The sequence below is a fragment of the Peribacillus cavernae genome (assembly GCF_003989135.1).
Lineage (GTDB): Bacteria > Bacillota > Bacilli > Bacillales > DSM-1321 > Peribacillus > Peribacillus cavernae.
Map to the genome: position 1 here is coordinate 1 of NZ_RYZZ01000006.1, position 115,343 is coordinate 115,343.

Sequence of the window (115,343 nt, forward strand, 5' to 3'; positions counted from 1 at the left end):
TCACGGTGAATTGGCATGTATAGTAAATGTCCACAGGGGCTGTCACCGTATTTGAAGGCCGTCCCGGGCGTCGCTTTACTTTTTCCATCCGCTTCACTTCACCGGTGAGTCGATGGTATTTGAGTCGGGTAGCCACATGTTGTTCCAATTGGGCGGCGGCGTCTTCGTGGCAATGGTACTCGATCCCACTCCAAGTTTTGATGGATTTTTCGATCTTCGATCCTTCGTTGGACATGTCACGATTTATTTTCTTCTGCTTCCGCTGATCCAAGGCGGATGAGTGCACCACGGCGAACCGATAGGTTCGATCATACAATTCAGTGTCCATTCCTTGAATTCGGTAGATGGCCGAATTCTTCTTGTCAGAGAGCGTACCAACTTGAGCCCAGTCGGCTTCGTTTTCAAAGGCCGTCTCTTTTAATTTTTTGCATAAGCCGAAGTTTTCCGGGAAACGGCTAATGAACGGGCGATCGCCGAAGATTTTTAGATTTTCTTCCGTAACCATGGCGGAGTCTGTGATGGTGATCTTAGATCGAAGCGTTTCTGACGGAAGGAGATCTTTCATCTGAAGGGCCATGTCTCCATTCCACTTTTTATCCGATGTGTTTCCATCCATGACATCGGCGAAGATCGGGAGGCCCTGAACGCTGCCCAAGCCAAACATCAGCTGTTTTAAATCCGGTCGGCGCTCCTTACTGTGTCCGAAGGTAATCCGGAGAGAGTCCTCTTCAGAATCTGCTGTCTCATAGGCTCCCTGGAGGGAGAGACTCGTTGTATCAAAATGGGCTTGGTCAAGGAGAATCCCTTCCTTCTCCAGAGCTTCAAAGGCAATGCCGTGATAAATGCCTGGAAGATCACTCTTGGCGAGCTTTTCCAAAGCCCGCCCCAAGCGGTCATCGTTAAAGTCATCGGCTTGCCAAGACTTGTCAAATAGATTGGAAATGTCCACACTTTTATAAAAATCATTGACACGATAAAGGGGTTCCCGCTTTACCAACAGGTTAATGACAAATGCTTTAATGGCTTCACCGGGGGACATTTCAGCCCGGTTTGGATCCCAGGAAACACGGTCGTTGATATGCTTCACCACATTCAGTTCATCGCAAAAATGAGCAATGACGGAGGGAGAACGGGCATAGATTATTTGAGCTTCTTCAATTGTAATGCAGATCACCTCATTTAGGAAGTTATTCTAAATGATTCGATCCTCGGTTTCTTTAATCCTTTTTTGTGACAATCAATATCAATTTTCGTCAATTTATGACATGCGGAAGATGGGTTAATATGTATTCCATTCTTATATTATCATTCTCTTTATACTGTCTCCCGCCTAGTTAGGTGGGGATTTTTATTTTCAAAAAAGTAATTGACAGATAATTTTGAATCGTGTTACACTTTTACCAATCCGGTACAATGTACCGAAAATTATATTGAGGGTGATTTAGAAAACAATAAAAACATGTTTGAAATGCTTTTATCTATCTTTTAGAGTATCTTCAAAGCTGGTTTTTATGAGAATAGGGTGATTATACACCCTAAGAATGTAGCCGCTTACCATTGTGAATTATCTGTTGGAGCATTCCAAAATAAGAAAGGTGTTGTGATTAGTTTGCGATATGTTGTACTTCTTAATAAGACTTCAAAAGAAACACCGGAAGATATCACTGTAGCTCATGGTCATTACTTGAAAGATATGCATGAGGGTAAAAAAGTTGTCTACTCTGGACCTTTGGAAAAGATCGGTGGAATGGTTGTATATGATGCCAATTCAAAGGAAGAAGCCAGAAAATTAGTAGAGTTGGATCCATTCGTTTCTGGCAATTATCGAGAGTACGAGATTTATGAGTGGAAGCAAACAATAGGATTGTAAAAAATCCTGAATAGTCGTGTTCATTTGATGAATGTACAGAGGCAATATGTAAGAGCTTAGAGTCACATTACCCGGCTTAGTTATATAAGAACTACAAATCAATTCATTATTATCTGAATCTAAGGAAAGAGGGGAGACCTTATGGAATACGTAACCGAGTATTACACGGTAAAGGATACAAAAATTAGATTGTTAAAAGGGGGAAGCGGAGCACCATTGTTATTTCTGCATGGTGCCAATGGAGCCGGTGATTGGCTGCCAATATTGAAAACATTGTCGCAGGATTATACTGTTTATTACCCTGATCACCCAGGGTACGGCGAAAGTGATACACACCCGAAAATTGACAGCGTTCAGGATTTGGCATTCTTCTACCTTGATGTAATGGATCACCTGGACATAGATAAAGCAGTTGTGATGGGATCGTCTTTGGGTGGTTGGCTGGCCGTGGAAATGGCCCTTATCGCCCCAGAGAAAATTGATAAGCTGATTTTAATTGACGCTGCTGGTATCCGTATTGAAAATGTCAAAATACCAGATATTTTTGTAATGAGCCCACAACAGGTGTATAACATTCTCTTCCATTCTGAGGAAGCAAAAAATGATTATGCCTCAAAGAATATAAATAGCCCAGACCTCGAGAATATTGTACTTCGTAACCGTATCGCTACATCTCATCTAGCATGGAATCCGTACTTTCATAATCCCAAAATCCTTGACAGAATTCATCGCCTAAAGATGCCCATTCTCGTCGTTTGGGGCGCAGAAGATAAATTCTTCCCGGTAGCATACGGGGAAAGATATCATGAACTAATTTCACATTCCGCATTACAAATTATAAAGGATGCTGGACATTTTCCACACATTGAACAGCCGGAGCAATTTTGGAATTCGATAAAATATTTCTTAGCTGAGGAGGAAGCTGCACATGAAGTTTTATAGTTTTCATTTAATGCCATGGCCGTATTTAGAGGAAAATTTCAGGGATAATAATGATTCTGCCTGGGTAACCCTCTCTAATTCTAATTATGATCCTAAAAGAGGTGCCCAGTTGTACAAACGATATATTGATGAGTTAGCATATGCTGATCAGCTTGGATTTGACGGTGTCTGTGTGAACGAGCACCATCAAAATGCGTATGGAAACATGCCTTCTCCTAATATCATCGCTACCATGCTGGTAGAGAAGGTAAAAGGAAAAATTGCTGTCGTGGGCAATGCCATTCCACTCCGCGAAGACCCTGTCCGAATTGCAGAAGAGATTGCAATGCTGGATTTGCTTTCCGGTGGCCGGATTATTTCTGGATTTGTCCGTGGACTTGGAGCGGAGTATCATTCTTTCTCGAAAAATCCAACAGAATCCCGGGAGCGCTTTCATGAGGCACATAAGTTAATCATTGATGCTTGGACTAAACAGGGACCATTTGAGCATTACGGAAAGTATTACAAATTCAGATATGTGAATCCATGGCCAATCCCGATACAAAAGCCTCATCCTCCAGTATGGATCCCTTCCCAGGGCAGCAGTGAGACAGTAGCGTGGACTGCCGAGAAAAAATATACCTATGTGCAAACGTATAGCTCTATTGATACGATTCGTAGAGTGTTTAAGCAATTTAAAGAAGAAGCAAACAAGTGCGGCTATGAGGCATCACCAGAGCAAATGGGCTGGGCATTGCCAGTATACGTAGCGGATACTGATAAAAAAGCTATGAAAGAAGCAGAGCACGGAATCGATTATTTGTTCAACCAAGCCTTCAAAATGCCGCATGAGATTTTCTTTCCGGCGGGCTATTTAACATTGAATTCAATTAAAAATGTATTGAAAGCTAAGAAAGGGATTGGAACTACGAAGTTGGCGTTTGAATATTTGGTGGATAAAGAGTACGTATTGGTAGGGTCTCCTGAAACAGTACGTCAGAAATTAGCTAAATATCAAGAAGAATTTGGGTTTGGCAATTTGCTACCAATGATGCAATTTGGAACACTTTCACACGAGAAGACTATGGAAAATATTAAACTATTTGCTGAAAAGGTAATTCCATCCTTAAAACCGTTAGGAGAACAAGCGGTTATAGCTAATTAAAATGAGAGGTGTAATGATCTTGCAAAGTAAATACGTAATGGTTGGGAATATACGTACTCATTATTTAGAGGCTGGCAGCGGTGAACCGCTAGTTCTTTTGCATAGTGGTGAATATGGGGGAAGTGCGCAAAATAGCTGGGAAAATAATATTGAAGAATTAAGTAAACACTTTCATGTCTATGCCCTGGATATGATTGGGTATGGCTACACTGATAAATTATTTAGCTTTGATGATGCACATGCCCTTCGATTGAATCATATCAGAGATTTTCTAAACGTGATGTGCATCGAAGAAGCATCTTTCATTGGAAATTCATTGGGTGGCGGAATGATATTATCAGTTGCAGCACAGGAGCAGCCAATCTGGCCGATTAAGAAGATCATTACCATAAGCGGGGGCGGTCCAAACAACCCCGCTGGTCATGATATTTTAAACAATTACGATTGTACGAAAGAGTACATGCAGAAAATATTAGATATTCTCTTTTACGATGAAAAATGGAAGAGTGGAGAATATTTAGACCAACGCTACGAATCTAGTATTATTCCAGGCGCTTGGGAGACAGCCAGTGCTGCACGTCTAAAATCGCCTGTGGGGCAGGAGAAGGAACGAGTACTGCCTAATTATGGAAACGTAGAGGTACCTGTACTCATTTGCGCTGGGGACTACGATACCTTGAAATTCCCAGATTATGCCGAAAAGCTAAATAGCAGTTTGTCGAACTCTAATGTCAAAATGTTTGAGAAATGCAGCCACAGTGCACATATTGAGTATGCAGAGCAATTTAATGAGCTAGCATTAGAATTCTTATTAAAGTAGTGAGGTGTCTTACATGGGATATGTAGATTCAAATGGCATAAAAGTGCACTATAATGTAAAAGGCACCGGCGAACCTATCGTTTTTCTCCATAGTTTAGGAGCTAAAAGTGAATTGTGGGACCAGCAGGTCGAGTATTTTCAGGATAATTATAAAGTAATAACTATTGATGCAAGAGGGCACGGAAAAACGGATAGTTGCATTCCATTTAAAGTGGAGGATTGTGCATACGATGTCAAAGCCATTTTGGATTACCTGGATATAGACAAAGCGCATATCGTAGGTATTTCCATGGGCGGACACATGGCACTTGAATTATATCAAATGGTCCCGGAGCGTATTAAAAGTATAACGTTGAGCAATACGTTTGCGAAAATCCCAGATCATATCCGAGAAGAAAAAATGAATGCCCGGCTGAAATTGTTGGAACAGGACAATTTTGTTCAAGAATGGGCACGAATTTCAGTTCACGAGGGTGCTGATTATCAACTAATAGATCACACAATTGGCTTATATGGATGTTCAAAGGAAGATTACAAGAGTGCCTGGATTGAAATCAACCATGTTGATTTTTCCGACATGTTAAATACGGTTGATTTGCCAGTTTTAGTCATGACGGGTGATAAAGATTATATAGCTCCAGTTAAATTAGCCCAATTTTTGCAAGAAAATATCAAGAAATCTAGACTTGATTTGATAAGTAATGCCGGGCATCTAGCGAATTTATCCAATCCAAAGGAATTCAATGAGAAAGTAGCTTCTTTTCTTGCAGAAGTAAATCTATCTTTGCAGACATGAGGCGATAAAAAATGGAGTATGAAGAGCGAATTATGGTTTATGGTGGAAATTTAATCATATAAAGGAAGTAATCCCCTGTTAACGTCAAGGTTGTTGATGGGCAGGATTTCTTCCCGCTTAAAAAAATAAATGTAAACGATCCTTCATTAGTTCCATCAAATTATGATAAGGCGGACGGAACACCGTTAACTCTATTTCAGTGTCAAGACGGAACACGGCTGGACCTTTCTAAGAGATCAAAAGAATAGATGTCATTCTGGCACCGCTCAACTGATTTTGATGAATTAATATTCTGCTATAAAGGTTCTATTATTTGGGAAATAGAACTAGGCGAAATGTTTGTGATTCCCCGCGGTATCGCTCATCGTTCGAAACCAGGAAACGATTCAGATGAGAATATTATACTTGAAATAAAATTGTTATCCAGAGTAAGCCCAGTACCCATAGCGAAATAAAAGGATTCATACAATGAATATGATAGATACAATGATCAAAAATATAGATTTGCTCATTACAGTTGAATTCTAACAGAAGAATCATTGCAGATACAGCGATTGCTCAGGCGGAAAGATTGAAGACCTGAATGGTTCCTTTGGAGTCCGAGTTAGATCCTGGCTATCCTTCCGAGGAGTAAATAATTGTACTGACCAGCTAATTGTCCGGCTAAAGGACATAGCAGATGAAAATAGAGTAGGGATACAAGCTCATGCGTGCTTTGCTAAAGAAACACTGGAGGCATCATTGGGCAAGCATGGCATTCCTGAAATTGAACGTTTGCACCGATTAGGTGTATTGGACCAAAATCTACTGCTGATCCATTTGGGCTGGGTCATGCCCCTTGAACTGCAATGAGTCTAAGAATATGACGTGAAAGTAGTTTGCGCTCCAAGCTCAAGCCTTCATAATGACTACGGAAATATCGTACAGGGCAAAATCCCAGAAATGCTGGAAATGGGTGTAGCTGTTGGATTAGGTTCTAATCATACATCCTCCGGTATTATCGATATTGTGCTGGAAATGTTCCTGGCCAGTAAGGTATATAAAGAAGTAAGAACAAATGCATCTGTCATACCACCAGAAAGATCAATTGAAATAGCAACCATTAACGGGTGCACGCTGTGCGCTATGGGATGACCAGATTGGTAGCATTGAAGTGGGTAAAGAGGCCGACATTACGATGTTTAACACCAATAGCCCAGAATGGCAGCCCCTATATAATCCTGTCTATAATCTGGTCTACAGTGCTACTGGGAGCAGTGTGGATACAATTATGGTGGGAGGAAAGCTATTACTTCAAAACGGCGAGCATCTCACAATAGATATGGAGCGGCTATATAGCAAGATTAAAAAACTGAACCCAATTATATTAGAAAAAACAAACCTGCATGAAAAAATTAAGTCAAAGTTGACTATTATCTAACATAAAAGGAGGGGAAAACATTGGTTAAAGTTTTGGGTATTTCGGGAAGCTTAACACCGCGTTCGAAAACGATCATTATTGTTGAAGAAGTGTTAAAACGGGCAACAATGCAAGATCCTAGCATCCAAGCAGAAATGCTTGATTTGCGCGAGTATGACATGCAGTTTTGTAATGGGAGAAAGGCTGTAGATTATAATGAGGATACTCAAAAGATCATCCAAAAGGTTTTAGAGGCCGATTGTTTCGTAATTGGAACACCTGTTTATCAGGGGTCGCTAAGCGGTGCTTTAAAAAATCTGATCGATCTTGTTCCGCTTGAAGCCTTCCGAAAAAAGGTTGTAGGGTTAATAGCGACTGGAGGAACGTATCAACATTTTCTTGTGATAGAAAATCAGTTAAAGCCGATTTTTGGATATTTTCGATCCTATGTTGCCCCAAGTTATGTTTATTCCCATGATAGTCATTTCAATTCCAGTAAGGAAATTATCGATGTATCTGTACAACAGCGGATAGATGATTTAGGAAAAGAAGTAGTCGAAATGCACACAAGGTTCAACAACGGGCATAGAGCACAAATAAGTCAAGGTTAAATCCAATTTAATACTGGACAGAGGAACTTGTAAAACCCGTATTTCAAAACCTGAGCAAAGGGGGACAGACAATGAGAGAAATTGAAATAACAATTTGTGAATTGGATGGCTCAAATACAAAGGAAAATGTGCAAATCCAAAACGTATTAGTGGTTAGCTATGGGGGAAGGAATCCCGAAAAGATAAAGGAACACATTAATGATCTAGAGCTGACTGGGGTGGCCCCTCCACCTTACGATCCCAGCTATTTATCCGCAGAAACTTGATGGATTGACTATAGAATCAAATATCATGGTAGAAAGAAATCAAACATCAGGAGAAGTAGAATATGTCCTTTTTCATAAAGGAACAGAGTGGCTGGTTACAACAGGAAGCAACCATACGGACCGTGAATTAGAAACAAAGGATGTTCAAAAATCAAAAGAAGTATGCCCTAAACCTTATAGCAGTTCATTTTGGAGAATGAAGGATATTGAAAGCCATTGGGAAAGGATTATTTTACGATCATGGGTTACCGACGATAAGGATACCAGACTTTATCGAGAGCACGATCTAACTGCATTGCTGCCTGTAAATACTATGCTGGAAAAGCTCTCACAATTAGGCTATGACGAACTATCGAATACTATTATTTTCTCAGGTACTGTTCCTACTTTAGAAGGATTTGTATACGGATAACGATTTAAGTTTGAGATTGCTGATCCGGTCTTAAACAGATCCATCATTGGAAAGTATCACACCCATGTTACCGAGCAGGCAATAAGCACTGGAAAGAAATAATACCAATCGAGAAGGGGTTGAATGATATGAGACCAGATTTAGTTTTAAGCGGTGTAATCCCGGCTAATTTGCTGCCTTTCGATGAAAATTTAAACATCGATGAAGTCAATTATCGCAGGCACATTCGATCTATTATAGATACGGATGGAGTTACAGGCTTAACGACAAATGGCCATGCAGCCGAAGTGGCTACCCTGACACTGGAGGAACAGCAAAAGAGCCTTAGTATTACAGTTGACGAGGTGGCAGGAAAAGTCCCGGTTGTATGTGGGATCTATCAGGATGGAACAGAAAAAGCAATGAAAATTGCAAAAATGGCTGAAAGGGAAGGCGCAGATTGCCTTTTACTATTCCCTTCCAATGTCTTTAACAACGGATTTCGGCTCCGCCCAGAAATGGCTTACAAGCACTATGCTTCTATTGCAAGTGCAACAAATCTTCCAATAATTATTTTCGTTTATCCGGAAGCTTCAGGATTACAAATCAAAACCGACAACCTCGTCAAAATTTGTAATGATATCGACAATGTGATAGCTATAAAGGAATGGTCAAATGATATTGTCACCTATGAACGGAATTTCCGTGAATTAAGTAAATTGGATAAAAAAATCTCCGTGTTGACGAGTTTTAGTAAATCCCTTCTGGCCTCGCTTTGCGTTGGTGCGGATGGAATATTATCGGGACATGGCAGTTTAATTGCCGATCTGCAAGTGGCGCTTTTTGAAGCTGTGAAGCGTGGAGATTTATCTGAGGCGCGCCGAATATCGGATAGAATATATCCATTGGTAGACGTATTTTATGGTGAACCATTTCTTGATGGGCATAATCGGATGAAAGCTGCCAATGCAATGCTGGGCCGAATAAGTGAAGCTTACGTGCGGCCCCCGCTTCAAGCGATCCAACAGGCGGAGCAGGAAGAGATTAGACGAGTTATTACAGAAGCTGGACTGCCAGCGAAAACGAATTTAAGAGCATAATAGGAGGAGAACAATGGGTAAAGATCAATTTGAAGCTGGATTAGAAGTCAGGCGAGACGTTTTAGGTGCAGATTATGTTAATAAGTCAATCGAGAATGCAGATGATTTCACCCGGGATCTACAACAGTTAGTAACAGAATATTGTTGGGGAGAAATCTGGACAAGAGAAGGAATTTCCAGGAAAACAAGGAGTATAATTAATTTAGCAATGCTTTCAGCGTTGAACAGGCCGCACGAATTAAAGCTCCATGTACGGGGAGCACTGAGGAACGGGGTAACCAAGGACGAAATCAAGGAAATTTTATTACAGTCTGCGATCTACTGCGGAGTACCTGCAGCTATTGATGGTTTTCGAGTCGCTCAAGAGATTATTAACATTGAAAATGAATGAAACTTGAAAAATAAAAAATGATATCTACGAAATCAACGGCGTATTCCATACTTATCTAGTACTGGCTAAGCCGTTTTTTATTGTCCGAATCATTAACATTGCTTTAATTTAATTTTCACTTGTCAAGATATTTTAATAAATTTATTGATTGTATTTTGTGGAATTTTTGTAAAATCAAAGTCTGTATAGATATAAAAAAACCCCTTATAATTAGGTTTGGTAGTCCTGTCCAAATCCCTAATTACAAGGAGTTATGCATGGACAAGGATAACACAAATTCCACAATAAATGAACTACTAAAAGTAATAGATGAACAGACTTTTACCAAATTAGTCAATGTTATCGATCTTGATAAATACGTAAAAAAGGTAACAGCCTACAAATTTTTTCAGCTTCTAATCATAGCTCAAATGAATGAGTTGGACAGCTTGACCCATTTGTCGAAGTTCACAAAAGACAAGGAAGATTTACATATCCATATTGGATTGGATGGTATTAGCACATCACAACTTTCCAGAAAGCAAAGTACCTGGTCTCCTAGATTATTTGAGAAAATCTTTCATCACCTTGTGTTGGAGATTCAATCTCAAATGAAACAAGCACCAATTGTTCGTGATATCAGGCGCCTTCACGTAATCGATTCGTCCACGATGAGTATGAGCATTACTCAGTATCCGTGGGCCACTTTCCGTAAGACCAAGGCTGGCGTTCGCCTTCACCTTCGTGTGGTCGTTACGAAAGACCTGACCGTACCGGATAAAGCCGTTCTGTTATCGGCTACACATGCCGATCGCACACAAATGAACGAATTGATCGAAATTGATCCCGATGCCCTTTATCTCTTTGATCGAGGCTATGTGGATTATAAGCAATTTGATCAATTTCGCCGTGAAGGTCTTCGTTTCATCACACGCCTAAAGAAAAATGCTGAAATCGAGGTGTTGGCTGAACAAACGCCAGATCCTGACAATCTCATCTATCAAGATGCCGAAGTTTTCCTTGGGAAGACTCAAACGGGAACGAAGATGGAATACTCTCTTCAGTTGATTAAAACGAAAGACAGTGAAGGAAATCTCGTTATCATTGTCACGAGTTGTTTTGATCTGACTGCTAAAGAGATCGCAGATCTCTATCGTTACCGTTGGAAGATTGAGACTTTCTTTAAATGGATGAAACAACACTTGAAGATTACATCTTTTTACGGAAAAAGCGAAAATGCCGTTTACAATCAAATCTGGATTGCGATGATCACGTATTGTTTAGAAGTGTTGCTTCAGCTGAAAGTCGGCTACACCGGAACCTTGTTAGAACTTAAAAGAACACTGGAAATCCAACTGTTTAAGGGGTTGGATGCCTTTATTCGCACTCTCTTCAGGAAACCAACGCGCTCCTCCAAAGGGCGAAAAAAAACGCGCTGGGAAGAAGAGTTTCGAGTCATTGAGCGCCAGTTTGACGAAGGTGAGGTGAGTCATCTGAATGATGTAAGCTACGATCCAATGTTTTAAAGGGCACCAACATATTTCCAAATTGTGGATAAGGACTACCTCTTATATCCTTATCCTTCTTTTTAAATTTTGAGCGAAAGAAATAAAACTGAATATTCAAACAATATGGGGATTCCCAAACAATGCCAATTTGACATGATGCAAAAATATTTATGCAATGCTAATGTGTCCGAATATAATAATAGGGAATGTGAGGCCAGGATTAAACATGTTTGAAAGGCAAGATGGAACAGGAGATAACGCCAATGAAAAAAAATAATAATATCCTTATTGTTATAGGTATTATACTCATTGCGGCAAATATGCGTCCGGCGATCACTTCAGTCGGTCCTTTGATTGGAGATATCCGTTCTGATATGAGCTTGACGAACGGGCTGGCTGGTTTAATAACGACTCTTCCACTTATCGCATTTGCAATTTCTTCTCCGATCATACCAAAATTAAGTCGCCAATTTGGAAATGAAATCATACTTTTTCTGGGTTTAACAACATTGGTATTCGGAATTCTAATACGCTCTGCGTCCTGGGTAGTGACATTATTTATGGGTACGTTCGTTATTGGTATAGCCATTGCCATTTTCAACGTACTCTTACCAGGATTGATAAAAAATAAATTCCCTCACAAAGTAGGACTATTAACCGGTGTGTATTCTACGATTATGGTGCTTAGTGCTGCAGTATCATCGGGTCTCATTTCACCGCTAAACCAACAGTTTAGTATCGGTTGGCGGGGTATATTGGCTTGCCAGGCTATTATGGCTGCTCTTGCTGCCCTATTATGGCTGCCTCAATTACGTGGTTTTATAAAACCAAGTCACTCTGCTGGCACCACACCGCAATTAGGAGGACTGCTCCTTTCCCCGCTTGCGTGGCAAGTTACCTTTTTTATGGGGCTTCAGTCATTTATATTTTTTGTATTGGTAGCATGGCTTCCAGAGATTCTGATTGACAGAGGATACAGCGTTTCTTCGGCAGGCTGGCTGCTTTCATTTATGCAATTTTCAGGACTGCCGGCCACCTTTCTTGTACCTATTTTTTCTGATATGTTAAAAAATCAGAAGGTAATTGTCGTTGTTATCGTTCTGCTTGATATTATTGGGTTAGTTGGATTACTTAGCGGTTCAACAAAGTTCATTGTTCTCTGGATTATATTCATAGGATTAAGTCAGGGAGCCAGTATCAGTTTGGCACTCGCGTTTCTCGGTTTACGGGCAAGGAATGCGCAGCAAGCAGCAGAGCTATCAGGTATGTCTCAATCTTTTGGTTATATTCTTGGTGCTCTCGGTCCGGTCTCCTTTGGGTACATTTACGATATCACCCAGGCGTGGACCATCCCGTTGTTATTGCTAATAGCAGTTTGTGTATGCTTGCTGGTTGCAGGACTTGGTGCCGGACGCGCTATGTATGTTACTTTGGAATCTGAAGGATAATATTAAGTAAAAACGCAATATATTAATTTGCACTTTTATCCGTTAAATCTAATGGCTATGGTAAATTTAGAAAGTTTTTTAAAAACAAAACTTAAACGACCACCTGCTATAGCAGGTGGTCGTTTAAGGCGATCCCATAGTTCATTTTGTCCAACTAAAATAAGCGCCATGGGGCTTTGTTCATGTATTTTAAATTTTAATAAAAAGCGAACTTCCTCCAACATCTCTCGATCCAGCAAATGGGCCTCATCGACAACGACGATGGGCTGGATACGATGAATTCCCCGCATTAGCTCGATCTCCCGATGAAGCTATCTTTTGGCATTGTCCCAATAAAACTTGGATTCGCATCCCAGTTGTTCCAGGACCCCTTTATAAAAGTTACGGGGCGTCTGCTTGGAATCCGATACGTATAGGATTGAAAATTTGGTTGAATTCAATCCTTCCGTGAACCGGCGAATCGCCGTGGTTTTTCCTATCCCGCGTGAATCACCGCAAAGAGCTGCCGTTCTGCCGCATATTCCAACCTGCCCAACGTCTTTTCCAGCATAACAGAGTGATACAGATCATCCGTCGGGATATCGCGGGAAAAGGGAGAATGGCTTAGTCCAAAGAATGCCTCAAACATGGACGTTCTCTTCCTTCCGAACCATTCGGTAGGAAACCGCCGGAGCCTGTACCTGCTTTCATTCTTCGTGCTTCCGTTCAGCTCCGCGAAGCAAGCGGGAGGAATCTGCCGTTTCAGGCAGTAAATGATCGGGCAGTGCCGGACGTTTGCCTGCACGCTCCCCAATGAACATTTCACGGGCTTTCCAAGATGGATGCCCTTCGAATTCGATGGTCACTTCGGTGATACCGGCAGGGTCGTAAATGACTTGAATTTTCCGGCCAATGAAGGAGAGGCCCACCTCATATTTCTTGCCCATAAAGCTGATACATCCGGACTTATCCACTTTCCGTTCTTCATAGTCAAGGAAGGCATTGGCCAGAACCTCCTGATCCACGAAGCGGAGCGCTTTTGAGACGCTCCGGAACGCTGTCTCCTGGCTGGTCGCCTCCAATGCGGAGTGGGCTTATTTTGATGGCATTCACTGAGCCATACCTGAAACCATGTGTTGAGCTGATCCAATGTTTTCGGTATCTCCAGTTCTGCCTCATTAAGAAACCCCTGGATGACCCCATTAAAACGCTCTACCTTGTCCTTATTATGAAAAGCTTTGTCCAATGGGGATTATTTGACGCTTACGTTTCAAGCAAATTGGTAGACAGGAGGTTTTTAAGAATATGCAAAGGTAGTCAAACCGTGTTAGATCTGCCGAACTAATAATGCACCTGGAAAATATTTTCTAGAATGTAAAAATCCTTCAAAGGGTGGATTTGTTCTATCAAATACCCTGCTTATCCAGGAGAACATTACTAGAATCATCTTATATCTAGTAGAAAACAGCAATTCCTTTTTCCTAGAAATGTTAACTTTATTACAAAAATGTAAATACATAAGGCTAAAATACTATTCAGAATTTTTTGAAAATATATTATTTCTTCTCTATAATAAGAATGAAGAAGCAGAGGAGGCATTCTATGAAAAATAGTATTCGGAAAGGTTCTATTCCACTTTTATTGACAGCCAGTTTTTTGTTAGCACCAGTTGCAAGTGCCGATACGCCGTATTATGGCAAGACTTACAGCCAACCTGAGCAAGTACAACACCTATTTCCAGATGTTAAGGTGACGGATGGAACTCCAGCTTTTACAAAAGGGGAAGAGGCTTTTACCAGCCAGGAAGAAATGCTTGCTTACATACAGGAGCTAGAAGGAAAAAGTCCATATGTATCTGTTAAAAACATTGGCGAATCACAAGCCGGCCGGGAAATTCCAGCTTTGTATTTTACAAAAGATAAAGCAATTAAACCAAGCTTCATGTCTCGTAAACCAACTGTTTGGATTCAGAGTCAAATCCATGGAAATGAGCCTGCCAGCGGGGAGTCGATTCTTGCAATAGCTAATCGTCTGACTGGAGAATTGGGAGAAGAGGTATTGGACCAAATTAACGTCATTGTCGTTCCTCGTGTGAATCCAGATGGATCCTATAACTTTAAACGTCAGCTTGCGAATGGACTTGATGGGAATCGAGACCATGTTAAATTAGAATCTCCAGAGGTTCAAGCGATCCACAAGGAATTCAACCGCTATTCACCAGAGGTTGTGATTGATGCCCACGAATATACACCATACAGTAGTTCCTTCAATCAATTTGGTGAAAAGGGCTTGCTGAAATATCATGACATCCTTCTTTTATCTGGCAGAAACTTAAACATTCCTGAAAGAATTCGAACCATGTCGGATAAGCTCTATGTTGATCCTACGTTAAACAAATTAGAAGAGAACGGGTTCTCAGGCGATCGCTATTATACAACGGGTGTGACAAAAGGGGAGATTGACATTTACGAAGGGGGTCCAGAAGCACGAATTGGCCGAAATGCATTTGGATTACAAACCGCCTTTTCTTTCCTGGTTGAAAGCCGCGGAATTTCCATTGGCAGAGAAAATTTCAGCAGACGTGTTGCAGCCCAAATTGCGACGCACGAACATATTTTGAGACAAACAGCAGAGAATGCCAGAGAAGTGAAAACAACTGTTGCTATCGAACGGGCCAAGCTTATAAAGAAAGGGCTTCTTTCAAATGACCATGATCCAATCATTGTTAACAGTGAAACAACAGAACTTGACAACGAAACGCTTGAAATGGTGGATATCGCCACAGGAACTGTAAAGGATATTCCAGTCAACTATTTTAGTGCAACCGAATCAAAACCAACATTGACAAGGGAAAGGCCCACTGCATATATCGTCAAACCTGAATATGGGGAAGTGGCAGCGAAGCTTGAGAATCAAGGCTTAAAAGGGTATCAACTCCCAAAAGATATGGAGCTTCCAGTCGAAGCCTACCATGTGAAGGGCAAAGAAAATTCAGAGGAGTATGAAGGAAAGCAACTGGTTGAAGTGCAAACAGAGTTAGTCAAAAAACATCTGGTTTTCCCGAAAGGAACGTATATCTTCTCATCTGGACAACCGCAAAATAACCTATTGTCCTTGTCTCTAGAACCTGAATCCATTGACAGCTATGTGACATTTGGGTATGTCCCATCAGAGGTTGGAAAGGAATTACCGGTATACCGTTACATGTTTGATCAAAAGAAATTAAAATAAGCGTTAGAGTAGGACAGACTGTTTATTAGGCAGTCTGTCTTTAATTTTCAGAATTATTGTTGTACTTTTCTGTGAATTGTGATAGGTTTGGTTTTATGAAGAATAAACTTCAAAAAATGTTTTAAAAAAGCATAAACTTCATTTTATAAAGGTGAAATCTATGAGTCTAACAGAGACAATTCAAACAGAATATAATCAGCTTTCAAAGGCCCAACAGAAAGTCGCTAACTATTTGTTAAAAAACCCCAGGGATTTTGCTGTTAAATCGGCAACTGAGATAGGAATACAAACCGGAGTAAGTGAAACAACGGTGATTCGATTTTGTTATTCAATCAAATTATCAGGCTTTTCGGCACTTCAAAAAATGGTCCGCGAGCAGCTTCTTTCAAAGAGTAGCAGTCTCGGACAGTTTTTTTCTAGTAAGCTGGAGTTAGCGGAACAGCCCCATTTTTTCGCAAAAGCAATGGAACAGGATCGCCTGCACATCCAGGAAACGATTCAAAACATACGGGAGCAAGATTTTGATCAGGCTGTCGACCAACTTATCCAAACAGATAAAGTTTATATTTCAGGAATGAGGACTTCTTTTTCGGCTGCAAGCTGGTTAACTTTTACCCTTGGCCTGGCCAGGGGAAACGTCCAACTACTTCGTCCCGAAACCGATGATTATATACTTACGATAAGTGAAATGAATCACAATTCAACTTTTATCGCGATTTCCTTTCACCGTTACTTAAAAGAAACGATTAAGGTTGCCCAGTTGGCTAAGGAACAAGGAGCTTTTGTGATTGGTATTACAGATTCACCTGTTGCTCCGATTCGAGATTATGCAGATGTTCTCATTTCGATTCATTCACCTGAAAAGTCGACGATAGATGCTACACCAGCCCTGTTTTCCTTTTTAAATGCTGTTGTCGCTGGTGTCTCAGTCAAGGACAAGGACCGATTTCAAAAACGCAAGGATCAATACGAAAAATTAAATGGGGATTACTTTTTTGTCCAAAATGGAGGAAAGAGAGAATGAAAGAATATATCCAACAGCTTAAACCGACGCTTGATACCGTTTTCGAATATCTACACAAGCACCCCGAAATTAGTTGGAATGAATACAAAACAACGGAATATATTGCGCACTTTTTACAGGAACGCGGGTTCATCATCCAAACCTTTGATGACTGTCCCGGACTCATTGTCGAGACAGGAACTGGCGATGCGTGTGTGGCTTTACGAACCGATATGGATGCTCTTTGGCAGGAAGTAGACGGTCAATTTCAAGCTGTCCATTCTTGCGGCCATGATGCCCATATGACCATGCTTCTTGGAACTATGCTCCTTCTGCAAAAAATGAACCTGCCATCTAAAGGGAAGCTGAAATTCATTTTTCAACCTGCCGAGGAAAAGGGGGCCGGTGCGTTAAAAATGATCGAAAAACACGTGCTTGATGGGGTCGACTTTTTGTACGGTGTCCATCTTAGGCCGATTCAAGAATTAAACGACGGCGAGGCAGTTCCCGCTATTTACCACGGAGCAGCGAAGTTTATGGGCGGGGAAATTATTGGTGAGGATGCACATGGGGCCCGTCCCCACCTTGGGCAAAATGCAATTGAAATTGGAGCGTCGCTTGTCCATGAAATAAAGAACATTCATTTAAATCCAATGGTTCCTCATACGGCGAAACTGACAAGATTCCAAGCCGGCAGTGAATCAGGGAACATCATCCCTGGAAAAGCATCGTTTAGTATCGATTTACGAGCGCAGACCAACGAAGTAATGAGCGAGCTAACTGAAAAAATTGAAGCAATAACAGAGTACTTGGCGAAACTCAACGGTGTTACGATTACACTGGAGACAAAAGCAGATATAGCCGCGGCCAAGATAGATCCAGAAGCCCAGCGTTTTATGGAACAGGCGATTATCGAGACGTTGGGTGAAAAAAAGCTGCAGAATCCAATCATTACTTCAGGCGGAGAGGATTTCCACTTTTATACGCTGAAAAATCCGCATGTTAAAGCTACCATGCTTGGACTTGGCTGTGACTTACAGCCTGGACTTCACCACCCCAATATGAGTTTTAACCGCGAAGCCTTATACCCTGGAATTGAAATTCTTGCCCGAACGGTGTTGAACACATTAACGAAATATGAAAAGGGGAAGGGATCATGAGTGCCGCGATTGAAATCCGCACCTTAACAGATGTAACGGATCTGATGCTGGTTCAACTGCTTGAAAAAAAGATATGGAATATGGATCCGCTTCCGCTTCATCAAACGATTACCGCTTCCCAAAATGGCGGACTTTTGTTAGGTGCTTTTTTAAAGGATGGGATGGTCGGATTCAGCTACAGTTTTGCCGGCTTTGCGAAAGGGCAAAGCTATCTTTGCTCCCACATGCTTGGCATCGATCCAAATCATCAAGAAAAAGGGATTGGAGCCATCTTGAAACAGGAGCAAAAAAAGATCGCGAAGGAAATCGGCTATGACTTAATCACATGGACATATGATCCGCTTGAAAGCCGGAATGCCTACTTGAATGTATCCAAATTACAGGCCATCTGCTCTGCTTATCTGGAAAATTGCTATGGGGACATGGAGGACAGTTTGAACCACGGACTTCCTTCTGATCGTTTGAAAGTGGAATGGTGGATTAATAGCCCTCATGTTTTGGAGCCGCTAACGATTCAGGCTGATCAAGCTCTATCCATTTTTCAATCGGAAACAACAGAGGAAGGGCTGCCGGAATTGATTCACATCGAGGACAGCCTCCGGAACATTACGGGCAGTGATGTTCCGATACTTGTGCCAATCCCTGCCAATTTTCAGGACATCAAAAGAAAAAATCCCAGTCTTGCCATCGATTGGCGTTTTCGTACGCGATATATCTTCGAAAGCTTATTTGCGCAAGGATATGCGATTGTCTCCTTGCTCAAACGAAAAGAGGGAACTGTCCACGATTATCTATTCGTTAAAAAACACGTGCTCAATCTAAATCAAGTAAAAAGGCGGTAACAAAAATGAAAGTTAGCGAAGTCACTTTGCGCCACGTAAAAATGAAAATGAAATTTCCGTTTACGACAAGCTTCGGAACATTTCAAGATAAAGAGTTCCTCTTGCTTGAAGCCAGGGATGAAATCGGGATGAGCGGCTGGGGGGAATCCGTCGCATTCCATTCCCCCTGGTACAATGAGGAAACATTGAAAACGAACTGGCATCTGCTAGAAGACTTTATCATCCCCAGTGTACTGAAGAAAGATATAGAACACCCCGATGAAGTGTCTGATCTTCTTTCCTTCATTCGTAAAAACAATATGGCAAAGGCCACGATCGAAGGGGCTGTGTGGGACTTATTTGCCAGACGAAAAGAAATCCCCCTCGCAAAAGCGCTCGGCGGGGAAAAGAAAGCAATTGAAGTCGGCATAAGCATCGGTATCCAGAAAACGGTTGACGACCTCCTGCAATTAATTCAAAGCTTCGTTGATGAAGGCTATAAAAGAATGAAAGTGAAAATTAAACCGGGCTGGGATGTAGAGGTTTTGAGTGAAATACGAAAACATTTTCCAAGTGTTCCACTTATGGCTGACGCAAATTCAGCCTACAGGTTAGAGGATATTGATGTATTAAAAGCGCTGGATGAATTTGATTTAATGATGATTGAACAGCCGTTAGCTTCAGATGACATCATCGACCATGCCCGGCTGCAAAAGGAGATTGCAACCCCGATTTGTCTTGATGAGAGTATCCATTCCGCTGAGGATGCCCGGAAAGCGATTGAACTTGGAAGCTGCAAAATTATCAATATCAAAATCGGACGTGTCGGAGGATTAACAGAGGCTAAACGGATCCACGATCTATGCCAGAAACATAATGTTCCGGTCTGGTGTGGCGGCATGCTCGAAGCAGGGATTGGCAGGGCCCATAATATTGCGTTAACGACGCTTGCGAATTTTGTCATGCCTGGTGATACGGCGGGCTCTTCCCGTTATTGGGACCGGGATATCATTGAACCAGAGGTGGTTGTCAAGAATGGAATGATCACCGTCCCCGATAGTCCTGGCATCGGCTATCAACCGGATCTTGAAGCGATTAAGCAATTCACGGTTTTTGAAAAGTGTTATTCATAAAACACTAATGTTACCGTTTTACCTAACGTTGTTCCGATGCTTGAAAACATAAGCAAAACATTAGGTGTAAACGGCAATTTAGCCTCTGTTCGGTATGTAAATATTCCTGTGTTGGAAGTTCAGGATAAAGAAAGGTTAAAAAGTGAATTGTACGAAGAAATGGTAAAAGAAAAAATCGCTTCATAAATTCTCGGAATATTGGAGGTTTTTAAGAAATGAGAAAGTTAGGAAAACAGGAAATTGAAGATATAGCGGTCGGAGCTGCCTTACTCGGTACTGGTGGAGGTGGCGATCCTTACATTGGAAAACTAATGGCATTGCAGGCCATTGAAGAGCATGGGGAAATCACCTTGTTGAACGCCGATGAAGTGCCTGATGATGCCCTGGTTGTACCGTCTGCGATGATGGGAGCTCCAACGGTTATGCTTGAAAAAGCTCCGAGCGGTGAAGAAGCAATAAATGCCTTTAAAAACCTTGAATCCTATTTAGGAAAAGAAATCTTCGCAACGATGCCGATAGAAGCAGGCGGATTAAATTCGATGCTGCCCCTTGCGCTTGCGGCAACGCTTGGATTGCCGGTAGTCGATGCGGACGGAATGGGAAGAGGTGTCTGAAACAAAATCAGCTACAACCGAAGATGTGGCAACAGGAATTTATACGGCCATGAAGAAAATCATTGATGACGCGAATGTTCCCAGGGAGCAAATCAAGTATGCGATGCTTGGAACAACCCATTGTACCAATGCAATCGTTGAAAGAAGAGGATTGAATAAAATTGCCGCTATCCGGATTGGCGCCCCTGCCACACTAGCGGTCAAGCCTCTGATCGGCTTACCTGAGGACCTTCGCGAAGCACTCGGAAAATATGTCTATCTCATCCGTGGCGGACATGAATTCGATGGCCGGGAAATCGTTACTTTAGACGAAGAACATTTGTATCAAATTGCTGAAGAAATCAAAGGGAAAGTGGATTCCATCGCCATTACTTCTGTCTTTTCACCTGTTTCGCAAAAACATGAACAAAGAGCAAGCGAGATTTTAGGGGAAGTGCTCGGAGACGATATTTCCGTTTCCTTATCATCCGAAATTGGTTCAGTAGGATTACTGGAAAGGGAAAATGCGACGATCCTTAATGCCGCCGTTGTAAACGTCGCGAAAACGGCAGCGGACGGATTTATTAACGCATTAAAAAATGAAGGTATTGAGGCTAAAGTCTTTTTTGGACAAAACGATGGCACATTGATGTCTGTAGACTATGCTGTGAAATACCCGATTTTTACGATTGCTTGCGGTCCGACGAATTCCTTGCGGGGAGCATCCTATTTGAGTGATTTCTCTGATGCGATTGTCGTGGATGTTGGAGGGACAACATCGGATGTTGGTGTATTGGTTCAATCGTTCCCGAGGGAATCCTCCCTGGCAGTAGAGATTGGCGGAGCCCGAACAAACTTCCGCATGCCTGATCTTATTTCCATTGGGCTTGGCGGAGGAACAATCATCCGGATCCAAGACAATGGCGAGTTCACGGTAGGACCAGATAGTGTCGGGTACCGCCTCCCGGAAAAAAGCTTGATTTTTGGAGGAGATACCTTAACTACAACTGATGTTGCCGTGGCGCTTGGAAAAGTAAATCTAGGTGATCCTTCAAAAGTTGCTCATCTGGATATGGATTTATTAAATAGAGTTTATCTTAGAATCTTAGAAATGGTAGAAGAAGCGATTAATAAAATGAAAACAAGCGCAGCTCCGGTACCAGTGATACTCGTTGGCGGAGGCAGTATTTTACTCCCGGAAGAATTAAAAGGAGCATCAGAGGTCCTGCGGCCGCATCATTCAGGGGTAGCAAATGCGATAGGAGCGGCTATCGCCCAGGTTAGCGGACAAATTGAAAAGGTATTTGCTTTAGCAGAGATAGGAAGAGAAAAAGCGTTAGAACTGGCGAAAGAAAAAGCGATGTCGGAAGCGATCAATGCCGGTGCTGATCCTGAGAGCCTTGTGATTGTAGACGTGGAGGATGTTCCGCTTGCTTACATGCCTGGCAACGCCACCCGTATTCGTGTGAAAGCAGCTGGTGATTTAGCGCAAGTTGAAATGAACGAACCAGTGTAACAATCTATGGGACAGGTAGATCCACATACTATATAAGTTGAGATTAAGAATTGCATCTAACACAAATCGGTCAATACTTGGAATTAAAAGAGACGACAAAACGATAAAGAGAGACGACAAAACTAGAAAAATAGACGCGAAAACGATAAAAGTGACGCCAAAACAAACATATCGATCATATCGTTGAATTAACAGGTATTGATCATGTTGGAATTGGTCTAGATTTATGCGAAGAACTTTTTAAATATGTCTCTCCGGATGTTTTAGCCAGTATGCCGCGAAAACCTTTTGATGTAATAAAAGGCCATCAAAACCTGCCCAAATTGATCGAAGGCTTGATGAATAGAGGTTACAAAGATCTAGATATCGAAAAAATACTGGGGACAAATTTTTTAAGAATTTTTAAATGAACGACTGTTGGCTGCAATCAATTGAAACTTTGCAGCCTTATTTCTAGATCCTGAACCATGATGAAGAAATTATATATTCTGCTTGTTTTCAGTGTATGTTAGGTTGTTTTTATCATTTAGCCAAGAAGACCTCCTCCTCTAAGCGTAGTGAAGGTGGGGGATGAATCGGCTTCTTTTTGTTAGCTCAGGGTAACTCTTTAAAGAACACTTGTTTGTATAATAAAATAAATATAAGGTAGCATGTTGTTCTGGAGGGTGTGAGAAAAAGATGAAAAAGGCGTTTTTTTCGAATCTGCTATATAAAACAAATCAACTCATACAAACAGTGGTTTCAGCCAGAAAATTTGTATAACCAGGCCAAACGTTTCGCCTTTCAAAGTTTGGTTCGAGAAAAGCGTAGGAATCGAAAACATATGAGAAAAGCCTCCATCTTGTCCTCAAACAAAAGCTCAGAATGAATGATTATTACGCTAACATAATGGACTAAAGGAAGTTAATTTGCATTATAGTGCCTGTCATCCAAAAACATTTCAATTAAATGCCTGGCACCTTTTGAAATGTAACGTTCTTTTAACCAAATCAGGGATGATTCTGATTGGATGGAGGAATCCTCAAGTTCGACGATCGATATAGTATCCAGATGGTGCAGTAATATCGTTGATTTTGGCACAATGGTTACTCCGATTCCTGAGGCGACAAGAGTTAACAGAATCGAAGCATCCGGACATTCGCATATAACTTTCGGATTAAAACCATGCCTTTTGCATTCATTGACAATTAATTCAAATTGGCCAATGCCATTGACTCTATGAAGTAATAATAGAGGAACATCCGTAAGCTCTTTCATTTTAATAGAGGTTGGGAGACCGCTTTCTGTTCCCCACGCCCTTGGATATAAAGCGACATATGGTTCAATAGGAAGGCGGATTTCTGAAAAACCCTCCATCTCTAAAGGGAAACGTACGATCCCAATTTCCGTTTCCCTGTTCTTGACTAGTTGGCTTACACGATATGTATCCCCGGACCTTAGCTGAAAGGTCACATGAGGATATATCTTACGAAATTCAAGCAGCTTCTGAGGTAAATAAGAAAAGCATGTCTGGACTGTTCCAATTGAAACTGTTCCACTAATTCCTTCTCCACTTTCCTTTACCTCCACAATCGTCTCAGAAACTTGGTTAAGCAAAGAAATAGCCCTTTTATATAAGATCTTCCCCTGGACAGTTAATTCCATCCGTTTCCCTGTTCTTTCAAATAGGATAACTCCAAGTTCTTCCTCAAGCTGTTTTAACTGCTGGCTAAGCGGGGGCTGTGCCATTAGAAGTTTTTTGGCAGCGCGTGTTATTTGGCCTTCCTCCACAATGGTACAGAAATAATGCAGTTGTTTAATATCCATACATTCCTCCATCTCCTCGGGAGCATATTTTTTTCGTATAGAAAACCAACATTATTAATATTTTTCATATACCATATCACATGTTAATTTATAAATGAAAGGGCTTTCAGAATTTTTTAAATTTTAAAACTTCACCTACTTAGAAGAAGGAGTGGAATGCATTTGAGTAAATATGCTGATGTAAAAAAGAGATTAAGGGGTTCAATTGCCCCAATTGTCACGCCATTTAATGAGGATGGCTCAGTGGATTTCGAAACGCTTGCATCGCTTATTCACTGGCATATAGAAAGTGGAAGCCATGCAATTTCGGTAACAGGTACAACAGGTGAACCTAGCTCTTTAACGGCAGAAGAAAGAGTAAAGGTCATGGAAGCGGCTGCGAAGGCAGTTAACGGCCGGGTTCCATATGTTCCTGGCACGGGGTCGACAAACCACGAAGAAACCCTATATTTAACCAAAAAAGCAGAGGAAATTGGGGCAGATGCAGCATTGGTCATCGTTCCTTACTACAATAAACCGTCCCAGCATGCCTTATATAAACATTTTAAAAAAGTGGCGGAATCGGTTTCCATTCCAATTATTATTTACAATATTCCAGGTCGTACCGCGACAAACTTACATGTGGATACGCTTGCCAGGTTAAATAATGATTGTCCGAATATTATCGGTGTAAAAGAATCCAATAAAGATTTTGAACATGTAAACCGGGTATTGCTGAAATGCGGAAGGGACTTTTTGCTATACTCAGGAATTGAATTGCTTTGCTTCCCGATGCTTGCAATCGGCGGTGCGGGACATATCAGTGCAACAGCAAATATAGTGCCGAAACAGGTAGCGGAAATTTATGATGCATGGAATGAAGGAGACGTAAAGCGGGCCCAGGATCTGCATTTTGAGTTAATGGAATTAAATGATGTCTTGTTTAAAGATACAAACCCTGCCCCGTTAAAAGCAGCCTTAGGTATGATGGGGAAAATCAAGCCAGTATTGCGCTTGCCAATGGACCTTCCAACACAGGAACTGCAAAATGAAATTCGGGAAGTACTTAAAAAATATGTAGAACTAGAAGACATTATTTCGGCAAATTGATGTCGAATTCTACGAAATTTCTCGGGTAAAAGGAGTGAAAAGCTTTGATGAGTGAAGTTACACAAAAAAATAAGCAGACAGATCATATAAGAGTCGAAGATATTAAGCTTTACGTCAATGGGGAGTTTGTAAACGCAGAATCGGGTGCTGTATTTGAAAATATTAATCCATTTACAAATACCCCCATCAATAACATAGCAGAAGGCAGGCAGGAGGATATCAAAAAGGCAGTCGCTGCAGCAAAATCTGCGTTTCATGGCAGCTGGGGAAATATGAAACTATCTGAAAGAATGACCTATATTAATCGAATCGCTGACGTAATCGATGAAGAAATTGCTGAAATTGCTGTTTTAGAAGCTTTAGATACCGGCCTGCCGATTAGCCAAACCAAAAATATGGTAGCACGGGCAGCCGAAAACTTTCGCTTTTATGCAAAAATGGTTGAGTCAACGCTTCATGGAGAGGCGTACCAGGTGGACCAGGAATTTATCAACTACACGGTATATAAACCATTAGGAGTAGTAGGATTAATCACTCCGTGGAATGCTCCATTTATGTTGGAAACCTGGAAGGTCGCACCTGCTTTGGCAACTGGCAATACGGTTGTATTAAAGCCTGCAGAATTATCGCCATTGACAGCGAATAAATTGGCAGAAGTGATCGATAAGGCAGGAATCCCGAAAGGAGTTTTTAATGTAGTTCATGGATTTGGTGAAACAGCTGGTGCTGCTTTAGTGGCACATCCCGATGTTGAAGCCATTTCGTTTACCGGTGAAACGGTGACCGGGTCCACGATAATTAAAAACTCTGCCGATTCCTTAAAGAAAACTTCCATGGAACTCGGGGGGAAATCACCGCTCATTGTGTTCGAGGATGCAGATATTGAAAGAGCTATTGATGCAACAGTATGGGGAATTTTTTCATTCAATGGAGAACGATGTACAGCAAACTCCCGATTATTTCTCCATAAGAACATTAAGGACGAATTTGTTGAACAATTAAAGGAACGGGTATCAAATATTAAAATAGGCGACCCAATGGATCCTTCTACACAGCTTGGCCCTTTGATTGAGAAAAACCATTATCAAAAAGTATCCGAGTATATCGCACTTGCCGCTAAAGAAGGCTGCCAGGTAGTTCAAGGAGTCGTTCCTGAAGAAGTAAAAGCAGGCAATTTTGTCCCGCCAACACTTTTATTGAATGCAACAAATGATATGAAGGTCTGCCAGGATGAGATTTTTGGGCCAGTAATGGCAGTGATTGAGTTTGAAACAGAAGAAGAAGTAATTGCTGCGGCAAACGCAGTAGAATATGGTTTGGCTGGTTATGTATGGACGAACGATATTAAGCGGGGGCATCGGGTTGCACAGGCGGTTGATGCTGGAATGCTTTGGCTAAATTCACACAATGTCCGGGATCTCCGGATACCATTTGGCGGGACAAAAGCAAGCGGAATTGGAAGAGAAGGCGGGCATTACGCAATGTTTGAGTTTTATACAGAGCCAAAGGTCATCCATGTAGCGATTGGCGATCATCATATTCCCCAATTCGGGAAGAAAAAATAAAACCAGAAGTAGCGAGGGGATCTCATATGCCTGCAAAAACAGGTAAAGAATATATTAATAGATTGAAGAAGGCTAATAACAATATTTATATTCACGGTGAAAGAGTAAAAGATGTAACGGAACATCCCGGATTAAATGGGGCAGTTCAATCTATGGCCCACCTTTATGATATCCAGTTTGAAAAGCCGGAAAAAATGCTTTATACATCGCCGACTACCGGGAACAAGGTCGGAATGACTTTCATCCAGCCAAGAACCATTGGTGACCTTATTGCCAGACGTGAAGCGATCCAGGAATGGGCTCTAATTTCTGGAGGGATGATGGGACGTTCACCGGATTATCTGAATGCCGAAGTTATGGCGATGGGCATGGCTAATGACTTATTCGCCGAGGCAGATCAACGATTCGCGGAAAATGCCAGGAATTATTATGAGTGTGCCAGAGAAAACGATATCAGCTTAACCCATACACTCATTCACCCGCAGGTAAACCGGGCAAAAGCCCAGCACGATCAGAAAGATGCGAATGTTGCTTTGCATCTGGTTGAAAAAAACAATGAAGGGATTATCGTCGATGGAATTCGCTTGTTAGCTACACAAGGTGGAATTACAGATGAAATTCTTGTTTTCCCGTCTACTGTCAATAGGGCCGGGGCAGAAGACGATCCGTATGCTTTAGCATTTGCGATTCCGAATAATACACCCGGGCTCAAATTCATCAGCCGGGAATCATTTGATTATGGAAGGAATTCCTGGGATCACCCTTTATCCTCCAGGTTTGAAGAAGGGGATGCAATTGTTTCGTTTGAAAACGTATTCGTTCCGTGGGATCGCGTTTTTGTTTGTGGAAATTCATCGATCTGCAACCGGGCATTCCGTGAGACCAATGCCGTTGTCCATATGTCGCATCAGGTTGTTGCCAAGAACATCATAAAAACAGAATTTTTACTCGGTGTGGCACTTTCCTTAATGGATGCAATTGGCATTGACCAATTCCAGCATGTGAAGGACAAAGGAACAGAAATCATGTTAACACTGGAAGCAATGAAATCTCATTTATATCGTGCAGAATATAATGCGAAGCTTGATAAATGGGGAACAATGACGCCAGATTACGATGCATTGGATGCCGCACGCAACTGGTATCCTAGAATATATCCGCGTCTAGTCGAAATTCTGCGGGTTCTTGGTGCATCGGGTTTAATGGGAATTCCAACTCAAGCGGATTTTGAAAACAAAGAAATCGGCGAATTGATCCACCGTGGTTTACAAAGTAAAAATTTGGAGGGATACGAGCGTGTCCAGTTATTCCGTTTAGCATGGGATATGACAATGAGCGCTTTTGGCAGCAGGCAAATGCACTACGAGTATTATTTCTTTGGAGATCCGGTCAGAATGGGCATGACTTATTTTGATAATTATCCGAAGGACGAATTAAAAGAAAGAATTAGCAGCTTCCTTAGTAATGTAGGCGCCAACAAAAATGCGGATATCACGAACACATAATATACGAGGAGGAAAGGTCATGGATTTCAATATTATTCGTGCCGCCCGGGCGATTCTCAATGTAACTGATCTTGAAAAGTCTCGTGATTTTTATATAAACGGGCTAGGCTTTATCGAGACAGAATCAGATGGTTCACAAATATTTTTACGTGGACTTGAGGAACATTGCCACCATAGTTTGGTACTGAAAAAAGCCGATGCGCCCAGTGTTGAAGTAATGAGCTACAAGGTCTTTTCGGAAGCGGATCTTGATGCTTTAGCGGTCTTTTTCAGCGGAAGGGGATATCAAACAAAATGGGTCGAAGAAGGAAAACAACATGCAATAGGCCGTGCTTTAAGGGTGCAGGATGTATCAGGATTACCACTGGAGTTCTTTGCTAAGATGGACGCAGTCGAGAGAATGCTTCAACGGTACGACTTATATAAAGGTGCCAAAGTCCAGCGGATTGACCATTTCAATAACACGGTACCTGATGTAGAAAAAGCTTATAACTTCTATATTAATGAAATGGGGTTTGCCTGTTCGGAGTACACTGCATCTGAAGATGATAAAATTTGGGCTGCCTGGCTCCACCGGAAACCAAGTGTACACGATGTTGCATTCATGAACGGAAAGGGCCCGAGGCTGCATCATATCGGCTTCTGGCTAAGCGATCCGATGAGTATTATTCAAGGGTGCGATGTTCTTGCCTCGATTGGTTACTCCGGAAATATTGAACGCGGACCTGCACGCCATGGCTTATCAAATGCGTTTTTCCTTTATTTAAGAGATCCGGATGGACATCGGATTGAGCTTTATAATGGAGACTATTTGACCAGTGATCCTGATTTTAAACCGGTACGATGGGAAATTAACGATAAAAGACGCCAAACCTTCTGGGGAGCTGAAGCACCGGATAGCTGGTTCAATGAGGCATCAACCGTGTTAGACATCCATACTGGAGCACAAATCAATACAACAGATCCAAAATTAAAGCAGCATAAACCAATTTTTATCACTTAGTTTTGCTTGGAAAAGAGAAATTCCGGTTACTCTTTCAACTCTAAATCTTCATGTCCATTGGGAAGTATCAAAGATCCCAGGTTGTCAGGTCAAATCAAATCTACATAAATGAATAGACAACATGTAGCTATTAAAAAAATAAGGGGTGTAAAAATGAAAAAGTTGTGGCTGCTAATATTCCTATTGATAAGTATGCTATTAATTTCTGCTTGTAATTCCGATTCAAAATCTGCATCCGGCAGCAATGAATCGGACTCCGACACTATTAAAATTGCAGGAATCTTTTCTTCTTCAGGGGGAGCCGCACCGCTCGGCGAACCAGGGCTGGAAACACTGAAGATGATAGTCAAAAAGCAAAATGAAGAAGGTGGAATTAACGGCAAGAAAATAGAACTGGTTACTTATGACGATAAATCTGATCAAAATGAAGCTGTATTGGCGATGAAAAAGGCGATAACGCAGGATAAGGCTGTTGCCATAATTGGCGGGACAATAAGTGGCAATGCATTAGCCATGCTTCCTTTGTCGGAGCAGAACAAAGTTCCGTTCATTTCTACAGCATCCAGTCGGCAAATACACCAAAAAGAGGACGGTACAGCACGGGAATGGGTGTTTAAAATGCCGCAAGATGATAGTCACGCAGTTGAGAAGCTCTTACAATATCTGAAAGAGAAAGGTCATAGTAAAGTAGCCTGGTTAAATGTTGCCAATTCATTCGGGACCGGAGCACATGCAGAATTCAAAAAATCGGCTCGAAAGTACGGAATTGAAGCAGTGATTGAGGATGAGTTCGAGGCAACAGTTAAGGATGCCAAGCCGGTATTGACACGTGTCAAGAAAGCGAAGCCACAAGCTCTGATCGTTTGGGGAACCGTTCAGGAAACCTCAGTTGTCATTAAGAATATAAGGGAATTGGCAATTGATTTGCCGGTTTTAGGAAGCCATGGGATAGGATCCCAACAGATATTCAATTTAGCCGGAGATTCTGCAAATGGAGTCATTTTCCCGGGAGGAAGGCTTATTGTCGCAGATCAATTAAGTGATACAGATCCACAAAAAGAAATTCTCCTAAACTATAAGGAAGAGTACGAAAAAGAATTTAAAAAACCTGTCAGCTTGTTTGGTGCACATCCTTGGGATGGATTTTACATTCTTGTTAAAGCGCTTGAAGAAAAGGGTACGGATCGAGCAGCAATCAGGGACTATCTAGAAAATAATACTAGTGAATTCGTCGGATTGGCTGGAGTGTTTAGCTTAAGTCCAAAAAACCATAACGGATTGACGCCAGACAGCCTGGTCATGATAAAAATCGAAAATGGGAAATGGGTATTGGAGGAATAAGGTAAATATACTCAAAGCATTCTGACAGATATAAACTTATTTATTAAGTGAAAAAGTTGGAGGGATACAATGGAAGTCCATAGCCAGGTCATACAGTTGTTATTTTCCGGTTTAACGATTGGTTCCATTTATGCTTTGATTGCAATTGGGTTTGTGATCATCTATAACGTAACAGGCGTTCTTAACCTGGCACAGGGTGAATTCGCAATGTTCGGAGCTTTGATCAGTATCTCATTAATTAATGCGGGGCTGCCTCTTTGGGCAGCTGTTATCTTCAGTATGTTGATTGTTTCAGTTATCGGAGCATTGTTTGAAAGAACGGCTATCCACCCGGCACGAAAATCATCCGTGCCGACCCTGATTATTATCACAATTGGCTGTTCGATTGCATTTCGGGGGATTGCAATATTAATATGGGGAACTCAGCCTCAGTCATTGCAACCATTTACCGATAATACACCTATAAAATTTCTGAATGCTGTGCTCTTGCCACAAAGTATTTGGTCCATAGGTATTGCGATCCTTATTTTATTCGCGATGATCTATTTCTTTAATAAAACATTTGTCGGAAAAGCATTGACTGCTTGTGTCGTAAATCCATTTGCGGCAAGACTGATGGGAATCAATCCAGAAAAAATGTCGCTTTTGGCTATTTCAGCAAGTGCCGGTCTTGGTGCACTTGCAGGAATCGTAACGTCCCCGATTTCGGGTGCTTCCTATGATATGGGAATGATGCTGGGCTTAAAAGCCTTTGTTGCAGCAGTTGTCGGCGGGTTAACAAATGCCCCGGCCGCCATTGCAGGTGCCTTTGTGATCGGAATTCTGGAATCATTTACTGAGGGATTATGGTCGTCAGGAGCAAAAGATGTTGTCAGTTTTTCAATGCTATTGCTCATTCTATTTATTAAGCCAGAAGGTTTGTTTGCGAAAGCCTCAGGAAAACGGGTGTAAGGGGGAATCTTCTATGGAAAAAAAAGACCTTAAAAAGATTTATCATAACAGCCCGGCCGGCCCCATCATTTTTACCGTTCTATTATTTTTGATGCCTGTTTTCATTTCCTCAAACTACATTTTTACCATTTTTATCATGATCGGTTTTTACGCACTGGTTTGTAATGGAATGACGATGCTGACTGGATTTGCAGGTCAAATATCGCTGGGTCAGGCAACTTTTTACGGGATTGGTGCCTATTCCTCAGCAATAGTAACGGGTACTTACGGGCTTTCTCCATGGATCGGGATGATTGCAGGCATGATCCTGGGAGCATTGATTGCCTTGATCGTAGGTATTCCAACATTTAGACTAAAAGGCCATTACTTGGCTTTAGCGACATTGGGATTTGGTATTATCGTATATACATCGTTCAAAGAAATGAAAGATTTAACGGGTGGCTCGAATGGATTTTTCGGAATTCCCACGATCAATCTGTTTGGTTTTGAATTTAACAATGATCTTCGTTATTTTTACCTAGTTTGGGTGTTTGTCATGATCGGGCTTATTTTTTCCCGTAATATTATCCATTCACGAATTGGGCGGGCATTGCGCTCCATTGAGGGAAGTGAAGTTGCCTCTGATGCTGTTGGGGTGAACATCATGAATTATAAGCTTCAGGCATTCATGTTAAGTGCGATGTTTGCTTCTTTGTCAGGATCACTTCTGGCGCATTACGTTACCTTTATAAATCCGGAATTGTTTGGTGCAATGACATCGATTTATTTTCTGCTAATGGTGATCATTGGCGGTTCAAGCAGCATCTGGGGGTCTATTGTCGGCGCTGCCACGTACGTATTATTGGGTGAAATACTGAAACAACTAGTTCCAATGTTCTTGCCAAGTGCGGGTGGAGAATTTGAAATTATGTTCTTTGGCATATTATTAGTGGTCACTCTTATTTATATGCCTAACGGCTTATACCCGCAGTTTGAAAAACTATTTTCTAAGTTTAAAAAGAAAAAAGAAAAGGTTCAACCCCCGTTACAGGTCGGTGGAGATCGTGTTGCTTCCGGAGGTGAAAACCAATGACAAGAGAAAATGTCATTTTAAAAGTGGACAATTTAACGAAACAATTTGGAGGGGTAATAGCGGTAAACGAGGTGTCCTTTGATGTAAAAAAGGGCGAAATATTTGCCGTTATCGGGCCAAATGGTGCCGGGAAAACGACTCTGTTTAATATGATAACCGGGGTTTTGCCGAGTACATCAGGCCAGGTAGTTTTTGAGAATCATAAATTAACAGGTAAAAAACCATATCAAATTGCAAAGATAGGCGTAACCAGGACGTTCCAAAACTTAGAAGTATTCAGCAATATGACTGTGATTGAAAATGTTATGACAGGTGCGCATTTGACGATGAAAACAAATCTATTCACGGCAGGGTTACGTCTCCCAATGGTTGTAAAGGAAGAACGTAAAACGATGGAAAAGGCAATGGAATGTTTAGAACGTGTCGGAATTGCACACCTGGCCTATAAAATGTCGCCCACTTTGCCATATGGGAGCCAAAGACTGTTGGAAATAGCACGTGCAGCTGCGTCCAATCCCAAATTAATCTTACTCGATGAACCAATGGCTGGTTTAAATTCCGAAGAGTCAAGGCAGCTCATTGAAGTCATCTTGAAAATGAGGGAAGACGGCCTGACATTTGTTTTTGTGGAACATGATATGGAAACAGTCATGTCTATGTCTGACAGAATTGTTGTCATGGACAATGGAGTGAAAATTGGTGAAGGGACACCGGAGGAAGTCTATCAAAACCCCAAGATTGTAGCAGCTTACTTAGGTGATGAAGAGGAGGATACAGTATATGCTTAAGGTTAACAATCTCCATACTTATCACGGTTTCCTGCATGTATTGAAGGGAATTGATCTCGAAGTATTGGAAGGGGAACTTGTGGCAATCGTAGGCTCAAATGGCTCCGGGAAAAGTACGTTGCTTGGAACCCTTGCAGGTGTTTATCTGCCAAAGGAAGGCTCCATTATTTATAAGGATGAAGAGATTACAAATGACGGGGTTCAAATGATTGTCCCAAAAGGAATTTGTTTAGTGCCGGAACGCCGCCAGATATTTTCTTCGATAACAGTAAAAGATAATTTGTTATTAGGTGCTTACCATAGGTATCAAAAGGATAAAAAAACCATTAACAAGGATTATGAAGATGTGGTTGAGATGTTCCCACGCTTGAAGCAAATGTTAGATCGTCCCGGTGGACTGCTTTCAGGCGGAGAACAACAAATGCTCGCGATTGGCCGGGGGCTTATGGCAAAACCAAAGGTTCTGATGCTGGATGAGCCGTCGTTGGGATTGGCCCCATTAATCGTGAAAGACATTATGATGATCCTAAGAAAACTATGTGATGAGATGGGGACAACGATCATTCTTGTAGAACAAAATTTAAAAGCAGCTTTAAAAGTAGCTGATCGGGGCTGTGTACTTGCACATGGAAAAATTGTAGTTTCCGGAACTTCACAGGAGTTATTACATAATCCAAAAGTCCAGGAAGCGTATTTTGGGAAGTCAAGCAAAAAAACGGAAGTCCCCTTTAACACTGGAAAAAAGGAAGTAAGAGGAAAAAAATTAATTTGATTAAAAACTAAAATTTTTTGCCAATTGACATCGCTTACAAAAATAATGGAGAAATTAAGGTTGTGTATTATTCCAAGGGGGCTGTGTAATGGCGATCATCCAAAAAAGAATTGGCTCTGACATATCGATAGAGCAATTAACTATTAACCCGTATCCATTTCTTAAAAAAATGCGTAATGAGGATCCTGTTTGTTGGGTTGAATCCGTTAACAGATGGTTCATTACCCGGTATGATGACGTTGTTTATGTCGATACACACCCGGAGATCTATACTGCCCATGAATCAAGATCCCTTCAAACAAAAGTAATGGGTGTAACAATGCTTAGACAGGATGGTGCTGCACATGCAAGGCTGCGCAAAGCATGTGAAGAACCATTGAAACCAAAAGTAGTAAGGCAACGATGGGCTAACATGTTGAATAAGACGGCAAATGAATTTATTGATAGATTCATTGATCGCGGAAAAGTCGAGCTTGTTAGTGAATTTGCTGAACCATTTGCGGCCAGGACCTTAAAAATGGTTTTGGGATTGCAGAACGCAACAGAGGAAGAAATGCAAAGATGGACAAGGGATTTGATTGACGGTTGTGCCAATTATGGGAATGACCCTGAGGTATGGGCAAGGGCATGTCGTTCAGGACTCGAAGTGGATGAGGCGGTAGATAGGGCCATAAAACGTGTACAGAAAGAGGAAGATGGGTCGGTCATATCTAGCATGGTACACACGGTGGTAGAAAACGGAAAAATGAACGTTGACGAATTAAGGGCTAATGTAAAGCTTATCATCGGCGGAGGCCTAAATGAACCCCGGGATGGGATCACCTTAACTGTATGGGATTTATTAACTCATCCTGACCAGATGAATCAAGTGAAAAGTGATCCCACTTTGTTTCCGGCTGCAGTTGAAGAGTCACTCAGAAAAGTTGCTCCTTTATCAATGTATCCCCGGGAAGTGGCGGTTGATACGGAGTTAAGAGGCAAGAAATTAAAGAGAGGAGATAAAATAGCTGTACTCGTTTCTTCAGCGAATCGGGATGAAAATCAATGGGAAAATCCCAACGTCTATAATATTCATCGTAAAAAGCTAAAGAGCCATCTCGCTTTTGGAACAGGACATCATTATTGTCTGGGAGCCTGGCTCGCTCGTTACCAGCTTGGAATGACGGCCTTGCCAATATTATTCGAAAGGATACCCAATCTTCGTTTAAATTTAGACCATCCTCCGCAAATGAAGGGTTGGGTGTTTAGAGGGCCATTGCACCTGCATTTAGAGTGGGATAAATGAGGTCGATAGGGGTGGTTAACGATGAGTGAACTTATTAAAGTGGGGAGAATATCAGATTTAACAGAAACCGATATTACAACGTTTTCTGCAACGAATGGAGAAATAGCCATTACCAAAATTGGTGAGAAAATATTTGCTGTTGAAAATATGTGCAGCCATGCACGATGTAAATTGTCGGAGGGCTTAATTGAAGATAAAACGATTGCTTGTCCTTGTCATGGAGCTTCTTTTGATCTCCATACAGGAGAGCCGTTGAATCCGCCAGCAAAAAAACCGATTAAATGTTTTGAAGTGAAGGTTGAAGGGGAGGATCTGTATATTAAACTGTAAAAGCAGTTATAAAAAATTATATAATCTGTAAGAGTTGAAAAATCAATTGGAATTGTGGATGAATGAGTAAATAAGAACAGGTCAACAAACAAAAAGGAAGAGATTAAACTTTCTCTTCCTTTTTTGCCGTTCTTTGATAGGCTGGATTAAACTATTTAAATCGCTTATGAATATTATTATGCTTATAGGTTCCGGCTTCACTAAATTCAATAAGTTCCATTGATAAGGCCAGGTAGCGTTTTTCAAAAAGCTCGGAAAAATGCTGTTTGATAACTTCAAATAAAGCATCACATGTTTCGCGCTTATCTGCTTCAGAACGGCCTGCTCCAATTTTCACTGTAGTATGCACGAAAGCATCGTCTTCTGTACCATCAGCTACACAATAATCCTTCAGTTCAATGGCTCTGGTCCTTATTCCTCCTATCGGGAAAAGATTGGGTCTTTCCATAAATACTTGATTGATCGATCGTAAAAGTTCGGGAATGTTTGCTTCATCTATTAAATTATCCGTATATTCAATCGTAATATGGGGCATCCTGCACCTCCGACTTCATGATCTTTGGAACACTTCATCGCCAACAATTGTATTTAAGAGACTGCCAATTCCTTCTATTTCAGTTATTATTTCATCACCCGCTTTTACGTCAGAAAGTCCCTTAGGTGTACCGGTTAAAATAATGTCATCTTGATTTAAAGTCATAAATTCACTTAAATATTCTATTAAAAATGGAATATCAAAAATCATGTCCCGGGTCGACCCTTCCTGGGTGAGGGTTCCATTTACATAAGTACGGAGAGTTAAATTCATAGGATCCGCAATATCTGATTGATCAACAATCCAGGGACCTATCGGAGTACATGTATCACGGTTTTTTACCCGTAAATTAGGTCGGTAATAGTTTTCTAAATAATCCCGAATCGCATAGTCATTAGCAACGGTATACCCGGCGACATATTTGTAGGCGTCCTCTCGTTTCACATTTCTTGCTGTTTTCCCAATAACCACCCCCAATTCGCATTCATAATGCATATAAGTGGCATCAGCCGGGCGACGTGTATCGGCTCGGTGTCCGATAAATGTATTCGGGCCTTTTAAAAAAACCAGAGGCTCAGCGGGTGCTTTAAATTCAAGCTCACTTGCATGGTCAGCATAGTTTAAACCTAAAGCAAAAACAGTCCGAGGCTCAACTGGAGGCAACCATATGACATCTTCTTCCTGAACTTCTCTGTTGTCATTCAGTTGAATTGATCCATTTACCCATACTGCGTTATGAATGGCTCCTGCATAACTAACTCTCGCATGCTTCATCCTGAAAAACCTCCTGAATAAACATCATTCTCTGGCAAAATAGTATTCTCTAAAAACCCAACTCCATCAATTTCAATCCTTACATGATCACCATTCCCGACTACAGGAGAGGCTTCTGGAACACCGACTAACAGCACATCGCCTGGAAAAAGTGTCATAAACTCCGAAACATCACGTATCAGCTCTTCAACCGGACGGATCAGGTTACTGGTATTGTTCTCTTGTACCAATTTCCCGTTGATAAAAACTCGAATCGTTAAATCGTTAGGGTTTTTCACATCATCTTTTTCAATAATCCATGGCCCAACAGGACAGAAGCCGTCTCTGGATCGATGCTTAACAACGGGACGAAAAACGCTTTTATGGGGAACGCTTACATCATTGACAACTGTATAGCCGGCTATATAGTGAATTGCTTCATCTATACTTACTTTTGTAGCGGTCTTGCCAATGACGATACCAAGTGCGGCTCCCATTTCTAATTTTTCAATAGCAGCAGGAAGGGGTATCGCACTTCCATGTCCAATAATAGTATTCACTGGCTTTATATAAAGAATCGGAGCAACAGGAGGTTGATTATAGGGAGGTTCATTCACTAGATCTCCCAAAGCTTCAAGAGCACCTTTGTAGTTTAGCAATACTCCGTATATAGTGCCTGATACAGGTGGGTCGCATCTCAGATGCTGGAGTTGTATCTTGGTGTCATGGATATTTACAATTGAATCCTGCAAGTCGACAGAAGTTTCTTCTATTTGATGTCTGCCTTGCAACCTTATTTTTGCCTTGAACACATTCATCACCCCCAAAAAATGGTACTTTCTATTATATATGGTATCATATCTGTTTAAGGTAACGTTCATTTTTTAATCTAACATATTAGGATATAATAAATTCAACGACTCTGAAACATATCCTTCTTTTAGTTGCCCCAACTTGATAATAGTTCATCATCTGGCTCCTCCAATTCAATTTTCTTTCAGACTTCCGATCTCCTTATTTATATTGAACAATATGCCGAATAATTGGAAAAACACCGCAAAAATAGCGGTGTTTTTTGATATTGATAAATAAACAAGCAAATGTGAACAGTCTTCTAGTTAAGTTTTTCTTCTTGACGAATTCTTCCCCACACATAATGCATATGTTTATTAAATGCCTCAATACATTTTTCAACATCACGTTCCCACAGGGCATCTAAAATCGGCTTATGGAGTTTGGCGATTTCATCCAGGTTTTCAAAATAGATTTGGCTTGTTACATACCAGATTCGATTGGAGACGGAACTCAAATCCATCCAGACCTGATACATAAACTCATGATCTGCCAGTTTGTAAATATATGAATGGAAAGCATTATCCAGTTCCCTGACTTCATCAAGGTCATTATTTTTCCCTGCCGCGAGCATTTTTTCATATAAGCGACTAAGTTCTTTTAAGTCTTCCTCTTTTAAGTTTTCTATCGCCCTTGTGATTGCTAAAGGCTCCACTACTTCGCGGAAACTATAAATTTCTTCGATGTTTTTTTTAGAGAAATTGGAGACAAACGAACCTTTATGACGATGGTGAATGACAAATCCTTCTTTTCGAAGCCGGGAAAGGGCTTCGCGCACCGGAGCCTGGCTGACATTATAGGTTTTTGCGACCTCCAGCTCCAGGAGTCGATCTCCTGGCTTTAATTCGCCTTTTATAATCGAGTCCTTTAACAGGTCAGATATCTGGTCAGATAAAGAATAATTTTTAATTGTTTCTCCCATAGGAAAAGCACCTCAACTTTTTTATCGATAATCGTTTATAATGAGTGTAGCCGAAAAAAAGAAAAATATCAATTTATTCCAAATGTGGACTTGCAAATCAAACTATATAAGTTGAGATAAAGAATTACAATTTAACACTAAGTCGGTCAATCACTATCCCCTGAATCTTGCTGATTTCGCGGATAAATACTGTTTCTCTTTTAAACAAAAAGTAGGTCGTGTATATTTTGCCTGTTTCATTGCCGTTTCTACTTGTGAAGGATTTCTTCCTGCTTATTCATGGGTTCATCCTCTTATTTGGGTTTTGATGGATAAATACACTAAATGGAGGAATAGGAACCTTTAAATTCAACTTATATAGAGTAACAGATGACAAAAATTAAAAGTGACGACAAAACTTTAATCGAAATAGGAACTGATTATTTCAAAAATAAAGAATCCGGCTAAGAAGGAAAGACAAAGGTATTTAATCTTAAAATTATTTTGACAATTACAGCAAAAGTTGTTATCTTTTAAATAGATTATCGATAATATTTTATATATACCTTGAAGGAGGCGGTTTAAACAGAAGTTTTGAATAAGGCCGATATTGATGAAGTGAATTGAGATTGGGTACTGATTACGAACTTAGGGATGATTCCGATATTTCTGCTGATCTCCTTGTAAACTTGTTCAAGTGGATGAATATCATAGTCAATTTTAAGAGCACTTTTGAAAGCGATTACTTTTCGGGCACTTGGCATGTTTCGGGTTGAAAGTGGGAAAGACACTGTTTTCTTAAAGATAATTAAATCACATTGATCAGGAGGGTTACTTATGAACTTACTAAAAGATTCGTTTGAATTTGGTCTACATACACAGATACATTTTGGCGTTGGACGCCTGCAAGAATTACCAAGTATTCTTAAAAAATATAACTATAAAAATATCCTTATTTGCACAGATAAAGGGATCGCAAACTCAGGTGCGCTTGACCACATCGAAACCATTCTTAAGAACGGGGATATTAAATACGAAGTTTTCACTGAGGTTGAACCCGATCCGACAATCAGGGTAGTTAAAAAAGTCGAACAGTTATTCAAAGAAAAAAACTGTGATGCCATCATTGGCTTAGGCGGTGGAAGCTCTATTGATACAGCGAAAGGCGTTTCCATAGCAGTTGCAAATCCAGGGGATTTAAACCAATTTGAAGGGAAAAATCAAATTCCAAACCGCGGACCTGATGTAATCGCCATCCCAACTACGGCGGGTACAGGATCTGAAGTTACCCATGCTGCGGTATTGAAGGATGAGGAAAGAAAATACAAAATGGGGATTCTTAGTGAGCATTTACATCCAAAAGCGGCAATTTTGGATCCCGCATTGCTGACAACATTGCCAAGGGGGCTCGCAGCGATTACGGGAATGGATGCGTTAAGCCATGCGATTGAATCTTATACTTCTAATCAAGCACAGCCCATTACAGAGGCGTTGGGTTTACATGCCATCGAGTTGATTGGTAAATGGTTAAGACCATTTGTTGCAGATCGTACCAATTTAGAGGCTGCTTCTAACATGATGCTGGCCAGTACGATTGCCGGGACGGCGTTTATTTGGGGAAGGGTTGCCGCCGTTCACGCTTTATCGCATCCACTAGGCGGACGATACAAAATTGCTCACGGACAAGCTAATTCCATGCTGCTTCCTGTTGTTATGGAATATAATTTGAGCTCTAATTTTCAGAAGTTCAAAAATATCGCCGCATTGCTTGGAGAGAGAGTGGAAGATTTGAGCCTAAGAAGTGCTGCGGAAAAATCGGTTGACGCTGTAAAAGAGTTGGTTACAGACTTAGGAATTCCAAAGACTTTGAAGGATATCAACATTGAACTGTCGCTTGAGGAGATCCAAGTCGTCGCCCAGGAAGCATTTGATAGCGGGATTGCAAATGCAAATCCGAAAAATTGTACCGTCCAGGATCTAGTTTCAATGATTAACACTATTAAATAAGGGGAGTGTCAATATGGTAGCTATTAAGAATTCTCCAATTACAGTCAATAACTACATCGCAGGAAAATGGGTTCCAGCTTCAAATAATGAAACGTACACAAGAGAAAATCCAGCAAATACGGAGGAAATCGTTTCAATCTCTCCAAAGTCAACTGAAGAAGATGCAAATAAGGCCGTTGAAGCAGCTCATGAAGCATTCCAAACCTGGTCGAAAATCTCTCCGATTAATCGGGGGAAATATCTGTACCGCTTTGCTGAGCTTTTAGAATCAGAGAAAAATGAGGTTGCCGAGTTGTTAACAAAAGAACAAGGCAAGCCTCTCAGTGAATCTTTAGGCGAAGTAAATAAAACAATCAGCGAGGTACGTTTTACAGCCGGGGAAGCATCAAGGTTATCCGGAGACACCTTGCCAAGTGAACGTGAGAATGTAAGCATTCGTACAGTTAGAGTTCCCAAAGGTGTAATCGCTGCGATTTCACCATGGAATTTCCCATTGGTCACCCCTTTAAGAAAAATTGCCCCTGCATTGGTTTCCGGAAATACGGTTGTCTTTAAGCCAGCCAGCATAACAGTGGCAATGGGAGCTAAAATTGTCGAGTTGTTTGAAAAAGCCGGTCTGCCAGAGGGTGTATTAAATCTAATAATCGGTTCTGGAAGAAGTGTAGGAAATCAAATAGTCAATCATCCTAAGGTGCAAGGAATTACATTCACAGGTTCAACAGGGGTAGGGTCGAACATCTATGAACAAGCTTCCAAACGGTTGATTCAAGTGCAGCTTGAAATGGGCGGAAAAAACGCCGCAATTATCTACGACTGCCCCGATATTAAAAATGCTATCGATCAAATCGTACCGGCTGCATTTGCGGCTACTGGCCAAAGATGTACATCGATTAGCCGAATCATTGTGAATGAGAATGATATAGACCAAGTCGTAGCTGCTCTAAAACAAAAAACGGATGCTTATGTGATTGGTGATGGGTTAGATAAACAAACTACATTAGGACCATTGGTGTCTCAGGAACAATTAGAAACGACACAAAAGTATGTCCAGATTGGCCTGGAAGAAGGCGCAACACTGGTAACAGGCGGGAAAGCCTCCGCACAAGAAAAACAAGGTTATTTCCATGAACCTACTATTTTTACTGACGTTAAACCTGATGCGAGGATAGCTAAAGAAGAAATTTTTGGCCCTGTGCTAGTCGTTTTGACAGCAAGCAGCTTTAACGAAGCACTTGACATATGCAATGACACCGAGTACGGGCTTGCAGCATCTTGTTTTACTCAAAATAAGTCCTACCAGGATTTATTTGTAAGTCAAGTCCAGGCGGGGATGCTTCACGTAAACAATGGAACTGTCAGTGAATCGCATGCGCCATTTGGTGGGTTAAAACATTCAGCAATCGGTCCTTATTCCATAGGCAGTACCGCGAAGGATTTCTTTACAGATTTAAAAGTCGTTTATGATGCGAATTAACTAGAAAAGCGGAAGCGCCTTAAGTATTCAAAGTACAAAAAAGAATACTTATTTACAAATTAAAGAAATTGCCTAATGAACAGTAGCAAGCGATTATCCTCCTAATTTAGTGAAATATCCATTTCACTAATCAAGATTCCGGGTCATGTCATTGAATTGTTGACCGGGAGGGCTTCCGGCTATGTTCTATCTCTTATTTCAACAGAGAGAGGAACACCGCCGGAATTGCCAATCGTAACGAAAAAGGTACTACATTATCAAAAAAACTTTCGTCAGTCGAAGGCCGCAGAGATCAATTGCTCTAAACTTTCATCCTTTAATAGAGTTAACTTTCGAGTCTTTTTCACAGTGAGGGGTTGAAAAAATGTCAAATCAACGTGCGGATGTAGAATCTGAATTATCAAAAAGTAATCGTTTACAGTTGCCTGGAAATTTAAATAAACCGACAAACGTGCGCTGGCAAATATTTATTGCCTTACTAGGTCTTACAACGATCAATTATATCGATCGAGCTGTTTTATCTGTAGCAATGCCAGCAATACAAGAGGACTTGTCTTTGGATCCTGCAATTGTGGGTCTGTTATTAAGTTCCTTCTTCTGGGGATATGCGCTTATGCAAATCCCGATTGGATGGATTGCCGATCGGTATCGGCCGGATAAGTTAATTGTAGGTTCAGCATTTGCTTGGGGAATCGCGCAAACATTAACCGGGTTTGTCAGCACCAGTAAAATGCTTGTTTTATTACGTGTCATCCTTGGAATTGCAGAATCACCTATTTTTCCCAGTGGGGCAAAATTACAATCTGTCTGGTTGACTTCTAAAGAAAGAGGGCGTGGTGCCACCTTGCTTGACAGCGGTGCATCATTGGGAACGGCCCTTGGTGGACCTGTGACAGTCGCTTTTATGGCATGGCTGGGAGGATGGCGTGGCGCCTTGATTGGAGTCGGCATACTGACAATTGTCATTGCCTTTATAAGCTGGAGGGTGATAAAGGGCACTCCGGAAACCAATCCCAGGGTGAATGAAGCAGAGCGTGAATATCTTAGAAAAGCTCATTTAGAAGAATACAAGAACGATTCAAATCAAAAAGACGCCAAGGCTGCCAGAATGAAACATTACTTGAAAAGCCGTAATTTTTGGGCCATGTGTATCGGCTTTTATTCTTTAAATACCATTTTTTTCGGCCTCATGACATGGGGTCCCAATTATCTTGCCAAAACCCAAAATTTAGATATTACAACGGTGGGTGGGGCCATTTTGCTTATTTTTGGTACAGGTGTTATAGGTGAATTAACCGGAGGATGGATTGCAGATACCTGGAGAAAAAAAGGCGGCAAGTTTAATACAGTTATGCACACACTTCTTGTTGCTTCTGGACTAATAAGTGCAGCTTGCATTCTTCTGTTAACCTTATCCACTTCACCAGCGATGGCGGTCACACTGCTTTGTATCGCATTGTTTTTCCTGCGCTGGGCTGGTTTGTATTGGAGTATCCCCGCTGCCATTTCCCAGCGTGACCATATTGGAACGGTGGGAGGAAGTATGAATTTTGCAGGCAATATGGCAGGTGTGATCACTCCAATCGTTATTGGTTTTATTGTATCGTCTACAGGCTCCTATTTTTTGGGATTGCTTCTTTTTAGCGTGTTTGGTCTAGTTCTTGCCGGAGCATCATTGCTTATCGATTTTACAAAAAAGATAGAGGCAGTGTAGTTGAAAACTATGCGTACACTCCCAATTTTCCTGTTTGATTGAAACGAAGGGTAGAGGCTGCTTGACTGCTCATGATCGCTGCATTTTGCTAAGTAGTGAACAAAATCTTGGCCGGTATAATCGAATTTTTGCCGGATTAAGAAAAGAACAGTCAAGGGCCTTTTTCCTGGGAAGTTTTAGAAATTATCCATCCCATTGAAATTGTATAAATTATTTACAAAGGGATTGCAGTAAGCCGGTAGGATGTGCTTTAGATAGGTTAAAGAAATGTAAATAGAAGTTTTCAAAAAATAAATAAATAAATGTGTTGAAATATTCAAATATTCAATCTACTATATTCTATATAATCGATAATACATTTTTAATAAGACCATTTGAAAACGTTTTCACTTGTCGGTCTCATATTTCGTAATCATTTGCAATAAATCACGAAGGTTCAGAGGAGGGATTATATATGAAGAAAACAGGTAAAAGGTTAGGCGAATTGTTAAACATATTAAATGTTTCCATGCTTGCATTGATGGCTATTCTTGTTTTTGGAAATGTCGTTTTACGTTATGCCTTTAACTCGGGAATCATGTGGTCGGAAGAAATGTCACGCTTTCTATTTATATGGCTTTGTTTCTCAGGAGCGATCGGGGCACTAAAAGATAACGAACATCTTGGTGTTGATGCATTGATCAAAAAATTATCATTGGGTAAGAAACGGCTTCTTTATACTTTGAGCAATGTAATTATGCTTTATATTCTATGGTTAGTGTTTGATGGCAGCTGGAAGGTTGCCATAGCGAATCTTCATATACCATCTCCAGTCACAGGAATGCCCATGTTTTATATTTACATCACGGGGGTCATTGTGAGCGCATTAATGGCCTGTATTATTATTAGAAATCTTTATAAAGCCTGGTTTGTGCGTGATTCAATTGAAGACTTAATAAAAACCGTCGAATCAGAAGAAGAAATCCTGTTTACTGAAGAAGCCAAAACTGCTCAAGGTGGTGGAAGGTAATGACATTAACTGTATTTTTGGGCTCATTGCTTGCCGCTATGGCCATAGGGATGCCAATCGCGTTTGCACTCCTGGCAAGCGGTGTCGCACTTATGTTATACCAGGGCATTTTTGACAGTCAAATCATTGCCCAAAATTTTATTAATGGAGCCGATAACTTCCCGCTTATGGCGATCCCGTTCTTCATTCTTGCAGGAGAATTAATGAGTATTGGGGGGATATCGAAACGAATCATTGGCTTTGCATTAGCACTTGTCGGACATATTCGCGGCGGATTAGGTTATGTGGCCATTCTGGGGGCGATTTTATTTGCAGGCCTTTCCGGTTCGGCTGTTGCAGATACGGCAGCACTAGGAGCGATCTTGATTCCAATGATGGTGCAAGCAGGTTATGACCGGAATCGCTCAACCGGGTTGATAGCGGCAGGAGGAATCATTGCACCAATCATTCCCCCAAGCATCCCGATGATTATTTTTGGAGTGACAAGCGGCGTATCGATTACAAAGTTATTTATGGCAGGTATTGTTCCGGGCCTTCTCATTGGCTTAGGTTTAGCAATTGTTTGGTGGATCGTTTCCCGGAAAGAAAATATTGAAGTGCTGCCGCGTAAATCATTTAAGGAGATACTGCAAGCGACGAAACAAGCGTTTTGGGGCTTAATGCTGCCGCTAATCATTATTGTTGGGCTGCGCGGAGGAATATTTACGCCAACGGAAGCTGGTGTAGTCGCTGCTTTCTATGCACTATTTGTCGGAGTGGTCATCTACCGGGAAATTAATCTAAAGGAATTATATAAGGCATTTAATACCTCAGCCAAAATGACAAGTGTCGTCATGTTTCTTGTTGCTGCGGCAATGGTATCAGCCTGGTTAATCACGGTTGCGAATATCCCGGGTGAAATCACTCAAATGCTCACGCCATTCATGGATAATCCATTGCTCTTGTTAATTGCGATTAACGTAATAATTTTATTGGTTGGTACAGCCATGGATTTAACCCCAACGATACTCATTTTGACACCCGTTTTAATGCCAGTTGTGGAGATGGCGGGTATTGATCCCGTTTACTTCGGCGTACTCTTTGTCCTTAACAACTGTATTGGTTTATTAACACCGCCAGTGGGTGTTGTTCTGAACGTTGCTTGCGGGGTCGGCAAAATCGGGATGGAAGACATCATGAAAGGGATTTGGCCATTTTTATTAGTCGAAATACTCGTTTTAGTCTTGCTGATCTTGTTCCCTTCCATCGTCACCGTGCCGCTTGAATTTTTAACAGATTAGGAAATTATTCTACATCAGATAGTGAATGCTGTTTGTAAGATATCGATAATCTATAAATTTTCTCGATAGGGAGGTGAGGTATTTCACATTTGAGTTCTTGCAAGTGCTGTGAATGAAGATATAAGGGGGAAATTGAAGTGAAAAAGATTCTGTTAACATTGTTAGTAAGTATTGTACTTATCGGTGTAACAGCATGTTCCGGCAGCAAAAATACTGCAGCTCCGTCAGACTCGAAAGCTACAGCCTCCAGTGGAGATAGTAAGGGAGCAAAAGTTATTAAATTGGGTTCAGTAAATAATGACAAACACACTCTTCATGATGGCTATGAAAAATTTAAAGAAATCGTTGAAAAAGAAACAGATGGAAAGGTAAAGGTAGAGATCTATGCGAATGGTTTGCTTGGAAATGACAGGACCATGATCGAGGGACTGGAATTAGGAACGATTGAAGCCGTAGGCGTTTCTACTTCCATGTTAGCGAATTGGGCCCCGTCCATGCTGGCATACGATCTGCCATTCTCCATTTCAAGCGAAGAAGTCGCAGACAAAATTTTAGATGGACCGTATGGGCAAAAGTCGGCAGAGCAACTGGAGAAAGAAGGTATTCTGCTTCTTGGCTATATGGAAAACGGTTTTAGGCATCTTACCAATAGTAAACGCGAAATCGAAAGTCTCGATGATTTGAAGGGACTTAAAATCAGAACGATGCAGACACCGCTAATTCTGGAAACCTGGAAAGAACTTGGAACAAATCCAACCCCTATGGCTTATACTGAACTTTTTACAGCGATGGAACAAAAAGTGATTGATGGTCAGGAAAACCCCTATGGAAATATGGCTTTGGATAAATTCTATGAAGTGCAGAAGTATCTTACTAAGACAAACCATTCATACAATCCAATGGGATTGGTCGTTTCGAAAAAATTCTATGACAAGTTGAGCAAGGATGAACAATCCATTCTGAAGGAAGCTGGTTTAGAAGCATCAGCCTATCAAAGAAAACTCAATCGAGAAAAAAGCGAAGAGTACTTAAAAATCCTTGAAGATAATGGAATGGTCGCTACAGATTTGTCTGAAAAAGAACGTAAAAAGTTTGAAGACAAAGTCCAAAATGTCTATAAGGGTTTCTCCGATGAGATCGGCCAGGAATATCTCGATCAATATTTGGCTGAATTAAAGAAATATGAAAAATAAGAATTGAACAGCACATACCTGGATCAGAAGAGTAGTCCCTTAGTTTACTAGGGGCTACTTTTCTGAAAAAATAGTAATCAGGATTAGCTGTAGTTTGAGAGCAAAGTGAACAAAGCACTAGATGAAAAAAATATCTGGAGACTTTTTGACAATTCAGACTACCGGTGATATGATTTATTATATTATCGATAATCTATAACACTTATTTTTGCAAAACAACACAAACTATTGCAACCACAGAAAATGGAAGGGGAATGGATATGGTAATCACGGAGAGTCAACAAAACTGGAGAGACCTTGCACGGGATTTTGCTAAACGTAAATTGGAACCGGCTACAGAATGGTTAGAAGGCGAGCAGTTTTGGGATAACGCCACAAAGTTAGCAGATCATGGGTTTCTAGGTTTAACTCTTCCAGAAGAATATGGCGGAATGAATTTAAACTTATTTGACGCATTGCTTATCATAGAAGAACTATGCCGTGTATGCCCAACAAGCGGCCGTCATGCTTACCATGCCAGCATGGGTATTGCTTCGTTTATCAATCATTTAGGTAACGAGGAACAGAAAAAACGCTACTTGCCTTTAGTGACATCAGGCAAACTCTTTGTTTCCCTCGGAATGAGTGAGCCGGAAGCCGGCAGCGCAGCAACCGATATTACAACAACAGCAGTTGAAGATGGAAAGCATTATCGCTTAAACGGTTCGAAGGTGTTTATCAGTGACGCCCATCTTGCTGATTTATTTGTAGTTTACGCACGATTTGGCAACACAGGCCGTACCTCAGATATTGGGGCTATCCTTGTAGAAAGAGGAACTCCAGGATTTACAATAGGTCCAAATGAGGAAAATATGAGCGGAGAAATACAATGTGCTCTATATTTCGAAGATGCGATGGTACCGAAAGAAAATGTGCTTGTAACTGAGAACGCTTTCAAGAAGCTAATGGGTGTATACAACGGGGTACGTTTAGGATTCTTATCTCAAACCCTCGGAATTACACAGGCTGCTTTTGACCGTACGATTGAACACGTAAACCAACGCAAACAATTTGGTAAGGAAATTGCCGAGTTCCAGGGAGTGCAATGGATGGTTTCAGATATGTATGTCCAGCTTGAAACAGCCCGTACGATTCTTTACCGCGCAGGTGAAGCGGCATCTGATAATAAACCAGATAAAAACGCAGTTAGCGTGGCAAAAATTTTCGTAGCTGAGGCCGCTCAAAAAATCACCGATACTTGCATTCAACTCCATGGCGGCTATGGTTTCTCTAAACAATACCCGCTTGAATGGTATTATCGCTGTGTGCGCGCTGCCTCTATTGCGGGCGGAACTTTACAAGTTCACAAGAACATGCTTGCTTCCAGTGTACTGGACAGGAAAATTAGTCAACGTAAATAATAGCTTCATTTAAACTGCAAGGTTATTAATTAGAAAAATAAGGAGGTAATTGGATGGGAACAGCAGCTCATATCCAAAAAAGCAACTCCAAAATCATTTCAGCTGAAGAAGCAGTGAAGAATATCCCTAATGATGCCACCATAACGATTGGTGGCCTCATCTCGATTCTTTGTCCGGAAAAAGTCATGGCGGCGCTAGAAGAGCGCTTCTTATCGACAGCGGAACCTAGAAATCTATCGATCATCACACCGGTCCGGGTAGGATGGGATCCAAAGAAAAGTACCGGGCTTGAACATGTGGCCCACAAAGGGATGCTGAAGCGGCTAGTAAGCGGCAGCTTTAACGTGAAGGAAAGCCCCAAGTTGACAGACATGATTCGTAACAATGAAATAGAAGCGTACAATTTTTCGATGGGCACGATCTTCCAGTTGATTCGATCTATTGCTGGAGGACATCCTGGTCTTCTGACAAAAGCTGGTTTACATACTTATGTCGATCCTCGATATGACGGGGGACGATTAAATGAATATACAGAAGCGGAACTAGTTCGCTTGCTGGAAATCGATGGGGATGAACATTTATTCTATCCTTCTTTTCCGATCAACGTTGCCATCATTAGAGGCACTACCGCCGATGAGAAAGGAAACATTACACTCGAAGAGGAACCAGCGACGCTAAGCGGGCTTGAAATGGCGATGGCTGCAAAGGCCAGTGGAGGGTATGTGATTGCTCAAGTTAAGCGGGTTACTGAAAATCATACGCTTCATCCCCGTTCCGTGGAAATTCCCGGGATTTTAGTAGACGCCGTGGTGATTGATGAGGAACAGAAGCAAAGTTTGTTGCCTGAGTATGATCCAAGCTGGACAGGAGAAATCAGACAACCGATGTCTCAGCTCAGAAAAAACCTGCCACTTGATGCTAAAAAAGTAATTTTGCGTAGAGCGTTAAAAGAAATTACTCCGGGTTCGATTGTTAATCTTGGCGTGGGAATTCCGGTAGAACTGCCACAGCTAACTATGGAAGAAAACTTTTTTAATGAAATCACATTTTCACTAGAACATGGTGCCATCGGTGGTGTTCCAATGGGAGTGGAAGTGTTTGGCGCTCATATCAATCCAGAGGCTTTTGTTACTTCCCCGCAAATTTTCGACTTCTATCAAGCAGGAGGGTTATCTTCATCCTTACTGGGATTTGCCCAGATTGATGGAAGCGGTAATGTGAACGTAAGTAAATTTAATGGTGTGTACCGAGGCTCCGGTGGTTTTATTGATATCACTCATAAGACCTCAAAAATTTTATTCTGCGGCACGTTAACCAGCGGCGGTTTAAAGGTATCCGTTGAAGATGGAAAAATAAACATCGCCAATGAAGGACGATTCAAGAAATTTATCAAGGCTGTTGAACATATGACCTTCAATGCAGGCCAAGCTTTGAAAAAGGGGCAAGAAGTGCTTTATATTACGGAACGCTGTGTATTCCGTTTAGAAACGGGTGGCCTGGTTCTAATCGAGTATGCACCGGGGATTGATGTGGAAAAAGACATCCTTGCTAATGTCGATTGCGAAGTGACGATTTCTCCGGACGTAAAGCAAATGGAGCGAGAACTTTTTATCGAATCTAAAAATGACATTCTATTGGAAAGGGTGTGAAACTAACATGAAAGTGGATCGCATCATAGAAACGGATGTACTGGTTGTTGGCGGCGGCGGCGCGGCAGCAAGGGCTGCACTTTCCGCCGCAGAGGCCGGGGCAAATGTCCGAGTCGCAATTAAATCAAAGTGGCTTGGAGGCGGTTCAACGGCGACAGCATTTTCGGAGTTATTAGCGATTGCGGCAGCGATTGGCCATGCCGATGAACGGGATCAACCCGAAATTCATTACGAGGATACGTTAGATGCCGGCAGAGGTTTTATTGACCCGGAGCTAGTTTGGACGCTTGCCTCTGAAGTCCCGGATCGAATTCAGGACCTAATGGATATCGGGCTAAACTTTGATAAACAAGAAAATGGAAAGTTAGTACAAGGGATGAGCGATTTCGCTACCTATCCACGAACATGCCGGGTAAATGGTGTCACCGCCCGCCATATTTTAGTGGCCCTGTCCAAACAGATCAAGAAACATAATGTCCCAATTGATGAACATATGATGGTGTTTAAATTAGTCACAGACCAGAATCAAAACATTTCAGGGGCGTTGGCAATCCATCGAGAAACAAAAGAACTGGTCCTTTACAAAACACCGTCTGTTATTCTGGCATGCGGCGGTGCCCATCATATTTACAAATACGCGGTAGGAACTCCGGATATGACCGGCAATGGCTACGCAATGGCCTATGAACTCGGTATCCCGCTTATTAATATGGAGTTTATCCAAATCGGGCCGGGAGCAATCAATCCATCGATTACGTTGTTGTCAGGTCCCGTGTGGAAAACCAAGCCGATATTGAAAAACGATAAAGGCGAAAATATCCTTGAAAAGTATGTGCCTCCACATATTCCAATTGATGATGTTTACAAGAAAAAAGTATTTCCATTTACAATTTCAACGGCAGCCTATTATTTTGATACTTCGATTCAGAAAGAGCTTGAGTTAAACCCCACTCCGAATGGGGGAGTGTGGTGTACGATGCCTCCTGGTTCGGAAGACATCGTTCAGCAAAAAATGCCTAAAACGGGCGGGGTCCTGAAGTCGAAAGGAATCAATATTTTTGAAGATCAGTTTGAAGTGGCCCTTGTCGCCCAGTGTATGAATGGCGGCGCTTTGATCGAAAGCCCGGACGGCACCACAAAAATTTCCGGATTGTTTATCGCCGGAGAAACTGCTGGAGGCGTACGCGGCCCTGACCGTCCTGGAGGAAATTCACTGGCTGAGGGACAAGTGTTCGGGCACCGTACTGGACAAGCAGCTGCAGCACATGCTGAAAAAGCAATGATTAATGGAAGTGCTGAAAAAGAATCACTTGGTGCATTGGTTCATCTAAGCGACTTGATCGCCAATAGTTACGGAGATAAAGACCTTGTTCAAGCGATCAACACCCTCAAAGAAGTCATGTATAAAAATTGTTTAGTGATCCGTAATGAACAGCGACTGAACACAGCGCTAACTCATATTGATGAACTAGAACGTTCAATGGATGCCGGAGAATTTATAATCGATAAAGAAAATCTCTTTACTGCGATTGATCTCAAGCATATGCTTATCACTTCCCGGGCGATTGTCATCGCTGCAAAAACACGTACAGAAAGCCGAAGCTGCCATTTTCGGGAGGATTATCCTGAAAAGGACGATTCCAATTGGATTAAAAGTATCTACGTCACTCAAGAAAATGGAGAAATGCAGGTGGGTACACGACATTGGCCAAACAACCGGAGCAGTGAAAGAAGTGAAATAAAACGATGACTCTTGACGTCTCGATACATGACGGTATAGCACACGTCCTTTTCAATAATTTTCCTTTAAACCTGCTATCTAATCATGTAAAATATGGGATAAAGGAAGCTTTTCAATCTCTTTCAGCCGACAAAAACGTAAGAGTAATCTTGTTCGAAACAGCAGGGGAACATTTCTGCTGTGGTGCCGACTTGAAGGAATTTCAAGATAGAATCAATAACGATCGGGTAAGAGAAGCATGGATCGAGGGACATGAAATGCTTCAGGCAATTATCGATGCTCCTCAGCCAACCATTGTTTGTGTAAGAGGTAATGCCCTTGGGGGTGGTGCTGAATTAGCAAGTGCTTTTGATGTCAGGCTCTTTGCCGAGGATGCCAGCTTTGGTTATCCCGAAGTTTCCCGGGCTGTTTTTCCCGGTAACGGCGGATTCGAACGATTCTTGCAGCTGTCCGGGGAAGCAAACGCTGCCTATCTCTTTTTAACAGGGGCTAAATTGACAGCGGAAGAGGCCTTGAGGATCGGAATCGCAAATAAAGTCGTAGAAAAAGACGAACTAGCATCTGAAGGGAAGAGAATCGCCGAATTAATAGCTTCCTATTCTAACGTAACGATTCGAACCATTAAACAAGCGATCATCGACTGTCGCGGTAGCGAACCTTTTTTTCGCAAAGGTATGAATGCCTTTGCAGCTCTTCACAATACGGAAGATATCTCTGAGTCGCTTGATGCTTTCTTTAAAAAAAGAAAACCGGTTTATCAGCATAAATAAAAAAACTTTGAAAACATTCAGATTCCAATAGAGAAGGGATGTTGAAACATGGACTTTGGTTTTAGAATATTTCCAGTTGAAAAACGCGTTGATAAAAGAATTGTTGAGCAGTTTCGAAATGTTGTCACTCCGCATATCAGTGATAATATGAGCCGTTTGCAGGGGGCAAGCTGTGAATTAAGGCCGTATCACAAAGAAGGAAAACTATCGGGGACGGCAATAACGGTGAAAACAAGGCCGGGTGATAACTTAATGGTTCATAAGGCCATCGATATGGCCCAGCCCGGTGAAGTGATTGTCGTTGATGCTGGCGGAGATACAACAAACGCAATCGTTGGCGAAATTATGCAGCGAATCGCGAAAAAAAATGGAATTGCCGGTTTTATCATTAATGGGGCGATTCGTGACACACTGGCATTCAAAAATGACACATTCCCGATTTATGCAAAAGGCGTAACCCATCGTGGTCCTTACAAAGATGGCCCGGGTGAAATTAATGTTCCGATCTCCCTTAACGGTATGATCATTAACCCAGGCGATCTGATCGTGGGCGATGAAGATGGCCTCGTGGTGATCCCAGTGGAGGATGCCGAAGAAATCCTCGCCAAGGTACAAAAACAGGCTCAAAAAGAGGAAGAAATCTTTCAATCCATCGAAGCGGGGACTGTAGACAGAAGCTGGGTTGATCTCACGTTACAAGAAAAAGGCTGCAAAGGCCTTGATACCTCAACATTTATCAGCAGCGAGGGCAGTCAATGAAACCCAAAGTGTATATTACAAGGAAACTTCCCGAGCCAATTATAAACAAAATAAGCAATGCCTTCGAAGTTCGGATGTGGGGGGAAGAAGACACCCCAGTCCCGTATCATATTTTAGAAGAGGAAATGGAAGATATAGATGGTTTACTATGCTTGTTAACGGAAAATGTAGACGAACCGTTAATAAAGAAAGCAAAAAACCTTAAGATTATTGCAAATATGGCGGTAGGCTATAACAATATTGATGTAAACAGTGCGACAAATCAAGGGATCATGGTCACGAATACCCCGGGTGTCTTAACAGAGACGACCGCTGATTTAACCTTTGCCCTGCTAATGGCAACCGCACGCCGCCTAGTAGAAGCATCTGCTGATTTACGAAATGGCGATTGGAATACATGGTCTCCGATGCAGCTAACCGGTCAGGATATCTACGGTTCTACTTTAGGAATCATTGGCCTGGGTAGGATCGGAGAGGCCCTGGTAAAAAGAGCAAAAGGCTTTGATATGGATGTCCTTTACTATAATAGAAGCAAGAAAGTCGAACAAGAGAATGGGTTGGGAATAACCTATACTTCACTTGAAAACCTGCTCCAAGTGTCCGATTATGTATGTGTCATGGTTCCTTACACAGCGGAAACGGAAAATTTAATTGACTCTGAGCAACTTGCCTTGATGAAAAAGAATGCGATCCTGATTAATACAGCCAGGGGCGGCATCGTAAACGAAACAGCTTTATATAACGCCTTGAAAAACAGGGAAATTTGGGGAGCCGGCTTAGACGTTTTTGAAACCGAACCTGTATCTTTGGACCATCCTTTGTTAACATTGCCGAATGTCGTTGCCCTGCCGCATATAGGCAGCGCCAGCATTGCGACAAGAATGAAAATGGCTGACCTTGCAGTAAGCAACTTAACGGCTGGTTTACAGAATGAGAAACCAAAAAATCTTGTAAATGATGTAAGCTTCCTGGACTAAGTGAAGTTTGGTCTTATCGTTTTAAAAAATGGGAAGCAGCCAATCATGTTCAGACACCCTGTCAGAACATGATTGGCTTTTTTATATATTGGAGTGGTGCTGCTTGGTTATCTTTTGTTTAATATGAATGAACAAAAATAGAAAAGGGATATAAAAATATACAAAACAGAAACCAATCTTTGAGTATAAATCATTTACTTGTTCTATCTGTCTATCGTCCTCTAATATATTAGCTAAAAAAAAGAATAAAAGCAGGAATATGAACAAGATGGTACGTTGTTTGATATTTACCATTTTCTTAACACCACGGCAGGCTGCCCATAGTTTTATGCTGATATTGGGCAATACCAACAGAAACCAAAAAGAAACCACAACATATTCGAATCTTTCTACTATGGGAATTTCCGCAATGTTCAATACAGTTAATGACGGCCATATGGTATGTTTGAGATGCGCTTCACTAAAGTAAAGAAATGTGATGATTGTGACAAAAAGATATAGCAAGATCGTAAACAGAAGTCCAAAATGTGCCCATTTTTGTGATCTTTCTGGATTCTTTATGAATGGGTAGAACATGAATAAGGTCTCAAAGCCAAGAAACTGGAACAACATCGATTTAGATGATCCTACTATTTCCTTAAATGAATGATTAAACAGAGGCAATAAATGATTTACATGTGCAAACTCTAAAGAAAAGAAACTAAGGGGAAACAGAATCATAAAAGGGATGACTGTTCCCCAGAAACATATCCCGGTAATGACACGAAACCCACCTGAAACAATGTAATAAATCAGAACCAGGAAAATGAAGCTTATTTGCCATTCTTCATTAAGGGAAACATCCAAACTTGAACAACCTCAATATAAACACGGAAAACAATCAATGCCAATACAAAAAAGTAGGTGATGATAAAAACATTTAATAACCCGCCAATCCATTTCCCAAAGCAAAATTGGTGGATATAAATCACATCATTATTAGCTATTTTATGTATACGGTACATCATCCAAAGTAAAATATGAATGCTTAAACCGGTTAAGATGACGGAAATCCACGCATCGTAACCGGCGTCCTCGATAATATCTCTCTGAAAACTCATAATCCCAATCCCAATAATATTAGAGTAGATCAAAAAGAAAACTAAATAAGGAGATACTAAAAATCGTTCGTTGATTAAAGTTTTCACTTAGCTCCTCCTCGTAAAAATGAAATCCTTATTCTTCCACACCCGTTTGGATAATTGTAACCTTGGTGTTTACTGTGGTTTTTAGATGAGGATACATATCCTGAAAACGTCCATAGTCCCAGCTTCTTGATTTGGCCCTAACTTTATCTCCAAGCCCAAGTGGATCTAAGTTGTACTCTTGAAACAAGGAAATTAACTGTTGGACCTCTTTATTAAAATGTTCATCCAGTATCTTCTCCGTTTTTTCGATGTCTTTATTCTTGGTATAATTAAGCCCGGGCAGGCCCTTTTTAAGCTGTGCTTTCATTGTTAAATCGATGGATATATGCGGAATCCGATCTTTTTGATTAATCGTGTACTTAGCTTTTGAGTCCAAACTTTTCAATGAAATAAACCCTTCCTTTTCATTTCCCTTGATTTTGGTTTCATAACGTCCATTTTGGGTTCCATCCATTAACATTTTACAAAGAAAGGACTGTGTCATATTAATGTGATTGACGTACTTACCTTTATTAAATAGTGCTAATCCATCAATTTTGACTGTATTCCCCTCTATGGTGAAGTAAGGTAAAAATGGATCCATGCCTTCACTGTAGAAATTTGTCAGAAATACATGCAGATTCATTTTTGGTAAACTTCCATACTGTATATTTTGATCAATTTTATAGTTTATATGGTATGGAACCTTTTCTTTTACAATTGATCGTATTATGCCTTCCGCGGTATCCTCAGAAATGCCTAGTTGCATACGACTCCCCACTTTCGGATCCCGGCTAAGAAAATGGATAACCGGATCAATTCCTTGTTCCGCAAAATCCTTGCCAAACAATACCGTACGTAATTGTCCTACATCGATCGGATACGTTGATTTTGTATTCAATCTTGGAACGATATTTTCAAAGGAAGCAGCTTCTGTGTCCAGGACATGAAGATCTGTTTTTCCTTGTTCTTCGTATGTAGGAAAGATAACAGTTCCTTTCACTTTGTCTTCATGCTTATCGTAACCAAGGACTTGAATAATTTGAACCTGATCAATGATCCTTTGATTGGCACACCCGGCTAGGATGACAATAATACTAATCGTAAAGAGAAAACATCGTTTCATACTTCACCTCATATACTCTTTTCTCGCTTGATAAGAAAGTATGGCTTTTTCAAACAAGTATTGGTGTCTAGTGCAAGCAGCCTAGCCAGTTTTCATCCCTGAATTGACTACTTTGAATATCTTGCGGAAAACATGACCTGGATCTTTAGGTGATGTTTTCCGTAGCTCGAGGTCATAAGTCAATCACAGCAAGAAGGAAAGAACGCCTTCTGCGCTCGCCTTATGCTTGTCGGACTTGCACAGGATGTGCTGACGTCGACGTTCGCCACAGGACGTGGCGGATTTTAGTCGACGTTCGTTTTTACAAGGCGCTTTCACTTTTCTATTCATCAAAATCATTTTTCTTTTTTTTCTCGGTATATGGATGATATCTCCAAAGTGATTTCGTACGTAAATAGCTTGGCCTTTTTGAAGTTACACTATAGGATGCACGTATAAAGCTATCCGCAAAATCCTTATGTCTGAATGGATATAAGGGAACTGTATAGGGACTGCCTAATGATTCCAATCGTGTAAGATGAACAAGTATAAAACTGATTCCTAAAACGATACCCAGCCCGCCCCATAAAGCCGCAAATACAATTAAGGGAAACCGTAAAAAACGGATGGTGTTCGACATTTTATAAATAGGTGTAGTAAAGGAAGCCAAGGCTGATAAGGCTACGATGATAAGTAACACATTGCTTGTAAGAGCTGCTTCAACGGAGGCCTGGCCGATGACGATACCGCCCACTATTCCCAGTGTTTGTCCAATCTTGGTAGGTAATCGTGCTCCAGCTTCCCGTAAAAGTTCAATCGTAAATTCCAAAAAAAGGACTTCCAATACCGGCGGAAAAGGTACGTTATGACGTGAAAAGCTAAGGGTACTGAGTAAAATTCTTGGAATCATCTCATAATGATACGTTAAAATGGCTATATAGATAGAACTTGCAAAAGTTGAGAAAAGAACACTAAAGATGCGTATTAAACGAAAAAAAGAGGCAACAAGCCAAGGTAAATAGTAATCTTCAGGCGATACAAAAAAGTCAAGCAACGTGGAAGGGCCTGTGATCGCATAAGATGAACCATGACAAAACACAGCTACTTGTCCGTTAATCAGAGCAAATGCCGCCCTGTCAATGCGTTCCGTTGATAAAAGCAGAGGAAACGGTGTTAAAGAATTATCCTCTATTATTTGATGAAGCTGAGAGGAATCAAAAACGACATCAAAATCAATATCTTGTAAACGCTGGGTCACCGTTTGAACATATTGTTCATTTGTCACCCCATCAATATAAGCGATGACGACTTTGGTATGTGAGAAAGACCCTATGTGAAGATCTTTAAAAATTAAATCAGGTGTATTTATGTTCTGCCTTAATAAATTAATATTGGTTACTATGTTTTCAACAAACCCAATTCTTGGCCCGATAACACTGTACTCATTTTCAACGTTATTTTGATCGCGCATTCCTGCATTTAGATCAGCTAAATTGATTAAGGCACACTTATGATCATTTTCTCTCATTTGCAGAATAGCATACCCTTTAAGTAATTTAGATTGGATCACTTCGATGTTATCTGTAATCACAATATCTTCAATTGGAATGATTTTCTTTACATCATCGATATTCTTTAGACTATCAAAAGATGGTTCCCTGAAGACACATAAAACTTTCTGTTCCAGTTTAAGATGAACAACGAGTGTACTGTAGTAAGAAAGGATTAAATATCCTGCTTCATTTGTAAGCGGCAACTGTTGGAAATCATGAGATTTCTTAGCTTTCGCAAATAATTGGTCAATCCCTTTGTTTATACCTTCAGAATTCACAGCTTGTTCTTTATTTTTTTTCTCTAAGCCCTTTTTTTTGAATAACACGAACCCACCTCACAAGCTAACAAAATTCTTGAATATGTTTAGTATGAGAAATTTTGCTTTGATTTATGTTTTTTTGTGTTACCCTTTCAGAATAGTTTGCTGCTGAAAACATTTGGAACGGTTACTAGTCTTACTTTGCTTACGTATTGGACAAGCTGTTGCTATATGTTCGATGACTTGAACACCTGAAAGGATAGATGGATGCCGAAACAGATTACAAAATTCTATAGAAGCAAGTTTCCATTTGTGGGATAATTTTAAATAAAGGATCAGAAAAAACGGATCCATTCTTAAGCATTTAACCTACTGATTCGGGGGGCACTACATGTGGATTTTACACAGATTTTTCTCAAGATTGATTAAAATTAATTTATGGCAAATCATTAGCCTAACGGCAGGGATAATCCTCCTGTGCAGCTATTCGATGTACAGACTTGAGCCTGATACGTTTCCGAGCTATCTCGATTCCCTTTGGTGGACGATGACAACGGTTGTTACAGTAGGGTACGGAGATTTCTACCCGAAAAGCGATACCGGACGGATCTTTACGATGCTTTTGCTTTACACCTTTGGAATTGGAGCCATGGGGATTATTATCGGGAAAATATTCGAAAGCTTTAGTTTGTACCGTCAACTTAAGGAGGAAGGTAAATTGTATTATTCAGGAAAAGGCCATTATCTCTTAATTGGTTCTTCGAAAGATAAATTAACCAATGTCGTAGAAGAACTGCTGAATAGTGAAAAAAACTGTGAAATTGTCGTGATAGATAATGCCAACCAATCTCCAATCAATCACGACAGAATTCACTTTATAAGCGGAGATCCTTCAGAAGAGGATGTCCTTTTAAAAGCTAATATCCTCGATGCTAAATCTGTTTCCGTTTTTACAGATGAAAGGCACGACCTCTCAGAATATGCGGACGGGAAAACGCTCTTAATTGCTTCCAGAGTTGAGTATATTTCCAAAAAATATGATAGAAGCATTTATACAATCGCAGAGATTATGAAAGAAAAACATATTTCTTTATTCGAACACGCAAAAGTAGATGAGTTTATTTTATCCAACGAATCCGTTTCCCGACTGATGGCACAAGCTGCCGTTCATCCTGGTTCGAGCAATTTGTTCAAGCAATTATTAAGCAAAGCAGATGGAGAGAACTTATATGAGATTCGTAAAAAGCCACACTGGAATACATACAAAGCCGCCTCGATGGAATTATTTGAAATGGGGGCGATTCTGATCTCGGATGGCAACCATTTGGATATTGCCCGCAGACCCAATGATCCCATTCCAGAACAGGCAAAAATGTTTGTGATTTGTGATGAAGAGACATACTTGAAGATTGTTGGTTGATGGATTCATTCTAATATGCATAAATCCAACCTCACTTTCCATATGACGTGGGGTTGTTTGCAATGTTTTTTCGTATCGGCATTTTACAAAAAATGATTGTAAATAACTACAAAAAGGATTATCGATAATACAAAAAGAAGTAATATTTTAAGACACAAAAGTAAGAATTTAAAACCGGTTAGGAAAACTCTTTAATAAGATTAAAAATAATCAGAAAAGTTTGAAAAGGGTATGATTTTAAAGATATCAAAGCAGGATAGTGAAACTTTTCCTTAACGATTTTTATTAAGATCTTATGTGAGGGGGAGAAAAATTGGCTGAGTTGCTGATTGTTGATAACGATCAACACGCAAGAAATGAAATCAGTTCCATTATAAGTGAGAGTAAATATAACTTTCTATCTATTTATGAAGCAAGTACCGTACAAAGAGGATTGCTTCTTCTAAAGCAAAGCCAGCCAAGCGCGTTAATTATCGATTTGTCTTTACCTGACATGGACGGGATTAAATTTGGAAGAACGGCTCTACAATTATATCCGTCCTTACCGATTATCGTCGTTACGCAACTGAAAATGTTTGAATTAGCTCAACAGGCAATGAATTCCGGTTTTTCTTCCTATTTATTAAAACCTCTCTCTAAAAATGAACTGTTAGAAACCTTTGATCGGGTTCTTACTCCGGAGATTAGTTCAGCCGTCAATCAAGTAATTAATAAGGGATCAGGTTCATTTATCACTGATTTGAAAAATCCGATCGAAAGTGCGATTCAATTTATCCAATTGAATTACGGCGAATCACTCACATTGAAGCAAATATCAAACCAGGTATATTTAAGCCCCTCCTATTTCAGCCGTTTATTCAAAGAAGATACCGGAATGACATTTGTTGAATATGTATCCTTTGTCAGGGTTCAAAAAGCGAAAGGAATGCTTCGGCTATCATCGCTTCCGATCGAAGTGATCGCAAATAACACAGGTTTTGCAAATTCAAGTTACTTTGCAACCGCCTTCAAGAAAATAGTCGAAAAAACCCCAAGTGAATATAGAGACCAATTTCATTGGGAATCAAACATAACCGTTACAAGTTAAAGTGCGGGGTGAAAAAAATGATTACAATTCATAAGGAATTACAAAGGTGCAAGCAATCCGGTTTAAGAGGCGTGATTGGGACGATTATTTCTACAGAAGGATCAACGTATCAAAAAACCGGAGCGAAATGTTTTATAGCTGAGGATGGAAACGTAACCGGACTTTTGAGCGGCGGATGTGTGGAAGGAGATATAAAAGAATATGTTCATGAAGTATTAGCCTCCGGTCTCCCTACAATTGTACATTATGATTTCCAGGATGATGGAGATATCATCTGGGGTCTTGGACTCGGGTGTAATGGTAAAATGGAGATTTTTCTTGAGCCTTATCGTCCGTGTGAAGACGAAGGAAGGGCTGCCATAATTGATTCTTATTTTTCATCTGCTTTAATGAAACCGCTTCACAGTATTACGATTGTCGAGTCAAATGAAAAATCACTGCTTGGAACAAAGTGGATTATCGATCCCGCAGATAAGGAATTCTCTAAGATTCTATATGAAGAAGTCGTTCATGACTATATACGACAGTGTAACACTTTCAAGAATGGTCTTTCCTATATCGGTGGCGAATTGGATCTTCACGTCTTCTACGAGTCCACTACTCCATCGCCTCATCTTGTCATATATGGAGCCGGACCTGATGCTGTTCCCTTAGTGCGGATCGCAAAAACGTTAAATTGGCATGTTAGCGTATTGGATTACCGACCGGCATATGCCAATCAGGAGAATTTTCCGGACTCCGATCAGCTCATTGTTTATCCGTCCGGAAAGGTACCCGACATCGAAATTAACAAAAATTCATATGTCATTTTAATGACACACAACTTTTTGCAAGATCAAATCATTCTGGAAGGCATCTTAGAAACGGAATCGGCATATATAGGCCTGCTTGGTCCGCGAAAAAGAACCGATGAATTGATAGATACAAGCAAAAGTCTGGCCGGCAATTCAAAACTTCATCACATCCATAGCCCAATCGGACTGGATATTGGTTCACAAACGCCGGAAGAAATCGCGTTGAGTATCCTGGCTGAGATCATGGTGGCTTACCGTGGCGGAACTGGATCACGATTAAGTGAAGTGAAAGGGCAACGTTTGGAGAAGGAGTGTGATGTTTTATTGAAAACATGAACAAGAAAGTATGGGGAATCATTCTTGCTGCCGGCTACTCCAGAAGGATGGGAACCGCCAAGCTGTTGCTTCCTTTTAAAGGGAAAACAATACTACGCCATGTTATCGACCATGCTTTGCACTCTGCGTTATACGGAATTACGGTAGTCATTAACCCTGACATACCTGATCTAGTAAAGGAAGCGTCCATCCCGGGTATCGATAAAATAGTCATTAATGAAAAGGCCTCCCAGGGAATGTCTGCATCCGTTAAATCAGGATTGCACACGGTCCCTGCAAATGCCGATGCAGCCATGTTTCTGCTGGGGGACCTGCCCTTACTGACAGCTGATGAAATGAATTCAGTTATTCGAGATTACTATCAACACAAAACATCTAAATTAATCATTCAGGCAAAGTATGGAGATCAGCAAGGACATCCGGTTTTATTTGATAGAAGCCTGTTTTCTGATTTACTGCATGTGAGCGGAGATGAAGGCGGCAGGTCAATCATTAAGATATATAAACAAGAAGTCTATTATTCTGAAATCGGAAAAAAGATAACTTCTGATATTGATACACAGGCAGATTATCAAAATTTACTTCGGGAGGAGGTCTGTTAATTGAATACAGTAATTGGAAATCCGTTACCTCGGGTTGAAGATGCGCGATTGTTAACGGGGCAGGGAAAATATATCGATGATTTAGGGACACCTGGCAATACCGCTCAAGCAGCGATTGTAAGAAGTTCATATCCACATGCATATATACAATCAATCGACATCACAGAAGCGTTATCGGTGCCGGGTGTAAAAGGGGTTATTACCGGTAAAGACGTTCAAACCTATTTAAATCCTTTTAGCGTCGGTGTTAGTACGCCAGTCAAGTACTATCCGATCGCTATTGATAAAGTACGGTATGTTGGAGAACCAGTTGCGGTGGTTATTGCAAAAAATAGGTACATTGCTGAAGATGCAGCCGAGTTGGTGAAAGTTAAATACGAAACGCTGGAACCAATCGTAGATATAGAAAAGTCAATAGAAGAGGATGCCCCTATATTACACGAAAATGTGGGATCAAATATCGCAAACCACCGAAACTTTCATTATGGTAATGTAGATCAGGCTTTCAATGATGCAGATCGAATAATTAAGCACAAATTCAACTTTCCTAAGTATACAGCCACACCAATCGAAACGTATGGAATCATTGCCCAATATGAAAGCAGCTCAGACCAATACACCATTCAGGCTAATTTTCACGGACCGTTTATCATTCAATCGGTTATGGCGGGTGCTTTAAAGATCCCCAGTAATCGTTTGAGAATCATTGTTCCAAAAGATATTGGGGGAAGTTACGGGATTAAGGCTGGAACCTTTCCATACATGGTTTTGTGTGCTGTAGCCAGCCGAATAATCGGTTGTCCTGTTAAATGGATAGAAGATAGACAGGAGCATTTATCCGCCAGTTCAAGTGGGACAGACCGGGTAACTTATATCGAAGCTGCGGTAAAAGAGGACGGGAAAGTTCTCGGTCTTAAAATGAAAATGATTGATAATGTTGGCGCTTATATACGCGCCCCGGAACCGGCCTGTTTATACCGAACCCATGCAAATTCTACCGGTGCCTATGATATTCCGAATCTCATGATTGATGGTTATGTCGTGATGACCAATAAATTACCGACAGGACTTATAAGGGGATATGGAGGCCAGGAGCTTTATTTTCCTTTGGAACGGATTATGCAAATGATTGCTTTCGATCTCGGTCTAGACCCGGCAGAAGTCATCCAAAAGAACTTAATAAAAGCCGAACAATTTCCATATCATACTGCTTCCGGTGGAATTTATGATAGTGGAGATTATGAAAAGGCCTTTCATCTTGCTTTAGATACCGGAAAGTATCAAGAATTCCGGCAAAAGCAGGAGGAAGCAAGGAGAAAAGGGAAAATTTTTGGTGTAGGCCTGGCGTGTATCGTTGAACCTTCTGGATCCAATATGGGATATATAACGATTGCGCTTACCCCTGAAGAAAGAGCAGCTTCTCTTCCTAAATCAGGTGCTTCAGAAGCGGCAACGATATCAATGGATCCTATGGGTAGCGTAAATGTAAGAATTAGCACCACACCATCAGGGCAAGGCCATGAGACCGTCGCGGCTCAAATCGTATCGGATGTGCTGCAAATTCCAACCGAACAAATTAATGTAGTGGCTGAACTGGATACTTCTACAAGTGCATGGTCGATTGCATCCGGCAGTTATTCGAGCAGATTTGCTTCCTTAGGTTCAAGTGCTGTTTATTATGCAGCCCACAAAGTTAGAGAAAAAATTTTAAAAATTGCAGCCCACCACCTCCAAGTAGCTGAAGATGATCTTACTATCGAAAACGCTTCCATATATTCGAAGGCTGATCCATCTAAAAAATATTCCGTAAAGAGAGCTGCGGGATCAGCGCATTGGAACCCAATGTCACTTCCAGAGGGAATGGAACCGGGCATATATGAAACGTACTTTTATACAGCAAAAAAAGCTGAAGCACCGGATGAGAACGATTTAATCAATTCCTCAGTCACCTACGGATTTGTAGCGGATTTGGTGACGGTTGAAATTGATCCAGAAACTGGTGAAGTCAACATCCTGGACTACATTACGATACATGATGCAGGGAAACTCTTAAACCCTTTAATTGTGGATGGCCAAATATTTGGAGGGTTAGTCCACGGACTGGGGGGAGCTCTATACGAAGAGCTAGCCTATGATGAAAAAGGCCAGTTTTTAACAGGATCGTTTATGGATTATCTGGTTCCAACTGCGCCGGAAATTCCGAATATTACCATTAAGCATATCGAGAGCCCGTCACCAGTTACACCACTCGGAGCAAAAGGGTTGGGTGAAGGAAATACGATGAGCGCCCCTGTAGCGATTGCCAATGCAGTCAGTGATGCTTTAAAACCATATCAAATTACAATCGACTCATTACCATTAAGTCCAAATAAAATATGGAACTTACTTTCAGAACAGAAGGTTACAAATAGTTGAAAGAGGTGACAGGATATGAATGGAAAAGGAAGTTTAACACTAGAGGCCGGGATTGAAAAAGCATGGGATGTCTTATTGGATCCGAATGTGTTAGAAAAATGCATCATGGGGTGCAAAAAGATGGAACAAGAAAGTGAAAACAAATATAACGCCGACCTTTCTATTGGAATTGCGGCTGTAAAGGGAAAATATGAATCGACCATCGAGATTGCTGACATTGAGAAACCTAGTCATTACAAGCTTATTGTCAAAGGTGAGGGAGGGCCCGGTAATGTAGAAGCTGCGGGAATCATTGATCTGACCCCAATTGATGAAAACACCACAGAGCTAGCCTATACCTATGAAGCTGACGTAGGCGGCAAGGTGGCCATGATCGGGCAGCGGATGTTAGGCGGAGTGGCTAAATTAATCATCCAGGACTTTTTCAAAAAGTTAGGTAAGGAATTAAAAAGAATTGAGTCGAATGCTTGAAGGGAGGATAGACCTTGAAACCCGCAAAATTTGATTACTATTGTCCCAAAACACTTGATGAAGCACTTTCTTTGCTGGAGGAATCGGGCTTTGATGGGAAAATCATCGCAGGCGGGCAGAGCCTCGTTCCAATCATGAATATGCGGCTTTCTGGCCCTGAATGTCTGATCGATATCAATCGTTTACATGACCTGGATTTTATAGAATTTGACGAAGAAAAAGTGAAAATCGGAACATTAACAAGACAAAGCCGTGTTGAAATGTCTTCCCTTATTAAGGAAAATTGCGGCCTATTAAGTGAAGCTGTCCCATTTATAGGCCATGTCCAGACAAGAAACAGAGGAACTTTTGGAGGCAGTCTGGTTCATGCAGATCCAAGTGCGGAAATTCCGTTGTCACTAATGGCGTCGGGGGGATCTGTCCTTATTGCTTCCAAGGAAGAGACAAGGGAAGTGGATGTAGAAGATTTCTTTGTTACCTATTTGACAACAGATATCATGCCCACAGAACTGCTGACCGAGGTTCAAATTCCGATATGGAGCGGGCGAGTTGGGTATGATTTCACCGAAATCTCCCGTCGCCATGGTGATTTTGCTTTAGTTGCTGCAGCCTGTCAGCTAACTTTGGATGATCAAAACAAGATTTCCCGGGTTAGGCTAACTCTGGGCGGTGTTGAATCAGTGCCGTTGTTAGTGGAAGAGGCCAATCAAATGATGATGGGGGAAAAACTTTCAGAGGCCCTTCTTAATAAAGTGGCCGATATTGTGAGAGAAGCGGTTGACCCTGAATCAGATCTGCATGCTTCTGCGGATTATCGCACACATCTGGCTGCCGTGTTGGCGAAACGGACCATTCAAACAGCATACAATCGGGCAGGGAGGTGATCAGTTTGGGAGTGCATCAGATAAGACTTACGATTAATGGGAAAACATTCGTCGAAGAAGCAGAACCAAGGATGCTATTAAGTGATTTCATCCGTGAGAATTGCGGACTTACAGGAACACACGTAGGTTGTGAACATGGCGTCTGCGGTGCATGTACCGTCATTGTGAACGGTTCAGCCGTGAGAAGCTGTTTAATGTTCGCTGTTCAAGCAGATGGCGAGGAAATTCAAACGGTGGAAGGGCTTAGCCAAAACGGTGAGCTTACCCCATTGCAGCAAAATTTTAAAGAATGCCACGGTTTACAGTGTGGTTTTTGCACACCGGGAATTTTGATGTCGACCAGCGATTATTTAGCGAAAAATCCCGAGCCTTCAAAAAAGGAAATAAAAGAAATGCTTTCCGGCCACCTCTGCAGATGTACGGGGTATGATGGAATCTTAAAAGCAATTCAAAAAACGGTAGAGGATAACAAAGAGACTATTTTAATAGAAGGGAGTTGAACCTATGAACCTAGCAACCATGTTTGAATTTGCCGTAGAACGGTATCCCAGCCGGATAGCTGTAGTGGAAGAGGAAAAACGATATACGTATAACCAATTAAATAAAGAGATTACGAAAGTGGCCTCTTCTCTTCAAAGAATGGGCATTAAACAGCATGACAGGGTTATTGTCGTTTTAAAAAACAGACTTGAAAATATCATCATTTATTGGGCAGTCCAAAAGCTTGGTGCTGTTTATACGCCGATTAATCATCGATTATCTGCTAAAGAAGTAGAGTATTGTGTAAACGATGCTGAATCTAAAGCAGTTGTCTATGAAAATGCCAGCCAGGATGCCGTTCTCCATGCAAACTTTCAGGAGAAGCCGATCCTAATTGGCCTGGGTGCAGTTGAAGGCGCCGATATTTATTACGATGAACTCGTTGACCGAAGCCCTGGAGGTTTTGATAAACCGGTAATTCATGAGGAAGATATTGCATTAATGCTTTATACATCGGGAACAACCGGCATGCCTAAAGGCGTGCCAAGAAGCCATAAGAATGAATACTCAGCCGCAATTGCCCATATTGTGCAAAATCAATACACAGATCAGGAAAGTACACTGGGCACGATGCCGTTATATCATACGATGGGAATGCGTTCATTACTATCCATCGCTTTTCTGAATGGGAAGTACGTTGTTTTACCGGATTTTGATGCTAGGGATGCCCTTGAATTACTAAGCAGCGAAGAAATCAGCTCTCTATATTTAGTTCCAACGTTGTATCACGATATTCTAAGCCATCATGATTTCCATTCCTACCATTTAGGTAAGCTTCGGAAAATTGGGTACGCAGGAGCATCCATGACAACGGCGCTCACAGAGAAATGTGTGGAATTATTAAAGCCGCAAGTGTTTGTCAATCATTATGGAAGCACTGAAATCTACACATTTACCATCTGTCCCTATGTACATCAAAAACCAGGATGTGCAGGTAAACCAGGTCTCAATCAAAATATCCGTCTAGTTAAGGCTGATGCAGAAGCAAAATCCCTTCCTGATGATATTGTCGGAAAGGGAGAAATAGGGGAAATCATTGTAAATCTAGATTCGATCGAAGCATTTAAAGGCTATTGGAATAAACCAAACGCGACTCAAAAAGCTATTCGTGAAGGCTGGTACTTCACCGGGGACTTAGGGGTAATCGATGACGAAGGGGATTTATTCGTTGTTGGCAGGGTCGATGACATGATTATTTCCGGAGGAGAGAATATTCATCCACTCGAAGTTGAAGATGTTCTTTCCAAGCACCCTAAGGTTTCAGAGGTTGCTGTCGTTGGAGAAGAAGATGAACGATGGGGGCAAATTGTATCGGCATTTATCGTCCCAATCGATCCATCTATTACTTTTCAAGAACTGGATGAATATTGCAAAAGTCATCCAAAACTATCAAATTTCAAAAGACCGCGAAACTATGTATTCTTAAAACAAATTCCAAAAAGTCCAGTCGGTAAAATTCTTCGTCGAAAGATCAGAGATGGAGAAGTCGAATTATATTCTGGCGAAAATCAAATAGTAGGTTAATTAGAGAGGGGATTTCCAAATGGAAACAACAACAAAATACGATCATATCCGAATTGAAAAAAATATTGAGAAGAAAATAGCTACGATTATTTTTGACCGGCCTGAAAAAATGAATTATATCAGCATGACTGCCCGCGGCCAATTTTCAGAAATTTTTGATGAGTTAAACAAGGATGAGAACGTAAGGGTGATCATTATCAAAGGGGAAGGAGATAAAGCTTTTAGCGCCGGAGGAAGCATTCCACAGTTTATGGAAACGCACCCTGAGGAATTGTCCCGCCTGAGAGTTAACGTTGCATCGCCTGAGCGTTCACCTAAACCGGTTATTGCTCAATTACAAGGTTTCACTTTTGGGGTTGGATTTGAAATCGCCATGGCATGCGATTTCCGAATCGCTGCTGATGATACCCTTTTAGGACTGCCGGAAATGAATCTGGGAATGATTCCAGGCAGCGGCGGAACACAGCGTGTTGCCAGAGCCGTTGGCCTGACCAGAGCCAAAGATATGATCATGAGAGCCAGGAGAATTCCTGCCGAGGAAGCCTATCAATGGGGTTTATTAACGAAAGTTGTGGCAAAGGATAAGCTAGAGATAGAAGTAAATGAATTGGCAAATGAACTAACGAGATTTTCACCTCTGGCCCAGCGTGTAGCTAAAGAAGTGTTAAATGCTGCAGAAGAAGGGCCGCTAAGCACAGGTTTAGAAATAGAAGGCAGAGCGTATGGAATGTTAAGATGTACGGACGATTTTAAAGAAGGCGTTGACGCATTCGTTGAAAAGAGAAAGCCTAATTTTACAGGGAAGTAAGCAACTGGATTAACGAAACACCCCACAGAATTCCGTGGGGTGTTTCACCCTAGAAGAAATATCGGCAAATGTTGAAATTTGTTTAAAGTTAAAAACGGGGGTTCCAAATGAGTATTGAACGAGGTACTGGTATTAAGCAAAATATTAAAGACTTTTTCGGCAATTTACTCCCGCTGCCTTTGGAACTGGCCTTGTAGCTGCACTTTTTAGCATTATGGGACCAGGTATCATTGTTATGAACGCGGCTAGAGAAGGGAATCTTCCTATTGAGCAGGCCGTTTCCTGGTTGTTTATTATTTATACAGCAGGTGGTATGTTTACGCTTATTATGTCATTCCGCTATCGTCAGCCAATTGTAGTTGCTTATAGTATACCAGGTGCTGTTTTAGTAGGAAGTGCCTTAAAGCACATTCCTCTTAGTGAGGCCGTTGGAGCATTTATTGTTGCTGGAACAGTAGTTACACTAATTGGGCTGTCGGTGGTTACTCTTTAGCTCATTAAGGAAAAATAATTCGCAATTTTTTGAAAACTGAATAACAAGAATTTAAAACTCCTGTGGGATGTATACCTGTTATTATTATTGTTGTTAGCGCTTACAAAGCAACAAACAGGCACTTAAAAAATTAAATGACGAATGTGTTTGTGAACAAATATTCCAAAATGAGTGGAGGAAAAAAATGTCCAATTCGGCACATTCAGAGGTTGTTCCTGGCTTGCCTGATCAGAAAGCTAATAACCGCCAAATCGTATCTGCTACAACTGCATCACTTTTAGGATGGTCCTTTGATCTGTACGACCTTTTTATTCTGTTGTATGTAACGCCTACCATTGGGGCCTTATTTTTTCCTAGCAGTAACCCGACCCTTTCTCTGGCCGCAGTTTACGCCTCCTTCGCGGTGACATTGCTTATGCGTCCGCTCGGTTCCGCAATATTTGGGTCCTATGCCGATAAAAACGGAAGAAAAAAAGCGATGACAGTTGCGATAGTCGGAGTCGGTTTAAGCACCGCAACTTTCGGGCTTTTGCCTACGGTGCCGCAAATTGGCGTGTTTGCTGCCGTAATCTTCTTACTTTTACGTATGGTTCAAGGGATATTTGTTGGCGGTGTAGTTGCCTCTACCCATACGATTGGTACGGAATCGGCTCCTCAAAAATGGCGTGGTCTCATGTCTGGTCTTATCGGTGGTGGCGGCGCAGGATTAGGAGCTTTGTTCGCTTCTATCACTTTTACAGTCGTTTCCGCTTTTTTTCCTGGAGAAGCATTTAGCGAATGGGGATGGAGAGTCATGTTTTTCACAGGAATTATCGGATCGATCGCCGGTCTCTTTGTCTTCCGATCACTCGATGAATCTCCTTTATGGAAGGAACTAAAGAAGGAAGATAAAGGAAAGGTTCATAATGACACAATAGAACAAAGACCGATTAAAACCTTGTTCACATCCTATTTTGGTGTGTTAATGGTTAACCTCATGATTGTTATTGGCGGCGGCTCTGGCTATTATCTCACAGCTGGTTTTATTCCGACTTTCCTAGATGTCATTAATAATGTATCACCCGGGGTTAAGTCAGGAGTTCTAATAGCTTCAAGTATTGCTACCATTGTATCAGCGTTGATTGTCGGGCATTTAAGTGAAATTATTGGAAGGAAGAAAACCTTTTTGGGGGTCGGTTTATTAAATATCATAGGGCTTCCATTCTTTTACCTGGCATTAGGTGATGCTACCACTACAGCTTCGATTTACTTCTATACCATTTGCGTAGTGTTTTTAGGAAATGCTGCTTATGCTCCCGTTTTGATCTTTCTTAATGAACGTTTTCCCACTTCGATTCGCTCAACCGGCACTGGACTTTCTTGGAACATGGGATTTGCAGTTGGTGGAATGATGCCAACCTTTGTAACCCTGGCGAGCGGTTCGATTGAAAATATCCCGCAGACACTAATGTATTTTTTCATTGCTATCTTCCTCCTTTATATTGTTGGAAGCATTATCATACCGGAAACGAAAGGCAATTTGAAATAAGAAAACCGTCTTGGAAAAGGAAAGGGGAATACTCTGCTTTCCCCCTCTTTTTGAAAAAATAGCTTTATAAAATAGGAGGAGAGATAAAATGTCAATAGCCGTAAACAAAAAAACTCCGATTTATTACAATTATATTGGAGGTGAATGGGTAGAATCTTCGTCTAAAGAGTGGATTGAATCGTACAATCCTGCAACTAGTGAATTAATAAGCTATTCCCAGAAATCGAATTTGAAAGATGTTACGGAAACGATTGATGCAGTTCACCATTCATTTCTTCATAATGATTGGTCAGTTAATCCCAAACGCCGGTATGAAGCGTTACTTGGTTTGGCCGGGAAGATGACGGAAAAATCGGAGGATTTATCTCGGATTCTCACGGAGGAACAAGGAAAAACCATTCGTGAATCAAGAATAGAAATCTCCAACTGTATAGATACGCTAAAATATTTTGCCGGCGCTGCCCGGACGGTGTTTGGCCGTTCAATCCAATTAGAACCGAACAATTTTGGAGTAATCGTAAAAGAACCAATCGGTGTCATAGGAATCATTTCACCTTGGAACTGGCCGGCGCTTCTTATGATTCGGGAACTTGCACCAGCGCTTGCTGCGGGGAATGGTGTCATTGTCAAACCAGCCAGTTTGACTCCTTCAATATCAGTAGAAATCTTTAAGCTCATTGACGAGATCCCTGAATTTCCAAAAGGGATTGTCAGCATTGTCACGGGCCCGGGAAGCTCCATTGGGGCGGCAATGGCGACAAGTGAAAAAATTGATATGATCAGCTTTACCGGAGATACATCAACTGGAAAAGCCATCATGGAAATGGGAGCCAGCAATATTAAAAAAGTGGCTTTAGAGCTTGGGGGCAAATCACCCAACGTTGTTTTTGCCGATGCAAACCTGGACAAGGCGGTTCCGCTCATTGGTCGCTCCATCTTTATTTCTGCAGGGCAAATTTGCATGGCAGGTTCAAGAGTATTAATTCATGAATCTATTAAAGATGAGGTGGTAGCTCGTTTGAAACATTACGCAGAAGGATTACGGGTTGAAAATGGCATTTTAGAAACGGCTGATATGGGACCACTGGCCTCGCAAAGCCAGCTTGATATTGTTCAAGAGTACTGTGAAATTGGCAAACAAGAAGGGAAGATCATTACAGGCGGCTATCGGTTAACAGGAGGAGAATACGATAAAGGATATTATTTCAGCCCGACGATTATTGATGATCTTTCTGCCGACTGCCGGGTGACACGGGAAGAAATTTTTGGACCAGTACTTGCTGTACAAACTTTTTCCAGCGATGAGGAAGCACTTGAAATGGCCAATGACAGTGATTTTGGATTATCAGCAGGAGTCTGGACGGCCGATTTAAATCGCTCCATGAAAATGTCGAGGGGTATTAAAGCCGGAACGGTTTGGATTAATACGTATAATAAAAATTTCCCCGAGGCAGAATTTGGTGGGTATAAGCAGAGTGGTCTGGGACGAACTCGAGGAATCGATGGATTGATGGAATACTGTGAAACCAAACACATCCACATAGAAACGGATTAAAGGAAGGAGAGAACTCGATGAGTACTAGTAGCACAACACAAGCAACCGATTTTGAATTTTCATTCCATCTGCCTACTTTAATTGAATTTGGATTTGGCAAAGCGTCACACCTTGGAGAGAGGCTTCTCCAATTAGGGGTGAATAAAGTATTTTTGGTTAGTGATAGGGGTGTGGAAACTGCAGGCCTTCTCGACAACATGACTGAATCAATGCAAGAGGCAAAAATTCATTATGATTTTTATCTGGAAGTTGAGCCAGACCCAGGCCTGGAAACGATCGATAAGGGTGCAGAAATATTTAAAGCAAATGCCTATGATTGCATCGTGGCTGTTGGCGGAGGCAGTGCCATTGATACGGCAAAGGGAATACGTGTAGTTGCAAGTAAAGGTGGAAGTATTGGGGATTATGCGGGTGTCGATAAAATTGATAAGGCACTCAGTATCCCTCTCGTGGCAATCCCGACAACTTCTGGTACAGGAAGTGAAGTAACCATTTTTGGTGTTTACTCTGATTGGGACAAAAACGTAAAGGTGACCGTTACCAGCCAGCATATGGCACCGACCATTGCGTTTGTCGACCCTGCACTAACCATGAAATTACCACCAAAAATGACTGCTGCTTCTGGGATAGATGCCCTGGCACACGGAATTGAAACTTATTTTTCACTAAGGTCCCGTCCCGCTTCAGCATCTCTAGCGATAGAAGCAATAGCAACAGTAAGTTCTCACCTAATCAGAGCAGTTCATAACAGTGAAGATGAAGAAGCAAGGATTGGGATGTCCCACGGAAGCTTATTGGCAGGGATGGCTTTTAATAATGGCTTTCTTGGGCTTACTCATGCAATTGGCAGTGCGCTTTCCGGCCATTGCCACGTTCCCCATGGAGTCGCTATCGGGTTGCTTTTGCCGCATGTGGTTGAATTTAATGCAGTCACCCGCCCGGATAAAGCTGCTAAAATTGCAGAATTATTAGGAGTTAATGAGAGTCAGGAAGATCAATTAGCAAGGCAAGCTGCGTTTGCTGTGGCAAAATTGGTCAAGGATATTGGACTACCAACCCAACTCAGGGAAGTGAATGTTCCAGAAACGAAGCTTACTGATATCGCGAGAGACTCATTTAAAAGCGGGATGATGAAATTTAATCCCCGTCAGCCTAGTGAAGCAGAAGTGCTAGAGCTATTAAAGAGAGTGTATTGATAAAAAATTGAATGCGGGAGGAATTTTGTATGAGTGAAGAATTGATTCCTAGTCTGGATAAAAGTACATCTGAAGTAGCATGGAATTTGTATCGAAAGGCTATCCGAAAAGGTACTTGGGATCCAGCCGCAATTGACCTTAGTCAAGACAAGGCGGATTTTGAATCGCTTGATGGCGATTTGAAAGGGTACCTGATCCATTTTTGTACAGGGTTTCTTGATGCCGAAGAGAACGTAGCCTTAAAATTTTGTCCCTGGATTATGCTGGGTTCCACGACAGAGGAACAAGCTTTTCTCAGTACGCAATTATTGGAGGAATTTAAGCACACAGAATTTTTTATGCGTTATTTTAGCGAAGTTCTGGGCCGTGAACGAATTCGAGGTGTAAAAAATACGGTTCAACAAAAACTTGACGAAAGAGCCAAACAGATGCTGGATGCTTTGGAAGCCGGGCCGGAAGAAAGGGAAGCCGCGTTAGTTGAAGGACTCACACACTATCAAGGAATTATTGAAGGCGTTCAGGCAATGACAGGATATGACGTTTTTCAAGCTGTTTACGGTAACAGAGGCTTGTTCCCTGGTCTTGCTGAAGGATTTGCCAGGATAAAAGAGGATGAAGGACGTCATGTCGGTTTCGGCTTGCGCATGTTAAAACTTCTGGCCCGAAACCCAAAACACGCCAAGAGAATCCGGGCCATTTACGATGAATATCTTCCATTTATACTTATTCGTTATGACCAGCCTGTTATCGTGGACGGACGTGAAATACCAACACCACCTGAGGTAAACGGACGTGAAAGATTGACAAAATTATTCGACCGGCGTCTGAAAGATATATTTGGCAGTTTGGTAAACAATTAGGAGGTCACTTTATGAGAGCAAAATCATTTCGTAGCTGGCTGCAATACTTGCAAAAAACCGACAGACTGGCAGTCATAGATAAAGAGGTCAGCCTGCAATTCGAAGTGGCTGCTGCCACAAAGAAGCTTGATGGAATAAAAGCGTCCTATTTTACTAATGTAGAGGAATATGAGATTCCGGTTGTTTCAGGAATCTGTTCTACCCGCGAACAATTTGCGGAAGCGCTAGAAACGGATCAATACGCTATTTTATCGAAATTTTCAGAGGCGGTCTCTGCTCCTGTCGAATGCCGCCATGTTGAAAAAAGGCAAGCACCGGTTAAAGAAAATATCATTCTCAATGATATAAATTTAGATCTATTCCCAATACCTGTTCACCATGAAAAGGATTCTGGTAAATATATTACAGCCGGTCTCTTTATCGTCCGTGATCCGGTGACGAGGAAGCAAAATGTTTCCATTCACCGTCTTCAGATATCAGGCAAGGACAAATTAGGTGTATTACTTCTCCCTCGACACACATTCCATTTATATAAACAAGCAGAGGAAGCAGGCAGACCGCTTGAATGCGCTATTGCCATCGGAGTAGACCCGATTACTCTTCTAGCATCTCAAGCGAGTACACCTTTTGGGGTGGATGAACTGGAAATAGCCAGTGCTCTTCGCGAAGAACCGCTTGAAGTGGTTAGATGTGAAACTGTTGACATTGATGTTCCTGCCTGCGCGGAGATTGTTTTAGAAGGAAAAATTTTGCCTAAGGTACGTGAACCGGAAGGCCCTTTCGGTGAATTCCCAAAATATTATGGCCCACGCGGTGAAAAAGAAGTCGTTCAAATAACAGGTATTACTCACCGCAATAACCCAATTTTCTATACCATTGTACCGGCTGGTTACGAACATTTGCTGCTAGGCGGCATACCACGGGAAGCGAGTCTCATTCAAACTGTGCGTCAAACGGTCCCAACTGTAAAGGCGGTACATATGAGCCCGGGAGGAACGTGCAGGTATCATGCAATCATTTCTATTAAAAAACGGAACGAAGGGGAGGGAAAGAATGCAATTATCGCGGCACTTGCCAACAGCTTTGATATCAAACACGTAGTCGTTGTCGATGAAGAGGTTGATATCTTTAATACGGAAGAAGTCGAGTGGGCGATTGCCACCCGCTTTCAGGCGGATAAGGATTTGCTGGTGATACATGGGACTCAGGGGTCAAAGCTCGATCCTTCCACTGATGATGGATACGGCTCCAAAATGGGGTTTGATTGTACTGTTCCTTTAAATAGCGAACCTATGCGATATAAACGCATTTATATCCCCGGTTTTGATGATATGAACATTCATGATTATATAAACCGGAATTCTAACGGATTAAAACGAGAGCATCTGGAAAAAGGAAAATAAGTGAAATTCAACACTCTGGAATGGAGGATATAAATGAAAGTGGTCGTAGGAATATCGGGAGCAAGCGGAGCTATTTATGGGATCCGTTTACTTGAGGCATTGAAGCAAGTTGAAATTGAAAGTCACCTGGTGTTGAGCGATACGGCGAGAATAACTATTGAATATGAGACTAACTACAAGGTGGAAGATGTAATAGGGATGGCTACAATGGTCTATGAAAATAGGAATTTGGCTGCAGCGATCTCAAGCGGTTCTTTCAAAGTGGATGGCATGATCGTTGCACCATGTTCCATTAAGACCCTATCCGGAATTGCTAACAGCTACAATAATGATCTTCTTACTCGGGCGGCAGACGTTACATTGAAAGAGCGAAGAAAATTAGTACTGATGGTTCGTGAGACCCCGCTCCATCTCGGCCACCTAAACCATATGACGGCAGTGACACAAATGGGAGGGATTATCCTGCCACCTGTACCATCCTTTTACCACCTGCCAATAACACTTGATGATATTGTTAACCACACTGTACAAAAAGCCCTGGACCAGCTTGGAATCGAGGCTAATCTGTTTAATAGATGGGACGGCATAGAACAAAGGATATAAGAAATAATCAAACTTGATTGTCTCATACGAGGAGGGTTCAAATGAAAATAAAACGATTAAGAATCCGATTTTTGGTTCTACTCACTATTATTCTATCGGTAGTGGGATGTTCCTCCGCCTTCTACCGAGTGACTTTTTCATAATTGGATTATAAAGAGGAAATACTTTACAGTGTTTCCTCCTTTTCTTGTTGGGGCGTCAGGAAAACGCGGATATACAACGATAATAGACTTCTTCTCCGTTAAGAAAAGAACAGAATATATATGTTAAATTTTTGTAACTACTTAGGTCAGTGGAAATATAGTCGAAAAGGTCGATTATTGTTGCCGGAATATTCTTTACACGTTTAATACTATTATGGTACTTTTACATTATAATTTATTACTAATTATTGCGTGACGTATATAATATGACTTATCATTTTCCCGTCATTATTTTAAGTTATAAAAAGGTTTTACTTCAGGAATCGTTTTTTTGACAGAGAGCAGTATGGTGTGGCGACCCATGATACTTATCTCATAAAATACTTTCAACCCTTTATCTCCCTTGCGCTGCTGGATAAAGGGTTTTCTCATCTTTTTAACGTTCAAAGTGTTGGCCAATCTGATTAAATCCAGGGATACTAGTTTACTCAATGAAAGAAAGGAGAGACCGATATGCCACCAAATATGAATGACCAGGAAGTCCACCAAAAATATTACCAGCAAATCTTTGAAACGCTTGAACAGGAACCGTTTGCCCAATTTCTCGGTATGAAATTGATCGAGTTGGGGGAAGGTACTGCAACTGCAGAGTTAGACGTAAAGGACCATATGCTGAACTCGCATGGCACAGTTCATGGAGCGATTATATTTTCTTTAGCTGATTATGTTTTTGCGGCGGCGAGCAATTCTTATGGAAAAACTTCGGTGGGGGTATCTACAAATGTTAGCTTTATGGCGCCAGGAAAGTTAGGTTCTCGCCTAACAGCAAAAGCTGTTGAAGAAAAACGAAACAAGCGTATGGCTTGGTACAAAATTAGAGTCGAGAGTGAAGGAGAACTTTTAGCTACTATGGAAGCATTGGTTTATCGCAAAGACCAGTATTTTGTTCCAGTAGAAGAGTTGAAGATTAAGTAAATAAATATTCAGAAAATATTTACAAATTCACAGGGCTGTGTTAATTTATTTTTATAACAATATTTTAGATTGCGGTGAATTTTCGTTATACTATTATTTTTAAATTTTATGATGTAAGCGCTTTACCATGAGGCGAGGAGGTTTTTCATTTTGATTTTGCATGAAGAAGAAACGTTAAGCAGAGCGGAATTAGAAAAGGTTCAATTAAAAAAGTTGCAAGCAACCATTCACTCTGTTTACGAACATGTTCCTTTTTATCGTGATAAATTCAATGAATTGCATGTATCCGTTGCAGACATCGGTTCATTAGAGGATATCAGGAAACTTCCTTTTACTAACAAAATAGATTTAAGAAAAAATTACCCCTTTGGATTATTCGCTAAAGATGTAAAAGATATTGTTCGATTGCATGCTTCTTCCGGTACAAGCGGAAAACCAACCGTTGTTGGCTATACCAGGAAGGATATTGAAAATTGGGCGGATTTAATTGCGCGCGCCATCGCGATGGCAGGAGGCAAACCTGGTGAAATATTTCATAACGCCTATGGCTATGGATTATTTACCGGGGGACTAGGGCTTCACTATGGAAGTGAGAAGCTTGGAATGGCCACTGTCCCGATTTCGGGGGGAAATACAGAAAGACAGATTACGATTATTGAAGATTTTAAGCCGACGGTTATCGCAGGGACCCCAACATATATTTTAAATGTAGCTGAAAAAATGGAGGAGTTAGGGATGGACCCAGCCCGGTCATCCCTGAGATATGGAATTTTCGGTGCCGAACCCTGGTCAGAAGAAATGAGGAAGACACTGGAGTCCAAGCTTGGAATTAAAGCCTGTGATATTTACGGCTTAAGTGAAGTAATGGGACCGGGTGTTGCAATGGAATGCCATGAAGCACAGAACGGCCTTCATATAGCTGAAGATCACTTTTTAATTGAAGTGATTAATCCTGACACTCTGGAAACGGCAGCTGCAGGAGAAATAGGTGAATTAGTTTTTACCTCGCTGACAAAAGAAGCGATGCCCATCATCAGATACCGTTCGGGAGATCTAGCAAGTATCACTAAAGAGAAGTGCTTGTGCGGAAGAACAACTGCAAGGATGTCGCGGGTGAAAGGAAGAATTGATGACATGCTCATCATCAGGGGAGTCAATGTATTTCCGTCAGAAATCGAACATTACTTAATCCAAATCGAACAGCTGGCGCCTCATTACCAGGTGCATTTAACAAGGGCCGGGGTACTGGACGATGTTGAACTGCATGTAGAAATAACAAATGACTTCTATGAGACTTGTAATAAGGATTTACACCATTCCTACGCCCAGATGCTAATCAAACAAATTGAGCTTTCCATGAAAAATAACTGTTTAGTTAATATGAAGGTAAAAGTTTTACCGCCAAAGGCCATTCCGCGTTCAGAAGGAAAAGCTAAAAGAATTATAGATAACCGATCAAAAATGACCCATGCCTAAGGGAGAGTTTTTGGAGGATTTATTTTAACAAAATAAAATGAAGCCGTAACAAAATTGTCACAAGAGGTGATAAAAAAATGTCAGTTTTAGAAAAGGGATTGTCAGAAGAAGAACAGCTTTCTAAATTTATGGCAAAGATCGAAGCTGGTGAAAAAATTGAAGCGGATGACTGGATGCCTGAGGATTATCGTACAGCGCTTATCAAATTAATATCCATGCATGGAATCAGCGAAATAATGGGAGCGCTTCCAGAGAAGGAATGGGTTCCTAAAGCTCCTTCACTTAAGAGAAAGCTAGGAATAATGGCTAAAGTTCAGGATGAGATGGGGCATGGGCAAATGCTCCTACGGGTGACGGAGGATCTATTAAAACCGTATGGAAAAACCAGGGAAGACTTGATGCAGGACTTATTCAAAGGTGATTTAAAGTTCCATAATGTGTTCCATATGGCAACCAAATCATGGGCGGATGCCGGGATGGTCGGCTGGCTCGTCGATGGGGCCGCGATTATTACCCAAACGAATATGCTGAATGCTTCTTACGGGCCCTATGCGAGGGCACTAAAGCGAATTTGCTCTGAGGAAGTATTCCATGCCCAGCACGGTGAAGCGATCATTATGGCGTTAACAGAAGGTACGGTAGAACAAAAGTTGATGATTCAGGAGTGTTTAAACAGATGGTGGGATTCTTTATTAATGTTCTTCGGTCCGGCCAGCAAGCAAACAACTGGAAGTTCAAAACAAGATATCACGATGAAATATCGAATTCGAACGAAAACAAATGAAGAGTTAAGACAAATCTTTTTTACCAAGTATATACCCAGAATTCTGTCATTAGGCTTAACAATTCCGGATGAAACGATTCACTTTGATCAAGAAAAACAGGAATGGATTTATCAACAACCGGACTGGAATGAGTTCAAGGAAATCATCAAAGGGAATGGTCCAAAATCTCAGGAAAGACTGGATTTAAGAAGGACTTCCTATGAAACGAATAAATGGGTCCGGGACGCTCTGGCGAAATAGGTGGGGTGACAGAGGAGGCTATATGGTGGAAGAAGCAAAAAAGACGTTTTACGAAGAATATGAAGTGTTTAGTAAACGGACTTCGACAACTCCGATGCAATATCAATTTAGTTTGCTTGCACCAAACGATGATATGGCCTTAATGATGGCCCAGGAAAACTTTATGAGAAGAGAACCCGTTGCTGATATCTGGGTGGTAAAACGTTCAAATATCAGAAAAGTAACCGTGGAAGAAAGAGACATGCTCCAGCGTCTGGACAATAAGGATTACCGCACAGCAAAAGGATATGGATATTTAAAGAAAAAATGGCGTCATTATGAACAGCAAATGATTGATGAAAAAGAAATTCTATCCTGGGGAGGAGACCAGAGAAATGACGGAAAATGATCCAATCAACCAGGATTATCAAAAAGCTGTTATCGAGTTATTATACCAGCTTGCGGATGATGATTTTATTCATGCATTCCGTGGCTCTGAATGGCTTGGCCTCGCTCCCCATATCGAAGAGGATGTAGCGTTTTCCTCTATTAGCCAGGACACCATGGGCCATACAGCGATGTTTTATCGGCTCTTAGAAGAATTGGGGGAGGGATCAGCAGACCATTTGGCACAGGGCCGTTCTTCTATAGAAAGGAAAAATTGTGTGCTTGTCGAGCTTGTAAACGGGCCAGGCAATTATATGGAGAAACCTAGATATGACTGGGCCTTTGCCGTTGTCAGAAATTATTTTTACACCCAGGCAAAAGCGATCAAGATCCAGTCGCTGAAGAACAGTTCCTATAAACCCCTTTCTGATGCAGCCGTTAAAGTGAAAATGGAGCTATATTTTCATCTGCTGCACTGGAAAACCTGGTTTACCCAGCTGATGACTTCAACTGATGAGGCAAGAAAAAGAATGGAAGAAGCAACGGAAAGAGTGTTTGCCGAACTGGATGGCGTGTTTTCCCAGGGTTCATATAGGGTTAAGATTGTAGATTTTGGTTTGATAGAGGATGAAACGATTTTAAGGAAATTATGGATTCAAGAATTATCCCCCATATTTCAATCTATCAACCTAACAATGCCAGAAAGTTTTGGCATGAAGCACGGCAATGGCCGCGATGGGGAACATACAGGTGATCTTGAGCAAGCGATCCAAACGCTAAGTGAGGTATACCGTTTGAATCCTGCAGCGGCCTGGTAGCAACTGTGAAAGAGGCGTTGTCCAATGATTGCGACAAACGAAGAAGTTTGGAAAGTTCTTTTGGGCGTAAATGATCCGGAGATTAACACGGTCAGCATTGTCGATTTAGGAATGGTGGAGAGCATAAATATTGGGCGGGAAGAGATTCGCATAAAAATAATTCCGACTTTTCTGGGATGCCCCGCCCTGCCAATTATTCAAAAAAATATTGAAAATGCCGTAAAAGAAGCAATAGAGGTTTCTGAGGTAACAGTAGAGTTCGTTTGCTCTGCTCCCTGGACTTCCGACCGCATTACCGAAAGGGGCAGGGAAGGACTACAAGCCTTCGGGATTTCTCCGCCTCCCCGTCATATAAAAGAAAATGGAGAATGGCAGGTGGATTGCCCTTATTGCGGTTCCACTTACGTGACATTCGACAATCTTTTCGGACCGACTGCCTGCAGAAGCATTCTCTATTGCAGGTCTTGTAAAAATCCATTTGAAGCGATGAAGCCCATGTCAACAGACATGTAAAAATAAGGAGGAACCAAAATGGTGAAATTAATCGCGTTATACAAGCACCCGGAAAATAAGGAAGCTTTCGACGAGCATTATTTTAATGTACATGGACCGATCACCTCCAAAATCCCCGGCCTAAAAAAAATGAAAGTGACGAAAATTACCGGGACACCGATGGGAAAAGAAGCTGACTATTATTTACTTTGTGAAATGTATTATGACAATCATGAAGCACTAAAAAACGGGTTAAAGTCACAGGAAGGTAAAGCATCCGGAAAAGACTTGATGGGATTTGCGGCGGAATTAGTCACTCTTATGATTGGTGAAGAGGTGGAATGAGCGACCTCAAATATATTGATTGAAATATAATGGAAGATGGTATTGGGATCATCGAACTAAATCGTCCGAAACAGTACAAAAGGCTAACTTTACAGGAAAGTAGGGAGACACCGTGTTTGAAACCATTCATTATGAAACGAAAAATAGAGTAGCCTGGCTGACCCTGAACCGTCCCGAAAAGCTTAATGCCTTTATTGTTCTGATGAACCGTGAAGTGAAGGAAGCGGTCAAAAAAGCTGCTGGAGATGAAGAGATCCGCTGTATTGTTGTTACAGGAAGCGGGAGAGCCTTTTGTTCGGGGCAGGATTTAGCCGAAGTAGATGAGAATATGAATCATGGAGATATGATCCGCGAGCATTATGCACCGATGGTAAAGGAAATTGCAAAGTGTGAGAAACCAATCATTGCTGCTGTTAATGGGGTTGCTGCGGGAGCGGGATTTAGTCTAGCACTTGCTTGTGACTTTCGCCTGCTGTCGGAAAAAGCCAGTTTTTTGAATGCTTTTGTCCATGTAGGCTTAATTCCCGATTCAGGAAATTTGTTCAATTTAACCAAATTAATCGGCCAGGCGAAAACGCTGGAATTATCGATATTAGGTGAAAAAGTTCTTCCTGAAGAGGCATTAAGTCTGGGCCTTGCAACGAGGGTTTTACCTATGGACACATGGAATGAGGATGTCCAGGCGTTTGCTGAAAGATTAGCCCAAATGCCGACAAAGGCCATCGGGCTTATTAAACGCTATACAAATGCAGCATACGGACTGAATTTTGATGAGTATTTAACAGAAGAAGCGGAAGGACAGCGGATTGCAGGGTTGACCCAGGATCATAAAGAAGGGGTACGTTCTTTTTTGGAAAAACGGAAGCCGACATTTATTGGAAAATAACATCCATAATAGTTTAACAAGAGAAACCCAGGAATCCCTGGGTTTTTCTCGAATTACGGCTTGAGAATCCGGGAATATTCCTTGCCTTTTTGTACATATGTATCAACGGAAAGGGTAATGAGTTCCCGATCTTTTTCGGAAATTTCCCTAACGACTTTACCGGGTGATCCTACAACCAGTGAACGGGGAGGTATTTTTTTGCCTGGAGAAATTAATGTATTGGCTCCGATAATACACTCCTCGCCGATTTCAGCTCCATCGAGAATCGTAGACCCCATCCCTACGATTGTCCGTTTTCCGATTTTGCATCCATGAAGAATGGCATTATGACCGACTGTTACATCATCTTCAATAATTAACGGCTGGCCTTCAAATAAATGAAGCGTTGTATTATCCTGGATGCTGCAGTTTTTTCCGACCATGATTTTGTCTTCGTCGCCTCTTAGTACAGCATTGAACCAAATGGTTGAGTTCTCTCCAACCGAGACATCTCCAATAAGGTAGGCACCAGGGGCAATAAACACGGAAGCATCAATAAGTGGCTTTTTTTCATTGTAAGGAATCAGCATAAAAGTTCTCCCTTCACTTTTTATTGTGTTAATTTTCAATTTATTATAACATTAAATAAACGGAGATGGAGTAAATGTTATATTGACGAATTACAGACTCCATTTTTCAGGGGTTACTTGAAAAGAGTGAACCGGGCATTCTGGAAAAAGGATGGCTCCAAGATTAACATTAAAGGGTCGTGAAGTTTAATGAACAGTAATATAAACACCAGGTCAATGATTTTTACGTTATATGGAGACTATATCCGCCACTACGGAAACGAAATATGGATCGGCAGTCTGATCCGTCTGTTAAAAGAATTTGGCCACAATGAACAGTCCGTTCGGGCAGCCATCTCTAGAATGAATAAACAGGGCTGGGTCATGTCCAGGAAGGAAGGGAACAAGAGCCATTATTTCCTTACAGACCGGGGAGTGAACCGGATGGATGAAGCTGCCAAGCGTATTTTTAAATTAAAGCCGGACAAATGGGATGGCGAATGGAGGATGCTGATTTATTCCATTCCTGAAGAGAAACGGAACCTTCGTGATGAGTTGCGGCAAGAATTGATCTGGAGCGGTTTCGGCACGATTTCCAACAGCTGCTGGATTTCCCCTAACAATTTGATAAAAGAGGTATACTCACTTATCGATAAATACGGCATCAGTGATTATGTTCATTTTTTTCATACTAAATATGAGGGTCCCCATGAAAACAAAAGACTCGTGACAGAATGCTGGGATTTGGCGAGTCTCAATGATCGCTACCAACAGTTTATTGCCGAATACAGTCAGAAATATGTGATTGTGAAAAGTAAATTAAGCAAAGGTGATGTTACTGATGCAGAATGTTTTGTAGAAAGGACCAAATTGGTTCACGAATACCGTAAATTTCTGTTTATTGATCCGGGTCTTCCTGAAGAGCTCTTGCCTGAAAAGTGGCTCGGCGGACCTGCAGCCTCCCTGTTCAGCGATTATTATAAGCAATTGGCTGAACCGGCGAGCCGATTTTTTGAGAAGGTTTTTCAAGAAGAAAATGAACTGGAGAATAGAAACAAAGAGTATGATATATTTCAGCACCCGCTTTTGATAGAAGGATAGAAATGGGCAGGACTGACTCAATAGGAAAACCAGCCTAAATTTATCTTTTCGCTTGATCAAGAGCAGTTTTCGCTTGATTATCTGTTTTTTCGCTTGAATCAACATTGTTTTCGCTCGATTATCTATCTTATCGCTTAATCCAATTTGGTATCGCTTGAATTATCTTTGTTGCCGTTTAACAATTATCAATGAAAAGCAGGGAGATACAAGATGAATAGACTTTGTGAATTGCTACAGATCGGGGTGCCCATCATCCAGGGCGGAATGGGCAATATAAGCCACCCTCAATTAACGGCGGCTATTTCAAATGCCGGTGCCCTTGGAACGATTGGAGCAGGAACGATGTCACCGGACGAAGTGGAGGCCAAAATTATCCGTACAAAAGAGTTGACTGTAAGACCTTTTGCACTAAATATCGCGATAACCGTTTCTCCTTATACAAAAGAGCTGATTGAACTGGTTCTTAAACATGAGGTCCCGGTTATTTCCCTTTCAGCAGGAAACCCGGCGTCTTACGTTGAATACTTGCATCATCATTCTGTTAAGGTTATCGCTGTAGTCGGTGCTGTCAAGCATGCTAAGAAAGCCGAAGCGGGAGGTGCCGATGTTATTGTTGGGGAAGGATATGAAGCAGCGGGCATAAATTCTCCTTTGGAGACAACGACATTAGCTTTGATCCCGCAGCTGGTTGATGCCGTCCATGTCCCTGTAGTGGCCGCCGGTGGAATCGCTGACGGTAGAGGGATGGCTGCCAGCTTTGCATTGGGAGCGGAAGGGGTGCAGATGGGGACACGGTTTATTGCAACAAAAGAAGCCCCTTTTTCAGATATTTATAAACAAAGATTGATAGACGCCAATGATAATGAAACGGTTGTAATTGGAAGGTCAGTCAAAAGGATACGCAGAGTCCTGAAAAACCCTTATGTAAAGGAAATATTGGAATCCGAAACAGCTGGAATGACGCTAGATACCTTTAATGAATTAACGAATGAAGATCATCATATACTTGGAGCAGTCGAAGGCAATGAAGAGTCAGGCTACTGGAACAGCGGACAGATCTCTGGTCTAATCAGACAGGTTCCGAGCGTCGGAGAGTTAATAGCAAACATGGTCAATGAAATGAACCTTGTAGTTAACAAATTGCAGACTTATAAAGCCAATTCAATTAAGTAAAATATTTGAAAAATTCTTGACCAGATATAACATAAAATGTTAATATTACGTTAAACAAACGTTAACATGATTTCAAGATATATAAAAGTGTGTAAGCTTTACTTTTTTGATCAATATGAAAGCGTTTACATAATAGGTAGGTGCTCTGATCCAACGCACAAACCTGTTAGAAATTAGGCGTATTTACTTCCGATATAGGGAGGTGAAATAGAGACACTGATGGTTACCAATTTGGGGGGATAACTGAAAGCTGATCCCTTGAATGCGGAATAGAAGAGAAAAAGAATTTGAACAAATGGTAAATGATCGTAGATTGCTTAAGGGTTAAGGGGAGGGCTTTCCTTCTCTTTTTTGTGCAAAAGTTTTGAGAAAATCTTCAGTAAATTATCTAATTGCTTTGAATAAATGAATCAACTTTTACGACGATGTAATAAGGATAGTTTCAGCTAAAAAATAGATTGAGAGGTTTTCTAGATGAAGGCTGGCATGCAAGTAGGCCAAACAGCAACATTCAATTGTGAGGTCACTTCAGAAATGTTTGCTCAATTTGAAGGAGCAATTGTCCATCCTGTCTATTCGACTGTTTCAATGGTCTATCATATGGAGTTAACATCCAGAAAGCTGATCCTCCCCTATCTTGAGGAACATGAAGAAGGGATGGGCAGTGCAGTTTCTCTTAAACATATCGCACCGGCAACTGATCGAAATAGAATTCAGGTGACCGCAACTATCTCTAAGTTGGAAAAAAACCTGGTTTTTACAGAGGTCCAGACGTTTAATGAGACACGAATCATTGGAAAAGGGACAGTTGTCCAGATCATTCTTCCAAAAGATGAGATAACGAGAAAAATAGAAAACTGCCGGACTTGATCACTGTTTTGAAAGTGTTTACTTTTCCATAAAGGAGCATACAGAATGGATCTATTCACACAAATTCATGAACATGAACAGCTGATGTTCTGCAATGATCCTTCCTCAGGATTGAAGCATTATGTAAAAAACTGCTTTCTACAGGAGGGGAACGATGAATAATCATTTTCCGATCATCCAGGTTATCGATGAGGAAGGGAGTCTACTCACACAGGACTATAATGATCTTATCAACAAAGAATTTGTAAGAAATTTATATGAACAAATGATCCTCGTCCGGACTTTTGATAGAAAGGCGATCAGCCTGCAGCGCCAAGGCCGGCTCGGAACCTATGCCCCGTTTGAAGGCCAGGAAGCGGCACAGGTTGGCAGTGCAAGTGCTTTGGCTAAAAATGACTGGCTGTTCCCGACTTACCGTGACCATGCAGCTTCGATCACCTTCGGACATTCCTTGCCCCATATCCTCCTTTATTGGAACGGCCGGGTGGAAGGTTGTATCCCGCCTGCCGGAAAGCGGATTTTTCCACCCGCAGTGCCAATCGCAACGCACCTGCCGCATGCAACAGGTGCAGCCCTCGCTGAGAAAAGAAGGGGTACCAAAAACGCTGCTATCGTATATTTCGGGGACGGAGCCACTTCAGAAGGAGATTTTCATGAAGGGCTAAATTTTGCCAGTGTATTCAAAGCCCCAGTCGTTTTCTTTAACCAGAATAACCAATATGCCATTTCGTTGCCAATTCAAAAGCAAATGAACTCGAAAACCATTGCGCAAAAGTCAGTCGCATATGAGATCCCAGGTTTCCGAATCGATGGAAATGATATTTTTGCTGTTTACTTTTATACAAAGCAAGCACTCGAGCGGGCAAGAAATGGGGAAGGACCCACATTGATTGAAGCCGTAACCTGGCGATATGGGGCGCACACCACAGCGGACGACCCAAAAAAATATCGTGATCAAGAAGAAAGTGTAATGAAAAGAAAAACGATTGACCCAATCAGCCGTTTAGAACGATATATGAAAAAATCGGGAATATGGGAAGAATCCTGGTGTGAGACCGTTCAGAAAGAAGCTAGTGATACGATTGAAAATGCAGTCAACGAAATGGAGGCTTTTCCTCCTCCTGATGCGAATGACCTGTTTGATCATGTCTTCGAAACGGCTACATGGACAATCAAGGAACAAAAAGATTCCTATTTTCAATATCTAAGAGGTGAGCATTCATGACCCTTGAAACGGAAATCGAGACAGCAAAGTTAACGATGGTTCAAGCAGTTACAGATGGACTGAGGACAATGCTGGCTGAAAAGGATGAAGTCCTTATTTTAGGTGAGGATATCGGTGTGAATGGCGGTGTTTTCCGGGCAACGGAAGGACTAATGGAAGAATTCGGTGAAGAGCGTGTCATCGACACCCCTTTAAGTGAAGCAGGAATTGTCGGGGTTTCGATCGGGATGGCTGTCAATGGCATGATCCCAGTTGCCGAAATTCAGTTTCTTGGCTTCATTTATCCTGCATATGAACAAATCATGACCCATGCTACCCGGATCCGGATGCGGACAAAGGGCATGTTTTCCGTTCCCATGGTCATAAGGGCTCCGTATGGTGCAGGAATCAGAGCCCCGGAAATCCATTCGGACAGTGTCGAGACCTTATTTACTCATATGCCCGGCATCAAGGTTGTTTGTCCTTCCAATCCATATGATGCAAAAGGGCTGCTTATTGCAAGCATTGAAGATCCGGACCCGGTGTTGTTTCTAGAGCCTCTACGCCTGTACCGTGCAAGCAGGGATAATGTGCCGGTTGAAAAGTACCGTGTTGAAATTGGCAAAGGCAAAATCGTGAAAGAAGGCAGTGATGTGAGTGTGATCACCTGGGGATCCATGGTACCCGTATGTCTAAAAGCGGCTGAAGAATTAGCAGCCAAAGGAATAACATGCGAAGTATTAGACCTTCGGACACTGTATCCGCTTGATAAGGAATCAATTGCCGAGACGGTTCAAAAGATCGGCAGGACGGTAATCGTCCATGAAGCACATGCAACAGGCGGTGTCAGCAATGATGTAATGGCCATTATTAATGATACTTCATTCTTATACTTAAAAGCCCCGATTGAACGGGTCACCGGATTTGATGTTCCGGTACCGATGTTCGCTCTGGAAGATCATTATTTGCCTACTTCAGAAAGGGTAAAAAGAGCGATCGTAAAAGCTGTCACTTTTTAAAAGAAAGCAGGTGGGAGTTTTGTTAGAAGTAAAGCTGCATGATATTGGCGAGGGAATGACGGAAGGAGAGATTCTTCATTATTTCGTAAAACCAGGTGATCAGGTGCAAAGTGACCAGCCGCTTGTGGAAGTTCAGACCGATAAAATGACCGCAGAGCTTCCATCACCGGGATCTGGCGTAATAAAAGAGATTATCATTAATCCGGGCGCAACCGTCACAGTCGGCACCACATTGTTGATTATCGAAAACGATGATAAAAGAGCCAATCAGCAGCAGGTTGAGGCAACCCAGTCTCTTCCCACAAACAGCAACACACGAATACTTGCTGCTCCTTATACAAGGAAAATTGCCCGGGAGCATGGAATTGGACTTGACGATGTCAAGGGAACGGGACCTGGCGGACGGATTATCGATGATGATGTCTATCGGTTCATCAAACAAAAAGAAAAACAGACTACGATCGCGTCTCAAGTTCTGCCTTCCACAGAAAGTAATCAGCGAAAGGAAGCAGTACCCGTTAAAGCTAGTTCGATTCCATTTAAAGGCCGCCGCAAACTAATTGCGAAAAAGATGGCTCAATCTCTTTACACCATTCCGCACGTTACTCATTTTGAGGAAATTGACATGACTGAATTGCTAACCCTCGTCAAAGAGTTAAAACAGTTAGAAAAGCCTATATCTGTACCAGCTTTCTTTGTTAAAGCGATCACGATAGCCTTATCAGATTTCCCAGTTTTCAATGCAAAGCTGGACGAAGAGAAAGAAAGGATTCATTTAGAAAGTGAGTACAATATCGGAATCGCGACGGATTCAAAAGATGGCTTGATTGTGCCGGTGATCCATCAAGCTAATCAGAAGACGATTAAAGATATTCATCGCGAAATGAAATCTATGATAAAAAAAGCCCAGGAAAATAGTCTAACAAGTAAGGAGATTTCAGGAGGTACTTTTACGATCAGCAATGTCGGACCTCTGGGAAGCATTGGAGCAACGCCGATCATTAATTATCCGGAAACCGGGTTAATCGCTTTTCATGCCACGAAAGAAAAACCGGCTGTGGTTCGTGGAGAAATCGTCATCCGTTCGATAATGAATATATCAATGTCCTTTGATCATCGCGTAGCAGACGGAGCAACAGCCGTCGCATTCACCAACCGTTTCAAGGAAATGATTGAATATCCTAATTTACTATTATTGGAGCTGGTCTAATGGTCGTTGGAGAACTGACGCAGGAGCGGGACCTCATCATTATCGGAGGCGGACCCGGAGGCTATACAGCTGCAATCCGGGCTGCCCAGCTTGGGAAAGAGGTAACTTTGATCGAGAAAGAGAAGCTCGGGGGTATTTGTTTAAATAGAGGTTGTATCCCATCCAAAGTGATTTCGCATGTCTCAAACAAATTCAATGACATCAATCAAAGCCCAGAATTAGGTTTTAAAATAGAAAATTGTTCTTTTGATTTTTCTAAAACGGTAGAATACAAACATAAAATCATAACTGATTTACGAAAAGGAATCGAAGCCCTTTGTAAAGAAAATCATATTGAAGTCATACAGGGAACCGCTTCTTTTTTATCCGCTGATCGGATCGGTGTCGAAAATGGCGATCAGTTTGATATTTATACATGTAACTCTGCCATCATTTCTACAGGCTGTTCGACGAAGAATCATGAATTATACGACCACAAGCATGTCCTCGACTCCAGATCTCTGTATGAATTGCAGGAAATACCAGAACAACTAATCCTTTTCGGTAATGATTATATTGCGTTAGAAGCCGCTTTCAGCTATCAGTCTCTCGGTTCTGAAGTTCATTTAGTAATTGAAAATGATATTTTTCCTGGCCTGGATTTCGCAATCAATAAGGAACTTTTCCGCCAGTTAAAGAAAGCAAAGATTAAGCTGCATAAAAACCTGTCTTTTTCTTCAGTCGAACTGAATAAGACACATCTATCGGTTGCTTTTGATTTGAAGCATGGCGATAAAGTGACAATGGAAGCGTCTTATCTGTACATTCAATCTCCATTCAGGGCAAACATAGGCGAATTAGGGATTGACCGTCTTGGTATAACTTGTGATGAGCATGGTTATATCGAAATAGACAAAGAATGCAGAACCAGCATCCCAACCATTTGGGCTGTCGGAGATGTGACCGGCGGTAAGCAGCTGGCTGTAAAAGCGATCAGACAGGGAAAGGTAGCTGCTGAAGCAATATCCGGGATTCCATCCGAATGGAGTGAAGCCTTCATTCCAACAATCATTCACAGCAAACCGCCAATCGCAACCATTGGCTTGACGGAAGAAGAGGCAAAAGATCAGGGCTATGCCGTACGCACAGGCCAATTCAATCAGGCAAGGAACGGATTTGCCGCCATTACCGGAAACAGGGATGGCTTTTCTAAAGTTGTCTCAAATGCAGAAAATGATGTCATCCTCGGCATTCATCTATATGGATCGAATGCAATCGAGCTTATCAGTACAGGTATACTTGCATTGGAAATGGCTGCAAGAGAAGAAGATATTAAATTCCCATTATTTCCGCACCCGAGCAACAATGAAGGGCTCCTCGAAGCTGTAGAAGCATTAGTTAATCAGGCAATCCACCAGGTGCCGAAAAAATCAAAAATAACATCATCATAAAGGTAGCATAAGGTGCATTTTTTTAATTTGTCATATTTATCAACAAAAGGATTGTCATGGACATATTTCTTTCCTATCCTTCATTCCTTGTATCTATTTTTTAAGAACTCTTCTCGTTTGAAGGGTTCTTTTATTTCGACCAAATTACTCCTCAATTCCCTAGTTTATTGGAAATAAGGAAAATTAAAGGGGAATGCAGATAATTGTCGAATAATGGTAGTACTATTTGGAATTAAGACAAATTTTTATAAAGGGGAGATTGATTTGAATCGAGTGGTTATTACGGGGATGGGAGCAGTGACTCCTTTAGCTAATTCTTTAAAAGAAACGTGGGAAGCTGCTGTCAAAGGTGAGTCAGGGGTCGCATTTAACAAGATTTGATTGTACCGGCTTTTCTGCAAAGACGGCAGCGGAAGTGAAGAACTTTTCGATAGCTAATTATATGAAAGTAAATGAACGTCATCGTATGGATCGATTCTCGCAATATGCAGTAGCTGCTTCTATCATGGCCGTTCAAGATGCAGGAATTATTGTGGGAGAAAATGTTCAAGAAGATCGGATCGGCGTTTGGTTTGGTACAGCGATAGAAGGGATCGAGAGTTTCGAAGAGAGCTATAAAAGCTTGCTGGAGGGTGGCTATAAAAACCTTTATCCATTTGCCACAACAACGGTCATTTCCAATATGGCGTCCAGCCAAATCTCAATCGCCCTGGGAGCGAAAGGGTTTAACAATTGTACCGTTTTGTCCTGTGCTTCGAGTGCTAATTCAATTGGTGAAGCATACAGAGTCATACAAAGAGGAGAAGCCGATGTCATGGTAGCAGGAGGCTCGGAAGCTTCGCTTACTCCTCTGGGAATAGGAGCTTTTTGTGCTATGGGGGCCATTTCAACAAACCCCGATCCTCAAACAGCTTGCCGGCCGTTTGATAAAAATAGGGACGGTCTGGTGATGGGGGAAGGAGCGGGTGCTCTTGTTTTGGAATCCTATGAATCTGCTGTTCGTAGAGACGCCAATATCTATGGAGAAATCGTAGGATACGGAACGATAGTTGATGCGTTTCATATCACAAGTCCAGCTCCTGGAGGTGAAGGCGGAGTCAGGGCCATGGAATTGGCTCTTTGGCCGAATCTGGTCTTAAGCGGAGTGAAATAGACTATATAAATGCACATGGACGGGCACCGTCTATAACGATAAATTCGAAACCCAGGCATTTAAAGAATTTTTTAAAGAATACGCATATAAAGTACCTATCAGTTCCACAAAGTCGATGACTGGCCATATGATGGGAGCAGCTTGTGCCATTGAAGCGATTTTCACTCTTATGTCGATAAAGTCAGGAATTGTATAAAGCCATGACTTAGTGCCACTTGTGCCATAGTTGAGAGCCACCTAGAAAATAGTGTTCTGAAAATGATCAGTGGGAGCTCCTTGTCACTTTCCATGGAGCCTCTACGGGCATGACTCCCAGCCAAAAAGCCAGCAAACACATGGCTGGCAAGGCCTACAAGGCTATCATGCCCGCCTCTCCATAGAAAGTGCACGTCTCTTCTGTTTACATATTTTAGTGGCTCTCTAGATGGCAGAGGTGGCTCTAATTTCTGTCCGACGTGGCTCTGAAAAATGGCAGAGGTGGCACTTTTCTATGGCTGTAATCAGGAATCATTCTGCCAACTATCAATCTACAAAATCCTGACCCCAAATGCGACTTAGATTACGTTCCAAATCTAGCAAGAAAAGCGAAAATAGATGCAGGTCTTAGCGATGCTTTAGGTTTTGGAGGCCACAACACCGCCTTAATTATTAAGGCAATATCTTGAGTCTATAGATTCTAAAATACTGGGTTATCGGCTTGAGAAAGAATGTTTCTATCGTTTTCTAGAAATTCTAAAATATAATAATTCAAAGAAAATATTCTCTTGTGATTGAGTAATATTGCAATGAAAGCTCACAAATTTCGATAATCGATCATAACTCTGGATAATCGATCATAAATTTCTGTAATAGCTCTTAAATCTGAATAATAGCTCATAAGAGTCAAAATGAGCTGGATTATAGTCGAAATTAAAGTAAAAATTACATGAAAGCTCCCCACTTTTCAGTCAACGCTCATAAATCTGGATAATGGCTCATAAGTGTAGCATAATAAGCTGCTATTTACTCATTGTAAGTGTCAACTATGTAAAGTTATATAGTTTCAAAGACAGAAATCGTTGATAAAAAGCAGGGATTTAAAGCAAAAAGCAGAATATGTTTAAATAATTTGTCAAAATAGATGTACATATTTTATAATGGCAGGTGAACTCATAGTGACAATGCCAGTCGTTGGGCTTGAGAGTTATAACCCCGATTGGGATGTTCAATTTGAAATTGAGAAAGAGAGAATTAGCCATGTAATCGGTAACGAAATGATTCGGATTGAACACATTGGCAGCACATCGGTAGAGGGGTTAGGAGCAAAGCCGATAATTGATATTATGCTGAAGGAAAAGGTAGAAAGCGTAACGTTGGTTCAAGGTTACGCAGAAAGCATGCCCTTTGAAACGGAGAAATTCGATTATATTTCAAACAACTACGCTTTCCATCATTTTGAGCAGAAGCAAAAAGCACTCGATGAAATTACCCGTGTACTAAAAAAAGGCGGAGTTTATAAATTACATAACATTGCTATTCATGACATGCCAAACTGGTGGGTATATCATTATTTTCCATCAGCCTATTATGAAGATGTAAAAAGGTTTTCGCAAAAAAAGGTCATTTTTAATGAGCTTTTATTAAGAGGGTTTGAAGTGAAAGTAAAAGTCGAGTATAAAATGGAGGAAATAAAAGTAGCAGACTATATAAATCATGGCGAAAATCGTGATATTTCCGCGCTAACCTTAATAAGTGATAAAAACTATCAAACTGGTTTAGGGAGAATGAGGTATGATATCAGCGAAAACCCAGATAAAACAATCATGAATGACTTTGCTGAGCTTTTTTGTGTGACCAGAAAGCTATAACAGTTTTTATACCGAGTTTCAGTTAACTAGTATTTTTTAGTATATGTTTCATTTATTGTTTAGCCGAAAAACTTCAGTAAACACTTTTAATTGGTGATGGATGCTAAAGGAAGTGACAATTAAGGTGTACACTTTTTTTTAAACGACCACCTACTATAGCAGGTGGTCGTTTAAGCTTTTTAATTAAAAACCTTATCTATCACATCCAATTCCGTCTCCATCCCGGTCTAAATGTTTGGCATATCCTGGTTCGCCTTTATGAATTGGTGCAACACCAGCTTCTCTAACAGCTGTACAATTTTTATAACTTACAGTCGCTGCAGCTTCTTCTTCGCTTTCTGCTGCTATTCGGTCAGCTTCTTCTTTCTCCTTTTTCTCTTCAGCAAGAAGGGCCGCTTCTTCCTTTTTCTTTTTCTCTTCAGCAAGACGGGTAGCTTCTTCTTTTTTTCTTTTTTCTTCAGCAATTCGGGCCGTTTCTTCTTGTTTCTTTTTTTCCTCGGCTAGACGTGCAGCTTTCTCTTGTTTCTTTTTTTCGCTTACTTGTTCTTTGTTTTGTACCTGTTCATCTTTTGTTTCTGTGGATATTGTTGAAGCTTTTGATTCTTCAGTATCTTCAGAGAAGATTAGTATTCCTGAAAAAAGCAAAATAAACAGATAAGTGAGGGAAGCAATTGACTTCTTCCACCATTTACCGCTCCGAAATCCTAAAATTTTTTTATACCTCCTTCGAGTTTTAATAATAAAAGCAATGCCCATTTGAGTTAAAATGGATTCAAATTGCTTTCCTTCACTATTTAATACCAGCTTTCCTTCTTGCCCTGAAATCTCTGTTTTGAAAGCGAAGTGGTCGAGCTGCATTCCGTTAAAAAATCCAAAATACCATGTTCTTATCAACTTGGCATTGTGCTTTTTGTTATCATAATGATATAAAAGAACATCTTTATCAATAACAATGAAATTTCCTTCTTTTTGTTTGTGTTGATAAAATCCTTCTACTATTAGTTGAGCATGAGGATGTATTTCTTTTAACAACCTAGTCCCATTTTTGGAAAGTCCCATATCGTCCCGTTTAAGAAGAAATGGCGTAATCTTAATATTTTTCTTCTTTAAATCGTCCAAGCGCGTTTCATGAAGAAAATATTCAAAATCATGGGTAACTGTTGTTAGTATCTCAATGTTAGGATCATATAATTTTTGTTCAAGTATATCTAGAAATTCTTGTGTATCATCATTTTTCTTTAAATCATCAAAGTCAAGTTGAAAGCGACCTATAAATAAGATCAATCTTTGTTCATTTTTATCTTTTCCGTCTGTTTGTAATTTAAAGTCATTTATCTCAATGAGATTATATACATGCTGTTCATTCTTTCCAAAAAACATGAATCGCTGATTTGTAATAACAAGTAATCCATTAACTTCATTTCCGCTTTTTTTATCAAACTCTGCTTCAATAACCTTTAAGACAACTTCATCGGAATGAAGGTAGTTTATTTCTACTTGTCGCATCATGTTTTCAAACTTACTAATAATCGATTTTTGTATAATAGTAGGTTTATTACCAATCCATTTCTGCATGATCTCCCCCTGCGTTTTGAGTAATTTTTCCATTCATATATTTATTATAAATGTTGTTAAATAATTTTGGTACTATTTAAATAAGATTGTTATCCGAGAGCAAGAAAAAGCCTTAAGTTTATTGCCTAACTATGGGCTTTTTTATTTTTCAGTTCCGGCTCAGCTAATTCAGGGAATTGGAAATTTGAAATAAGTGTCCAAATCGGTTCAGGATCGAGGTTAAAGAAACCGAATCAAACTGGTTTTTCAGTTGAATCCTATTTTTAAAAAGGAAATAGAGGCTGTTTCGTCGAAAGTGTAAAGAAAATGGAATGAGGAGTTATTATCGTATGCTATCCATGGACATTGAGGATAAGAAAGACCTATTGTTTTTTGATTATATCCCTGCCGTTACGGCTGTAATAAAGAAAAACGGGGAAATCATTTATTTTAATAAAAGAGCCGCCGAATTTTTTGATGCAGAAAATAATGATTTTCAAGGTTTTCCTTTCGTGAACGAAAAGGATGAGGAATATCTCCTTTCATGGATAAGAACGGAACAGAGTACTGAAAGAAATTCTAGAGAAATCCAAGTCCGGGTAAGCGGTGAGAATAGGTGGGTAACCTTTAAGCACAGCTCGATTAAGTTTAAACAGTATGGGGATTGTCATATTCTTACTTTTTTTGACGTTACTTCTTATAAAGAGACGTATTCTCTGTTAAATATAAAGAAAAAGACAATAAAAATGATATTGAAAGGAGGATCATTGTCATTCGTTTTGAACAAGTTATCACTTTTAGTGGAGGAACTGCTCCATAAACAATTACATACTGGAGTCATGTTCCTGGATGAAGCGAAAGAACACTTGCATGTCGCTGCTTCCCCTACACTTCCGCGGTCTTTTATTAATCGAATTAACGGAGTTAAGTATACACCTACTCTGGGTTCATGCGGTCCTGCGATTTTTACCAATAAGATGGCTATTTGTACTGATATAGCAACAGATCGAAATTGGGAAAGCAGCAGGGATATGGCCCTTGAGCATGGCATACACTCGTCATGGTCTTTTCCGATTATAATAGACAATGAATCAATCGGGACTTTTAGCATGTACCATTCTAAGCCATATTCTCCTACTAAGTTTGAGAGAGAAGTTTTAGAAACATGCTCTTATATAATTGGACTGGCGGTCGAAAGAGACAGAAGGAAGAAAGTGGCTGAATCCTATGCAGAACAAACCCTTGGAACCCTAAGTAATTCGATTAAAGACATTGTCATTTTTAAAGATCAAACAGGAAACTGGGTTGAAACCAATCATGCACTTAAGAAAAACATTAGAGCAGAAGGGTATTGCTTTTCTGGTAAAAGTGAAGAGGAATTAATAGCCACTTTCCCTGAAAATAAGCCTTTTTTTCTGGGGATTAAGAATCTAACAGACGATACACTCCATTCCAAACAAACTTGCCGAAAAGAAATCTCCATTAAAAGTCAAGGAAGAAATTTTATCTACGATTTTAAAACAGCGCCGTTACCACACAAAAAAGGCGTTTTGTTAATTGGCAGGGATGTCACTGAAAAGACAAAAATTAAAGAGGAACTAGAAACGACAAAAATGGAGTTGGAGAACACATTAAAACTACAAAAAGCGATAACTTGTAAATTTGAAAAATCCGGGGATACGTTCAAGGTGACGATGGCCAAAGGCGATGGCCTATATAACTTTGGTCTCGATGAAACAAAAATGGTTAATCGTACACTTGAAGAAATTTTTCCGGCGAACAAAATAGTACAGATTAAGGAATATCTGGATAAGGTATGGGCAGGAGAGGAAATACTGGGCGAAGATGACCTGAATGGTGTCTATTTTATCGCATCTATCAAACCCTCCTACAAGAATAATATGGTTACGGAAATTATACTATCCGCCATGGATATTACCGGTTTCAAAGCAATAGAAAACAAGCTCAAGGAAAGCAGGAGACGCTATCAATCCCTTGTGAAGAACAGTCCAGATGCAATTTATTACCAAAACCTGGATGGCGAAATATTAGAAGCCAATAAAGCTTCGGGAAAAATAACTGGCTATAAAGTCAGGGAGCTACAGAATATGCCTTTTCAGAATTATGTAAAAAAGGAGTATCACGAATCGACCATTTACCATTTAAGAAAAGCCATTGACGGAATTCCACAACGGTATGAGACCTCTTTGATAACCAAAAGCGGTGAATCTTGTTACCTTTCAGTAACCAAAATACCAGTCATTGAAAACGGCAACGTATCAGGCGTCTTTGGGATTGCAAAGGATATTACCAATGAAAAGAAAATCGTCGAAGAGCTAAAGAATACAAAGGAGCAGTTAGAATCATTTATCGAAAATACATCAGATGCAATTATCATCATGGATTTACGTGGTACCATCTTAAAGGTCAATTATGCTTTTGAAAGGACGTTCGGATGGAGCAAGACAGAAGCCAAAGGTCAAAATATCGAAATTATTCAACAGGAAAGAAAGTATAAATTTAATAAGTATGTTAAGAGTATGTTTGAAGGCAAAAGAATGAGTGATTGCGAAACTGTCTGCTGCCATAAGCTAGGGCATTCCCTTGAAATAAGCCTTACTCTTGGTGCCATACGGGATAAAAAAGGAAATGTCATTGCTTTATCATCAATTATGAGAGACATCACGGATCGAAAGAAAACAGAAGATTTACTAAGAAAAGCCGAGCAGCTGGCTATGATTGGACAACTTGCAGCAGGCGTTGCCCATGAAATCCGAAATCCATTAACTTCGCTTAACGGCTTTTTGCAGCTCATAAACGAAATGCTTGGTAAAAATGAATATATTGCCGTCATGCGGGATGAATTAAAACGGATTGAATTTATAACAAATGAATTTCTTTCTCTTGCTAAACCACAAGTAAAGCTATTCCAGAAGAAGGATATTTCACTTATTATTGATGGAGTAGTAAAAATTGCAGGGATACAAGCGGTTATAAAAAACATCGTTATTACTCCTGAATATGCTTCAGTCTTGCCACTGATCGAATGCGACGAAAACCAATTAAAACAAGTGTTCCTAAACATCTTGAAAAACGCGATTGAATCAATGGGAAGCGGCGGCCAGATTCATATCTATACAAAGGTGAGTAAGGGATTTGTGCAGATAAATGTAATCGATTACGGCTGTGGCATCCCGGAAGAGAGACTCAAGCATTTAGGTGAACCTTTTTACAGCACAAAAGAAAAAGGAACAGGCTTGGGCCTGATGATCAGTAAAAAAATCATCACTGAACATAAGGGACAATTATTAATCAACAGTACAGAGGGGATTGGTACCACTATTACAGTGTTGTTGCCGTACATTCAGTAAATTTATTCCGCTTGGTTTTACTTTAAGGTACTTGACCATCTTCCTTACGAATGATTTTATAAAGTATGCAAAGAAGCCTGACTTTGAAAATCAGGCTTCTTTGCATCTATTTGTTTTCGGTGACTTGGTCTACATATTGACATATTGTATACAAACAATTAAATTTGTATTCAAGATTAGAACCGAAGGGGGATACAAAACCATTTATGGAATTCATGGCAGAGCTATTGCCTTTTGACTAACTTTATTATTTGCCCATAGAAAATTAAAAGAAGAGAAAATTGCCATTTTAGAAATGAAAGCTTAAAAGAAAAAGAAATTCATAAAAAAATTGAGATGAAGAGTAAATGAATAATGGATTGCTAAAAGAAAAAACGATGAATCTTGCCGAACCCTGGCACATGTTATACTGGCTGATGTTCGCTCAGTTGATGGTTGCGTTTGTGGGAAGAAGTATAGGGCCTCTGGGAGCATTGATTGGATCTGATCTTTCTCTTTCTAAAGCTCAAATAGGACTGCTTCCTGCTGCCATGTTCCTAGGGCAAGCTACAGCTTCGATACCTGTTGGTTTCGTTGCAGACCGGATTGGTTCAAGAATATTACTGCTCTATCTTTCCTTTTGTTTAGGAATCAGTTTTATGTTACTGACGTTCCTATCTCTTTTTGGGGCTATGCTCTTCCTTATATTCATCGGCGGGCTTGGATATGGAGGAATGCATCCTGTTTCCAATAGGGGTATCATATACTGGTTTTCCCAAAAACAAAGAGGAACCGCTATGGGATTAAAACAAATGGGGGTAACAGGAGGCTCGGCGCTAGCAGCCCTTTTACTTCTCCCGCTGTCTGTATCGATTGGCTGGAGAACTGCCTTATTTATCGCCTGTCTGGTTTTATTGGCCTCGGGTGTTTTTTCCTATATGTATTACAGGGACAGCCCGGAAGGAATCGTGAACAGTACCGCTAGAAAGAAATCGTTTCCTTTTTACCGATCATTAGTAAATATGTTGCAAAATAAACCTCTCTTTCTCGTGAGTATTAGTGCAATGGGCTTAAGCGGTTCTCAAGTGTGCCTGAATACTTACATTGTCTTATTTGCCCATGAAAAGCTAGGTTTTTCCCTTTTTTTGTCGGGTCTGCTGTTTGCCATTTCGGAGGTAAGCGGTTCGATTGGAAGGATTGCCTGGGGGGCAATCAGTGATCGCTTTTTCAATGGGCAGCGTATAGGGATTTTGATGATCATAACTCTTATATCAGTCACATCAAGCGTAATCATTGCTGAATTGCCTTCAGGTACTCTTTATTGGGTTATGGTCCCTTTGATTGCTGTATTCGGTTTTGCTCTTTCAGGTTTTAACGGAATATGGATGAATCTTGCCAGTGAACTTGTTCCACGTGAATTATCCGGAATATCAAGTGGCTTTAGCATCACATTGGGATCTTTAGGCAACGTATTCATACCGCCGTTATTTGGATTAATGGTGGATGTGAACGGCAGCTTTACATTTGGCTGGCTCATGCTGGCCGGCGTATTGGCGATAGTGCTCGTTATTCTTTCCTTACTTTCTCACTTATTGAAAAGAACGGCCTCCAAATTATGATTGACAAATATAATCGCTTATTTTAATATAATATTAATATAATATTTTGTTTAATTTGAATATATATAATTAAACTTATCAAGAGTGACTGAGGGACCAGGCCCTATGAAGTCCGGCAACCTCCTTTTTTGGGAAAGGTGCTACCTCCTGCAGAATGATTTCATTCTGAAAGATAAGGCGATGAATAATCGGTGCTTCTTTCTGGATGGAAAGAAGCACTTTTATTTATATATGCCTAACCAGTTCTTATCTTTATAACAGCTTCATTGATAGGCGCTTACGCCTTTCCAACCAGGAGGAAATCTATGATTGAAATACAATCCTTAACCAAAAAGTATGTCACCAAGAAGCAAACGGTAATCGGGGTCGACAATGTATCGATTACAATCGAAAAGGGAGAAGTCTATGGGATCGTCGGTTATAGCGGTGCTGGCAAGAGTACGTTGCTTCGTTGCTTGAATCTCATTGAGAAACCGACAAAAGGGCGTGTTCTAGTCGATGGTATCGATTTGACTTCGTTGTCGGAGAAACAACTTCGCAGGGCAAGGCAAAAAATCGGGATGATTTTTCAGCAATTTTCGCTGATTAGTTCAAAAACGGTCTTTGAGAACGTAGCATTTGCGTTAAAGGCAGCGGGCCATTCGAAGCCCTACATTCAAAAGCGTGTCCTTGAACTTTTGGACATCGTCGGTTTGCAGGATAAAAAAGACATCTATCCTGCACACTTAAGCGGCGGGCAAAAACAACGGGTTGGGATAGCGCGGGCACTGGCAAACAATCCAACCGTCCTTTTATGCGATGAGGCAACTTCTGCCCTGGATCCGACTACAACGAAATCGATCCTGCAATTATTGAAGAAAATTAACCAGGAGCTTGGAATAACCATTGTGTTGATAACCCATGAAATGGAAGTAGTCAAGGATCTTTGCCACCGGGTTGCGGTGATGCAGGAGGGAAGATTGATTGAAGAAGGTCCCGCCTATGAAATCTTCTCCAATCCACGAGAACCGCTGACCAAGCAATTTATTACTAGTATTTTAGATTTTGACCTTCCGGAAACATTAATTAAGGAAAGCAAAGGAACGATCATTAAGATTCAGTTCGAAGGCAAGACTGCGGGTGATGCGATTTTGTCTGACACGCTTCAAAAATTCCCCATCAAAGGCAACATTCTTCATGGCAAAATCGAGTATATTCAAAATGATCCACTCGGTATTTTGATCATTGAATTTTCTGGAGAAAGCAAGGAAGTTGCAGCTGCCATCGAATACATCAAAGAACGTACAGGCTCTTTGGAGGTGATTGCCCATGCTGCTTAATACGATTACGACTTTACTGCCGGATCTTAATAAAGCTTTTTTCGAAACTATTTACATGGTTGGGATTGCTCTAGTGATCGCTTTATTGGCAGGTTTACCAATCGGGATATTGTTATTTATAACGAGCCGGAATCTATTTCTGGATAATAAAGCAGTGAATGCCATTTTTGGTTTTGTTGTGAATATAGTTCGTTCAGTTCCATATATTATTCTCTTAGTAGCCTTATTACCCTTGACCAATTTACTGACTGGGTCTACGATTGGTCCTACTGCTGCTTCTGTTTCTCTCTCTGTTGCTGCGATTCCTTTTTTTGCAAGGTTAGTAGAGACCTCGTTGAGAGAAATTGACAAAGGGGTCATTGAGGCTGCAGTTGCGGTTGGTGCTTCCCGGTGGATGATTATTAAAGAAGTCCTGCTTCCAGAAGCAAAGTCAGGAATTCTTCAAGGCTTTACCATCACAACCATATCCCTGATCGGCTACTCAGCAATGGCGGGAATTGTCGGCGGCGGTGGGATCGGCGATCTGGCCATCCGGTTTGGATATTACCGCTATGACAACACGGTTATGGTTACAACTGTAATTATCTTGATTTGCCTGGTGCAAATCATTCAATATTCAGGAGACAAGTTCTCTCATTTAGTTGACAAAAGGTAGTTTTTCCATTTGGCTTTAATTGCATAAAGCATTATTACTTTATCTCTTCACAACATGATAGCAATACTAGGAGGAAATTATGAGAAAAATCAGTGCACTATTATTGGTACTTATACTGGCTTTTACTCTGGGAGCTTGCGGCAAGGATAGTTCGACAGCTTCTTCAGAAAAGAAGGAAATTAAAATTGGGGCGACAAGCGGACCATACGCAGATATGGTGAAAAAAGCAATTGCTCCACAGCTTGAGAAAGATGGATATAAAGTAGAAGTGGTCGAGTTCAATGATTATATGCAGCCAAATATCTCGCTTGGCAATAGTTCCATTGACGCAAATCTGTTCCAGCATAAGATTTATATGGAGACATTTGCTAAAGAGCATAAATTAAAATTGTCCGAGCTCATTATTGTTCCGACTGCCCCAATGGGTATTTATTCCGACAAACTAAAAGATCTAAACGAAATCAAGAAGGGAACGACGATTGCCGTACCAAACGATCCGACGAACCTTGCTAGAGCTTTAAAAATATTGGAGGATGCCGGAATCATTAAACTGGACCCAGCTGCCGATCCGCTGACCATTTCGGAAAAAGATGTGACTGACAATCCAAAAGGCCTTGTTTTCAAACCATTAGAAGCAGCACAGCTTCCACGTGCAGTTGAAAGTGTTGATTTATCGGCTGTTCCAGGAAACTTTGCACTGGCTGCAAAAATGGATCTTCTGGAGGCACTTCAGTTGGAAGACATGCCAGAGGAATATCGAAACCGGGTTGTCGTTAATAAAAAAGATCTAAACAGCGACTTTGCTAAAGCTATCAAAAAAGCGGTAGAATCGGATGAATTTGAAAAAACGATTGATAGTGAATTCAAAGGATTTGGCAAGCCGGAGTGGATGGGGAAATAACCCCTCGTTCCGATTTAGATTAATTAAATGGTTTATCAAAGAGATGTGCTAAAAGGGCATCTACCAATTACTGCACTCAGGCTGTCAGGGTTTCTTGACAGTCTGAAAGTCTAATTGAGCTTGCAATGTTTTTTCACTAATTCAAAAATAATGTAACAGCCAAATTAGGTTGTAGTTTCTTTTATAGATTAATCTCATATTGCTTTAGCCGGTCATAAAACGTTTGCCGAGATATACCCAGGATCTTAATTGCTTTTGAGCGGTTATATCCAGAACGTTCTAATGCTTCTATAATTAATTTCTTTTCAATTTTTCCCACATGATAATTAAGATTAAGAGTATTAGATTCTTCGTGGTGATCAGAAGGATCTACCCTATATTTTATCGGAACAGTTGATAGCTGTTTTCCAAAATCGTTCACTTTATCTATAAATGTTATAGGTAAGTCGGAAGTTTTGATTTCCTCATATTCACACATTATAACGGCATGTTCTAGTGCATGTTTTAGTTCACGAACGTTACCCTGAAGTGGATGATTGATTAAAAGAGTTTCGGCTTCATCACTAAGGGTTAACCTTTTTCCATAATGATTATTTAATTCTACGAGTGTTTGTTGGACAATCGCTTTTATGTCCATTTTTCTTGCCCTTAAAGGAGGAATTTCAAATGATGTTCCGTTAATTCGGTAGTATAAATCTTCACGGAACTTTCCTTCCTTTATCATTAACTCAAGATTTTGATGTGTTGCTGTAATTATTCTTACATCTAAGGGAATAGCATCATTACCACCAACTCTTACCATCTCTTTTTGTTGCAAAACTCTTAATAATTTAGCCTGAAGATTGTAATTCATATCTCCAATTTCATCGAGAAATATAGAACCCCCCTTAGCCAGTTCAAACTTACCTTTTTTACCGTTCTTTTTAGCTCCTGTAAATGCACCTTCTTCATATCCGAACAATTCACTTTCCATTAATGATTCAGGAATAGCTGCACAGTTAACTGTGATAAAAGGTCCTTCTGCTTTAAGGGAACTTTCATGGATGGCTATCGCTATTAGTTCTTTTCCTACTCCACTTTCACCTCTTATTAAAATAGGTATGTCCGTCGATGCGGCCTTTAATATTTTGAATATGATTTTACACATTGGGCTATCTGGTGCAACTATGAAATCTGAAAATGTATATGGAAGTTGAGTAGAGTACTCCAATTTAATCTCTAGCATGTTTACATATCTTTTTAGATCTTCGTATGCATCCGTTAATCGTTGCAGTTCCTGGTCATCTTTGAGGGTAGATATTGCACCGATTACCGTATTTTTAACAATTATAGGTGAAGCATCAACTATGAAATTCTTTTTCTTCCATTTAGAATGTTTTCCAATTTGGGGAGTCTTTGTTGTCAGAGCTTTATATATTACAGAGTCTGGAATAATACTAGTCATATGATGACCAATCCAATCATTGGGGGCAGTATCAAATATGTTAGCCGCAAATCGATTGATAAAAAGTAACTTCCCATTTCTATCACATATTAAAATTCCAACATGAATCTCATTAAGAATATCCGGATGAAAAAGAATTTGTTCCTTATCAAATATAAATCCCTTCATATAGATACCCCCTTTACTACTTTTATAATATACAAATAACTAAATACTGTCTATTAACTATACAATATCTAAAATCCAGACAGAAGATGTCTAAATTCTAGATATTGTTATCTTTATTTAAATTCTGAAACTCTTTCTTACTAAAGGTAGTGTAATTTCCAAGGTGAGATTGATTGACTGTTTATCACGTTTTTTTAATTGGGTGTGAAAAATGTTATGTATTCTTATCGAATTGGCACGTTTTTTGCATTTAAATCATGTAACTTCCAAAGTGGAAGTGACTAAATACTTTTCACGCTATTAAAATTTAAATGGGAGGTAATAAAATCTATGGAATTTGGAACATTTAGGTCTCAGACCCGAATTGTACATGGAGTTGGAAGTAGTTGTAGAACAGGGACTGAGGCCCTCGAATTAGGTATGAAAAAAATATTAATACTGACAGACCCGATCATTAGAAAAGTAGGATGTACTAAAGAAATTGAGGTTGGTTTAAAAGATGAAGGGATACCTTACATCATCTATGACCACGTAAGCGTCGACCCGGGAATAGAAGAAGTAGAACACGTAGTTACATTGGTTCAGGGAGAAGGTATTGATGGAATCATTGCCGTCGGTGGAGGAAGTGTAATTTGCTGTGCAAAAGCAGTGGCTTTACTTCTAACCAATCCAGGTGATTTACGAGAATTCGAAGGCAGGTTCAAAGCTGATGTACCATTATTTCCATTGATTTGTGTACCGACTACTGCGGGTTCTGGATCGGAAGTATCCCCAAATTTTCTAATTTCCGACAAAGAAAAAAATTGGAAAATGACATTTTTCGGTGATTATTATGCTAAGTTAGCCATTTTAGACCCGTTACTTTTAAAAAGTCTACCAAGTGGACCTGCAATTAATGCATCACTTGATGCACTTACACATGCCATTGAAGCATATTTATCCAATCAATCCAGTTTATTCAGTGATGCTTTAGCTCTCCAAGCAGCATCATTAATCTATAAAAATATTGTAGAATCCAGTTTAACAGATGATATTGATGCTAAGCATACTGTTCTTATTGCAAGCACAATGGCCAATATTGCATGTGGTAATGCTGGATTAACCTTGGTACACGCAGTGACATATGGTTTACCCGAATTGGAACATGGTTTTGCCTGTGGAGTAATGCTGCCTTACGTAATGGAATTTAATCGCACTGCTTGTATTGAAAGAATGGCAGACTTAGCAATCGCTTTTGGGTGTGAGCCCTACGGTAAATCAAAAGATGAACTATCTATTGAATGCATAGAAAAAATTAAAGAGCTCTATCAAAAATTATCGTTTGTAGATCAACTTCCTGATAAGGTTGATCGAAACAACATTTCAGAAATAATTGAGGGTACTTTAAATGCTCCAATGATTCATTTTAATATACGACAGCCATCAAAGTCAGATATTAAACTTATGATCGAATCAGCATTTGATGGATGGAGAGGGAATGAAGTAGAGGAATCTGTCCTTTAGGGATTTTATAAGTTTAACTATTTTACTAAGGAGAGTGAGTACATTATGAACACAGCGGAAAAAACGATTTACAAACCAATTTATACAAGCACTAAGAAATATAAAATGTTTATTAATAATGAATGGGTTGACAGCGCTTCTAAAGAAACTATTCAATCTATCAATCCTTATACTGGCGAAGTCTGGGCAGAAATCCCAAGTGGAAATAAAAGTGATATAGATATCGCTGTAGCGGCTGCAAAAAAAGCATTTTCTGAAGGAGAGTGGCCGAAATTAACTGGGAGCCAACGTGGAGATTTACTGCGTCGTCTAGGAGATTTAATTAAACAAAATGCTGAAAAGCTAGCAGTAACCGAAGTTGTTGATAATGGAAAAGTTATCAATGAAATGCTAGGTCAATTGAAAGCGCTCCCAGGGTGGTGTTATTATTATGCTGGATTTGCGGATAAAATTCATGGTGAAACCATCCCTGTAGAAGTTCCAAATATGATTAACTATACGGTTCGAGAGCCGCTGGGTGTGATAGGGGCAATCGTACCTTGGAATTCACCACTATTGCTCACTCTTTGGAAACTAAGTCCAGCTCTTGCAACTGGAAATACAATGGTTATCAAACCGTCAGAAATCACATCAGCCTCAACGTTGGAACTTGCTGAACTTATTAAGGAGGCAGGATTCCCACCTGGTGTTGTCAATATAGTAACTGGTTATGGAAAGACTGCTGGGGAATCCTTAGCTAGACACCCTGATGTAAGGAAAATTGCCTTTACTGGTTCAACGGAAACAGGGAAACAAATCATTCGGAATTCAGCGGACCATTTTGCTCGTGTATCTTTGGAGTTGGGTGGAAAATCACCAAATATTATCTTTGAAGATGCTGATATAAAAAACTCAGTTAATGGGGTTTTAGCCGGTGTTTTTGCTGCGACGGGTCAAACGTGCATGGCTGGTTCTCGAGTTTTTATTCATGAATCGATTTATCAAGAATTTGTTGAGAAACTAATCAAACGCACCCGGACGATTCGATTAGGTAATCCGCTCGATCCTACAACAGAGATGGGAACGATTGCTTTTGAAGGCCAGTGTACTAAGGTACTAAATTATATAGAGCTTGGAAAACGAGAAGGGGCGAAACTCTTATTGGGAGGAAAGCGACCTTCGGATTCTGAGTTGGCAAAAGGCTTGTTTATAGAACCTACCATTTTTGGTGATGTTCGTAACGAAATGCGGATTGCACAGGAAGAAATATTTGGGCCTGTTGTTTGTCTAATTCCTTTTACTGATGAAGAAGAGGTTGTAAAATTAGCCAACGATACGATGTATGGTCTAGCAGCGGCAGTTTGGACGAAAGATGTACAACGGTCTCATCGAGTTGCTTCAAAAATAGAAGCTGGTACAGTTTGGATTAATAACTATCGAAAAGTATCCTTTAGTTCCCCTTATGGAGGCTACAAAGCAAGTGGGATTGGGCGTGAGAACGGTTCTGAGGTAATACATGAGTATACTCAAGTAAAAAGTGTTTGGGTTGACATGGGAAATGAAATCACAGATCCATTCAAAATATTGTAAAGGATTTTCTAAATACAGTTTATGAACGTTCTCTTTCAGCCAAATGTCCGGTATCACCGACTAAAAACAGGAATTTCATGATTTCACATCCCCAAGCGTAGGTATCGCTGTCTAGCGTGCTTGACCTTCGTCGCATATGTCATGAGATTCTGGATGACAGTTCGAGTTAGATAAAATTAATCTTTCCACCTGTTTAGGAAATCGAGGTGGGAGAACTTAGTGGGGTGAAGGAATGGAAATTAATAAGAGGATGCGATTAAGGATTATAGCAGCTAGTTTACTCGGTACAACCATAGAATGGTATGATTTTTTCTTATATGGAACTGCTGCATCATTAGTGTTTGGTGGATTATTTTTCCCTAAATCAGACCCTGATGTAGCACTTTTACTATCATATGCTACCTTTGTAGTGGCTTTTGTAGCACGCCCTTTAGGAAGTGTGATTTTCAGTTATATAGGAGATAGAATCGGCAGGAAAGCTCCATTAATCATAACTCTTACAGGAATGGGGATAATTACGACTTTAATAGGATTATTGCCAGGATATAATTCAATCGGTTTTTGGGCTCCATTACTTCTCATCATTTTGCGTTTTCTGCAAGGTATCGCTATGGGTGGGGAGTGGGGAGGAGTAGTCGTATTTATGAACGAACATTCTCCGAAGGGAAAAAGAGGATTCTACGGTGGTTTACCAAACCTGGGTGTTCCATTAGGACTTCTTTTATCTACCGCAGCAATGAGCTTGATGACAATAGTGGCAAAAGGTGATGCTTTTATTGAGTGGGGATGGAGAATTCCTTTTATTGCAAGTGTTGTATTAGTAGGAATTGGTTTTTGGATAAGGTCAGGCATACCTGAGTCATTGGTATTTCAAGAAGCAAAAGAGTCAAATAACTTATCAAAATACCCTTTAAGAGATGCAGTAAAATACCATTGGGTTTCTATTTTGAAATTAGTTGGTGTTAAATTTGGTGAAAACGTTTGGTATTACATTATAACAACCTATGTAATATCATATGCAACTGGCCTCGGATATTCTAGTGGTTCGGTTTTAAACGTCATTAACATAGCAGCATTACTGACAGTGTTTACGTTGTTAGGGGCTTCATATTTAACGGATTTTGTAAGTAGACGGAGTATGTATATCGCTGGGGCCACAGCAACAATCCTTTTCGCAATCCCATATTTTTATTTAGTTGGTCAATCATACTCAGGATTTGTAATTGTAACAATCATAGCACTATCTGTTATATGGCCATTCATGATAACAGTTCAAGGCAGTTTATTTCCACAAGCGTTTCCAACAAATGTGAGATATACAGGGGTTTCCCTTGTATACGGTATTACGGCGCCTTTAGTCGGTCTTGCCCCTTTTATCGCAACATATTTAAATAATCGTTTCGATAGTTATATTGCAATTGCAATATACCTAATGGTCGCCGGAGTTATATCTCTAGTATCGGTATTTTCATTACATTTAAAAATGAATAAGAAAGAAATCGAGAACGACTTTCAGAAAGCCTCAAAAGTAGTGTTGAAGTGACTGGTCCTAGGTAGTATTGAATGCCGTCCGGTAGAATTCGAACTGAGCCCTTTTCGAGAGTGGTAGATAGCAATCCATTATAAAGAAAAGGGCCATCGCTCCAGTAGCACTTCATGAATCCGAGCTTAATAGATATAAATTTTGAGAAACTTGCTATACGAGGAGTGGAGATATGAAGATTATTGATCTTTCTCAGGAAGTGTTCCAAGGTCAGCCGGTCTATCCGGGGCATCAACCGACTGTGATCTTTCCGATGACCAATTTGCTGCAAAAAGATGATGGGAAATGGACATTTGCGGTGAACACCATTCTAATGTCAGAACATGCCGGTACCCATACGGATTCATTTATACACATGGATCCGAATCCAGATGCTAAATCAATTGAAGAGCTCCGATTAGAGAAATTCTTAGGCCACGCAGTCTGTCTGGATGTTAGTCATGTACCCGACTCCGAGTTCATCACCCGGCCAGATTTGGAAAAAGCCTGTAAGGATGCGAAGCTGACTATAGCTGAGGGAGGGACAGTTCTTCTGTATACCGGTACATATGAACGCCATTTTCCGAAGCCGGTTTATAACCAAAAAAACTCCGGGCTGGACCGTGAATCGGCCGAATGGTTAGCGGATCAGGGGGTGGTTAATATCGGCATCGATTCCGTGAGTATTGATGTGAGTCCCCATAAAGGTGAGGAGTGGAAACCTGCCCATACTGTTTGCAGGGAGCGAGGGATATTAAATACAGAGAACTTAGGTGATCTCCGACCTGTTGCGGGAAAAAGCTTCTTTTATATAGGACTGCCGTTGAAAATACACAAGGGAACTGCAGGACCGACAAGAGCAGTCGCCTTAATGGACGCACAAATCAACATGGAATAAGGAGGGTGTCAAAATGATCATTGAGAATAAATTTGAAGTGATAGCGAAACAAGAAGATGTATGGGCTTTCCTGATGGATACGCAGACGTTGGCTGGTTGTCTGCCTGGTTGTGAGGAGGTAAATGATCTAGGTGACGGAGTCTATCAAGCTGTTGCCGTTGTAAAGATTGCCTTTATGAAGCTCAAGTTTAACTTGAATGTTCAGATTACTGATATGAATCCTCCGCAAGAGTTGCTATCTGAGGTAGACGGGAAGCCAATGTCTCTGGTCGGGCAATTAAAGGTAAAGGCAAGAATGAACCTGAATCGGGTAGAAGAGGCTGCTACTGAGATTCATTACCACATGGATATGAGCTTGACAGGGAAATTAGGGTCTTTAGGGCAGTCAGCTTTTAGATCCAAAGCCACTGAGATGGGAACTGAGTTCGCTGAAAATATACGCAAATCATTAGAATTAAGCAGTTCAGCAAAAGGGTGAAACTTACCAAACAGCTGAAATGGAGGAGATATAGATGGCACTTGATTTTGAATGGATAGAGCCAGAATCGCTGGAAGAAGTCAAACAGGCTCTGTCTTCCGGAGATATAGGAACAAGGATTGTAAGCGGGGGAACTGCTCTTTCTTTGATCATGAAACAGGGAATCTATTCCCCGGAGCGATTGGTCAGTTTGAAACGGGTCAAACAACAGTTGAACTATATCAAAGCGGACGAACTTGGGAATCTTTATATCGGTTGCATGACAACCCTAAGGGATATGGAATTATCGCCTCTGGTACAAAAACTCGCTCCTGTGATCATAGATGCTCTCCACCATGTTGCAAACCCAAGAATTCGTTATGTAGCGAGTATCGGTGGGAACTTGTCCCATGGCGATGCCCATCTTGATTTGCCCCCAATCCTGTTGGCGATGGGAGCAAAAATTAAGGCGGAAAGCACAACAGAAGAACGTTGGATCGAGCTTAAAGATTTTTTTCATGGTTACTATGAAACTTCATTGGAGCCGAGTGAGATTCTAACAGAGGTGTTCATACCCAAACAAGATAATAGATTGATTGGAACCTATATGAAGTACACGACTCTATCAAACGATGACTGGCCGACATTGGGGGTTGCCGCGTTTTTGAGAATAGAGGACGGCATTGTTTCAGAAATTCGATTGGTTGTAAGTGCAGTAACTGACGTACCGACACAATTGACGGAAGTCGAGGAAATGTTGTGGGGGAAATCGCTCGACGAGGAACTAATCGAAAAGGCTGCGCTGAGAGCGTATGACATTGTGGAGCCATTAGAGGACCTACGGGGATCTGTCTGGTATAAGAAAGAGATGGTAAAAGTTCATATCCGCCGCGTGCTTAATCAATTACTGTTGGAAGCTTAAAGGAGGTAGAGCAGTTGTGTCAGCGTTAGGAAAATCCTATAAGAGGATAGAAGGAATGTCCAAAGTTACCGGACAAACTGAATATGTGATGAATATGGAAATGCCCGGTATGCTTCATGTCAAATTACTTCGCAGTACAATTCCGCATGGATTAATCAAGCATATCGATGTCAGTGCGGCCGAACAGATCCCTGGAGTAATAAGAGTGGTTACCGGGGAAGACTTGAAATCCATGGATATTAACCCTTATTACGGTCCTGCATTCCGGGATCAACCCGTGTTGGCCATTGATAAAGTAAGGTATGTGGGAGATCCAGTTGCTGCTGTTATTGCTGAGGATTCGAAGATCGCTGAAGATGCTGTGAACTATATTGATGTTGAATACAAAGAACTGGAACCGGTATTTGATGTTTTGGAAGCTGCACAACCAGGGGCTCCAGTTATACATGAAGTCATTCGTCCGGCGGGAAGCTTTGCAGATCTGAAAAATTTGCTTCCAAAAGAGAACAGCAATATTTGTATTCACTATAAACTTCGCCATGGTGATATGAAAAAGGGATTTGAACAAGCTGATCACATTTTTGAGGATACCTTCACAACCCCTGCGGCCGTTCACCTGCCAATGGAACAGCACGTAGCAATAGCATATGCAGAGCCGGATGGCCGAATGAACATTTGGACCGCCAACCAAAGTCCTTCGTTTGTCCGGAGCGAAGTGGCTCATGTATTAAAGATGCCCGAAAGTCGGTTAAGAGTCAGAGTTCCGTATCTAGGTGGAGGATTCGGTACAAAACTTTATGTGAAAATTGAGGCACTTGTTGCGGTGCTCGCGTTAATTGTCAAAAAACCTGTCAAATTGGCTTTAACAATGGACGAGGTTTTTATTACTTTGACCAAACATGGAACCGTTTTCAAAATGAAAACAGGAATAACTAACGATGGTCGGATCATTGCCCGCCATTGTGAAGTGTATTGGGATGGTGGAGCATACGCAGATATAGGTCCTAGAATCACACAAAAATCAGGGTTTACAGCAGCTGGTCCCTATGACATTCCAAATGTTCATATCGATTCATACAATGTCTATACAAACAAAGCTCCAGCGGGTGCGTTCCGTGGGTTTGGTGTTCCACAACTTGTATGGGCTTATGAGTCCCAAATGGATATTATTGCAGAAAAAATGGGCTGGGATCCACTGAATTTCCGTCGCAAACAGGTGTTAACAGAAGGCAAGATACATGCAACCGGTCAAAAAATTGTTTCGGTGGGGCTCGACAAAATTATTGAAGAATTGAATACAAGTATTGGCTGGGAGGAGTTTTTCAAACAAAAACAGTCTAACGGCATAGTCAAACATGGAAGCAAAATTCGAGCCAAAGGTGTTGCGATTGGTTTGAAAGCGGTGTTGACTCCCTCGATTTCAGGAGCCATTGTCACTTTATTTGCCGATGGCAGTGCATCTGTTTATTGCAGTACAGTGGATATGGGCCAAGGATCAGATACAATTATGGGGCAAATTGCCGCAGAAGTTTTGGGTCTTCCGCGGGAAAAAGTGCATGTGGTTCACCCGGATACGGATGTAACACCATATGACACGATCACTGCGGCCAGTCGTTCGACCTTTTATATGGGAAATGCAATCTATAAAGCGGCAGAAGAAGTTAAAAACAAAATTTTCGAATCAGCTGCTGAATTTTTTGATGTCAAGCCTGAACATTTAGCATTACAGGATGAGAAAGTGATTGTCGTGGAAAAACCCGAATTGAGTATGACACTCGGTGAAGTGGTAAAAGAAATTTTCCATATGCCAGCAGGAAGCATTATTGGTCAAAACGTGTATGAAAGCCACTACCAAAGTCCTGACCCGGAAACCGGCCAGTCGGAAGATATTGCAATATTCTGGTTTCCCGGAGGTACTGCAGTAGAAATCGAAGTGGATACGGAAACAGGAAAAATTGATGTTTTACAACTAATATCCGTGGGTGACGTCGGCAAAGCCATTAATCCGTTTAATGTGCATCAGCAGCTCTATGGAGCTTCTATTATGCAGCTTGGCCAAGCGCTATTTGAAGAATGTATATTTGATTACGGTCAAATGATCAATGCAAATATGGCCGATTACAAGGTTCCGACCTTTAAGGATCTCCCTGCAAAAA

The 115,343-nt window shown here is 41.0% G+C and carries 104 protein-coding genes, 4 pseudogenes and 1 riboswitch (1 of these 109 running past the window's edge); of the genes and pseudogenes, 93 read left to right on the forward strand and 15 right to left on the reverse strand.

Features of this window, described 5'->3' with window-relative positions; genetic code table 11:
* Positions 1–1,174, reverse strand: a 1,174-nt coding sequence (locus ELQ35_RS04535; protein WP_126863654.1) for an IS1634 family transposase, incomplete at its 3' end; no start/stop codon positions are given.
* Between the two features lie 348 nt (positions 1,175–1,522).
* Between ELQ35_RS04535 and ELQ35_RS04540 the strand changes: the two genes are divergently transcribed.
* The 14 genes from ELQ35_RS04540 to ELQ35_RS04605 all read left to right on the forward strand — a co-directional run bounded on the left by ELQ35_RS04540 (position 1,523) and on the right by ELQ35_RS04605 (position 12,665).
* Positions 1,523–1,870, forward strand: coding sequence for a YciI family protein (locus ELQ35_RS04540; protein ID WP_185861660.1), 348 nt, complete (start codon positions 1,523–1,525; stop codon positions 1,868–1,870).
* 141 nt (positions 1,871–2,011) lie between these two features.
* Positions 2,012–2,812 (forward strand): alpha/beta fold hydrolase, encoded by an 801-nt coding sequence (locus ELQ35_RS04545; RefSeq protein WP_126863656.1) that lies wholly within the window; start codon positions 2,012–2,014, stop codon positions 2,810–2,812.
* Entirely contained in the window at positions 2,799–3,956 is a 1,158-nt protein-coding gene (locus tag ELQ35_RS04550; protein WP_126863657.1) for an LLM class flavin-dependent oxidoreductase, read from the forward strand. Before ELQ35_RS04545 ends, ELQ35_RS04550 begins: the two co-directional genes overlap by 14 nt.
* Before the next feature lie 13 nt (positions 3,957–3,969).
* A complete protein-coding gene (locus tag ELQ35_RS04555) occupies positions 3,970–4,776 on the forward strand; it encodes an alpha/beta fold hydrolase (RefSeq protein ID WP_185861661.1) in 807 nt (268 codons plus the stop codon).
* A gap of 13 nt (positions 4,777–4,789) precedes the next feature.
* Positions 4,790–5,572 (forward strand): alpha/beta fold hydrolase, encoded by a 783-nt coding sequence (locus ELQ35_RS04560; protein WP_126863659.1) that lies wholly within the window; start codon positions 4,790–4,792, stop codon positions 5,570–5,572.
* An 867-nt stretch (positions 5,573–6,439) separates the two neighbouring features.
* Positions 6,440–6,706, forward strand: a complete 267-nt coding sequence (locus ELQ35_RS04570; RefSeq protein WP_126863661.1) for a hypothetical protein — start codon at positions 6,440–6,442, stop codon at positions 6,704–6,706.
* A gap of 19 nt (positions 6,707–6,725) precedes the next feature.
* The gene (locus ELQ35_RS04575) at positions 6,726–6,992 is read left to right on the forward strand and encodes a hypothetical protein (protein WP_246025971.1); all 267 of its coding nucleotides are present in this window, start codon (positions 6,726–6,728) and stop codon (positions 6,990–6,992) included.
* 20 nt (positions 6,993–7,012) lie between these two features.
* Complete coding sequence (locus ELQ35_RS04580) at positions 7,013–7,582, forward strand: NADPH-dependent FMN reductase (RefSeq protein WP_126863663.1); 570 nt, start codon at positions 7,013–7,015, stop codon at positions 7,580–7,582.
* A gap of 71 nt (positions 7,583–7,653) precedes the next feature.
* On the forward strand, positions 7,654–7,848 hold the full coding sequence (locus tag ELQ35_RS22980) for a hypothetical protein (protein WP_246025972.1): 195 nt from the start codon (positions 7,654–7,656) through the stop codon (positions 7,846–7,848).
* A 25-nt stretch (positions 7,849–7,873) separates the two neighbouring features.
* Positions 7,874–8,260, forward strand: coding sequence for a DUF2848 family protein (locus ELQ35_RS22985; protein WP_246025973.1), 387 nt, complete (start codon positions 7,874–7,876; stop codon positions 8,258–8,260).
* 128 nt (positions 8,261–8,388) lie between these two features.
* Positions 8,389–9,339, forward strand: coding sequence for a dihydrodipicolinate synthase family protein (locus tag ELQ35_RS04590; protein WP_126863664.1), 951 nt, complete (start codon positions 8,389–8,391; stop codon positions 9,337–9,339).
* Positions 9,340–9,352: 13 nt separating this feature from the next.
* Positions 9,353–9,730 (forward strand): 4-carboxymuconolactone decarboxylase, encoded by a 378-nt coding sequence (gene pcaC / locus ELQ35_RS04595; RefSeq protein ID WP_126863665.1) that lies wholly within the window; start codon positions 9,353–9,355, stop codon positions 9,728–9,730.
* Between the two features lie 257 nt (positions 9,731–9,987).
* A complete protein-coding gene (locus tag ELQ35_RS04600; protein ID WP_126863666.1) occupies positions 9,988–11,235 on the forward strand; it encodes an IS4 family transposase in 1,248 nt (415 codons plus the stop codon).
* A gap of 245 nt (positions 11,236–11,480) precedes the next feature.
* A complete protein-coding gene (locus ELQ35_RS04605) occupies positions 11,481–12,665 on the forward strand; it encodes a CynX/NimT family MFS transporter (protein WP_246025974.1) in 1,185 nt (394 codons plus the stop codon).
* Positions 12,666–12,700: 35 nt separating this feature from the next.
* Here the strand turns inward: ELQ35_RS04605 and ELQ35_RS23545 are convergent.
* Positions 12,701–13,126 (reverse strand): annotated as a pseudogene (locus tag ELQ35_RS23545) (AAA family ATPase).
* Between ELQ35_RS23545 and ELQ35_RS22995 the strand changes: the two are divergent.
* Complete coding sequence (locus tag ELQ35_RS22995) at positions 13,062–13,217, forward strand: hypothetical protein (RefSeq protein ID WP_246025976.1); 156 nt, start codon at positions 13,062–13,064, stop codon at positions 13,215–13,217. The pseudogene ELQ35_RS23545 and the gene ELQ35_RS22995 overlap by 65 nt on opposite strands.
* 68 nt (positions 13,218–13,285) lie before the next feature.
* Here the strand turns inward: ELQ35_RS22995 and ELQ35_RS23655 are convergent.
* Positions 13,286–13,872: pseudogene (locus ELQ35_RS23655) on the reverse strand (Mu transposase C-terminal domain-containing protein); the annotation flags it as partial.
* 374 nt (positions 13,873–14,246) lie between these two features.
* Here ELQ35_RS23655 and ELQ35_RS04620 point away from each other — a divergent pair.
* The 8 genes and pseudogenes from ELQ35_RS04620 (at position 14,247) to ELQ35_RS23660 (ending at position 22,511) form a co-directional block, all read left to right on the forward strand.
* Entirely contained in the window at positions 14,247–15,875 is a 1,629-nt protein-coding gene (locus tag ELQ35_RS04620; RefSeq protein ID WP_126863668.1) for a M14 family metallopeptidase, read from the forward strand.
* A gap of 160 nt (positions 15,876–16,035) precedes the next feature.
* Positions 16,036–16,899, forward strand: a complete 864-nt coding sequence (locus ELQ35_RS04625; protein ID WP_126863669.1) for a MurR/RpiR family transcriptional regulator — start codon at positions 16,036–16,038, stop codon at positions 16,897–16,899.
* The gene (locus ELQ35_RS04630; protein WP_126863670.1) at positions 16,896–18,038 is read left to right on the forward strand and encodes a M20 peptidase aminoacylase family protein; all 1,143 of its coding nucleotides are present in this window, start codon (positions 16,896–16,898) and stop codon (positions 18,036–18,038) included. The genes ELQ35_RS04625 and ELQ35_RS04630 overlap by 4 nt, the downstream gene beginning before the upstream one ends.
* Positions 18,035–18,880 carry a GNAT family N-acetyltransferase gene (locus ELQ35_RS04635; RefSeq protein ID WP_185861663.1) on the forward strand — a complete coding sequence of 282 codons (846 nt, stop codon included), beginning with the start codon at positions 18,035–18,037 and terminating at the stop codon, positions 18,878–18,880. The genes ELQ35_RS04630 and ELQ35_RS04635 overlap by 4 nt, the downstream gene beginning before the upstream one ends.
* 5 nt (positions 18,881–18,885) lie before the next feature.
* Positions 18,886–19,992 carry an o-succinylbenzoate synthase gene (gene menC / locus ELQ35_RS04640; RefSeq protein ID WP_126863672.1) on the forward strand — a complete coding sequence of 369 codons (1,107 nt, stop codon included), beginning with the start codon at positions 18,886–18,888 and terminating at the stop codon, positions 19,990–19,992.
* Between the two features lie 215 nt (positions 19,993–20,207).
* Positions 20,208–20,597: pseudogene (locus ELQ35_RS04645) on the forward strand (S-methyl thiohydantoin desulfurase domain-containing protein); the annotation flags it as partial.
* Between the two features lies 1 nt (position 20,598).
* Complete coding sequence (locus ELQ35_RS04650; RefSeq protein ID WP_370873425.1) at positions 20,599–22,101, forward strand: hydantoinase/oxoprolinase family protein; 1,503 nt, start codon at positions 20,599–20,601, stop codon at positions 22,099–22,101.
* 170 nt (positions 22,102–22,271) lie between these two features.
* Positions 22,272–22,511 (forward strand): membrane dipeptidase, encoded by a 240-nt coding sequence (locus tag ELQ35_RS23660; protein ID WP_126863920.1) that lies wholly within the window; start codon positions 22,272–22,274, stop codon positions 22,509–22,511.
* 493 nt (positions 22,512–23,004) lie between these two features.
* Here the strand turns inward: ELQ35_RS23660 and ELQ35_RS04660 are convergent, their stop codons facing one another.
* Positions 23,005–23,907: a LysR family transcriptional regulator gene (locus ELQ35_RS04660; protein WP_126863674.1), complete on the reverse strand. Its 903-nt coding sequence runs from the start codon at positions 23,905–23,907 to the stop codon at positions 23,005–23,007.
* A gap of 162 nt (positions 23,908–24,069) precedes the next feature.
* Here ELQ35_RS04660 and hpaI point away from each other — a divergent pair, with 162 nt between their 5' ends.
* The 11 genes from hpaI to ELQ35_RS04715 all read left to right on the forward strand — a co-directional run bounded on the left by hpaI (position 24,070) and on the right by ELQ35_RS04715 (position 35,608).
* The gene (gene hpaI, locus ELQ35_RS04665; protein ID WP_370873426.1) at positions 24,070–24,996 is read left to right on the forward strand and encodes a 2,4-dihydroxyhept-2-ene-1,7-dioic acid aldolase; all 927 of its coding nucleotides are present in this window, start codon (positions 24,070–24,072) and stop codon (positions 24,994–24,996) included.
* A 47-nt stretch (positions 24,997–25,043) separates the two neighbouring features.
* Positions 25,044–26,561 (forward strand): 5-carboxymethyl-2-hydroxymuconate semialdehyde dehydrogenase, encoded by a 1,518-nt coding sequence (gene hpaE, locus ELQ35_RS04670; protein WP_126863676.1) that lies wholly within the window; start codon positions 25,044–25,046, stop codon positions 26,559–26,561.
* 26 nt (positions 26,562–26,587) lie between these two features.
* Positions 26,588–28,066 (forward strand): 4-hydroxyphenylacetate 3-monooxygenase, oxygenase component, encoded by a 1,479-nt coding sequence (gene hpaB / locus ELQ35_RS04675; protein ID WP_126863677.1) that lies wholly within the window; start codon positions 26,588–26,590, stop codon positions 28,064–28,066.
* A gap of 19 nt (positions 28,067–28,085) precedes the next feature.
* Positions 28,086–29,069, forward strand: a complete 984-nt coding sequence (gene hpaD / locus ELQ35_RS04680) for a 3,4-dihydroxyphenylacetate 2,3-dioxygenase (protein WP_126863678.1) — start codon at positions 28,086–28,088, stop codon at positions 29,067–29,069.
* A gap of 153 nt (positions 29,070–29,222) precedes the next feature.
* Positions 29,223–30,410, forward strand: coding sequence for an ABC transporter substrate-binding protein (locus tag ELQ35_RS04685; RefSeq protein WP_126863679.1), 1,188 nt, complete (start codon positions 29,223–29,225; stop codon positions 30,408–30,410).
* Between the two features lie 69 nt (positions 30,411–30,479).
* Positions 30,480–31,361, forward strand: a complete 882-nt coding sequence (locus ELQ35_RS04690) for a branched-chain amino acid ABC transporter permease (RefSeq protein ID WP_126863680.1) — start codon at positions 30,480–30,482, stop codon at positions 31,359–31,361.
* Between the two features lie 13 nt (positions 31,362–31,374).
* Positions 31,375–32,433 (forward strand): branched-chain amino acid ABC transporter permease, encoded by a 1,059-nt coding sequence (locus ELQ35_RS04695; RefSeq protein ID WP_126863681.1) that lies wholly within the window; start codon positions 31,375–31,377, stop codon positions 32,431–32,433.
* The gene (locus tag ELQ35_RS04700) at positions 32,430–33,221 is read left to right on the forward strand and encodes an ABC transporter ATP-binding protein (protein WP_126863682.1); all 792 of its coding nucleotides are present in this window, start codon (positions 32,430–32,432) and stop codon (positions 33,219–33,221) included. Before ELQ35_RS04695 ends, ELQ35_RS04700 begins: the two co-directional genes overlap by 4 nt.
* Positions 33,214–33,993, forward strand: a complete 780-nt coding sequence (locus tag ELQ35_RS04705; protein WP_126863683.1) for an ABC transporter ATP-binding protein — start codon at positions 33,214–33,216, stop codon at positions 33,991–33,993. The genes ELQ35_RS04700 and ELQ35_RS04705 overlap by 8 nt, the downstream gene beginning before the upstream one ends.
* Positions 33,994–34,081: 88 nt before the next feature.
* Positions 34,082–35,278: a cytochrome P450 gene (locus tag ELQ35_RS04710; protein ID WP_126863684.1), complete on the forward strand. Its 1,197-nt coding sequence runs from the start codon at positions 34,082–34,084 to the stop codon at positions 35,276–35,278.
* Positions 35,279–35,299: 21 nt separating this feature from the next.
* Complete coding sequence (locus ELQ35_RS04715) at positions 35,300–35,608, forward strand: Rieske (2Fe-2S) protein (protein ID WP_126863685.1); 309 nt, start codon at positions 35,300–35,302, stop codon at positions 35,606–35,608.
* Positions 35,609–35,759: 151 nt separating this feature from the next.
* Here ELQ35_RS04715 and ELQ35_RS04720 read toward each other — a convergent pair whose 3' ends face one another.
* From ELQ35_RS04720 to ELQ35_RS04735, 4 genes are all read right to left on the reverse strand, one after another.
* The gene (locus ELQ35_RS04720) at positions 35,760–36,143 is read right to left on the reverse strand and encodes a 5-carboxymethyl-2-hydroxymuconate Delta-isomerase (RefSeq protein WP_126863686.1); all 384 of its coding nucleotides are present in this window, start codon (positions 36,141–36,143) and stop codon (positions 35,760–35,762) included.
* 15 nt (positions 36,144–36,158) lie between these two features.
* Positions 36,159–36,917, reverse strand: a complete 759-nt coding sequence (locus tag ELQ35_RS04725) for a fumarylacetoacetate hydrolase family protein (protein WP_126863687.1) — start codon at positions 36,915–36,917, stop codon at positions 36,159–36,161.
* Positions 36,914–37,708 carry a fumarylacetoacetate hydrolase family protein gene (locus tag ELQ35_RS04730; protein ID WP_126863688.1) on the reverse strand — a complete coding sequence of 265 codons (795 nt, stop codon included), beginning with the start codon at positions 37,706–37,708 and terminating at the stop codon, positions 36,914–36,916. The genes ELQ35_RS04725 and ELQ35_RS04730 overlap by 4 nt, the downstream gene beginning before the upstream one ends.
* A gap of 302 nt (positions 37,709–38,010) precedes the next feature.
* Positions 38,011–38,670 carry a GntR family transcriptional regulator gene (locus ELQ35_RS04735; protein WP_126863689.1) on the reverse strand — a complete coding sequence of 220 codons (660 nt, stop codon included), beginning with the start codon at positions 38,668–38,670 and terminating at the stop codon, positions 38,011–38,013.
* Positions 38,671–39,486: 816 nt separating this feature from the next.
* On the opposite strand from ELQ35_RS04735, the gene ELQ35_RS04740 reads away from it, so the two are divergent.
* From ELQ35_RS04740 to ELQ35_RS04795, 12 genes are all read left to right on the forward strand, one after another.
* Positions 39,487–40,656 (forward strand): iron-containing alcohol dehydrogenase, encoded by a 1,170-nt coding sequence (locus ELQ35_RS04740; protein ID WP_126863690.1) that lies wholly within the window; start codon positions 39,487–39,489, stop codon positions 40,654–40,656.
* A gap of 13 nt (positions 40,657–40,669) precedes the next feature.
* The gene (locus tag ELQ35_RS04745) at positions 40,670–42,130 is read left to right on the forward strand and encodes an aldehyde dehydrogenase family protein (RefSeq protein WP_126863691.1); all 1,461 of its coding nucleotides are present in this window, start codon (positions 40,670–40,672) and stop codon (positions 42,128–42,130) included.
* 364 nt (positions 42,131–42,494) lie between these two features.
* Complete coding sequence (locus tag ELQ35_RS04750; protein WP_126863692.1) at positions 42,495–43,844, forward strand: MFS transporter; 1,350 nt, start codon at positions 42,495–42,497, stop codon at positions 43,842–43,844.
* A 454-nt stretch (positions 43,845–44,298) separates the two neighbouring features.
* Positions 44,299–44,853, forward strand: coding sequence for a TRAP transporter small permease (locus tag ELQ35_RS04755; RefSeq protein ID WP_126863693.1), 555 nt, complete (start codon positions 44,299–44,301; stop codon positions 44,851–44,853).
* Positions 44,853–46,133, forward strand: a complete 1,281-nt coding sequence (locus tag ELQ35_RS04760) for a TRAP transporter large permease (RefSeq protein WP_126863694.1) — start codon at positions 44,853–44,855, stop codon at positions 46,131–46,133. The genes ELQ35_RS04755 and ELQ35_RS04760 overlap by 1 nt, the downstream gene beginning before the upstream one ends.
* Before the next feature lie 137 nt (positions 46,134–46,270).
* The gene (locus ELQ35_RS04765) at positions 46,271–47,326 is read left to right on the forward strand and encodes a TRAP transporter substrate-binding protein (RefSeq protein WP_246025977.1); all 1,056 of its coding nucleotides are present in this window, start codon (positions 46,271–46,273) and stop codon (positions 47,324–47,326) included.
* A 260-nt stretch (positions 47,327–47,586) separates the two neighbouring features.
* A complete protein-coding gene (locus ELQ35_RS04770; RefSeq protein ID WP_185861665.1) occupies positions 47,587–48,726 on the forward strand; it encodes an acyl-CoA dehydrogenase family protein in 1,140 nt (379 codons plus the stop codon).
* 53 nt (positions 48,727–48,779) lie between these two features.
* Positions 48,780–50,375 (forward strand): acyl CoA:acetate/3-ketoacid CoA transferase, encoded by a 1,596-nt coding sequence (locus ELQ35_RS04775; RefSeq protein ID WP_126863696.1) that lies wholly within the window; start codon positions 48,780–48,782, stop codon positions 50,373–50,375.
* Positions 50,376–50,382: 7 nt separating this feature from the next.
* Positions 50,383–52,125, forward strand: coding sequence for an FAD-binding protein (locus ELQ35_RS04780; RefSeq protein WP_185861666.1), 1,743 nt, complete (start codon positions 50,383–50,385; stop codon positions 52,123–52,125).
* The gene (locus ELQ35_RS04785) at positions 52,122–52,886 is read left to right on the forward strand and encodes an enoyl-CoA hydratase/isomerase family protein (protein WP_126863698.1); all 765 of its coding nucleotides are present in this window, start codon (positions 52,122–52,124) and stop codon (positions 52,884–52,886) included. The genes ELQ35_RS04780 and ELQ35_RS04785 overlap by 4 nt, the downstream gene beginning before the upstream one ends.
* A gap of 48 nt (positions 52,887–52,934) precedes the next feature.
* Positions 52,935–53,645 carry an RraA family protein gene (locus tag ELQ35_RS04790; RefSeq protein ID WP_126863699.1) on the forward strand — a complete coding sequence of 237 codons (711 nt, stop codon included), beginning with the start codon at positions 52,935–52,937 and terminating at the stop codon, positions 53,643–53,645.
* Positions 53,642–54,622, forward strand: coding sequence for a 2-hydroxyacid dehydrogenase (locus ELQ35_RS04795; protein ID WP_126863700.1), 981 nt, complete (start codon positions 53,642–53,644; stop codon positions 54,620–54,622). Before ELQ35_RS04790 ends, ELQ35_RS04795 begins: the two co-directional genes overlap by 4 nt.
* 81 nt (positions 54,623–54,703) lie before the next feature.
* Here the strand turns inward: ELQ35_RS04795 and ELQ35_RS04800 are convergent, their stop codons facing one another.
* The 4 genes from ELQ35_RS04800 to ELQ35_RS04810 form a co-directional block, all read right to left on the reverse strand.
* Positions 54,704–55,468: a GerAB/ArcD/ProY family transporter gene (locus tag ELQ35_RS04800; RefSeq protein ID WP_281278099.1), complete on the reverse strand. Its 765-nt coding sequence runs from the start codon at positions 55,466–55,468 to the stop codon at positions 54,704–54,706.
* Positions 55,435–55,809 (reverse strand): GerAB/ArcD/ProY family transporter, encoded by a 375-nt coding sequence (locus tag ELQ35_RS23405; protein WP_281278100.1) that lies wholly within the window; start codon positions 55,807–55,809, stop codon positions 55,435–55,437. Before ELQ35_RS23405 ends, ELQ35_RS04800 begins: the two co-directional genes overlap by 34 nt.
* Positions 55,810–55,837: 28 nt before the next feature.
* Complete coding sequence (locus ELQ35_RS04805) at positions 55,838–56,914, reverse strand: Ger(x)C family spore germination protein (RefSeq protein ID WP_126863701.1); 1,077 nt, start codon at positions 56,912–56,914, stop codon at positions 55,838–55,840.
* Between the two features lie 322 nt (positions 56,915–57,236).
* Positions 57,237–58,772, reverse strand: a complete 1,536-nt coding sequence (locus ELQ35_RS04810) for a spore germination protein (RefSeq protein WP_370873428.1) — start codon at positions 58,770–58,772, stop codon at positions 57,237–57,239.
* A 325-nt stretch (positions 58,773–59,097) separates the two neighbouring features.
* Here ELQ35_RS04810 and ELQ35_RS04815 point away from each other — a divergent pair, with 325 nt between their 5' ends.
* The 25 genes from ELQ35_RS04815 (at position 59,098) to ELQ35_RS04935 (ending at position 83,751) form a co-directional block, all read left to right on the forward strand.
* A complete protein-coding gene (locus ELQ35_RS04815; RefSeq protein ID WP_126863702.1) occupies positions 59,098–60,126 on the forward strand; it encodes an ion channel in 1,029 nt (342 codons plus the stop codon).
* 313 nt (positions 60,127–60,439) lie between these two features.
* Entirely contained in the window at positions 60,440–61,213 is a 774-nt protein-coding gene (locus tag ELQ35_RS04820) for a response regulator transcription factor (RefSeq protein ID WP_126863703.1), read from the forward strand.
* Between the two features lie 17 nt (positions 61,214–61,230).
* A complete protein-coding gene (locus ELQ35_RS04825; protein WP_126863704.1) occupies positions 61,231–62,343 on the forward strand; it encodes an XdhC family protein in 1,113 nt (370 codons plus the stop codon).
* Positions 62,340–62,945, forward strand: coding sequence for a nucleotidyltransferase family protein (locus ELQ35_RS04830; protein WP_126863705.1), 606 nt, complete (start codon positions 62,340–62,342; stop codon positions 62,943–62,945). The genes ELQ35_RS04825 and ELQ35_RS04830 overlap by 4 nt, the downstream gene beginning before the upstream one ends.
* Positions 62,946–65,360, forward strand: coding sequence for a xanthine dehydrogenase family protein molybdopterin-binding subunit (locus ELQ35_RS04835; RefSeq protein WP_126863706.1), 2,415 nt, complete (start codon positions 62,946–62,948; stop codon positions 65,358–65,360).
* Positions 65,361–65,375: 15 nt separating this feature from the next.
* Positions 65,376–65,831, forward strand: coding sequence for an SRPBCC family protein (locus ELQ35_RS04840; RefSeq protein ID WP_126863707.1), 456 nt, complete (start codon positions 65,376–65,378; stop codon positions 65,829–65,831).
* A 14-nt stretch (positions 65,832–65,845) separates the two neighbouring features.
* Positions 65,846–66,715, forward strand: coding sequence for an FAD binding domain-containing protein (locus ELQ35_RS04845; RefSeq protein ID WP_126863708.1), 870 nt, complete (start codon positions 65,846–65,848; stop codon positions 66,713–66,715).
* A gap of 5 nt (positions 66,716–66,720) precedes the next feature.
* Positions 66,721–67,215, forward strand: coding sequence for a (2Fe-2S)-binding protein (locus tag ELQ35_RS04850; protein ID WP_126863709.1), 495 nt, complete (start codon positions 66,721–66,723; stop codon positions 67,213–67,215).
* 4 nt (positions 67,216–67,219) lie between these two features.
* Entirely contained in the window at positions 67,220–68,779 is a 1,560-nt protein-coding gene (locus ELQ35_RS04855) for an AMP-binding protein (protein ID WP_126863710.1), read from the forward strand.
* Positions 68,780–68,798: 19 nt separating this feature from the next.
* Entirely contained in the window at positions 68,799–69,587 is a 789-nt protein-coding gene (locus ELQ35_RS04860) for an enoyl-CoA hydratase/isomerase family protein (RefSeq protein WP_126863711.1), read from the forward strand.
* Positions 69,588–69,801: 214 nt separating this feature from the next.
* Positions 69,802–70,080 (forward strand): benzoate/H(+) symporter BenE family transporter, encoded by a 279-nt coding sequence (locus ELQ35_RS04865; RefSeq protein WP_246025978.1) that lies wholly within the window; start codon positions 69,802–69,804, stop codon positions 70,078–70,080.
* A 184-nt stretch (positions 70,081–70,264) separates the two neighbouring features.
* Positions 70,265–71,608 carry an MFS transporter gene (locus ELQ35_RS04870; RefSeq protein WP_126863713.1) on the forward strand — a complete coding sequence of 448 codons (1,344 nt, stop codon included), beginning with the start codon at positions 70,265–70,267 and terminating at the stop codon, positions 71,606–71,608.
* A gap of 88 nt (positions 71,609–71,696) precedes the next feature.
* Complete coding sequence (locus tag ELQ35_RS04875) at positions 71,697–73,163, forward strand: aldehyde dehydrogenase family protein (RefSeq protein ID WP_126863714.1); 1,467 nt, start codon at positions 71,697–71,699, stop codon at positions 73,161–73,163.
* A gap of 17 nt (positions 73,164–73,180) precedes the next feature.
* Entirely contained in the window at positions 73,181–74,359 is a 1,179-nt protein-coding gene (locus ELQ35_RS04880) for an iron-containing alcohol dehydrogenase family protein (RefSeq protein WP_126863715.1), read from the forward strand.
* Between the two features lie 29 nt (positions 74,360–74,388).
* Entirely contained in the window at positions 74,389–75,219 is an 831-nt protein-coding gene (locus ELQ35_RS04885; protein WP_246025979.1) for a R2-like ligand-binding oxidase, read from the forward strand.
* Between the two features lie 11 nt (positions 75,220–75,230).
* Entirely contained in the window at positions 75,231–76,622 is a 1,392-nt protein-coding gene (locus ELQ35_RS04890) for a UbiD family decarboxylase (protein ID WP_126863717.1), read from the forward strand.
* Between the two features lie 33 nt (positions 76,623–76,655).
* Positions 76,656–77,225, forward strand: coding sequence for a UbiX family flavin prenyltransferase (locus tag ELQ35_RS04895; RefSeq protein WP_126863718.1), 570 nt, complete (start codon positions 76,656–76,658; stop codon positions 77,223–77,225).
* A 656-nt stretch (positions 77,226–77,881) separates the two neighbouring features.
* A complete protein-coding gene (locus tag ELQ35_RS04900; RefSeq protein WP_126863719.1) occupies positions 77,882–78,343 on the forward strand; it encodes a PaaI family thioesterase in 462 nt (153 codons plus the stop codon).
* 150 nt (positions 78,344–78,493) lie between these two features.
* Positions 78,494–79,819, forward strand: coding sequence for a phenylacetate--CoA ligase family protein (locus tag ELQ35_RS04905; protein ID WP_126863720.1), 1,326 nt, complete (start codon positions 78,494–78,496; stop codon positions 79,817–79,819).
* A 77-nt stretch (positions 79,820–79,896) separates the two neighbouring features.
* On the forward strand, positions 79,897–80,844 hold the full coding sequence (gene paaA / locus ELQ35_RS04910; RefSeq protein ID WP_126863721.1) for a 1,2-phenylacetyl-CoA epoxidase subunit PaaA: 948 nt from the start codon (positions 79,897–79,899) through the stop codon (positions 80,842–80,844).
* A 25-nt stretch (positions 80,845–80,869) separates the two neighbouring features.
* Positions 80,870–81,232 carry a 1,2-phenylacetyl-CoA epoxidase subunit PaaB gene (gene paaB / locus ELQ35_RS04915; protein ID WP_370873429.1) on the forward strand — a complete coding sequence of 121 codons (363 nt, stop codon included), beginning with the start codon at positions 80,870–80,872 and terminating at the stop codon, positions 81,230–81,232.
* Complete coding sequence (gene paaC, locus ELQ35_RS04920) at positions 81,219–82,028, forward strand: 1,2-phenylacetyl-CoA epoxidase subunit PaaC (RefSeq protein ID WP_126863722.1); 810 nt, start codon at positions 81,219–81,221, stop codon at positions 82,026–82,028. Before paaB ends, paaC begins: the two co-directional genes overlap by 14 nt.
* A gap of 24 nt (positions 82,029–82,052) precedes the next feature.
* Positions 82,053–82,541 carry a 1,2-phenylacetyl-CoA epoxidase subunit PaaD gene (gene paaD / locus ELQ35_RS04925; protein ID WP_126863723.1) on the forward strand — a complete coding sequence of 163 codons (489 nt, stop codon included), beginning with the start codon at positions 82,053–82,055 and terminating at the stop codon, positions 82,539–82,541.
* Positions 82,542–82,559: 18 nt separating this feature from the next.
* The gene (locus tag ELQ35_RS04930) at positions 82,560–82,865 is read left to right on the forward strand and encodes an EthD family reductase (RefSeq protein ID WP_126863724.1); all 306 of its coding nucleotides are present in this window, start codon (positions 82,560–82,562) and stop codon (positions 82,863–82,865) included.
* Between the two features lie 112 nt (positions 82,866–82,977).
* A complete protein-coding gene (locus ELQ35_RS04935) occupies positions 82,978–83,751 on the forward strand; it encodes an enoyl-CoA hydratase-related protein (protein ID WP_126863725.1) in 774 nt (257 codons plus the stop codon).
* Positions 83,752–83,804: 53 nt separating this feature from the next.
* On the opposite strand, the gene ELQ35_RS04940 is transcribed toward ELQ35_RS04935, so the two are convergent.
* Positions 83,805–84,320 carry a gamma carbonic anhydrase family protein gene (locus ELQ35_RS04940; protein ID WP_126863726.1) on the reverse strand — a complete coding sequence of 172 codons (516 nt, stop codon included), beginning with the start codon at positions 84,318–84,320 and terminating at the stop codon, positions 83,805–83,807.
* Between the two features lie 189 nt (positions 84,321–84,509).
* Here ELQ35_RS04940 and paaX point away from each other — a divergent pair, with 189 nt between their 5' ends.
* The 10 genes and pseudogenes from paaX (at position 84,510) to ELQ35_RS04995 (ending at position 95,306) form a co-directional block, all read left to right on the forward strand.
* Positions 84,510–85,400 (forward strand): phenylacetic acid degradation operon negative regulatory protein PaaX, encoded by an 891-nt coding sequence (paaX, locus tag ELQ35_RS04945; RefSeq protein WP_246025980.1) that lies wholly within the window; start codon positions 84,510–84,512, stop codon positions 85,398–85,400.
* Positions 85,401–85,610: 210 nt separating this feature from the next.
* A complete protein-coding gene (locus tag ELQ35_RS04950) occupies positions 85,611–86,573 on the forward strand; it encodes an NAD(P)H-dependent flavin oxidoreductase (protein WP_126863727.1) in 963 nt (320 codons plus the stop codon).
* Positions 86,574–87,047: 474 nt separating this feature from the next.
* The gene (locus tag ELQ35_RS04955) at positions 87,048–87,443 is read left to right on the forward strand and encodes a thioesterase family protein (protein ID WP_126863728.1); all 396 of its coding nucleotides are present in this window, start codon (positions 87,048–87,050) and stop codon (positions 87,441–87,443) included.
* 154 nt (positions 87,444–87,597) lie between these two features.
* The gene (gene pdhA, locus ELQ35_RS04960; RefSeq protein WP_126863729.1) at positions 87,598–88,668 is read left to right on the forward strand and encodes a pyruvate dehydrogenase (acetyl-transferring) E1 component subunit alpha; all 1,071 of its coding nucleotides are present in this window, start codon (positions 87,598–87,600) and stop codon (positions 88,666–88,668) included.
* The gene (locus ELQ35_RS04965) at positions 88,665–89,666 is read left to right on the forward strand and encodes an alpha-ketoacid dehydrogenase subunit beta (protein WP_126863730.1); all 1,002 of its coding nucleotides are present in this window, start codon (positions 88,665–88,667) and stop codon (positions 89,664–89,666) included. The genes pdhA and ELQ35_RS04965 overlap by 4 nt, the downstream gene beginning before the upstream one ends.
* A gap of 19 nt (positions 89,667–89,685) precedes the next feature.
* Entirely contained in the window at positions 89,686–90,876 is a 1,191-nt protein-coding gene (locus ELQ35_RS04970; protein ID WP_126863731.1) for a dihydrolipoamide acetyltransferase family protein, read from the forward strand.
* Positions 90,876–92,306 carry a dihydrolipoyl dehydrogenase gene (gene lpdA, locus ELQ35_RS04975; RefSeq protein ID WP_126863732.1) on the forward strand — a complete coding sequence of 477 codons (1,431 nt, stop codon included), beginning with the start codon at positions 90,876–90,878 and terminating at the stop codon, positions 92,304–92,306. The genes ELQ35_RS04970 and lpdA overlap by 1 nt, the downstream gene beginning before the upstream one ends.
* Before the next feature lie 273 nt (positions 92,307–92,579).
* Positions 92,580–92,687, forward strand: a complete 108-nt coding sequence (locus ELQ35_RS23410) for a beta-ketoacyl synthase N-terminal-like domain-containing protein (RefSeq protein WP_281278106.1) — start codon at positions 92,580–92,582, stop codon at positions 92,685–92,687.
* Between the two features lie 85 nt (positions 92,688–92,772).
* Positions 92,773–93,652 (forward strand): annotated as a pseudogene (locus ELQ35_RS04985) (beta-ketoacyl-[acyl-carrier-protein] synthase family protein); the annotation flags it as partial.
* 967 nt (positions 93,653–94,619) lie between these two features.
* Positions 94,620–95,306: a GrpB family protein gene (locus ELQ35_RS04995; protein ID WP_246025996.1), complete on the forward strand. Its 687-nt coding sequence runs from the start codon at positions 94,620–94,622 to the stop codon at positions 95,304–95,306.
* Positions 95,307–95,498: 192 nt separating this feature from the next.
* On the opposite strand, the gene ELQ35_RS05000 is transcribed toward ELQ35_RS04995, so the two are convergent.
* Complete coding sequence (locus ELQ35_RS05000; protein ID WP_126863736.1) at positions 95,499–96,881, reverse strand: excalibur calcium-binding domain-containing protein; 1,383 nt, start codon at positions 96,879–96,881, stop codon at positions 95,499–95,501.
* A gap of 329 nt (positions 96,882–97,210) precedes the next feature.
* On the opposite strand from ELQ35_RS05000, the gene ELQ35_RS05005 reads away from it, so the two are divergent.
* The 5 genes from ELQ35_RS05005 to ELQ35_RS05025 all read left to right on the forward strand — a co-directional run bounded on the left by ELQ35_RS05005 (position 97,211) and on the right by ELQ35_RS05025 (position 104,704).
* The gene (locus ELQ35_RS05005) at positions 97,211–100,231 is read left to right on the forward strand and encodes a PAS domain S-box protein (RefSeq protein ID WP_185861669.1); all 3,021 of its coding nucleotides are present in this window, start codon (positions 97,211–97,213) and stop codon (positions 100,229–100,231) included.
* Positions 100,232–100,578: 347 nt separating this feature from the next.
* Positions 100,579–101,829, forward strand: coding sequence for an MFS transporter (locus ELQ35_RS05010; RefSeq protein ID WP_126863738.1), 1,251 nt, complete (start codon positions 100,579–100,581; stop codon positions 101,827–101,829).
* 72 nt (positions 101,830–101,901) lie between these two features.
* A riboswitch (SAM riboswitch) is annotated at positions 101,902–102,008 on the forward strand.
* A 126-nt stretch (positions 102,009–102,134) separates the two neighbouring features.
* A complete protein-coding gene (locus tag ELQ35_RS05015) occupies positions 102,135–103,148 on the forward strand; it encodes a methionine ABC transporter ATP-binding protein (protein WP_126863739.1) in 1,014 nt (337 codons plus the stop codon).
* Positions 103,138–103,803: a methionine ABC transporter permease gene (locus tag ELQ35_RS05020; RefSeq protein WP_126863740.1), complete on the forward strand. Its 666-nt coding sequence runs from the start codon at positions 103,138–103,140 to the stop codon at positions 103,801–103,803. The genes ELQ35_RS05015 and ELQ35_RS05020 overlap by 11 nt, the downstream gene beginning before the upstream one ends.
* Before the next feature lie 79 nt (positions 103,804–103,882).
* A complete protein-coding gene (locus tag ELQ35_RS05025) occupies positions 103,883–104,704 on the forward strand; it encodes a MetQ/NlpA family ABC transporter substrate-binding protein (RefSeq protein WP_126863741.1) in 822 nt (273 codons plus the stop codon).
* Positions 104,705–104,885: 181 nt separating this feature from the next.
* Here ELQ35_RS05025 and ELQ35_RS05030 read toward each other — a convergent pair whose 3' ends face one another.
* Positions 104,886–106,316 (reverse strand): sigma-54 interaction domain-containing protein, encoded by a 1,431-nt coding sequence (locus tag ELQ35_RS05030; RefSeq protein ID WP_126863742.1) that lies wholly within the window; start codon positions 106,314–106,316, stop codon positions 104,886–104,888.
* A 330-nt stretch (positions 106,317–106,646) separates the two neighbouring features.
* Here ELQ35_RS05030 and ELQ35_RS05035 point away from each other — a divergent pair, with 330 nt between their 5' ends.
* From ELQ35_RS05035 to ELQ35_RS05065, 7 genes are all read left to right on the forward strand, one after another.
* The gene (locus tag ELQ35_RS05035; RefSeq protein ID WP_126863743.1) at positions 106,647–107,819 is read left to right on the forward strand and encodes an iron-containing alcohol dehydrogenase; all 1,173 of its coding nucleotides are present in this window, start codon (positions 106,647–106,649) and stop codon (positions 107,817–107,819) included.
* 45 nt (positions 107,820–107,864) lie between these two features.
* The gene (locus ELQ35_RS05040; RefSeq protein ID WP_126863744.1) at positions 107,865–109,388 is read left to right on the forward strand and encodes an aldehyde dehydrogenase; all 1,524 of its coding nucleotides are present in this window, start codon (positions 107,865–107,867) and stop codon (positions 109,386–109,388) included.
* A 232-nt stretch (positions 109,389–109,620) separates the two neighbouring features.
* On the forward strand, positions 109,621–110,931 hold the full coding sequence (locus ELQ35_RS05045) for an MFS transporter (RefSeq protein WP_126863745.1): 1,311 nt from the start codon (positions 109,621–109,623) through the stop codon (positions 110,929–110,931).
* Positions 110,932–111,103: 172 nt separating this feature from the next.
* Positions 111,104–111,808 (forward strand): cyclase family protein, encoded by a 705-nt coding sequence (locus ELQ35_RS05050; protein ID WP_126863746.1) that lies wholly within the window; start codon positions 111,104–111,106, stop codon positions 111,806–111,808.
* A gap of 13 nt (positions 111,809–111,821) precedes the next feature.
* Positions 111,822–112,286, forward strand: a complete 465-nt coding sequence (locus tag ELQ35_RS05055) for an SRPBCC family protein (protein WP_126863747.1) — start codon at positions 111,822–111,824, stop codon at positions 112,284–112,286.
* A 34-nt stretch (positions 112,287–112,320) separates the two neighbouring features.
* Positions 112,321–113,187: an FAD binding domain-containing protein gene (locus tag ELQ35_RS05060; RefSeq protein WP_126863748.1), complete on the forward strand. Its 867-nt coding sequence runs from the start codon at positions 112,321–112,323 to the stop codon at positions 113,185–113,187.
* 16 nt (positions 113,188–113,203) lie between these two features.
* Positions 113,204–115,343: the 5' portion of a xanthine dehydrogenase family protein molybdopterin-binding subunit gene (locus tag ELQ35_RS05065; RefSeq protein WP_221884951.1), read on the forward strand. It continues 236 nt past the right edge of the window; only the first 2,140 of its 2,376 coding nucleotides appear in the window; its start codon is at positions 113,204–113,206; its stop codon lies beyond the right edge, outside the window.

What these genes read in the sequence shown, in the direction of transcription:
- ELQ35_RS04555 (WP_185861661.1), top strand. Translation starts at nt 3,970, where the DNA reads ATGATCTTGCAAAGTAAATACGTAATGGTTGGGAATATACGTACTCAT.
- ELQ35_RS05005 (WP_185861669.1), top strand. Translation starts at nt 97,211, where the DNA reads ATGCTATCCATGGACATTGAGGATAAGAAAGACCTATTGTTTTTTGAT.
- ELQ35_RS04805 (WP_126863701.1), bottom strand. Translation starts at nt 56,914, where the DNA reads ATGAAACGATGTTTTCTCTTTACGATTAGTATTATTGTCATCCTAGCC.
- ELQ35_RS04860 (WP_126863711.1), top strand. Translation starts at nt 68,799, where the DNA reads ATGGAAACAACAACAAAATACGATCATATCCGAATTGAAAAAAATATT.
- ELQ35_RS04705 (WP_126863683.1), top strand. Translation starts at nt 33,214, where the DNA reads ATGCTTAAGGTTAACAATCTCCATACTTATCACGGTTTCCTGCATGTA.
- ELQ35_RS04865 (WP_246025978.1), top strand. Translation starts at nt 69,802, where the DNA reads ATGGGACCAGGTATCATTGTTATGAACGCGGCTAGAGAAGGGAATCTT.
- ELQ35_RS04955 (WP_126863728.1), top strand. Translation starts at nt 87,048, where the DNA reads ATGAAGGCTGGCATGCAAGTAGGCCAAACAGCAACATTCAATTGTGAG.
- ELQ35_RS04690 (WP_126863680.1), top strand. Translation starts at nt 30,480, where the DNA reads ATGGAAGTCCATAGCCAGGTCATACAGTTGTTATTTTCCGGTTTAACG.
- ELQ35_RS05060 (WP_126863748.1), top strand. Translation starts at nt 112,321, where the DNA reads ATGGCACTTGATTTTGAATGGATAGAGCCAGAATCGCTGGAAGAAGTC.
- ELQ35_RS04745 (WP_126863691.1), top strand. Translation starts at nt 40,670, where the DNA reads ATGGTAGCTATTAAGAATTCTCCAATTACAGTCAATAACTACATCGCA.
- ELQ35_RS04930 (WP_126863724.1), top strand. Translation starts at nt 82,560, where the DNA reads ATGGTGAAATTAATCGCGTTATACAAGCACCCGGAAAATAAGGAAGCT.
- ELQ35_RS04685 (WP_126863679.1), top strand. Translation starts at nt 29,223, where the DNA reads ATGAAAAAGTTGTGGCTGCTAATATTCCTATTGATAAGTATGCTATTA.
- ELQ35_RS04545 (WP_126863656.1), top strand. Translation starts at nt 2,012, where the DNA reads ATGGAATACGTAACCGAGTATTACACGGTAAAGGATACAAAAATTAGA.
- ELQ35_RS04870 (WP_126863713.1), top strand. Translation starts at nt 70,265, where the DNA reads ATGTCCAATTCGGCACATTCAGAGGTTGTTCCTGGCTTGCCTGATCAG.
- hpaD (WP_126863678.1), top strand. Translation starts at nt 28,086, where the DNA reads ATGGATTTCAATATTATTCGTGCCGCCCGGGCGATTCTCAATGTAACT.
- ELQ35_RS04620 (WP_126863668.1), top strand. Translation starts at nt 14,247, where the DNA reads ATGAAAAATAGTATTCGGAAAGGTTCTATTCCACTTTTATTGACAGCC.
- ELQ35_RS04755 (WP_126863693.1), top strand. Translation starts at nt 44,299, where the DNA reads ATGAAGAAAACAGGTAAAAGGTTAGGCGAATTGTTAAACATATTAAAT.
- ELQ35_RS04600 (WP_126863666.1), top strand. Translation starts at nt 9,988, where the DNA reads ATGGACAAGGATAACACAAATTCCACAATAAATGAACTACTAAAAGTA.
- pcaC (WP_126863665.1), top strand. Translation starts at nt 9,353, where the DNA reads ATGGGTAAAGATCAATTTGAAGCTGGATTAGAAGTCAGGCGAGACGTT.
- ELQ35_RS22980 (WP_246025972.1), top strand. Translation starts at nt 7,654, where the DNA reads ATGAGAGAAATTGAAATAACAATTTGTGAATTGGATGGCTCAAATACA.
- ELQ35_RS22985 (WP_246025973.1), top strand. Translation starts at nt 7,874, where the DNA reads ATGGTAGAAAGAAATCAAACATCAGGAGAAGTAGAATATGTCCTTTTT.
- paaX (WP_246025980.1), top strand. Translation starts at nt 84,510, where the DNA reads ATGAACAGTAATATAAACACCAGGTCAATGATTTTTACGTTATATGGA.
- ELQ35_RS04785 (WP_126863698.1), top strand. Translation starts at nt 52,122, where the DNA reads ATGACTCTTGACGTCTCGATACATGACGGTATAGCACACGTCCTTTTC.
- ELQ35_RS04590 (WP_126863664.1), top strand. Translation starts at nt 8,389, where the DNA reads ATGAGACCAGATTTAGTTTTAAGCGGTGTAATCCCGGCTAATTTGCTG.
- ELQ35_RS04965 (WP_126863730.1), top strand. Translation starts at nt 88,665, where the DNA reads ATGACCCTTGAAACGGAAATCGAGACAGCAAAGTTAACGATGGTTCAA.
- ELQ35_RS05015 (WP_126863739.1), top strand. Translation starts at nt 102,135, where the DNA reads ATGATTGAAATACAATCCTTAACCAAAAAGTATGTCACCAAGAAGCAA.
- ELQ35_RS04735 (WP_126863689.1), bottom strand. Translation starts at nt 38,670, where the DNA reads ATGGGAGAAACAATTAAAAATTATTCTTTATCTGACCAGATATCTGAC.
- paaD (WP_126863723.1), top strand. Translation starts at nt 82,053, where the DNA reads ATGATTGCGACAAACGAAGAAGTTTGGAAAGTTCTTTTGGGCGTAAAT.
- ELQ35_RS04760 (WP_126863694.1), top strand. Translation starts at nt 44,853, where the DNA reads ATGACATTAACTGTATTTTTGGGCTCATTGCTTGCCGCTATGGCCATA.
- ELQ35_RS04550 (WP_126863657.1), top strand. Translation starts at nt 2,799, where the DNA reads ATGAAGTTTTATAGTTTTCATTTAATGCCATGGCCGTATTTAGAGGAA.
- ELQ35_RS04775 (WP_126863696.1), top strand. Translation starts at nt 48,780, where the DNA reads ATGGGAACAGCAGCTCATATCCAAAAAAGCAACTCCAAAATCATTTCA.
- ELQ35_RS04750 (WP_126863692.1), top strand. Translation starts at nt 42,495, where the DNA reads ATGTCAAATCAACGTGCGGATGTAGAATCTGAATTATCAAAAAGTAAT.
- ELQ35_RS04825 (WP_126863704.1), top strand. Translation starts at nt 61,231, where the DNA reads ATGATTACAATTCATAAGGAATTACAAAGGTGCAAGCAATCCGGTTTA.
- ELQ35_RS05050 (WP_126863746.1), top strand. Translation starts at nt 111,104, where the DNA reads ATGAAGATTATTGATCTTTCTCAGGAAGTGTTCCAAGGTCAGCCGGTC.
- ELQ35_RS04885 (WP_246025979.1), top strand. Translation starts at nt 74,389, where the DNA reads ATGAGTGAAGAATTGATTCCTAGTCTGGATAAAAGTACATCTGAAGTA.
- ELQ35_RS05055 (WP_126863747.1), top strand. Translation starts at nt 111,822, where the DNA reads ATGATCATTGAGAATAAATTTGAAGTGATAGCGAAACAAGAAGATGTA.
- ELQ35_RS04995 (WP_246025996.1), top strand. Translation starts at nt 94,620, where the DNA reads ATGCCAGTCGTTGGGCTTGAGAGTTATAACCCCGATTGGGATGTTCAA.
- hpaB (WP_126863677.1), top strand. Translation starts at nt 26,588, where the DNA reads ATGCCTGCAAAAACAGGTAAAGAATATATTAATAGATTGAAGAAGGCT.
- ELQ35_RS04875 (WP_126863714.1), top strand. Translation starts at nt 71,697, where the DNA reads ATGTCAATAGCCGTAAACAAAAAAACTCCGATTTATTACAATTATATT.
- ELQ35_RS04790 (WP_126863699.1), top strand. Translation starts at nt 52,935, where the DNA reads ATGGACTTTGGTTTTAGAATATTTCCAGTTGAAAAACGCGTTGATAAA.
- ELQ35_RS04940 (WP_126863726.1), bottom strand. Translation starts at nt 84,320, where the DNA reads ATGCTGATTCCTTACAATGAAAAAAAGCCACTTATTGATGCTTCCGTG.
- ELQ35_RS04890 (WP_126863717.1), top strand. Translation starts at nt 75,231, where the DNA reads ATGAGAGCAAAATCATTTCGTAGCTGGCTGCAATACTTGCAAAAAACC.
- lpdA (WP_126863732.1), top strand. Translation starts at nt 90,876, where the DNA reads ATGGTCGTTGGAGAACTGACGCAGGAGCGGGACCTCATCATTATCGGA.
- ELQ35_RS04715 (WP_126863685.1), top strand. Translation starts at nt 35,300, where the DNA reads ATGAGTGAACTTATTAAAGTGGGGAGAATATCAGATTTAACAGAAACC.
- ELQ35_RS04855 (WP_126863710.1), top strand. Translation starts at nt 67,220, where the DNA reads ATGAACCTAGCAACCATGTTTGAATTTGCCGTAGAACGGTATCCCAGC.
- paaC (WP_126863722.1), top strand. Translation starts at nt 81,219, where the DNA reads ATGACGGAAAATGATCCAATCAACCAGGATTATCAAAAAGCTGTTATC.
- ELQ35_RS04660 (WP_126863674.1), bottom strand. Translation starts at nt 23,907, where the DNA reads ATGGATATTAAACAACTGCATTATTTCTGTACCATTGTGGAGGAAGGC.
- ELQ35_RS04950 (WP_126863727.1), top strand. Translation starts at nt 85,611, where the DNA reads ATGAATAGACTTTGTGAATTGCTACAGATCGGGGTGCCCATCATCCAG.
- ELQ35_RS04605 (WP_246025974.1), top strand. Translation starts at nt 11,481, where the DNA reads ATGAAAAAAAATAATAATATCCTTATTGTTATAGGTATTATACTCATT.
- pdhA (WP_126863729.1), top strand. Translation starts at nt 87,598, where the DNA reads ATGAATAATCATTTTCCGATCATCCAGGTTATCGATGAGGAAGGGAGT.
- ELQ35_RS04880 (WP_126863715.1), top strand. Translation starts at nt 73,181, where the DNA reads ATGAGTACTAGTAGCACAACACAAGCAACCGATTTTGAATTTTCATTC.
- ELQ35_RS05045 (WP_126863745.1), top strand. Translation starts at nt 109,621, where the DNA reads ATGGAAATTAATAAGAGGATGCGATTAAGGATTATAGCAGCTAGTTTA.
- ELQ35_RS04625 (WP_126863669.1), top strand. Translation starts at nt 16,036, where the DNA reads ATGAGTCTAACAGAGACAATTCAAACAGAATATAATCAGCTTTCAAAG.
- menC (WP_126863672.1), top strand. Translation starts at nt 18,886, where the DNA reads ATGAAAGTTAGCGAAGTCACTTTGCGCCACGTAAAAATGAAAATGAAA.
- ELQ35_RS05040 (WP_126863744.1), top strand. Translation starts at nt 107,865, where the DNA reads ATGAACACAGCGGAAAAAACGATTTACAAACCAATTTATACAAGCACT.
- paaA (WP_126863721.1), top strand. Translation starts at nt 79,897, where the DNA reads ATGTCAGTTTTAGAAAAGGGATTGTCAGAAGAAGAACAGCTTTCTAAA.
- ELQ35_RS04770 (WP_185861665.1), top strand. Translation starts at nt 47,587, where the DNA reads ATGGTAATCACGGAGAGTCAACAAAACTGGAGAGACCTTGCACGGGAT.
- hpaE (WP_126863676.1), top strand. Translation starts at nt 25,044, where the DNA reads ATGAGTGAAGTTACACAAAAAAATAAGCAGACAGATCATATAAGAGTC.
- ELQ35_RS04725 (WP_126863687.1), bottom strand. Translation starts at nt 36,917, where the DNA reads ATGAAGCATGCGAGAGTTAGTTATGCAGGAGCCATTCATAACGCAGTA.
- ELQ35_RS05030 (WP_126863742.1), bottom strand. Translation starts at nt 106,316, where the DNA reads ATGAAGGGATTTATATTTGATAAGGAACAAATTCTTTTTCATCCGGAT.
- ELQ35_RS04635 (WP_185861663.1), top strand. Translation starts at nt 18,035, where the DNA reads ATGAGTGCCGCGATTGAAATCCGCACCTTAACAGATGTAACGGATCTG.
- ELQ35_RS04740 (WP_126863690.1), top strand. Translation starts at nt 39,487, where the DNA reads ATGAACTTACTAAAAGATTCGTTTGAATTTGGTCTACATACACAGATA.
- ELQ35_RS04560 (WP_126863659.1), top strand. Translation starts at nt 4,790, where the DNA reads ATGGGATATGTAGATTCAAATGGCATAAAAGTGCACTATAATGTAAAA.
- ELQ35_RS04895 (WP_126863718.1), top strand. Translation starts at nt 76,656, where the DNA reads ATGAAAGTGGTCGTAGGAATATCGGGAGCAAGCGGAGCTATTTATGGG.
- ELQ35_RS05035 (WP_126863743.1), top strand. Translation starts at nt 106,647, where the DNA reads ATGGAATTTGGAACATTTAGGTCTCAGACCCGAATTGTACATGGAGTT.
- ELQ35_RS05010 (WP_126863738.1), top strand. Translation starts at nt 100,579, where the DNA reads ATGAATAATGGATTGCTAAAAGAAAAAACGATGAATCTTGCCGAACCC.
- ELQ35_RS04780 (WP_185861666.1), top strand. Translation starts at nt 50,383, where the DNA reads ATGAAAGTGGATCGCATCATAGAAACGGATGTACTGGTTGTTGGCGGC.
- ELQ35_RS05020 (WP_126863740.1), top strand. Translation starts at nt 103,138, where the DNA reads ATGCTGCTTAATACGATTACGACTTTACTGCCGGATCTTAATAAAGCT.
- ELQ35_RS04630 (WP_126863670.1), top strand. Translation starts at nt 16,896, where the DNA reads ATGAAAGAATATATCCAACAGCTTAAACCGACGCTTGATACCGTTTTC.
- ELQ35_RS04830 (WP_126863705.1), top strand. Translation starts at nt 62,340, where the DNA reads ATGAACAAGAAAGTATGGGGAATCATTCTTGCTGCCGGCTACTCCAGA.
- ELQ35_RS04795 (WP_126863700.1), top strand. Translation starts at nt 53,642, where the DNA reads ATGAAACCCAAAGTGTATATTACAAGGAAACTTCCCGAGCCAATTATA.
- ELQ35_RS04840 (WP_126863707.1), top strand. Translation starts at nt 65,376, where the DNA reads ATGAATGGAAAAGGAAGTTTAACACTAGAGGCCGGGATTGAAAAAGCA.
- ELQ35_RS05025 (WP_126863741.1), top strand. Translation starts at nt 103,883, where the DNA reads ATGAGAAAAATCAGTGCACTATTATTGGTACTTATACTGGCTTTTACT.
- ELQ35_RS04700 (WP_126863682.1), top strand. Translation starts at nt 32,430, where the DNA reads ATGACAAGAGAAAATGTCATTTTAAAAGTGGACAATTTAACGAAACAA.
- ELQ35_RS05000 (WP_126863736.1), bottom strand. Translation starts at nt 96,881, where the DNA reads ATGCAGAAATGGATTGGTAATAAACCTACTATTATACAAAAATCGATT.
- ELQ35_RS04815 (WP_126863702.1), top strand. Translation starts at nt 59,098, where the DNA reads ATGTGGATTTTACACAGATTTTTCTCAAGATTGATTAAAATTAATTTA.
- ELQ35_RS04710 (WP_126863684.1), top strand. Translation starts at nt 34,082, where the DNA reads ATGGCGATCATCCAAAAAAGAATTGGCTCTGACATATCGATAGAGCAA.
- ELQ35_RS04695 (WP_126863681.1), top strand. Translation starts at nt 31,375, where the DNA reads ATGGAAAAAAAAGACCTTAAAAAGATTTATCATAACAGCCCGGCCGGC.
- ELQ35_RS04720 (WP_126863686.1), bottom strand. Translation starts at nt 36,143, where the DNA reads ATGCCCCATATTACGATTGAATATACGGATAATTTAATAGATGAAGCA.
- ELQ35_RS04900 (WP_126863719.1), top strand. Translation starts at nt 77,882, where the DNA reads ATGCCACCAAATATGAATGACCAGGAAGTCCACCAAAAATATTACCAG.